We start from the raw sequence: 90,609 nt of genomic DNA, 5'->3' as shown, positions 1-90,609 counted from the left end.
CGGCGCTGTGGCGGCTCTCCTTGCGCCAGAACTCCCGCATGTTCCAGGCCCAGAAGCCCGATGAAATCCTCAGCATCTTGCTGCAAGAGCACGGCATCACCGACTACGCCTTCGCGCTGAAAAACGAGCACGCCCAGCGGGAGTACTGCGTGCAGTACCGGGAGACGGACCTCGCGTTCGTCAACCGGCTGGCCGCCGAAGAGGGGTTGTTCTACTTCCACGAGTTCGAGCAGGGCAAGCACCGCATCGTCTTTGCCGACGATGCGGCGGCCCTGACCGCCGGCCCCGAGCTGTTCTTCAATCTGGGCAACCGTTCGCTGGAGCAGGGGCCCTACGTGCGCCAGTTCCACTACCGGGAGGCGGTGCGCCCCTCAGATGTGGAGCTGAAAGACTACAGCTTCAAGACCCCGGCCTATGGGCTGTCTCACAAGAAGCTGGGGGCCGAGCTTGAGCACCAGCGGGGCAGCTACCAGCACTTCGACTACCCGGGCCGCTACAAGCTGGACCCGAGTGGCAAGGCCTTTGCCCAGCACCGGCTGGATGCGCTGCGCAATGACGCGGTGACCGGCAGCGGCAAGTCCAACTGCGCGGCACTGCTGCCGGGTCAGACCTTCGCCCTCACCGAACACCCGAACGGTGGCTTGAACACCGACTGGCAAGTGGTGCGCATCAGCCATGTGGGCCAACAGCCTCAGGCGCTGGAGGAGGAGGGCGGCAGCGGCCCCACCGTCTACCACAACGAATTTGCGGTGGTGAAGGCCAGCACCAGCTGGCGTGCCCGCATCGGCAGCCCAGAGGCGCCCCACAAGCCGATGGTGGACGGCCCGCAAATTGCCACCGTGGTGGGGCCGGAGGGGGAGGAGATTTACTGCGACGAGCATGGCCGGGTGAAGCTGCAGTTCCCCTGGGACCGCTACGGTTCCAGTAACGACCAGAGCTCCTGCTGGGTGCGGGTGAGCCAGGGCTGGGCCGGTGGCCAGTACGGCATGCTGGCCATCCCGCGCATCGGCCACGAGGTGATTGTCTCCTTCCTGGAAGGGGACCCGGACCAGCCCATCGTGACCGGGCGCACCTTCCACGCCACCAACCGACCCCCCTACGAGTTACCGGCTAACAAGACCCGCACCGTGCTGCGCACCGAGACCCACCAGGGCGAGGGCTTCAACGAGCTGCGCTTCGAAGACCAGGCGGGGCAGGAAGAGATTTACCTTCACGGTCAGAAAGACCTGAACGTGCTGATTGAGAACGATGCGGCCTGGCACATCAAGCATGACCAGCACACCGACATCGACAATGAGCGGGTGGCCCGCATCAAGGCCAATGACCATCTGACGGTGGAGGGGGAGAAGCGGGACCAGGTCAAGGCTGATTACTCGCTCACCGTGGATGCGTCTATGCACCAGAAGCTGGGTCAATCCCTACTGGTGGAAGCGGGCAGTGAGGTGCACCACAAGGCGGGCATGAAAATAGTGATGGAGGCGGGCTCCGAGTTGACCCTGAAAGTGGGAGGTAGCTTCGTCAAAATCGACCCGAGCGGTGTCACCCTCAGCGGCGGCTCCATCAAGATGAACTCGGGTGGCAGTCCGGGGGCTGGCTCCGGCTGGGGTGGGCAGATGCCGAGCTTGCCCGGTGCGGTAGAGGTCGTAGCCCCACCCAAGCCGCCGCTGTTTAAGGCTATGCCGCCCCTTGAAAAGCCGGTCTGTATTCCTTGCATGCTGAGAGCCATGGCTCAGGGCGATGCCGTGGTGAAGGGAGAGTAAGATGCTACCTGAATCAATCTGGCGTGAAGGAAAGACGGTAGCACTTCTCGAAGCGGCCAATCTCAGTGCCGAGCAGCGAGAGAGGCTGAATGAGGGGCGTTTTTTGCCGCTCTATCTGCACGACGACCTGTTTGATCTGGTCAATCTTGGCCCCTGGCTCTGGCTGTGCTCACAACTGGATGCAGGCTTGCTTGCCGAACTCGCCGAGCAAGGGCATGTTGTTGGGCTGATTGACTGCGAGCGACCAGTGGAAGCCCTGCAAGAGCAACTGGCGCTCGGGGCAAGGGTAATAGAGCCGGGTGGCAAGTACAGTATGTTGTTGCGGTTCTATACACCTGATGCCTTACCCTTGTTGCTTGACCAGCAGAATGCGCCCTGGCTTGGCGGTATCTTTGGCGGCATCAGCTGTTGGTGGCTGCGGGAGTGCGATGGCAACTGGCGTGAGCTGGTCTTGTCTATCCCCCCGACAGAACCAGAGTTGCTCCAACTGACCCCGGCACTCTATCAGGCACTGGAAGGCTCACCGCAAGCCCATCGCCTGCTGGCTCTCTGGCAGTCAGGGGAGAACATCGCTCAGTTTCCGCCTTGTGAGAGGATGGCCATGGTCCGCAAGGCGCTCGACAAAGCCAAGCAAACTGGGGCAACCGACGCTCAGTTAATGCTCTGGGGATTGGCCTATCTGGAAGGTGGGCGTTCTGCCCTGGAAGAACAAAAGAGACAAGCATGACAGTAGAAAGAAGCCTGACACGATTTATCTCCACGATGGCTACGGCAGCGTGGGACTTGATGCCTCGTTGGGGACGCTGGCTGAGTGCCATTGTACTGGTGCTCTGGCTGGGATGGACGTTTCTGGTGCAGGAGCGTCATGGCGGGGCCTCTATCGACGTTGCTTCCGTGATGGACCGCCCCATCAGCTACGTCTACGTCAACGGTAACATGGGCAGTAATGCGTTTGCGTTTGACGGATTAAATGCTGGCGGTGGTAGTGCTGGTCCCTATCGGATCGACGGCGACACGGTGAAGATCGATTGGGAACTCGATATGACCGAGGAGCAAGAGAAAGCAGGCTACCAATTTGAAAAGCACTCGGTCACTTTGCCCATGCCCAAACGGGAAAAGGGGCAGGATGATTTCTGTGTATTGATGCTACCTGACAATACCCCGATGGTACGCTGGGCCCATAGCTGCGTTGTAGAGATGGATAGTATCGTTGACACCTACCGTACGAGGAAAGGAAGATGATCGACAGGGATGATTTAGCATGCCGCATAGCTCGTGAGGAGAGCCTCCATCAGGCAGGTATTGGCACCTGCTCTCTAGCATTGCAGATTGGTTTCTTCTTCGATGGTCGCCAGCGGAATATAAATGTTGATGAGGACAGTCAGCGGTTGACCAATGTAGGGCGTCTGTTTCGAGCACATCCAAGGGAAATGACCGCAGCACTGACATCTTCATATACCTATGACAAAGTCTATATTCCTGGCTTGGGCACGCAGCTTGATGACACCACTGCTGAGCGACTGGACAGCATTCTGGATGCAAGGCAGCAGGCGTTGGCTGGCGATTACCTTGACGATCTGAAAGATCAAGCTAAAGAAACTGTGGTCGAAGCTGTCAAAGGGGATTGGAGCAAGGTTCTGACCAATAAACTCGGCGATATGCTGACCCTGAAGAGCAGTTTCGAGGCATCGGCCTCAGCGGCCAAAAATGCGGCCAAGCGAGCATTGGTTGAGGCCATAGCCCCCATCCGGGATCTCCCGTGGGTCGCCGACTTGTTTATGACCGGGGTCGATGCCAGAGTCGATTATGCCAAGAATAAGTTCAAACTGAGCGTGTCTGCTTCCAAAGAACTGAACAAGCTTCCCATCAAGTTGATCCAGGTATCGGTCTTCGGGGCAGATTTGGGGGCGGCTCTTGCCCGCCGCTTTATCGAGGAGCTGCTGGAGTCAGTCTGTACCAAAGTGGGCAACGAGTACCGCTATGAGGAGAGCAAGGTCGAGGTGATCTTCGCTGGTCTGTTCGACAGCTCACGGCGTAGCCTGCTCGATATGGGGGACACTGTTGCGGAGGTATCTGACTGGGCAGGTCTGTTGACCAAGAATCCGGCTGGCGTGCCGTTGGGCGTGGTGGCTGGGGCCAAGGTGATCGAGTATGACAAGCCACTCCATCCTGCCGTCAAGCGAGCCCTTCATCTGGTTGCCGCCCACGAGCGGAGAGACTATCGCCCCCTGCTACCCCTTGGGCCGCTCAAGCCAGGTTGGCGGGAGGAGCTCTGCCCTGGCATCAGCGAAGATGTTACTGGGGGCTTACTGCCCAACGAACAGCGGCCCAGTGCCGAGCTTTGCCGGGTGCCGCTTAGAAAAATGTTTGATACCGCTCGTCGGGCTCAGGTGCCCTTCCCCAACTTCCGGTCGTTGGAAAAAACATCCCGCAAAGTGGCGAGCTACTTCGTTATGCTGGACAACTTGGCGGGACGCTCAGTGCAGGATTTCAGCGACTATTACCAGCAGTGGGCCGGTCGAGTCGACCCGACTCCGGCAGGTTTTGAACGCCATATGACTTGTTACTGCACCTGGCTGGGGGAAAAGCGGTTCGACTACGAGGCTCGTCTGGAAGTGGCGCGTGGTAGTGAACGCGCTGAACTCAAGGCGCGTTGGGGCTGGCTTGAGCAGGTAGGGAAGGATGCAGATGACATCGTGATGTGGCAACGTTACAACAGCAAGACGGTACAGGCTGCCAAGCGGGTGAAGTTTTTTAATGACTCAATGCGAGCTCCACCAACTGTTGATGCATTCTTCAACTATTTCATGCATGACTTCAGCTCGAAGGAGCTCATGCACGCCACCCTCGACGCTCAGGCCAACACCATGCTTAGCAGTAACAATTTCTTCGTTCCCCGTGGCATTGAGGCCGTTGAGCCAGGTTAGGAGGCTGTTGCATGCAGCCATATAAAAATTGGTCGGCCGCATTGTTGAGTCTGCTGGGTAATAAGCACATACAGGCCATCCGCAGACTGAGAATATTTTTGATATTGATGAGGAAGAAGGAAGGTTTTTATATATCCCCACCGCCGTGCCAGCAGCCAATATATTACCAATACAAATAGACATGAACCAACTGTCAGCAAGGAGAGACGCGAGCTGATAGGTAACAAGGAATCATGATGATAAAGCGATGGATGTGGATCCTGGGGATGCTCTGCCCCTTGCTGGCCTGCGCGATGGAGGCGCCGCTAAAGCCCTTTTCTTGGCGTTATGGCACCGGCAGCAATATCGATAGAACTACAAATACCAAGACAGAGTTTTATCGTGATGGCGAGTTGGTTTATGCCGACCGCTTGGCTGGAGGGGGGGGCTGGCGGCTTGCTTGCCGATCGCATAAAAGGGCAGCACTATTACTGGGCTGGCGGTGGTGGTCTGCCTACGGACGGCGTGCCTGTACCCGATAAAGCCGTGATCGAGATGGTTTCATCTCATGATCGCAAGCGTTACCGCATCAAGGTGAATTTACCCGCAGATTTAGAAAAACAGATGCGCCAAGCTTATTTAGTTGACGGGCGCTATGATCGCCGAAATCGCCTCTATTTCGGCCTAGCTCCCGGTGGTTATTTTGAGGTCGTGCTAACCGGAGGGGGACTGCAATTGAGCCCTGATCTGTTGCTCACCCGTGGCATTGCCAAAGAGGTGACTGACGACTGGTATGATAAAAAGGTTTCGGTAGCTCGCCAATATGGAATAGACGACTTCGACAAGGAGTATGGCGCGTTATTCAAACAATATCCTGTGCCGCTCGGGATGGACTGGGCATCCATTATGGATGCCTACCGCGCCAAACAGCCCAAAACAGATCAAGAACCGGTCAACTGAGAGGCTTGAATATTGAATTATGGCACTAGCAACGAGTTAACAATAGCTCTATTGTGGACGTTTCCTGCCTCTGTTTATTTTATATAGTCATCTCATTCTATAATGTCCATATCCATCTAAAGGCCGATTGTGCCGAAGGGGTGGTACATCTTACCGTATAGGATGAGGTGCGGACTCTACCTCGTTAAACGACCAGTGGTTAATCTGGTTACGCTGGATCAGCTTTGGATCCAATAAGCCACAAAACAAAAGGTGGTGGAAAACTTGGCTTATTCACTATCCCTCGTTGATTACCGCGCGCTGCGTCGTGATTATTTGCATCATAGCGCCAGTAGTCAAGGGATTGCTAACCCAGCTAATACCAATAAATACGAGGCAACAGTCAGCAAGGAAAGGCGCGAATTGATAGGGAACAAAAAGGAATGATATTAAATAAATTATTTATCCTGAGTAACCTTGTGTGGTCTCTGGCGGTTTATGCAGTACAGCCGATTTATTGGATTTATGGAACCGGAAGTAATATTGATGAGATTTGGACTAGTAAAGCTGAATTTTATCGCAATGACCGTTTGATCGTGAGTTATCCGGGCGGAGGGGGAGGGCCAGAGACTAGTGAAAAGCGTATTATTCAAAAAAAATACTACTGGAGTGGAGGAGATGGTGGGCCGACTAATGGGGCTCCTGTACCAGATAAAGCCATTATTGAGATGGTTTCATTTCACGATCGTAAACGCTATCGCATCAAGGTAGATTTACCCGCCGATCTGGAAAAATGGATACGACAAGAGTACATGGTCGATGGAAAGGTTGAGCGTCGCCATTGGCTATATTTTGGGTTAGCCCCTGGTGGTTATTTTGAAGTGTTGTTACAGGGATTCAGGATTAGGCCTGACCAGCTGCTTGCCCGTGGCATCGCCGAAGAGGTGACCGATGATTGGTATGATAAAAAGGTCTCTGTGGCGCGCCAATATGGCATGGATGATTTCGACAAAAAATATGGCGAGCTATTCAAGCAATATCCCGTGCCGATGGGCATGGACTGGGCTCCGATTATGGATGCCTACCGCGCCAAACAGCCCAGAACAGATCTGGAGCCAGTCAACTAGCCAGCCGCGTTCACAACCTTCGCTTTATGGCATCACCATGGGGCCGGCGACTGAGAGGGCGGCCTCGTCGCCGCGCAGCACTCGGACTATCTCGAGGGCAAACTCGATGGCGGTGCCGGGTCCCTGGCTGGTGATGAGACGATGGGCATCATCCCGCACGACCCGCGCCGTGCTGAGCTGGCCGACGGGCAGCCGGGCCTGAAAAGCCGGGTGACAGGTGACGCTGGCGTCTCCCAGCAGATGGTGATGTTGCAATACCACCACGGGGGCGGCGCAAATGGCCGCCCGCCAGCGGCCGAGCGCCGCCTGCTCCCTGAGCAGGTCGATGGCGAGCGGCGTATCGCGGATCGCCTCGCTGCCGGGCAGGCCGCCCGGCACGACTATGGCCTCGAAGTCACGGCTGGCCAGCTCGTCGATGTGGCAGTCGGCGACCAGTTGCACCCCGCGGGAGGCGCGGATCTGGCGAAGACCCGCCGGGCAGCAGGAGGCGAGCAACACCTCGATGCGGGCCCGCACCAGGGTGTCGACGATGGCGACGGTCTCGATCTCTTCCGAACCCGGGGCTACCAATACCAGTACGCTCATCTGTCACTCCTTCTGCCGGCTATCCAGCCGGGCTCAGCTCTTCTCTTTGATGGCCTGATAGAGGCCCTGATTGACCGGCACCGCGATGCCGTGCTGGGCGGCTCTGGCCAGCAGGAAGCCGGTGATGGCCTCGATCTCGGTCTCGCGGCCCAACTCCATGTCCTGATACATGGAAGAGTAATTGTCGGCGGTGAGCTCCACCACCATCATGGCGCGGCGCAATAGTTCTTCGGCACTGGTGGGCTGGCCTTCGGCCTGCATCACGTCCGCCACTTCCACGCAGATCTGCTGCAGGGCGTCGGCGAAGCGGGGGCCGGTCAGATCGCCATTCTTGAGTCTATACAGTGCGGTCAGCGGATTGATGGCGCAGTTGATGGCGAGCTTCTGCCACTGGCGGGCCAGGATGTGCTCATCCCAACCGGCCTGGCCGAGGGCGGCGGCGAGCTCGTCCGCCAGGCCGGCGTGGGCCTTGGCGGCCTCGTTGACCGGGCCTAGCCAGGTCTCACCCTTGCCGGTATGGCGGAACACGAAGTGACCGTTCTGCATGGCGCCGTGGCTGGTGACGCCGGCGATCACCGGGTTGTGCGGGAACAGCTGCACCACCTGCTCGGCGATGCCCATGCCATTGTGCAGCAAGATGATGGGGATGCCTGCCGCCAGCTTGCCCACCAGCGGGGTCAGGGCCGACACCACCTGGCCAGCCTTGGTCATCACCAGCAGCCGCTTGATCTGGCCGGGCTGACTGACGAAGCCCCGCTCGATGGCGATCAGCTGGGTATGGCCTTCCAGCGAGGTGAAATCGATGCCGGGGTGCAGGGTGGAGCGGTGCCGATCGCGCAGCAAGACGCGGGTCGATTGGCCGCTCAGGGTCAACAGGGATGCGAACACGCCACCCAGGGCACCACAGCCCAGCAGTGACCATTGGGGGGAGGAGGGCTGTCGGCTGTTTTTAAGGTTTAAATCGCGTAATCCGCTTGGCATGGAGAGGCTCAATCAAGGTAGGGGTCGCGTTCCGAACAACCACCTGCCGGGGATAAGTGAAGATGTCGCATGGCGGACACTAACGGGTCTCGCCATTCCTGTGCGCAGGGGATTCTAGCAGAGCAGCCCCATCGAAATCAGCAAATTTGCCGGTTTTCTGGTAGATTTGCCCCCCTATAAGCGCAACTTGAGGAGCCCTGACATGCCGTCATTCGATATTGTCTCTGAAGTCAAAATGAACGAGGTGTTGAACGCCGTCGATAACGCCAATCGTGAACTGGCGACCCGTTTCGATTTTCGTGGTGTTGAAGCCAGCTTCGAATTGAACAAAGAAGAAGTCAAGCTGGAGGCCGATGCCGATTTCCAGCTCAAGCAGATGGTCGAGATCCTGCGCGGAGCCCTGCTCAAGCGCAACATCGAAGGCAATTCCATCGACGTGGGTGACAGCGTTCACTCCGGCAAACGCTTCCACCTGAACGTCAAGTTCAAGCAGGGGATCGAGAAGGAGATCGCCAAGAAGCTGGTGAAGCTGATCAAGGATTCCAAGATCAAGGTGCAGGTCGCCATCCAGGGTGACGAGGTGCGTGTCACGGGCAAGAAGCGTGACGATCTGCAGGAGGCCATGGCACTGGTACGCGGGGCCGAGCTGGGCCAGCCGATGCAGTTCCAGAATTTCCGCGATTGATCGCAGGCGGGGAGGGTTCGGCCCTCCCCCTTGTTCAATGGCAAGACGTTCGATGGCAAGACCGTCGATGGTCGAGCCATAAAAAAACCGGAGCAGCTGCTCCGGTTTTTTGTGTCCGCGATACGTGTTCGATTAGAACTTGTAGGTAACGGAGAAGTAGTGACCGAAACCTGTGGTCTTCAGGCCGTAGGAGCCGTTCTGGATGCCATAGATGTCGTTGAAGTACTTCAGGCCGTAACCGACGGCGTAGCGGTCGGAGTGCCAGTACAGGCCGTTGAACATGGCGGTACCGTCGGTGGAGGTGTCCTTGGCATCAAACAGGTGATCCAGGTAACCCTGATACGCGATGAAGCTGCCGTTGGAGAAGGTGTAGAAAGGCTTGAACCAGTTCATGGAGAACTGATAGCCGTTCCAGCCCTGCTCGCCGCTGCCTTCGTTGACGTGACGGGCATACAGGTTCATGCCAACCTTGCCGAACCAAGGCACCTGTACGTCGGCACCCAGACCGGTCATGGCTTCAAACAGACCATCCGGACCACCCACGTTGATCAGGTTGGCGATGTACAGTTCTTGCACCGGGCCGAAGGAGAGATCTTTGCCGGTCATGCCGTCGATGGAGATACGCGGTGCAAACTTGATGAACAGGTTGTCTTGGTTGTGCTTGTCGTCGCTGTTGTTCTGGAAGATGTCGAAGACGTCGACATAACCGTACAGATCGAAGATACCAGAGCGGCCACCAAACTCCATTTCGAAGTAGGTATCGTTGTAACCACCTTCAGATTCGCTGTAGGGCATCTGATCGATGGTGTGCATCACGTTGAACTGGAACCACTTGTAGTCGTTCTTATGGATGTCACCGCTGTAATCGGCAGCAAAAGCCGGGGTGGCGGAGGCAGCCAGCAGACCGGCAGCGATCAGAGTCTTGGTAAATTTGGCCATTTTATTGGTCTCTTGTGTATTTAGTTGAGGTTTTCCGTAGCCTGCCCACAAGGAGCGGGAGGGATTCTAGCCAAATAAATTCAGCGGATAAACAAGAGCCAGGGAACTTTGTCAGGAATTGTGAATCTAATCACCCCCTCATTGGCGCAAACGCTTGCTATTTGTTCGCTTTCGAAGACAAGTGCTTGTTTCGTTTGGATACCATTATGATCAGCACCATCACCGGGATGCCGAGCAGGCTGGTGCCGATGAAGAAGCTGCTGTAGCCAAACAACTCGACGAAGTGGCCGGAAAAACCGGCCAGCAGCTTGGGCAACAGCAACATGATTGAGCTGAACAGCGCATACTGGGTCGCCGAGAAGGCGACGTTGGTCAGGCTCGACAGGTAGGTCACGAAGGCTGCCGTGGCTATCCCGGCGCTGAGGTTGTCCAGCGAGATGATCAGGGTCAGCAGCTCCAGGTTGTGGCCGACCTGATTGAGCAGCGCAAACAGCAGGTTGGTGCTGGCGGTGAGCACGGCGCCGAGAAACAGGATGCGCAGGGTGCCGAAGCGCATCACCAGCACGCCCCCCAGCGCGGCGCCCACCAGCGTCATGATGACGCCATACACCTTGGTAATGGTGGCCACCTCCGTCTTGCTGAACTGCAGATCCACGTAGAAGCTGTTGGACATCACCCCCATCACCACATCCGAGATGCGATAACAGGCGATGAGCCCGAGGATCAGCAGGGCGGAGCCGCCGTATCGGCAGAAGAAATCGGCGAAGGGGCACCAGATCGCCTCGTAGATCCAGGCCCCCAAACCCGCCAACGGACGCGGCCAGCCCTGACCGAGCAGCAGCGTCTTGCGCATCGCCTGCTGTTCATCCTGACGCTTCACATCGATATCGGGCTCATGACTGAGCAGGGTGGTGATGATGCCAAGGGACATCATTCCCGCCATCAGCAGGTAGGTGAGCTGCCAGCCGCGGTAGTCGTAGCCGCTGTTGCTGCCGAGCCAGGCCGCCAGCGCCAGCGCGCCGGCCCCCGCCATGATCATCGCCAGCCGGTACCCCGTCATGTAGGAGGCCGCCATGGCCGCCTGCAACCGCTCAGGGGCCGACTCGATGCGATAGGCGTCGATGACGATGTCCTGGGTGGCGGAGCAAAACGCCACCAGCAGGGCAAACAGGGCGAGCTGGGCGAGCTGGGTCTTGGGATCGCAGTAGGCCATGCCCACCAGGGAGAGAGCGATCAGCAGCTGGGAGAGCAGCATCCAGCTGCGCCGCCGCCCCAGCAATCGGGAGAGCAGCGGCAGCGGCAGCCGGTCGACCAGCGGTGACCACATCCATTTAAAGCCGTAGGCCAGCGCGACCCAGCTCATGTAACCGATGTCGGTCAGGCTGACATCGGCCTCACGCAGCCAGAACGAGAGGGTGCCAAACACCAGCAGCAGTGGCAGGCCGGAGGAGAAGCCCATGGCAAACAGGGTGAGAACCCGCCTCTCCAGATAGACGACGAGAGAGTCGCGCCAGCTTGTTGTGCGGCTCGGGGGGCGAACAGTGTTCAAATGCCTGACTCCTCTGGGAAAAGGGGGTCATTTTGTCAGGTTCGAGGGGGATAGCCAAGGCAAGCCCGACAGGCGGCAGACAAAAGGCCCACCCCAAGCGGGGTGGGCCTTCAGCCGGACGGCAATCTCTGTCACTGCATGGCGACAGGGATGAGCCGGGGTTACTTGATCGCTTTCTTGTCGGTGCTGCTCTCGGCCAGCAACACCACCTTTTTCAGGATGATGGGGCTGGTCGGCACGTCGTTGGCGCGCAGGATCGAGCTGTAGCCCGTCTGCACCTGGGCCAGCTTGTCCAGCACCTCCATGCCCTCGACGACCTGGCCGAACACGGTATAACCGGCGCCGGCATTGGCGTTGAGGTTATCGTTGTCGGTCAGGTTGAAATAGAACTGGCGGGTGGCGCTGTCCACCGCCTGGGTGCGGGCCATGGCGATGCTGCCACGCTTGTTGGGCAGGCCGCCCTTGGACTCGTTGACCACGGGCTCGAAGGTCGGCAGTTGCTGGAACTGCTGGTTGTAACCGCCGCCCTGCACCACGAAGTTCTGGATCACGCGGTGGAACAGGCTGCCGTCATAGCTGCCGTCCGCCACGTAGCGCAGGAAGTTCTTCACCGTCTGTGGCGCCTGCTTGGAGGCCAGCTCGATCACGATATTGCCGTGGTTGGTCTCCATCCTGACCTTGGGGCCTGCGAACGCCAGCGGGGCGATCAGCATGGCCAGTAACCAGAGTTTTTTCATCTAACTATCCTCGCTCAGCTCGTCGGCTGGCCCTTGAGATAACCGCGCAGCGCCTCGTCTGCCATGATCTGCTGCAATAAACTGCCAAGCTGCTGGTTCAGGATGGACTCCAGTTCGGCCATGCTCGGTTCACCCGGTTCTTCCTTGCTGGAAGACATGTTGAACTGCTTGGTCAGCTTGCTGCCCTGGAAGTCGGCGATCACCTGCAGACTGACCTTGGACTTGGTGACATAGGTGAAGGTCTTCTCTTCCACATTGACCGCGGCGGTGGAGATGGCCAGGGTCAGGTTGGTGGTGCCGCTGTTGCCCACTTCCAGGCCCTGGCTGCGCAGCCCCTCGGCCAGTTTTTCGGCCAGCAGGTTGTTGAGCGGCTGCTCGCTGTTGACCAGCACGGCGGCCTTCTCTTTCTTCTTGATGGAGAAGACATAGGCGGCCTCGCGCTTGTCCACCCCTTCCATGGTGATCCGGTTGCCAGAGTAGTACTGCTGATTGGAGGGGATGACCTGCGGGTTGAGCAGCGCGGTCTCCGGCCAGTGAGTGGCGCAACCACCCAGCATCAGGGCGGCCAGCAGCAAGAGTGACTTTTTCATCATGGGTTTCCTTTAGCTTTATCTTTAGCGTTTGATGGCTTTCAAAATAACGAATTTGCTGTTCGACGCAACGACTTGTGCGTTGGCAAACAGGCGCTTGAGTTTGTTGTGATAGTCCAGATGACGGTTGCCTACTATCCAGAGTTCCCCCCCCTGAGGCAATACCCGGTGCGCGTCGCTGAACATCTGCCAGGCGATATGATCGGTGATCGCCTGCAACTGATGGAAGGGGGGGTTGCAGAGGATCCGATCCGCCGCGCCGACCGCGACGCCGTCGAGACAGTTGTTGACCATGAAGCGGGCGCGGGGCAGGGCATCCGGCAGATTGTGCTCGACGTTCAGCCGCGCCGAGGCGACCGCCATATAGGATTCGTCGATGAAGGTCACCTCCACCTCGGCATCCCGCGCCAGCAGCGCCAGCCCCAGTACCCCGTTGCCGCAACCCAGATCGATCACCTTGCGTGCACTGTGCACAGGCAAATTATCCAGCATGAAGCGGGCGCCGATATCCAGGCTGGTGCGCGAAAACACATTGGCGTGGTTGTGGATCAGCAGGTTGCTGCCCTCCAGTGGCCAAGTGGTCGGGAAGGGGTTAGCCAGGGCCGGGCGCTCGGTGGCCGGCGTGTCATCGACCGTGCAGTGGATCAGGCGCGCCTTCTTCCAGGCCAGGGAGGTCTGGGTCGGCCCCAGGTATCTTTCAAACAGCTTGAGGGTCGAGCTGTGGATGTCTTTCGCCTTGCCTGCGGCCAGGATGCGGGTGGCCGGGGTCACCACCTGGCGCAGGGCCAGCAACTGTTGCTCCAGCAAGGCCTGGTACTTGGAGACCTTGATCACCACCAGCGCGGGGGCTGCGGGCAGTGGCGCCAGCGCATCCTGCAGGGTGACCTGCGCGGGATCCAGCTCGTTCTCGCTCAGATTGGCCAGGGTGGCCTTCTCGCTGATATAGGAGTCGCTCACACAGACCGGGGCATGGCCATGCAGGTAGGCGGTCAGGGCGCCGAAGCCGTCGTTCATGATGATGACGGGGCCGTCCGCCGCGAGGGGGGTCTCGGCGAGCTGGTTGATCAGGTACTCGTCCGCCGCATCCCAGGCCTGCAGGGGATCCTGGCTCTGCCGCGGGTAACGATACAGGGTCAGGCGACAATGGGCCGTGTCGAGAAGGGTTTGCATAAGAAAGCGTCCAAGATGATGCATATAGATGACAACTGCCCGCAGAGTGCTGCCCGGCAGGCGTGTGAAGTGGCGCTATTCTAGCGGGGGCGGAGAATTTCACCAGCCCGGTGCGACGCGCGGTGGCGGCCCTATTTCCCACCGGCCTGATGCATCGGGGGCACAACCCTGGCTACAATGGCCAGACATCCATCTTGGGAGTCTTTGTCGTGAGCATGCAACAACAGATCGAGGCCAAACTGGCCGCAGCCTTGTCCCCCAGTCACCTTGAGGTGATCAATGAGAGCTACATGCACAGGGTGGAGCCGGGCTCCGAGAGCCACTTCAAGGTGATAGTGGTGAGCCAGGCGTTCGAGGGGCAGCGCCTGCTGGGACGCCATCGTCAGGTCAATGCCGTGCTGGCGGACGAGTTGGCCCATGCCATCCATGCGCTGGCGCTGCATACCTATACCGAGGCGGAGTGGCAATTGCGGGAGCAGGCCCCCAAAACCCCGGGCTGTGTCAGCAAGTCCCCCTTTGCCTGAGTCGTTGACCTTTTCATTACTAAATTGTCGATTAATTAACAAAATAATTACAACCCGCTCGTGGCGCGAGCCCCCGGCCCCGAGCGCATCGTCCGCGAGTGAGGATTACTTTTTCTAATCAACCTTTGGGACATGTAAAATTACCCCTAACTGGGTAGTAAAACAAAAAATCCTTTAAAACCACGGGTTGCAGGGGCGGCAGGGAATTATTCATTAGAGGTTAATTTTGTGATAGCGCGGGGATTTTCCCCATTTGGCGTGGCGACTGACTTGTCTAAGGTGGTAAACTCAGTCGCTTTTGAATGAACCTGTATGTTGCTGATTTGTTTGTTTTATCGACAATTTGCCGCGATATTGACGGGCTCATTCAACAACTCGTCGTGATGTATTTCTCGGCGCTAACCAACCTGTCTTCCCTTAACGGTAGTGCAAGTGAGTATGATTACAATTAAAAGAGGACTGGACATCCCCGTGCTGGGTGCTCCGGAGCAAGTAATCTACGATGGCCCGGCCATCACCCGTGTTGCTACACTCGGCGAAGAGTTCGTGGGGATGCGTCCTACTATGTTCGTCAAAGTAGGTGATCGCGTCATTAAAGGTCAGGAGCTCTTCGAAGATAAGAAGAATCCCGGCGTTAAATTCACGGCCCCTGCCACCGGTGTGGTTTCTGAGATCAACCGTGGTGCCAAGCGTGTTCTGCAATCTGTCGTCATCGACATCGATGGCTCTGACGAGCAGGTGACCTTTGAACACTTTGCGTCTGCCGAGCTTGCACAGCTCGAGCGCAGCAAGGTGCAGGAGATCCTGGTCGCATCAGGCCAGTGGACCGCATTGCGTACCCGTCCATTCAGCAAGGTGCCGGCAGTGGGCTCTGCCCCGCGTGCCATCTTCGTCACCGCGATGGACTCCAACCCGCTGGCTGCCAATGCCGAGCTCATCATCAAGGAACAGGCCCAGGCCTTCCTCGATGGCTTGAGCGTGCTGAGCCGCCTGACCGATGGCAGCGTCCACGTCTGCAAGGGTGAAGGCAGTCTGCCGCACTCCAACCTGGCGCAAGTCAAGGAAGCCGTGTTTGTTGGCCCGCATCCTGCCGGTCTGCCTGGCACCCATATCCACTTCCTGGATCCGGTCGGCAGCAAGAAGGTGCAGTGGCACATCAACTATCAGGATGTGATCGCCTACGGCAAGCTGTTCACCACGGGTCAGATCTTCACCGACAAGGTGATCGCTCTGGCCGGTCCGAACGTGGTCAAGCCACGCCTGCTGCGCACCCGCATGGGCGCCTGCATCAGCCAGCTGACCAACAACGAGCTGCGCGCGGATGAAAACCGTGTCATCTCCGGTTCCATCCTGAGTGGTGCCAAGGCCGAAGGGGTCCATGACTACCTGGGTCGTTACCACAATCAGGTGAGCGTGCTGGGCGAAGGCCGTGAGAAAGAGTTCCTGGGTTGGGTCAATCCCAGCGCCGACAAGTTCTCCATCACCCGCACCACCCTCTCTCATCTGATGAAGGGCAAACTCATCAACTTCACTACCACCACCAACGGTAGTGATCGCTCCATGGTGCCTATTGGCAACTATGAGCGCGTGATGCCGCTCGACATCCTGCCGACCCTGCTGCTGCGGGATCTGGTCTCCGGCGACACCGACAGCGCACAGTCGCTCGGCTGCCTGGAGCTGGATGAGGAAGATCTGGCGCTCTGTACCTTCGTCTGCCCCGGCAAGACAGAGTACGGCCCGATCTTGCGTGAGTGCCTGGCCAAGATAGAACTGGAAGGTTAAGCGATGAGTTTCAAGCAACTTCTTGAAAATTTGGAACATCACTTCGAGCCGGGCGGCAAGTACTCCAAGTACTATGCCCTGTTCGAGGCGGCGTATACCCTGTTTTATACCCCCGGGTCCGTGACCCGCAATGCTGCCCACGTCCGTGATGCGATCGATCTGAAACGCATGATGATCATGGTGTGGCTGGCCGTGTTCCCGGCCATGTTCTGGGGCATGTTCAACGTCGGTAATCAGTCCATCGCCGCCATCGCCCATCTGGGCAGCGCGGCCGGTGCCGATACCTGGCAATACACCATCGCGACCCTGCTGGGTGCCTCGCTGGATCCGGCCGTGGCCGGCATCGGCAGCAAGATGCTGATCGGTGCGGCCCACTTCCTGCCCATCTACCTGACCGTGTTCCTGGTCGGTGGCTTCTGGGAAGTGCTGTTCGCCATGGTGCGCAAGCACGAGATCAACGAAGGCTTCTTCGTGACCTCCATCCTGTTCGCCCTGATAGTGCCGCCCGAGCTGCCCCTGTGGCAAGCCGCGCTCGGCATCACCTTCGGTGTGGTGCTGGCCAAGGAAGTGTTCGGTGGTACCGGCAAGAACTTCCTGAACCCGGCCCTGGCGGGTCGTGCGTTCCTGTTCTTCGCCTACCCCGGTCAGATCTCCGGCGATGCCGTCTGGGTGGCCGTTGACGGCTATTCAGGCGCGACCGCGCTGAGCCAGTGGGCCCAGGGCGGCCAGATGGCGCTGATCAACGGTGCCACCGGCGAAGCCATCAGCTGGATGGATGCCTTCCTGGGGAACCTGCCAGGTTCCATCGGTGAAGTCTCCACCCTGATGATCCTCATCGGTGCGGCCATGATCGTTTACATGCGGATCGCCTCCTGGCGCATCATCGCCGGTGTGATGATCGGTATGGTGGCCACCTCCCTGCTGTTCAACGTCATCGGTTCCGATACCAACCCCATGTTCAACATGCCGTGGCACTGGCATCTGGTGCTGGGCGGCTTCGCCTTTGGTATGGCCTTCATGGCGACCGATCCGGTCTCCGCCGCCTTTACCAACAAGGGCAAGTGGTGGTACGGCGCCCTCATCGGCGTCATGGTAGTGCTGATCCGGGTAGTGAACCCCGCGTTCCCGGAAGGCATGATGTTGGCCATTCTGTTTGCTAACCTGTTTGCCCCCTTGTTTGACCATTTCGTGGCGCAGGCGAACATCAAGCGGAGGATCGCACGTGGCGTTTAATAAAGACTCAACCATCGGCACCCTCACCGTGGTGACCGGTCTGTGTCTGGTGTGTTCCATCGTGGTCTCCGTGGCCGCCGTGGGGCTGCGCCCGGCTCAGCTGGAAAACAGGGCGCTGGACAAGCAAAGCAACATCCTGTCCGTTGCCGGTGTCGATGTCAGCTCCGTGGCCAAGCGTGATCTGGCCCAGCTGTATGGCAACAAGATTGAAGCGCGCCTGGTCGACCTGACCACCGGTGAGTTCGTTGACGGCGATGCCGACAACTTCGACACCAAGCTGGCGGCGAAGGATCCGGCCAAGAACATCCGTCTGGCCCCGGCCGACGACAAGGCTGGCCTGCGTCAGATCTCCAAGCTGGTGCCGGTGTTCTTCGCGAAGGACGCAGAAGGCAAGGTCGACAACATCATACTGCCGGTCTACGGCCAGGGTCTGTGGTCCACCATGTACGCCTTCGTGGCGGTCGCGGCCGATGGTCAAACCATCAAGGGCATCACCTACTATGATCACGGCGAAACACCGGGTCTGGGCGGCGAGATCGAGAATCCGGCCTGGCGTGAACTGTTCGTCGGCAAGAAGCTGTTCGATCAAGACGGTCAGCCCGCACTGCGGGTGATCAAGGGGCATGCTCCGGCTGGTTCCGAGCATGACATCGATGGCCTGTCCGGCGCGACCCTGACCGGCAATGGCGTACAGCACACGTTTGACTTCTGGATGGGACCCAAGGGCTTTGGTCCTTTCCTGGCCAAGGTTCGTGCAGGAGAAATCAACAATGGCTGACAAGAGCGAAATGAAAAAATTGCTGTTGACGCCTGTGCTCGGCAACAACCCCATCGCCTTGCAGGTGCTGGGTGTCTGTTCCGCGCTGGCCGTTACCAGCCAGATGAAGACGGCGTTCGTGATGACGCTGGCCGTTACCGCGGTCACCGCCTTCTCCAACCTGTTCATCTCCCTGATCCGCAATCAGATCCCGAACAGCGTGCGGATCATCGCCCAGATGGCGGTGATTGCCTCGCTGGTTATCGTGGTTGACCAGGTGCTCAAGGCCTATGCCTATGACATCTCCAAGCAACTGTCGGTATTCGTGGGCCTGATCATCACCAACTGCATCGTGATGGGTCGTGCCGAAGCCTATGCCATGAAGAGCGCCCCGCTGCCCTCCTTCCTAGACGGTATCGGCAACGGTCTGGGTTACGGCGCCGTGCTGCTGGCCGTGGCCACCGTGCGTGAAATCCTGGGCTCCGGCACCTGGTTCGGTATCGAGCTGCTGCCGCTGGTGAACAATGGTGGCTGGTATGTGCCTAACGGCCTGCTGCTGCTGCCGCCGAGTGCATTCTTCATCATTGGTCTGATCATCTGGGGCGTTCGCACCAAGGATCCCAAGCAGGTGGAGGCAAAGGATTAAGGTATGGAACACTATCTGAGTCTGTTGATTCGTTCGATCTTCATCGAAAACCTGGCGCTCTCCTTCTTCCTGGGGATGTGTACCTTCCTGGCGGTGTCCAAGAAGGTCAAGACGGCCATGGGTCTGGGTATCGCCGTCATTGTGGTACAGACCGTGGCCGTGCCGGCCAACAACCTGATCTACAACTACGTCCTGAAAGATGGCGCCCTGGTATCCGGCCTGGATCTGAGCTTCCTGAGCTTCATCACCTTCATCGGGGTGATCGCGGCGCTGGTGCAGATCCTGGAGATGGCGCTGGACAAGTATTTCCCTGCGCTCTACAACGCCCTGGGCATCTTCCTGCCGCTCATCACCGTGAACTGCGCCATCTTCGGTGGCGTCTCCTTCATGGTGCAGCGTGACTACAACTTCGTGGAGTCTGTGGTCTATGGCGTGGGCTCGGGTGCCGGTTGGATGCTGGCCATCGTGGCGATGGCGGGGATCCGCGAGAAGATGAAGTACTCCGATGTTCCTGAAGGCCTGCGTGGCCTCGGCATCACCTTCATCACCGCGGGTCTGATGGCGCTGGGCTTCATGTCCTTCTCTGGTATTTCCCTGTAATCGGAAAGGAAATATAGATGGAAATTATTCTGGGTGTGGTCATGTTCACCGTGATCCTGCTGGCCCTGGTGGCAGTCATTCTGTTCGCCAAGTCCAAGCTGGTGACCGCCGGTGACGTGACAATCAGCATCAACGGCGACCCGGCCAAGGCTGTCACCAGCCCGGCGGGTGGCAAGCTGCTCGGCGTGTTGGCCGGCAGCGGTATCTTCGTCTCCTCCGCCTGTGGCGGCGGTGGCTCCTGTGGTCAGTGCAAGGTGCGGGTGAAAGCCGGCGGCGGCGATATTCTGCCGACCGAGCTGGATCACATCAGCAAGGGCGAAGCCCGTCATGGCGAGCGTCTGGCCTGTCAGGTCACCGTCCGTTCCGACATGGACATCGAGCTGCCGGAAGAGATCTTCGGGGTGAAGAAGTGGGATTGCACCGTTATCTCCAACGATAACAAGGCCACCTTCATCAAGGAGCTCAAGCTGCAGATCCCGGACGGCGAGAGCGTGCCGTTCCGCGCCGGTGGTTATATCCAGATCGAAGCCCCTGCCCACCACGTGCAGTACAAGAACTTCGATATTCCCGAGGAGTATCGCGGGGACTGGGATCGCTTCAAGATCTTCGAACTGGAGTCCAAGGTCAATGAGCCGATCATCCGTGCTTATTCCATGGCCAACTATCCGGAAGAGTTCGGCATCATCATGCTGAACGTGCGGATCGCGACCCCGCCGCCCAGCAACTGGACCGCGCCTCCCGGCCAGATGTCCTCCTATATCTTCAGCTTGAAAGCTGGTGACAAGGTGACCATCTCGGGTCCGTTCGGTGAGTTCTTCGCCAAGGACACCGACGCCGAGATGGTGTTCGTCGGCGGTGGTGCGGGCATGGCGCCGATGCGCTCCCACATCTTCGATCAGCTGCGTCGCCTGAAGACCAAGCGCAAGATGAGCTTCTGGTACGGTGCCCGTTCCAAGCGCGAGATGTTCTATGTCGAAGATTTCGACATGCTGGCCGCCGAGAACGACAACTTCCAGTGGCACGTCGCGCTGTCCGATCCGCAACCGGAAGACAACTGGGATGGCTACACCGGCTTCATCCACAACGTCTTGTTCGAGAACTATCTCAAGAACCACGAGGCGCCGGAAGATTGCGAGTTCTACATGTGCGGGCCTCCCGTCATGAACGCTGCCGTCATCAACATGCTGAAAAACCTCGGCGTTGAAGACGAAAACATCCTGTTGGATGACTTTGGTGGTTAATCCATGCACAGTGTTGTAAAGACCTGGCTAGCCTTCGGGCTAGCCTTTTTCTTGACGGGGTGCGGTCAGGAAACGGTCCAATCCAAGCCGGAGATCCACATCACCGGCAGCACCATGGGTACCTATTATTCCATCAAGGTGGCGGATGGCAGCGTCACCGATGCGGCCAAGCTGCAGGCCGAAGTCGATGTCCTGCTGGAGCGGGTCAACGATCAGATGTCGACCTACAGACCGGATTCCGAGCTGTCGCGCTTCAACCAGCACAAGGGCTCGACCCCGCTGGTGGTGTCCCGCGACACAGCACGGGTGGTGACCGAGGCCATTCACATTGGCCGCGAGAGCCGCGGCGCACTGGATGTGACCGTGGGTCCCCTGGTCAATCTGTGGGGCTTTGGCCCGGACAAGCGGCCGACCAGGGTGCCGTCCGACGAGCTGATCAGCCAGACCCGCCAGAAGACGGGGCTGGGCAATCTGCACGTGATCACCTCCGCCGATGCCGATACCCTGCAAAAAGACATTCCGGATCTCTACGTGGATCTCTCCGCCATCGCCAAGGGCTTCGGGGTGGACAAGGTCGCCGAGTATCTGGAATCCCTGGGGTCGCGCAACTACCTGGTGGAGATCGGCGGTGAGCTGCGCATCAATGGTGTCAATGGCAAGGGACACCCCTGGCGCGTCGCCATCGAGAAGCCGACCGCCAATGCCGGCTCGGTGCAGGAGGTTATCCTGCCGGGGGACAACGGCGTAGCCACCTCGGGTGAGTACCGCAACTACTACGAGATGGATGGCAAGCGCTTCTCCCACACCATAGATCCGGTGACGGGCAAGCCCATCCAGCATCGCATGGTATCGGTGACGGTGATCCACCCCTCCTGCATGACCGCAGACGGGTTGGCGACCGTGTTCATGGTGATGGGGCCGCAGAAGAGCCTGGCCTATGCCAAGGAGCGGGGTCTGGCGATCTTCATCATCACCAAGACGGACGACGGCTTCGAAGAGGCCTATTCGGATGCCTTCAAGCCCTATCTGGTTAAGAAGTAAGGGGTAACAACATGCAGATTTTTCTGATTACCTTCGGGGTGTTTCTGGCGGTAGTGGTGGCCATGGCCATCGGCTACATCTTCCAGAAGAAGACCATTTCCGGTTCCTGTGGAGGGCTCGGCACTATAGGGATCGAAAAGGAGTGTGATTGCCCGGAGCCCTGCGACAACCGCAAGAAGAAGATGGCCAAGGAAGAGGCCCGTCGCAAGATGCTGGTCGATAACCGGATCATCTGACTCGCGGCCCCGGTCGCAACAGCTCTCGAATGCCAGCGAGCCGACCCATGGTCGGCTCGCTTTTTTATGGCGCTCAGTAGTCGTACTGGCGACAGCGCTTCTTGTTGAACTCCGCCTGCCAGCGCGCCAGCTCCTCCCGGGTGCCGAGCTCGTCCCCCTGTTTGATGGCCTTCTCCAGCAGCTCGATGCGCTCGAACAGCCAGCTGCACTCCGCGGTCGGTTGATCCTTGGCCATGCCAAGCAGCGGCAGCAGGCAGAGTCCCAGCCAGAATTTTCTCATCTCTCTCCTCCTTGAGTCTCAGATTGAACGGTGCCTTAAGAGTCTATCTTCTCGCATCAGTTCGTGTGCTGGCAGAAATGACAGGGCTGGGGTAGCATGGGAATATTGCCTGTCTATTTATACAGTGGTATGCGCAAGATCATTCACATCGACATGGACTGCTTCTTCGCCGCGGTGGAGATGCGGGACAACCCGGCCCTGCGCGAGGTGCCGCTGGCCATCGGCGGCTCCGCCGATCGGCGCGGCGTCATCTCGACCTGCAACTATGTGGCGCGCCGCTTCGGGGTGCGCTCCGCCATGCCGAGCGGCCTGGCCATGAAGCTCTGCCCGCCACTGGTCCTCATCCCTGGCCGGATGGCGCTCTACAAGGAGGTCTCCCGCCAGCTGCGCGCCATCTTCCTGCGCTACACCGAGCTGGTGGAGCCGCTCTCTCTGGACGAGGCCTACCTCGATGTCACCGACAGCCCCAACTGCGGCGGCAGCGCCACCCTGATGGCGGCCGAGATCCGCGCCGCCATCGTCAGCGAGCTGGGGCTGACCGCCTCGGCCGGGGTCGCGCCGAACAAGTTTCTGGCCAAGCTCGCCTCCGAGCAGCGCAAGCCGGACGGCCTGTTCGTGATAAGGCCGCAGGAGGTGGACGAGTTCGTGCGCCAGCTGCCCCTCGGCAAGCTGCCCGGCATAGGGCGCAAAACCGCGGATCGGCTGGAGTCCCAGGGGCTCTACTCCTGCGAGGACGCCAGGGCCCTCTCTGCCGAGGAGCTCTGCGCCCGCTTCGGCAAGCTGGGAGAGATGCTGACGGGGCGGATCTGGGGTCAGGACGATCAGCCGGTGCAGGCCCAGCGGGTGCGCAAGAGCATAGGGGTGGAGACCACGCTCGCCAGCGATGTGCTGGACGAGGCGGCCTGCTGGCAGGTGTTGAGCCAGCTCATCCCCGAGCTGGAGCTGCGCTTCGCCCGGGCCTGCCCCGCCGAGGCGCTGATGGGGCAGGGGATCAAGCTCAAGTTTGCCGACTTTCAGCAGACCACCGTCTACCGCCGCGGGGGTTATCAGGCCGCCCTGTTCCACGACCTGCTGCACGAGGGGCTGCAACGGGCTCAAGGAAAACCCATTCGCCTGCTCGGCCTGGTGGTGGGTCTGCCCGGTGCCGGGGAAATCAACCAACTCAGCCTGGATCTGAGTTGATATGGTTAAGTTTTTGTTTCCTAAACCGATACAGTACTTACACCTTTAGAAGTCAGGAAATGTGGCATGAGTTCTCTTTCTGTTCAGGGCCGGATCACCCTGATCGCCGGCTGTTGTTTACTGGCCAGTGCCGCGGCACTGGTGGCGTCCTCCCTCTTCAATGCCGCTCGCATGCAGGAGCAGGTACTCACTTCCACCACCCTGGAGGCGCAACATGCGGCGGAGAACTGGATGCAGGCCATGGGTGCTACCCAGGCGGCCAGGGTGACCAGCTATCTCGATGAAGCCTATTTCCGGGCCACTCTGCTGGCCGAGAGCGTACTGTTCCAGCGCAAGAATGCGGCCGACAACTTCGTCCACTCCGAGGCGCTGCGCGGCGCGGTGAACCAGCAGCTGCAGGATGCGGCTGAATCGTCCGCCAACCTGCTCGGGGTCTATGGGGTCTTCGAGCCCAATCAGCTCGATGGCGAGGACGCCAACTACCAGGGCTCGACGGCGCTGGGGGCCAATGACAAGGGGCGTTTCTCCAGTTACTGGGCCCGAGTCGATGGCAAGGTGATCCTGGAGGTCATGGATGAGGTCGTGCTGGCCGACGACAAGCCGACCGCCAACGGCGGGGTGGAGAATGGCTGGTACAGCTGCAGCATCCGCTCGCGGGCCCTCTGCCTGCTCGAGCCTTATCTCGACGAGGTCGGCACCCGGGAGGTGCTGATGACCTCGGTGACGGCGCCCCTGCTGGAGCAGGGGACCCTGCTCGGCATGGTCGGGGTGGATATCTCCTTGACCAGGCTGCAGAGCCTGGTGGAGGAGATGGACAAGACCCTCTATGAGGGGCAGGGCAAGGTGCTGCTGCTCAGCCACGAGGGCCGAGTGGCCGGGGTGGAGGGATTCGAGGTCAGGCTCGGCAACCTCCTTGGCCAGCAGGATCAGGGGCTGGCGACGGATCTGAAGGGCTGGCTCGGCCAGGGCGAGGTGGTCACCCGCTGGAGCCCCGATGGCGCCTTGTTGCAGACCTTCGTGCCGGTCAGGATGCGTGGCACCGATCGCAAGTGGGGCATCTACATCGAGCTGCCCCGTGCCGTGGTGCTCTCCTCTGCCCTGCAGCTGCAGGGGGAACTCGAAGGTCAGGCCCAACGCAGCGTGGTCGCACAGCTGCTGATCGGTGGCGTGATCTCGCTGCTCGCCCTGCTCTGCATCTGGCTGATGGCGCGGCGGATAGTCGCCCCCATTCGCACCGTGGTGGCCCGTCTCAAGGACATCGCCAGCGGCGAGGGGGATCTGACCCAGCGCATCGATCTGCAGCGCGATGATGAGATCGGCGAGCTGGCCAGGTGGTTCAACAACTTCCTCGACAAGCTGCAATCCACCATCAGCCAGGTGATCGACACGGTCGCCGGCACCCGGGCCAGCGCAACCCAGGCGGCGCAGGGGGCCGAGCGCACCAGCGCCGGCATGCAGGCCCAGTATCAGGAGGTGGATCTGGTCGCCACCGCGTTCGAGGAGCTCAGCGCCACCGCCTTGCAGGTGGCGGGCAATGCCAACTCGGCGGTGGACGCGGCCAATCAGGCCGACACGGCGGCGCAGGAGGGCAAGTCGGTGGTGGCCGACACCCAGCAGGCCATGTCCAGGCTGATGACGGTGATCAGCGACGCCAAGCCGGTGGTGGAGCGGCTGGCGGCCAACAGCGACAACATCAACGACATCCTCATCGTCATTCAGGGGATCGCCGAGCAGACCAACCTGCTGGCGCTCAATGCCGCCATCGAGGCCGCCCGGGCCGGCGAGCAGGGGCGTGGCTTCGCGGTGGTGGCCGACGAGGTGCGCAACCTGGCCGGCCGCACCCAGAATGCCATCGTCGAGATCCAGACCCTGATCAGCCAGCTGCAGTCGGGCACCGAGGCGGTGGTCAAGGCGATCATGACGGGCCACAGCCAGGCGGATGTGACGCTCGGCAAGGTGGAGCTGTCGGTCAGCGTGCTGGAGCAGATCATCCAGGCGGTCGGCACCATCCACCAGATGAACGAGCAGATTGCCCGTGCGGCCCAGGAGCAGAGCGGGGTGGCGGACGAGATCAACCGCAACGTCAGCAACATCCGCGATGTGAGCCACACCATCAGGGCAGAGGCGGCCACCTCGGCCGACAACGGACGCGAGTTGTCGCAACTGGCGGACAAACAGCAGCAACTGGTGGGGCAGTTCAAGGTATAGGGATAAGAAAAAAGGCGCCATCCAACCGGAGGCGCCAAACACATTCAGATGACAGACTGGGTTAAATCGGTCCGATTTAAGCCCTTCTTCCCGCAGAGGAAGAAACACAACACCACAATCTTTGCCGGCCCACTCACAAAAACCACATGTAAACCAACATGGAAGAGAAGGTGTGAGCCATATGGCAACGGATTGCGTGGCGAATTATGTTTATTCACTGGTCGGCCCGCAACCGACAATTTATAATGCGCACCATTAGAAAAACTCATCGTCGGTCATCTCATGTCTCGTCGTTTACCCCCGCTCAATGCACTGAAAGCGTTTGAAGCCGCCGCCCGTCACTTAAGCTTTACCCGGGCAGCGGAAGAGCTGTTCGTGACGCAGGCCGCCATCAGCCACCAGATCAAGGCGCTGGAAGAGTACCTCGGCATCAAGCTGTTTCGCCGCAAGAACCGCTCCCTGCTGTTGACCGAGGAGGGGCAGAGTTACTTCCTCGACATCAAGGACATCTTCGCCTCCATCTCCGAGGCGACCGACAAGCTGCTGGCCCGCAGCGCCAAGGGCGCGCTCACCGTCAGCCTGCAGCCGAGCTTTGCCATCCAGTGGCTGGTGCCCAGGCTGGTGAAGTTCAGCGAACGCCATCCGGACATAGACGTGCGGATCAAGGCGGTGGACATGGACGAAGGCTCGCTCACCGATGACGTGGACGTGGCCATCTACTATGGTCGCGGCAACTGGCCGGGACTGCGCTGTGACAAGCTGCACACCGAATACCTGATCCCGGTCTGCTCGCCGCTGCTGCTGACCGGCCCCAAGCCGCTGCGCACCCCGGAGGATCTGGTCCGGCACACCCTGCTGCACGACACCTCCCGTCGCGACTGGAAGGCCTGGTTCCGCCAGCTCGACATCGATGCACCGAACGTCAACCAGGGGCCCATCTTTAGCCACTCCACCATGGTGATCCAGGCGGCGATCCACGGCCAGGGGGTGGCGCTCGGCCACAGCGTGCTGGCCCAGCCCGAGATCGAGGCGGGTCGTCTCATCTGCCCGTTCGAGCAGGTGCTGGTCAGCAAGAATGCCTTCTACCTGGTGTGCCAGGAACAGCAGTCTGATCAGGGCAAGATAGTGGCCTTCCGCGACTGGATGCTGGAGCTGGTGGAGCAGGAGGAGGCCCGTCGCCGGGCACGTCTCGCCGATGCCTGACGTCATCAGAGAGGGGGCGGTGGACGCCCCCGTTCGCATTCTGCTGGCCCACGGCGCCGGTGCCGGCATGGAGCACGACTTCTTCGCCCGGCTCTCTGCCTTGCTGGCGGGCCCGGACATCGAGGTAGTCCGCTTCAACTTCCCCTACATGAGCAAACGGGCCCAGGATGGCAAGCGCAGGCCGCCAGACCGGCAGCCGGTGTTGCTCGCCCACTGGCGCGAGATGGTGCAGCAATTCGCCCATCCCCGGCTGTTTCTGGCGGGCAAGTCCATGGGGGGACGGATGGCGGCCGAGATCTGCGACGAGATGAATGCTGCAGGATTGCTCATTCTCGGGTATCCTTTCCACCCCCCGGCCAAGCCCGACAGCTGGCGGGGCGAGGTGCTCAAGCAGATCAAGACGCCGACCCTGTTGTTGCAGGGGGAGCGCGACACCTTCGGCAGCCGTGCCGAACTGGCCGATTTCCCCTTCTCACCCGCCGTATCGGTCCACTGGCTGACCGATGGTGATCATGGCTTCAAGCCGAGAAAAGCCAGCGGGGTGAGCGAGCAGGAGAACCTGCAACAGGCGGCGGATCAGATGAGGCGCTTTATCGGCGCGACCTCGGCAACGCGCCGAGCGCCTTGAAGAGCAAGGAGAGTGGGATGCAAATCCATCGACATTGGCTGGTGCTGGCCGGCCTGTTCGGCCTGACGGCTACCATGCTGGGGGCCTATGGCGCCCACGGACTGGCGGCGACCGGCATCGATGCCGGCCGTCTGGCGGCGTTCAACACCGCCGTGCAGTATCAGTTTTTTCACGCACTGGCCCTGTTGATCCTGGGTTGGTGCGGTGTGCGCAGCAAGGTGATCACCTTCGCTGGCACCGCCTTTGTGCTGGGGATCCTGGGATTCTCCGGCAGTATTTATGCCATGGTGCTGCTTGGCAGCAAGGGGCTGGGGCTCATCACCCCGGCCGGTGGCCTCTGTTTTATGTTGGGATGGACGGCTCTGATATGGGCTGGCTGTCGTCTTGGAGGAAAGAATGAATAATCTGCTGCTTTATTGCCGCCCCGGTTTTGAGAAAGAGGCGGCGGCAGAGATCACCGAACGTGCCAGTAGCATGCAGTGTTACGGTTTCGCCCGGGTCAAGGACGACAGCGGCTATGTGATTTTCGAGTTGTATGACGAGGAGCAGGCCGATCTGCTGGCCCGCAAGCTGCCGTTCAAGGAGCTTATCTTCATCCGCCAGATGCTGGTGGTGACCCATGAGCTGAAAGATCTGGATCTGTCCGATCGGATCTCGCCCATCATTGAGGCGGCTGCCGGCTACACCATCTGCGGCGATCTGCGGGTCGAGACCGCCGATACCAACGAGGCGAAAGAGCTGTCGGCCTTCTGCCGCAAGTTCACAGTGCCGCTGCGCCAGGCGCTGCGCAGCAACGAGTTGCTGACCAAGAAGGAGACGCCGCACCGTCCGGTGTTCCATGCCTTCTTCATGGCCAACGATCACCTGCTGATCGGTTACTCCTACTCGTTCAACAACTCCGAATTCCACATGGGCATTCCGCGTCTGCGCTGCCCGCCGGATGCACCGAGCCGCTCCAGCCTCAAGCTGGAAGAGGCCTTCTATGTGTTCGTGCCCAAGGAAGAGTGGGATCTGCGCCTTACCTCCGGCATGAAGGCCGTCGATCTGGGCGCCTGCCCGGGTGGCTGGACTTATCAGCTGGTGCGTCGCGGCATGATGGTGACCGCGGTGGATAACGGCACCATGGCCCCGTCCCTGATGGACACCGGTCAGGTCAAACACCTGCGCGATGACGGCTTCGTCTGGCGTCCCAGCAAGAAGAACATCTACTGGTTGGTGTGCGACATGGTGGAGAAGCCGGCGCGGGTGACCCACATGATCGCCGACTGGTTCCGCGAGAACGACTGCCAGGAGGCCATGTTCAACCTCAAGCTGCCGATGAAGAAGCGCTATGCCGAGGCGGTGCACAACATAGAGGTGTTGCGTGGCCTGCTCAAGGAGATCGACAATGCGTTCGTGATCCAGGCCAAGCAGCTCTATCACGATCGGGAAGAGATCACGGTGCACGTCTACAACAAGTACTGGGTTTCCAAGCTGGAGCCCAAGGTCTGACCTCGGGATAGCACCCTCGCAGTCATCGTGACGGCAAAACAGAACCGGACGGGTATACCCGTCCGGTTTTTTGCTATGGGATGCTCTTAGAAACGGTAGTCGAAGCGCATCATGGACTCGTCATCCGTGATCTTGAGCTCTACCTGCAGCGGTATGGTCTTGTCGGTCGGGTTGAACTGCATCTTGACCCCATCCCCTCTCAGCTTGACCGCCGTGTTGATGCCGCCGGCGTTGAACTTGATCCTGGGTTTGTGCTTTTCGAAGGAGAGACTCACGCTCTTCTCGGCCGTCAGGTTCAGTTTCTGGTAGGGGGTGATCTGCTGGGCGCCGTTGCTGTCGGTCATGATGTCCACGCCAAACGAGAGCTGTTTGGGAGCCTTGAGCAGGTCGTTGGTATCGATAGTGGACTGCCAGACTTGCGCGGCCGGTTGAGCGCTCTGGGGCGGTGGCGTCAACCAGGCGTTGTCGATGGGTCTGTCTAATGCCATGGCACTGCTGCTGAAGATCAGCAAGATGAACGTAGCACGCATAGTGGATCTCCTTATCCCTCATATGAACATAGTATTCATCTGACGAGGGAGGTAGGGGGATCCGGTATAAAACAAAGGGAGCCGAGGCTCCCTTTTAAAATCATATGGTTAGGCGCATTTACAGACGGTCGATGATGGCCTGGGTAAATTCGCTGGTGGAGGCGCTGCCCCCCAGATCCCGCGTCACCCGATCACCGGACTCTATGGTCGAGCGCACCGCCTCGCGGATGCGCTCGGCCTTGTCCTGCATGCCGAGATATTCCAGCATCTGGATAGAGGCGAGGATCACCGAGGTCGGGTTGGCGATGTTCTTGCCGGCAATATCCGGTGCCGAGCCGTGTACCGCTTCGAAGATGGCGGCACCCTCGCCGATGTTGGCACCAGGGGCCATGCCCAGTCCGCCGACCAGACCGGCACAGAGATCCGAGAGGATGTCGCCGAACAGGTTGGTGGTGACCATCACATCGAACCGCTCCGGGTACATCACCAGATTCATGCAGGCGGCGTCGACGATCATCTCCTCGTTCTGGATATCCGGATAACGGGCGGCGACCTCGCGTGCCACTTCCAGGAACAGGCCTGAGGTGGACTTGAGGATGTTGGCCTTGTGGATGATGGTGACCTTCTTGCGGCCTTCCTGGCGGGCCAGCTCGAAGGCGAAGGTGACGATGCGCTCGGCGCCGTCACGGGTGATGATGCTCATCGCCTCGGCGCTCTGGTTGTCATCGCTGCGCTTCTGGCCCGCACCCGAGTACATGCCCTCGGTGTTCTCACGCACCGTGATGATGTCGATGTTGTCGTAACGGCTGCGGGTGCCCTTGAAGGAGATGACAGGGCGCACGTTGGCGTAGAGGTTGAACTTCTTGCGCAGGGAGACGTTGATGGAGGTAAAACCACCGCCGACCGGAGTGGTGAGCGGGCCCTTCAGGCTGACCTTGTTCTTCTCGATCAGATCCAGCGTGGCCTGGGGCAGCAGCTCGCCGTGCTTCTCCAGCGCGACCAGGCCGGCATCGGCATAGTCGTAGTCAAAGTCACAACCGGCGTGAGTCAGGATCTGGATGGCGGATTCGATGATGCTGGGGCCTATGCCGTCGCCCGGAATGACGGTAATTTTTCTTTTTGACATGAGAGGTATCCACTTCTAGGGAACAGAGGGGGAGGATTCGGCTGTTTTATACCATTTTTGCACCACATCCTCCATGTTTCTTTACATTTATCCCACTTATGTCAACAGGAGCCGCACCATCGGATGCAGCGTGCTGACGGCCTGGCCTCATTCACCGGCTTGCGGCGGGTAGCGTATCTCCCGCAGGTTGAAGCCGAGCGGAATATCCCGCTGCAGGCGCACCAGCCGCTGGGCCAGCAGCGCCTCAGCCTGATGCTGGCGCAGCTTGAGCAGGGGCTTGCCGGCTTCTTCCTGCTGGCAGGCGCTGAGCAGGGCGGCCAGGTTGCCATGTTGCAGCAATAGCGCGGTGGCGGTCTTGGGGCCTATGCCCGGCACCCCCTTGATGTTGGAGCCGCCGATGCCGGTCAGGGCCCAGAAGTCCACCAGCTGATCGGGGGTGACGCCATATTGCTGCTGCACGAAGGCTGCATCCAGCCAGCGCTTGTTGAAATGGTCCCGGATCTGGATCTGCGGGCAGATGAGCTGGCAGAACCCCTTGTCGGTGGAGATGATGGTGGTCTGATGACCGTGCTGGGCAACGGCGCAGGCTAAGGTGGCGATAAGATCGTCCGCCTCGTCGGTCTGGGAGAGCAGGGCATCCACGCCGCACTCCCAGAAGGCATCCTGCAGGTCGGCCAGCCCGTCGCGCAGCTCGGCTGGCATGGGGGTGCGCCCCTCCTTGTAGGCCGGATAGATCTCCTTGCGCCAGCTGTGCACCTCGCCGTCAAACACCGCTATGACGTGGGTCGGCTCGCTGCTGGCCAGCAGCTTCTTGCAGGTGTTGATGAGATTGGCGCGGGTGGCGAGCAAGGCCTGGGCCGGGGTCAGCGCCTGCTGGGCCTGGACCGCATGCAGACGACGGATGAGGTTGAGGGCATCGATGATGAGCAGGTGTGGCCTGAGGTTTGACATGGGGCGCTCTTGGAAGTCGGGACGGCCCATTGTAACAAGGGACGGGCGTCATGGTAGCCCTTCATGTGCTGGGGTCTTGCTGTCAACGAGAGAGGGGCACCCGGGTGCCCCTACTGTCATGACCGGCGCAGTACCGTCAGCTCGCCGCTTATTTTACTATCTCGTAGCAGGGGATGTATTGGCTGCCGGGCAGCTTCATCCGTTGCTGTCTGACGAAACTCTCCAGCAGCCGGTCCATCAGGTGCATCAGCTCCTTGTCACCGTGCAGCTTGAAGGGCCCCTTCTTCTCGATGGCGCGGATGCCCCCTTCCTTCACGTTGCCGGCGACTATGCCGGAGAAGGCGCGGCGCAGGTTGGCGGCCAGCAGCTGGGGTGGCTGGTTGCGGTGCAGATCCAGGCTGGCCATGCTGGCGTGATCCGGCTCGAATGGCAGCTGGAACTCCGGCTCGATCCGCAAGGACCAGTTGAAGGAGTAGGCATCCCCCACCGATTTGCGGTATTCGCGGATCTTGGGCATGGCCTCCTTCATGACCCGAGCCACCTCGGGCGCATCGCCGATGATGATCCGGTAGAGGCGGGTGGCCGGTTCTCCCAGGGTCGCCTTGACGAAGTCGTCGATGGCGCGGAAGTAGTCGGCACTCTCCTTGGGACCGGTCAGGATGATGGGGATGGGTTGGCGCTCGTTGGCCGGGTGCATCATTATGCCGAGCAGGTAGAGCAGCTCCTCGGCGGTGCCGACCCCACCGGGGAAGATGATGATGCCGTGGCCCAGGCGCACGAAGGCCTCCAGCCGCTTCTCGATGTCCGGCAGGATCACCAGCTCGTTGACGATGGGGTTGGGCGGCTCGGCGGCGATGATGGACGGCTCGGTGAGGCCGACATAACGGCCGTTGCGCACCCGCTGCTTGGCGTGGCCGACGGCGGCGCCCTTCATGGGCCCTTCCATGGCACCCGGGCCGCAGCCGGTACAGATGTTCAGTTCGCGCAGCCCCAGCTCACTGCCCACCGAGCGGGTGTACTGGTATTCGATCTCGTTGATGGAATGACCGCCCCAGCACACCACCAGGTTGGGATCCGCCCCCGGCAGGATCGCCTTGGCGTTGCGCAGTATGGCGAAGACCAGGTTGGAGAGGTGGGTGGCGTTGGTCAGATTGACCTGGCGGTTCGACTCCAGCTGGGCCGAGACGTAGAGGATGTCCCGCAGCACGGAGAACAGATGCTCCTGGATGCCGCGGATGATCTCGCCATCGACGAAGGCGTGCTCGGGTGCATTGAACAGCTCGAGTTTGACCCCGCGCTCGCGCCGGATCACATGAATGTCGAAAGACTTGAAGCGCTCCAGTATCTCTTTGGAGCTGTCGGTGTGGCTGCCGGAGTTGAGCACCGCCAGCGAGCAGTTGCGAAACAGTTGATAGATATCGCTGGAGGCGGTCTGCTTGAGGCGATCCACCTCGAGTTGGGACAGCAAGTCCATGCTGCCGACAGGATTGATGTGCGTAATCATAAGTTCCCCTTCACTCGTCTTGTTATCGTTGTGCTTTCCCTGGGGAGAAAACGGGATGCCGTGACATCCCTCGATTTCGATAGTAGAGGCAAGCGGTGGGGCAGGGGAATAGGGCGGGAGTGCGTTTGCCGGTTTTTTAGCCAGAGGTCAGGCCGGGTTCAGGCCAGATTGACCTGATCCCGCCCCAGATTTTTGGAGCTGTAGAGCGCCTTGTCGGCCCGCTCGAACGCATCAGTGGTGTGATCCCCCTCGCGAAACAGGGTGGCGCCGATGGAGATGGTGATCTCGACCCTGGCGTCCCTGAACCGGAACGGGATGCTCTTGATGGTCTGGCGCAGGTTCTCCAGCGGCTTCTGGTACTTGTCCGGGTTGATGTTCGGCAGCAGCACCACGAACTCCTCTCCGCCGAAGCGGGCGATGAAATCGGTATCACGCAAGGCGCTCTGCAGGGCCTTGGCGACCACCTTCAGGGCCTTGTCACCGGCCATGTGGCCGTAGTTGTCGTTGATGTTCTTGAAGTGGTCGATGTCGATGATGGCCAGGCACAGCGGGGTGCTGTAACGCAGCCAGCGCTTGTATTCCAGTTCGAGCCGCTCGTCGAGCGCCGCCCGGTTGTGGACCTGGGTCAGGCTGTCGAGGAACAGCTTGTGCTTCTGGATGGTGAGCCGCTTCTTGTACTCGGCGGTCTCCTCCTTCATCAGCCGCAGCTTGGCTTCCATGTTGGACAGGTGGGTGAGCAGATGGCGCTCACGGCTGGCCATGGTTTCCCTGTCCTGCTGCAGGTGGCGAATGGTGTCCAGGTGGCCGGCGATGGCGCCCTTGAGCTCCATGGGGGAGTCGTGCCTGGCCAGGGTGTGATCGATGGCCTCCAGCTCCCGATCGAGCGCCTGGCCGCTGAGCAAAGTGGCATTTTGCAGCGCCCGACCCTCGTCGAGGGATTCGGTGAAGCTGAAATGGACTGCCGACAGGCTCTCGTTGAGGGTGCTGAGGAAGGCCTGGGAGGACTTACGCTCCTCCCGGGTGCCCTCGATGATGAGCTCGATGATCTGCAGGCAGATCTCGGCCAGCAGCGGCGGCGTGATGCCCCCCAGCAGCTGGCGGCGGATGTCCGCCAGGCTCTCGCCCACCGCGCCGGCGAAGTCGAGCTCGGTGATGAGCCGCTGCAACTCGTCGGCAATCTGGGCGTGCGCCTTCACATCGAAGGGATCCATGGGGCCGGGCGCCGCCAGATCGGTGGCCGCCCCCTGGGTGGGGGTGAGCAGCGGCTGGGTCGGCAGCAGCTGGATCTTGATGGCCTGCTGGTAGAACTCCAGCAGACGGACCACCTTCTTCTGGTGATCGCCGATGCCATAGCCTTCGGGGCTCGCCAGGAACTCCTTGAGCGAGCGGCGGGTCTCTTCCGGGAAGCCCTTGATGGACTTGAGCTGCTTGCTGCCCAGTTCTATGGTGGCCTGGGTCAGGCTGATGGACTCCTCCAGCGCGCTGCCGTGTTGCTGCAGCAGCTTCTCGATGGCGGCCAGATCCCCATCCAGCGACGAGAGCGGGGGATTGCCATCGAGTTTCTGCTTGAGCTTGGCGAGCCGGTTGTCCAGTTCACGATCGTGACCGCGGCAGGCCTGCATCAGCTTGCCGATGAACTGGATGCTGCGGGTGCGCTCGGCATCGGAGAACGTGGCCATGCCATCGAGCTCCTGCTGTTTCTGCTGGAGGGATTCCCTGAGTCTTGCCAGTTGTCCTGTTACGGCAGCGATGTCATTCATTATTCAGGTCGCCCTGTTCATTATCGTTTTTGTATCGTCCAGCAACAGTAAGCCAATGAAAGACCCCGTTGAGTACCTAATGTCATGGGTTGTCCGGCACTTTCGTCCGTGAAAGCTGAAGCCAATTAACCCATTGCTTTTCATGAGAAGAATTTACTTTTACCAGTCCCTTGTCAATTGCCATCAAGCAGCATTGCCACACATCGCCATTAAAAAACGCGGCCTGTTGGCAATCGATGGCGGCCAGCTCCAACCAGACGCTTTGGCGGTGTTTTTCACTGAGCTGCATGGCCCCTGACAGCGCCAGATAGCAGAGGTCGAACAGGCCATGGTGGTCGAGGGCGGTCGCCGCCTTAGGCAGGAAGGGGTGGCTGACGATGCCGAGGCTGATGTGGCGATCCAGCGGGTAGTCACAGGGGAAGGCGGCCAGGGTATCGAGCAGCTCCTGCGCCAGCTGATGCAGCTGGGCCACGTGGCGCTGCGGCACCACATACAGCAGGTGGCCCTCGCGCAGATCGTAGATGCGGCCATCCTGGGGGGTCAGCCGGTTGATGTAGTGGCCGAAGGCCTGCTCTATCTCGCGGCTGACCTGATAGCCGTGCCGCTCCAGGCTGTTGACCAGGAAGGGCACCCGAAACAGCAGGTAGTGCAGCTTGTCGTCAAACTCGCTGGTGGGCTGCTCGCTCAGATACCAGCGCTCGGATTTCTGCTGGCGCTTGGCCATCTCCCGCGGCCAGCGGCTCATCAGCCGCTGCCAGTTGGCCAGGCCGCTGCGCGGCTCGATCAGCAGAGCCTCTCCCAGTTGCCTGGCATTGAGGCGGGCGACCCGCAGCTTGAGCCAGAGCGTGAAGAACAGGTAGATAAACAGGGCCAGCAGCAGGCCGGTGCTGACGCTGGACCAGAGATAGCGCTCCTGCTGATGCTGGCTGACGTCGAGGCGCTGCTCCAGCTCCTTGACCTGCTGTACGCGCTCCACCTGGGCATAGTTGTCACGGACAGCTTCCTGCTCCAGATCGAGCTGCTGCTGGCGCACCAACTCGCTGCGCTGGTGATAATTCTTGTAGCTGTCGAGGGCCTGTTTGAGGTAGCCCTTCTGCTCGTAGGCGATGGAGAGCAGGCGGAAGATCTCGAACTGGCGGCGGATGTCCCCGAGCCGGTTGGCCAGGGTCAGGGCGTTTTCCAGCTGCAGTATGGCGATCCCCGCCTCCTTCTGCTTGAGGTGCAGCTCCCCGAGCAGCAGCAGGGTGTCGATCAGCGACTCCTTGTCATCTCCCATCTCGTGGGACTGGCGCGCCGCGTTGAGGTAGTTGCGGGCCAGGGTCAGGTTGCCGGTCTGCAGATAGGTCTTGCCGATCTCGAACTTGAGGTGGGCGATGCGGGTGCGGCTGTTGTTCTCGTCGAGCAGGTCCAGCGCGTTGAAGAAATAGACCAGCGCCATGTTCATCTCGCCCTGATCGCGGTTGAGGCGGGCGAGCACGATCAGCGCATCGCTCAGCAGGGAGGGGTTGCCGAGCGCGTGGAAGTAGTTGGCGGCCTCATTGGCATATTGCAGCGCCTTCTGCGGCTCCTGCTCCTCCTGATAGAGGTTGACGACCTGGTTCGACAGCAGGCCGAGGAACAGCGGATCCTGCAGGCTCTTGGCCTGCTGCTGGGCATCGATGTAGTCACCGAGGGCCAGCTGGGGTTGTCCGAGTGCGTGGTAGAGATCTCCCCCCACGGCACTGACCCAGGCCATGGCCAGGGGATTCTTGGCCTGCTCCGCCCATTGGTGGGCCTCGCTCAGCTGGCGCTTGGCCAGATCGAACTGCTGCCCTTCTATGCTGGCGTTGACGTGCAACAGCCGGCTATAGACCTGCAGCTGGCTCTCCTTGAGGCCGGGGTTGGCCAGCAACTTGTCCAGTTCATCGAGCAGGATGGCGCCGGCGCCATGGGATCTCTCCTGCTGGTTCCGGCTGCGGACCTTGAGGTAGAGACCGTGGGCCTGCAGCTCGAACTGCTGCTCCTTCTCGGCCATGGCGATGGCCTGATCGAGGGATTCCTGGGCCAGCCTGAACTGCCCCAGTTGCTGCAGGCACTCGCCCTTGAGCAGATGGGCTCCGGTGGCCTGGGTGGCCGTGCCATAGCTCAGCATGGGTTCCCGATAGCCGTATTCCTGGCGGTTACTGATGATTTGCTTGGGATTATTGGCTGTGCGTTCGAGGAAGGAGGAGGCAATCTGGACACATCTGGCGGGATCGGTCAGCACCAGGGTCTGGGCCTGTTGCAGATCGATAGACAACTGCTCCTTGGCCAGATCCAGATCCGGAGCCGACAGGGAGGACATCATCATTGCCAGAAAAAACAGTTGATTCATTGGATTGAGAGCAGCACAGGGGTGCAGGCATGTTATCCAAGCCCCCCCTGTGCGTCCAGAGTTTACTGATGGCTTGCGCGACGGGCCGCCGGGCCCCGCCCGTCAGCCGCGTCCCGCGGTTACTGGCGGATGAGGCGCAGGTTGGCGGGCACCCGCTCCCAGTCGCTGCGGAAGGGGTTGATGTCCAGCCCGCCGCGGCGGGTATAACGGGCATAGACGGTCAGCTGGCTCGGGCCGCAGAAGTGCTTGAGATCGATGAAGATGCGCTCGATGCACTGCTCGTGGAACTCGTTGTGCTGGCGGAACGAGATGAGATAGCGCAAGAGTTTTTCCCGATCGAGGCGCGGGCCGCGGTAGTGGATCACCAGGGATCCCCAGTCCGGCTGGCGGGTGACCAGGCAGTTGGACTTGAGCAGATGGCTGTGCAGCGTCTCTTCGACGATGTCAGTGCCCGCCGCGCCCTGCAGCAGGGTCTGGTCGAACTCGTAGCCGTCGATCTCGATGTCCTGCTCGTCGATACACTCCCCCGGCAGCGCCGCTATCTGATGGGGCGCCTGATCGAGCGGGAACAGGGTGACGCTCACCTCGCTGCCGGCGCAGGCGCTCAGATCCTTGACCAGCAGGGCCTGCACCGCCGCCAGCGAGTCGCAGCGGGTCTGGTTGAAGGAGTTGAGGTAGAGCTTGAACGACTTGGATTCGATGAGGTTCGGGCTGGTGGCGGGCACGGCCACCTCGCCGAGCGCCACCATGGGCTTGCCTTTGGCATTGAGCCAGGAGAGCTCGTACAGGGTCCAGACGTCGCAACCCTGGAAGGGCAGGGTCTCGCCCAGGCCCAGGTCGTCGCGGTTCAGGCTGCGTGGCACGGGTTGCAACAGCTCAGGGGCGTACTGGCTGATGTAGGCCGACTGCTGGCCCAGGCTCAGGCCCTGCAGCGCGCTGGCGCCCGCGTATCTCTCTTGTTTGCTCATGCTTGTTTGCTCAACGGTTTGATGGTGCAATGACCGGCTTTTGCGGTCATTTTATTGCGGCTATCCTTGGCCGCTATTGTGGGGAATATCGATGTCGGATCAAGTCTTGTCTGCCCTGGAGCAGTTTTTTTTACGCTGGCAGCGCGATGGCGAGGCGAGGCGGGGCCTGCCCCTGTGCGAGTGGGAGCCGCAATGGCGCTCGCCCTGTGAGCTGGATGAACCCAAGGAGGGGAGGGTGGCCTGGCGCCCGGTGCAACGCGACACACCGGCAGATTTCACCGCCATGAGCGAGGCGCTGGAGCTGGTGCTGCACCCCGCCGCCCTCGCCCTGTTCGGCCACTGGTTCAGCCGCCCCATCCCCTGCTCCTACAAGGGGCTGCGCATCGAGTTGATCCTGCCGTGGAACGAGGCGGATCTGGACTTGCTCAGGGAGAACCTCATCGGTCACCTGCTGATGCTGCGCAAGTTGAAACGCTCGCCGTCGCTGTTCATCGCCACCACCCGCAACGAGATGACGCTGATCTCGCTGGATAACGAGAGCGGCCAGGTGTGGCTGGAATGGCTCGACTCCGGCCGCCGCCTGTCGCTGGCCCCCTCGTTGCCGGCGTTCCTCACCCGGCTGGAGACCCTGCCGTACTGAAGTGGGTCTGAGGGCGGGCAGTGCTCGACCCCAAGCCCTGAGTCGGCGTGAATGAGAAGGGCCTTGCCAGCTGGCAAGGCCCTTCTCTATGTGCGGCGTTTGGTGCGGCGCGGGGTTTCCCTGCTGGCCGGCGCCCCTAATCCTTGAAGTCCCAGGAGAGGTTGGAGACCAGCCGGCAGGCATCGCACTTGAAGTCGAAGATCTCGTGCAGCGGGGCCTCGAGTGTCCAGTTACCACCACAGCCGGGGCAGGGGCGTGCCTGCTCCGCGGCTTTGCTCAGGCCGCCGACCCGATAGAGGTAGTAGTAGGTCGGGATTCCGCTCGAGCCCTCCAGCCGTTTGGCAAGATCGCTGCCCCGGCGCTGCAGGCGGCTGCCCACCTCGCCTATCTCGTGCAGCGCCGCGTGTTCGGCGATGGAGCCGTTCATCTGCAGCTGATCGCAGGCCTCCCAGTCCTCCTGCCACTTGATGATCTGCTTGTGGTCGCCGTTGGCGATGGCGGGCAGGCGATAGAGCGGGATGGGGGCGAAATGATCGCCGCAGCGCAGCGGTGAGCAGCTGTGCAGGAAGCTGGTGTAGAGCAGCATCCAGCTCGGTCGCTCGTCAGTCTGGCCGCAGGGGTCCGTGCTGTCGGACAGCAGATCCATCCCTTGCAGATGCAGCTTGGGGGCCAGCAGACCGGCCTGGTGCAGGCCCTGTTCGGCCAGCGCGACCTGCTCGCTCTGATTATCCGGGTGCAGGCTGTCTTGCTCGGGGCAGACGACCCGGCTGACGAAGTGACCATCCTGCATGCTGGTGGGAAACTCCCGCCCCAGGATCTGCCCCTGGTAGCGCAGCATGTCGAGGTAGTTGACTATGGCCGGCTCGGCTTCGCCGAGGGAGGTGTCACGGTAGCATTCAAAGCTGAGTTCGAGGATGTACATGGCGGCGCTCAGTCCGGCTGCTTGAGCAGCAGGGCGGTCAGGCGATCGACCTTCTGCTCGAGCCGCTCGAGTTGCTCGCTCAGCTGTTGCAGGCTGACCACCTCAGCCGGGGGCGCTGCGACCACCGGGGGCGTGGCCGCAATCGGCTCGGCCGGCTGGGGTTGCTGCTTCCATTGGCTCAACACCTTGAGCAGCTCGGCCATGGGCACGGGGTGACTGAGGCGGGCCTTGACCATGGCGGTCGAGGGGGTGATCCCCCTGGCACTCAGTTCGTTGGCGATCTTGATGATCTCTTGGGCTGACATCTGGGCTTCTCACTGCGACCTGACTGGCGGCCGTCTTGCTGCTTGCGGATGGAGGCACAGAGCTTAATCAAAGCCTGCCCTTCAGGAAAGCAGAGCGAAGGGCGCCGGCTCAGTTTGTTGGGGGCGGGGGGAAGCCAGGGCGATTGAGAGGTGATTGAGGCACAGAGCTCAAACCCCACCTGTCAGGAAAGCGGGCCGACGCTGGCCCGCTCAGTTTGCCTGGCGCAGCATCACGTCCAGCTGGTCGATGGCTTCCGACCAGTCGGAGTCATTCCAGAGCGCGTCGCGCAGAAACACCGCCTGGGAAGGATTCCAGAAAGTGGCCTCGGGCAGCAGGGTCTGGTTGTCCAGATGGTGTTCGCGGATGAAGCGGTGCAGGCTTATTTCGTCATTGGCCAGGCCCAATTGGGCAAACAGGGCGGACATGTCGTGGGTCAGCAATTCCATCTCGTATCTCCTTGAGGGCGATTGTCGAGAATTATAGCCAGCCTCGTCACCATTGCTCCCAACCGCCGCTACGAAGGCAGGCGATGAGGGGGCAGCTCGACCCCGGTGACATGCAAGCCCTGCATGCAGAGCTGGCCCTGGTAATGGCTCTCCCCATCGCTGGAGAACTCGAACTGGTAATAGGTCAGCAGGCGCAGAGGCTTGTGCCCCAGCGCACGGTGGGTGCGGGCCAGCGACAGCAGTTGCAGATCGTGATGCTGGCAGTAACGCCGCATGTATTGCCAGGCCAGCTCCGCCTGACGACGCTGTTGCCAGAAGGCCCCCCCGACGAAAATCAGCAGCAAGATTCCAAGCATTTCTCCCATCAGCGGGTTCCTTCTGTGAGGTATGAATGAGGGCCCTGGCCCGCCCCTTGACGATGCGGGCCAGAGCCGTCGCCTGTGGCTATGCCGAGGCGAACAACCGGCCTATGGCCTGGCCGAGGGCATCGCTGCGCTCGGGGTCTCGCAATCTCGCCAGCATATCATTGCGCAGGGCCGGCAGGGTCACCAGCTCGGCAAACAGCTGATTGAAGAACTGGGTCTGTTGCAGCGCCAGCTGCTCCAGAAACAGGCTGAGCAGCGCGGGGGACTGCAGATCGGGCCAGAGGCGGCCGGCGATGGCGAGCAGCAGGGCCGGGCTCGGCTGGGTTTGCAGCAGGGTCAGCAGCTTGTTGCTGCGCAGCTTGTTGCCGGGGCAGGAGGCCAGCGCCCGGCACAGATAGGCCAGGGTCTCGGCATTGGGGACCGCGCACTCCTGCTCCTTGCCGATACGCTCGAGCAGCGCGCCTTGCAGCGCCGGCGGCAGCGGGGCGTTCTCCAGGCTCTGGCACAGGCCATAGAGCGGGGCCTGGGGCAGTCGCGGCAGCGCCTTGCACACCAGCGCCAGATTGCGCTCGTCCTGCAGCCGCTCGGCCAGATCGGCGAAGCCTTGCAACCCCAGGCTCTGCCAGCCCTCTTCACCCGGTGCCGCCAGATAGTGACAGAGGGCGTCGTAGTAGGCGGAAGGGGCCTGCTCCAGCTGGCGGGCCAGCTTGGCGTGCAGGCTGGCCATCTTGGCCTCGGCCGGGCGGAAGGTGTAGGGATTGTCGGCCAGTCGCTGGGCCTTATCCTCATCCAGCTCGCCGGTCAGCTTGTAACCCAGCGTCTCGATCACCTGATCCATGAAGTGCTTGGGGCCGCTGCCGATGAGCAGACCGCGCTCATCGAGCGCGAACTTGAGGAACCAGAGGTAGTGTCTGGATTCGGCCGGCTGGAAGAAGTGCACGCCGAGCCAGGCGTGCTGCTGCAGCGGCCAGGGGTAGGGCTCCTGCTGCTGTTCGATGCGCACGAAGAGATCGCTCGCCAGCGGGCGCACCTGGCGACCCATGTCGAACAGCTGGAACTCGGTATCGGCCTGGGTCAGAAATTCGGTCAGGGTATTGATGTCAGACATGTGATGGTCCGGCTTAAATGAGGATGCCGGCGATTATAAGGAGGCTGCATCAGATAGCCAGTGGTGGCGTGTGAGGGCGCAGCCGTGATGGCAACATGGCAGCCGCCGGGGGGGCGGTGTATAGTAGCGCCCCTTTTTGATGAGCTCGGCCATCTCCCTCTGTCATGCAGTGGGTGGGCCGTTAATGTGGTGATGAGGAAGAGAGCGAGATGAATCAATATTTGCTGGTAGCCAACCTGCTGGGTGAACTCACCGCCGAGTTGCAACGCCTCGATCGCTGGCAAGCCGAGCATCCGGGGGCCGAGGCGCTGGCGAGCGAGCTGCCATTTTGCGTCGATACCCTGAGCTTCGATCAATGGCTGCAGTTCGTGCTGATCCCGCGCATGGAGCAACTGGTGATGTTGCAGGCGCCGCTGCCAACCAGCGTCTCCCTCTATCCCATGGCGAGCGAAGTCTACAAGGAAGAGCTGGCCGAGGTCGCCGATCTGCTGCGGCTGATCGGCCGCTTCGATCTGCTGCTGAGTGGTAAGGTGGTAGAGCAATAATGAAGCTGACTCGGCTCTATCAGAAGGAAGCCCTGGCTGGGGTCATGGGGCCTCTGCGTCTCATCGGAAGTTGTTACGACCTGCTGTCAGGTGGCAAGGCGGTGGAGCAATGAAACTGACCCTGCTCTATCAGGATGACTGGCTGGTGGCGGTCAACAAGCCGTCCGGTCTGCTGGTCCACCGCAGCTGGCTCGACAAGGCCGAGACCCGCTTCGCCATGCAGATGACCCGGGATCTCATCGGCGGTCGTCACGTCTACCCCGTGCACCGGCTCGATCGCCCCACCTCGGGGGTGCTGCTGTTTGCACTGGACCCGGCGGTGGCGCGCACCCTGACCGAGGCGTTTGCCGCCCGCAAGGTGCACAAGGAGTATCTGGCGCTGGTGCGGGGCTGGGCGCCCGAGCAGGGGCTGATCGACCACCCGCTCAAAGAGCAGCTGGACAAGATCGCCGATGCCATGAGCAACCCCGATCGTCCCGCCCAGGAGGCGGTGACCACGTTTCGCAGCCTGCACCGGGTCGAGTTGCCCCATGCGGTCTCCAAGAAGCATCCCACCAGCCGTTACAGCCTGGTCCGGCTCTTCCCCAAGACGGGCCGCAAGCATCAGCTGCGTCGCCACCTGGATCACCTGTTCCACCCCATCGTCGGTGATACCACCCACGGTGATGGTCGTCATAATCGCTTCTTCCGCGAGCATTATGGCTGTGAGCGGCTGCTGCTGGTCGCCCACAAGTTGAGCTTCGAGCACCCGGTGCTCAAGGTGCCGATGCGGATCCAGGCTCCGCTCGGACCAGAGTTGCTGGGTCTGTTTGCCAGGCTGGGCTGGCCTGCCAGCGAGAGCGACTACGCGGTCTAGCCATCCCCACGGTCTGTTGCCTCTGACCGGGCTGTGGCATGCTGTAGGCCACGTCAGTCAGAGGAACAGGTTATGGTTCAGAGAGATACCCCGCTAGCCACCCCGTGTGCCCCGCACCTGCCGGGGGCCGAGACCCAGAACATCCTGCGAGATCCAGGCCCTCTCCTTCGCCAGAGGAGCCGCTGATGGCCGAGATAGATATCCTGGTCGGCACCGTCTACGGCTCGGCCATGCTGGTGGCCGAGACCCTGAGCGATCATCTGCAAGCCGAGGGCCATGTCTGCCGGATCTTCGACGAAGCCGAGCTGGAGGACATAGACGCCTCCCGCTTCTTGCTGCTGATCAGTGCGACCACCGGGCAGGGCGACATTCCCCCCAACCTGCTGCCCTTTGCCAGCGCCCTGGCCGATCGGGCGCCCTACATGAAAGGGTGGCGTTATGCCCTCATCGCCTTGGGGGACAGCAGTTACGAACACTTCTGCGGGGCCGGTCGCCAGTTGGATGGATTGTTGCAGGAGCTGGCCGCCGAGGCCCTGGTACCGCGTCTGGAGATAGACGCGACTGTGGAAGATGAGCCCGAAGTTGCGGCCATGGCCTGGTTGAAAACCTGGGAAAATAAACTGTAATCCTCTTGGTCCAGTATTCTTATTTTATCCCCCATCGGCTTGCCGCTGGGGGATAGTTATTTTGGGGCTTAGCCAAGCTTTCTCTTAAATATATCCTGTACTTTGTCAGGTTATTTTCTGTACCCGGACTCTGCTAAAAAAGCCGTTATTCATCAGAACTGCGACAAGTTACAAAATTAAAAGTTCCGCATTGAAAGCGATTTCAGTCATGTTTTTGTCATGGAATTGAAGGTTCTCATCTTATTCCTCATCGCGAATTAATAGTTGAAAGCGATTTCATTGGTGATTTATTGCTTCATTGCTGGATGTGGTGATGCATTGGTTGTTGTCATTGTTAGTTTTACATCCTTCATTCACTTGTCATGACTCTGGTGCGCGATTTGTCGCCGTTTTGTGAATCAGCTCATGTTTGTCGCGAAATTCGCTACTTATAATCGACCCCGGTTATCACCGAAATGATTTCTGGTGATAAGAACTTGAATATCAGGATCACACTCCCAGCGGGAATAAGGAAAAATGAAAATGAAAGCAAAGTGGCTCCCGATTGCAGCAGCAGTAACCGCTGCCCTGGCTTCCCAAGCCGCCTTCGCCGTTGATTTCCACGGCTACTTCCGTTCAGGTGTTGGTGTTTCCGGCGACGGGGACATGGTGAAATACAACGTCAACAAGGTTGGCCGTCTGGGTAACGAAAACGATACCTATGGCGAAGTGCAACTGGGTCAGGAAGTTTTCAACAAGGACGGCAAAACTTTCTATGTAGACTCCATGTTTGCCATGGCTTCCAACGGTTCCAATGACTGGGAAGGGACCGGCACCGTCTGTAACTTCGATGCCAAACAGTGCAACGGCGACTCCGATTTTGCGCTGCGTCAGTTCAACGTCCAGGCCAAGGGCCTGCTGGGCTTTGCACCGGAAGCGACTCTGTGGGCTGGTAAGCGTTACTACCAACGTCACGACATCCATATCTCCGACTTCTACTACTGGAACATCTCCGGTGCCGGTGCCGGTATCGAAGGCATCCAGGCCGGTCCTGGCAAGATCTCCTTCGCCTGGGTCCGCAACGACCGCAGCGCCGCCGACGTATTCGGTCAGTACACCGAAACCAGCCCGGGCGTGTTCCAGAAGAATGAAGATCTGAACGTCAACACCCTGGATCTGCGTTATGCCGGCATCCCGCTGTGGCAGGATGGTTCTCTGGAGCTGGGCGTTGACTATGCCATCGTCAACGAGACCGAAGCCCAGAAAGATCTGAAAAACGACAACATGAAAGACGGCGTCATGCTGACTGCCGAACTGACCCAAGGCATCCTGGGTGGCTTCAACAAGACCGTGCTGCAGTATGGTAGCGAAGGCTACTCCAAGACCATGGCCTTCTACGGTGACGGCTCCTGGTACGGCGCCGAAGCGAAAAGCGGTGCCGATGGCTACCGTATCATCAACCACGGTGTGATCCCGATGGGTAACTCCTGGGAGATGGGTCACCAGCTGGTGTACGGGGTAGGCAACGAGATGTGGGATGGTCACGACCAGACTGAAACCTTCTCTGCCGTCGTCCGTCCTATGTACAAGTGGGATGATTTCAACAAGACCATCTTTGAAGGCGGTGTCTTCAAGGACAAGACCAGCTACACCAGCGGTGGCAGCGACAAGGATGGTGGCTACAAGCTGACCCTGGCGCAGGCCTGGTCCGCCGGCCCCAGCTTCTGGGCCCGTCCGGAAATCCGTGTGTTCGCCTCCTACCTGGCTGATACCGAAGCGGATAGCAGCGGCAGCAAGAATTCCTTCGAAGGCGGCACTTCCAAGGACACCTATCAGGTTGGTGTGCAAGCGGAAGCTTGGTGGTAAGCAGTATCTTCAGTTAAGTTAGTCACTGCCCCCTCTTGGGGGCAGTTTTGTTTCACAGGATTTGGCAACCGGGTTATGGAGATAAGAAGAATGAAACTGGTAAAGATGTCTATCGCGGCCGTGGTTACCGCGCTGTTGGCCGGTTGTTCCGGTAGCATGGTGGTGCCCATAGAGGAGCACGCCTCCATCCTGAGCAATGCCGATCAAGCCAAGCAGGCGCTCTCTCAGACCACCAGCTGCTGCAAGGGCTTCAACGAATTCAACTATGTTTCTCTGCCGGAAGGCGACACGCTGCTGGTCATCGATGGCAAGCAGCCCAGTTATCAGTTTGACGAGGGGATGAGCTACTTTGCCGCCTATCGTCTACCGGCCAACACCGGCAACCTGGCCATCACCGTGGCTTCTCAGGTGAGCAAGACGGTGCTGGTGCCCAAGGTGATCATGCTGGATGCCCAGTTCAAGGTCACCCGCGTGCTGGGTGAGTCGGCATTCACTTACCAGCCGGCCTATCTGCTCAACAACGATCGGATTGAAGGCAATCTGCATGTCAATCGCAGCACGCCAGGCAACCCGGCGACCGAAACCTATATGGTGGTCTACGCGCCGGCCGATGAGCTGGCGGGCAGCACCACCATATTGCACCCGGCCAAGGCTTTTGCCCGTGCGAACGGGACTGTCGAGCCGGACATCAAGGATCCCGTTATCCCGCACTCTCCCTGGGGGCTGGTGCAGATCGAGGTGGTTGATACCGCCAAGGGGCAGGGCCTAGAGGCGGTGTTCAAGCCCGAGTACTCGGACAAGGTGGCGATGAGCCAGGCCCAGCCTGCCATAGCTGCAACGGCAGCCACCACAGCCGTGGTCGCAGCGACCCCCAGCAAGCCGGCTCCAGCCATGCTGACCGAGACCGAAACCTTCTATAACAGCCAGATCGAGAAGGCGGTCAAGGCCGGTGACATCGACAAGGCGATGCAGTTGGTGAACGAGGCAGAACGTGCTGGCTCGACCAAGGCCAAGTCGGTCTTTATTGATGCGGTCAAACGCTCACAGAAGAATTAAATAGCCGCGTTTAAATCGGCTAATATTTATTTGAGGCCTCCCTTGTTGGAGGCCTCTTTAATCGGTAGACTAGATAATAGAAAACAGCAATAAGTTACATTGAGTTACAATATGTTTCTTTAAGAATTGTTGAGACGTATAAAAATACAATGTGAAACAGCACTTTTCATCTCGCTGTAATAATATGAGTGTGCGAAGTAATATTCCGATTGCCCCCAGTAAATCCCATTTATTTATCTTGTGATCTCTCCTCCAAATTTATTATTCCCTTCGGCGCGACGGAGGCATTTCCCGCGGCGCTGGGTTATATTCTGTTGGTCAAAATAAGTAAACCCGAGTCGTATTCAGTGCAAGCGCGGATGACGAACGCTGTCATCTATAAATTGCACTGAGTCGCTGACGGAAAAAAATCCATTCAGGAGCGCACACATGTTAAAAAATGCTTTCTCTAATCTGCAAAAGGTCGGTAAGGCGCTGATGCTGCCAGTATCGGTCTTGCCCGTTGCAGGTATTCTGCTGGGGGTGGGTGCTGCCCACTTCAGCTGGTTGCCGGAAATTGTCTCCCAGTTGATGGAGCAAGCCGGTGGTTCCGTATTCGGTCAGATGGCCCTGCTGTTCGCCGTGGGCGTGGCACTTGGCTTTACCAATAACGACGGTGTATCCGGTCTGTCTGCCATCGTAGGCTACGGCATCATGACCGCTACCTTGAGCGTGATGGCACCTGTGATGGGTGTGGAGAAGATCGATACCGGTGTACTCGGCGGTATCCTCGCCGGTGGTGTCGCCGCCTGGGCGTTCAACCGCTTCTACAAGATCCAGCTGCCAGAGTATCTGGGCTTCTTCGCCGGCAAACGCGCCGTGCCCATCATCACTGGCTTCGTTTCCATCGGTCTGGGTGTGATCCTGTCCGTGATCTGGCCGCCAGTGGGTGGCGCTATCGCCGCCTTCTCCGACTGGGCTGCCAACCAGAACCCGGTACTGGCCTTCGGTATCTACGGCGTGGTTGAACGCTCCCTGATCCCGTTCGGTCTGCACCACATCTGGAACGTACCCTTCTTCTATCAGGCTGGTACCTGTGTCAACGGTGCCGGTGAAACCGTACACGGCATCATGACCTGCTTCCTGACCGCCAACGACGCTACCCGCGCCGCCGGTAACGGCTTCGGTCAGCTGGCCGGTGGCTATCTGTTCAAGATGTTCGGTCTGCCTGCTGCCGCCTTTGCCATTGCGCATTGTGCCAAGCCGGAAAACCGCGCCAAGATCGTTGGTATCATGGCCTCTGCCGCCCTGACCTCCTTCCTGACCGGTATCACCGAGCCTATCGAGTTCTCCTTCCTGTTCGTTGCCCCGGTACTGTATGCGATTCACGCCCTGCTGGCTGGTCTGGCCTATGTGCTGACCAACTCCCTGGGGATCGTACACGGTCACACCTTCTCCAACGGCTTCATCGACTTCGTGGTGCAGTCACCCCGTGCCGATAACATGCTGTTGCTGGTGGGCCTGGGTCTGGTCTACGCCGTCCTCTACTATGTGGTCTTCACCGTGGTGATCCGTGCCATGAACCTGAAGACTCCGGGTCGTGAAGACGAAGCGGCTGAAGAAACCGTCGCCCAGAGCAAAGACGAGATGTCTGCCGCCCTGGTCGGTGCCTTCGGTGGTAAAGACAACATCGCCTCTCTGGATGCCTGTATCACCCGTCTGCGTGTCGGTGTGAAGGATGTGTCCAAGGTTGACCAGGCTGGTCTGAAGAAACTGGGCGCTGCCGGTGTGGTCGTGGCTGGTTCTGGTGTTCAGGCCATCTTCGGTACCAAGTCCGACAACCTGAAAACCGAGATGGACATCTGGATGAAGAGCAACTAATACAGTTGCCTGAAACTCAGAGTCTGAAAAAGGGAGGCGCAAGCCTCCCTTTTTGCTGGGCGCTCGGCGGTGTATCCGAGGCTGGTGGTGTGTGAGCCCCTCAGCCGGTGACATCGACAGGGGAGGGGCTGCCAGGGTAGATGTATACCATGGGTGGATATGAGCGCCGCCAACGCTTAGCACAAAGAAAAAGGGCGCCTGAGGGGCGCCCTTTGCCGTTGCCGGGTCTGGGTTACAGCTTCTCCAGATCCCGCTCTATCTCGCTTATCTTGTTCTGCACCACTTTTTCCAGGTGGCGCAGATCGCGTAATATCTTCTGCTTGATGTCAGGGTCAGCCTGGACGTGCACCCCCTGAGTCAGGTTGTCCAGCTCATCCACCACGTACTTGAGGTTGGCGTTGATTTCGGTGACATCCTTGTACTCATGGGTGCCCGAATCGATCAGTATGGTCTTGCGCTGACGCGGATACTTGAACTTGACACTCTTGGCGAAGAACTCGCCCTTCTGCTTCTTGAAGTAGATCTTGAGGATGTCGTGATTGGCCTCCTGGCGCAGGGTGTAGCTGTCCACTGAGGTGGGTTCCTGGATCCCCAGGCTCTTTAGATTCTCGTACATCGGGCTTCCTCGATTTGAAACGATCCTGACCCATCTATCTTAACCGAGTCACCGTAGCTTGCCTGTGACAGGGGCGCCAAAATCAAAAGGGTCCCAAAGGGCCCTTGCTGTGGGGTCGCCGGCTGGGCAGTCTCGATGACTCGCAGCAGGGTGTTGATGCCAAGCATCCTGATGGTATCTATATTCATGATGCACAAAACAATAAAAAAGGGCGCCCTCAGGCGCCCTTTTTTGCACGGCGACATCTTACTCGTCGATGGAACGCAGCAGGGCGTTGATGCCGACCTTGGCACGGGTCTTGGCATCCACCTTCTTGACGATCACGGCGGCGTACAGACTGTACTTGCCGCACTTGGAAGGCAGGGAGCCGGAGACGACCACCGAGCCAGCCGGCACGCGGCCGTAGTGGATCTCGCCGGTCTCGCGATCATAGATGCGGGTGGACTGGCCGATGAAGACGCCCATGGAGATGACGGAGCCTTCCTCCACGATCACACCCTCAACTACCTCGGAGCGGGCACCGATGAAGCAGTTGTCTTCAATGATGGTCGGGTTGGCCTGCAGCGGCTCCAGTACGCCACCGATGCCGACGCCGCCGGACAGGTGCACGTTCTTGCCGATCTGGGCGCAGGAGCCGACGGTGGCCCAGGTGTCGACCATGGTGCCTTCATCGACGAAGGCGCCGATGTTGACGTAGGAGGGCATCAGCACGGTATTGGGGGCGATGAAGGAGCCTTTGCGAGCGGTCGCCGGCGGCACCACGCGCACCCCGGCAGCCTTGAACTGCTCGGCGGTATAGTCGGAAAACTTGAGGGGAACCTTGTCGTAATACTGGGCGTCGTCACCCTTGATGATGCCGTTGTCATTGATGCGGAAGTAGAGCAGTACCGCCTTCTTCAACCACTGGTGTACCACCCACTCGCCGGCAATCTTCTCGGCGACACGGGCCTTGCCGGAATCCAGCAGTTCGATGACTTGCAGGATGGCGGTCTTGGTGGCGGCATCGACGGAGCCGGGAGTGATGGAATCACGGCGCTCGAAGGCCGCTTCGATGATCTGTTGCAACTCGGTCATGACAGGTTTCCTTTAAATAATTCCGTTTGTTGTATCACACTTTTCCAATTGTTTTTAAGGGCCCGGGCCGATTTCTTCGGGAGAATGGCGACTTATTGTGCGTTGGTTGCTCAAGCGCTTGTTCTGATTGATAAATCAGCATGAAAAGCGGTGTCCAGTGGAGCCGCCTCCCGATTGATCCGCGCCCTCTTCCTGCGGATTGAGTTGATTGACCAAGCGCTCCTCCAGCGCCTGCTGCTCGGCCTGGTTCAGAGGTTCCCCCTCGAGCGTAGTGAGGCTGAAGAAATCCTCCACCCGCTCGCCTATGGTGGTGATCTTGGCCGCATGCAGGGAGAGGCCGCACTGCTGGAACACGGCGCCGATCCGGGCCAACAGCCCCGGGGTATCCAGCGCCGTCAGCTCCAGCAGGGTGTGTCGAGTCTCCCCTTTATGGAGTGGGGAGCGGGGCAAGAATACCACCCGGGTCGGCACGCTGAACTGGCGGTGGCGGCGCGACAGTGGCTTGTTGCGCAGCACCAGCTTGCCCGGCTCCTGCAGGGCCTTCTCCAGCGCCTTCCTGATGGTGGCGGTGCGGTTCGGGCTGATGGGATCGCCGGTCGGCTCCAGCACGATGAAGGTATCCAGCACGTAATCGCTGCGCGAATTCATGATCTGGGCGTCGTGGATGTTGAGATTCTTCTGATCCAGCGCCGAGGCCACGGTGGCGAACAGATTCGGGGTGTCGCGGCAATAGATGAACACCTCGCTGCCGCCCCGGGTGGGGTGCTTGCCTATGATCACCAGCGGGGCGGGATTGTCGCCATGAGCGATGATCTTGCGGCAGTGCCAGGCGATCTGCTCCGGGTTGTGGCGCAGGAAGTAGTCGGCCTTGAAGTCGCTCCACAAGGCGTTGATCGCCTCCTCCGGCACCTCACGTTGTGCCAGGATCTGCTTCGCCTGACGCTGGTTCTCGCGGATCTTGAGCCGCATGTCGGGCGGGTTCTCCAGCCCCTGGCGCAGGGCCTTCTGGGTGGCGAAGTAGAGCTCGCGCAGCAGGGTGCCCTTCCAGTCGTTCCAGAGGGTGTCGTTGGTGGCGCAGATATCGGCCACAGTCAGACAGTAGAGCAAGTCGAGGTGCAGCTCGTCGCGCACCTTCTGGGCAAAATCGGCCACCACCTCAGGATCGTAGATGTCGCGCCGCTGGGCGGTGACCGACATCAGCAGATGGTGGCGCACCAGCCAGGCCACCAGGCGGCTCTCGTAGCGATCCAGGCCGTGCAGCTGGCAAAACTCCAGCGCATCGACGGCGCCGAGCTCGGAGTGATCCCCACGGCGGCCCTTGGCGATGTCGTGGAACAGGGCGGCGATGCTGAGCAGCTCCGGCTTGCGCAGCTGGGCGAACACCTCGTGACAGAGCGGGTGGGTCTGACGGCTGGCCGGATTGGCGAAGCGATGGATGTTCTTGAGCAGCCGGTGGGTGTGCTCATCCACCGTGTAGGCGTGGAACATGTCGAACTGCATCTGGCCGACGATGAGGTTCCATTGGGGCAGATAGGCCGCGAGGATCCCGTACTTGTGCATCAGGGTGAGCGCTTGACCTATGCCATTGGGGTGGCGCAGCAGCGCCATGAACAGGCGGCGACACTCGGGCAGGTCCTGCAACCAGCAGCTGAGGGTGCGCCGCGCCTCGCGCAGCTGGCGCAGGGTGGCGGAGTGAATGCCGGCGATGTCGGGATGCTGGGCAATCTGGTAGAAGAGCCGCAGTATGGCGGCGGGATCGCGGCCAAACAGCTCGGGATCCACCGCATCGATGAGCCGACCCCGCAGCTGGAACTCGGGGCAGAGGCGGCGGACATCCATGGCGGTGTTGCCCAGAATGGCCTCGTCAAACAGCTGCAGCAGCATCTCGTTGAGCTCGGCGACCCGCCTCACCGTCTGGTAGAAGCGCTTCATCATCTGCTCGACCGGGCCGTTGCCTTCGCCCTCGAAGCCCAGCATCTGGGCCACGGTGCGCTGGCGGTCGAACAGCAGGCGGTTGTCGCCCTTGTTGATGGCCATGTGCAGCGCGAAGCGCACCTTCCACAGGAAGTTTTGGCAGTCGAGCAGCTCGCGGTACTCGGCCCGGTTCAGGAAGCCGTGGCTGGTCATCTCATAGAGGGTGGTGGCGCCGAAGTGGCGGCGGGCGACCCAGGCCAGGGTCTGGATGTCGCGCAGGCCCCCCGGGTTGCTCTTGAGATCGGGTTCCAGCTTGTAGGCGGTGCCGAGGAACTGCTGATGGCGCAGGCTCTGCTCCTCGCGTTTGGCGCGAAAGAACTCCTCACTCGGCCAGAAGTGCAGGGGATGAGTCGCGGCTTGCAACTGCTCGAACCCGGCCAGACGACCGGTGATGTAGCGCGCCTCGATGAGGTTGGTGGCGACCGTGATGTCGGCCCGGCCCTGCTCGATGCACTCGGCCACGTTGCGCACCGATTGCCCCACCTCCAGCTTGAGATCCCACAGCAGGGTGATGAACTCGCCGATGCGCAGCCCCAGCACCTCATCGAGCTCCTCCCCTTCATAGAGGATGAGCAGGTCGATGTCGGAGTGGGGATGCAGCTCACCGCGGCCATAGCCACCCACCGCGATCAGGGTGAGCGCCGTCTTGTCGAAGCCGAATTTCTGCCACAGCCGGATCAGCAACTGATCCATGTACTCGGAGCGGGTGGCCACCAGTTCGATGATGTTGTCACCGGCATCGAAGCGGGCATGCAACCAGACAAGGAAGCGGCTCAAGTACTCCTTGCAGTTCTCGCGGGTGAGCTGATCATCGGGCAACAGATGGGGGGAAAGCAGGCTGGCATCCATGGCATCTCACACTCTGGTCGGGCGGCTAAAAACAAAACCCCGGTGCAGGGCCGGGGTTTGATGTTAACCGTGTTTGTAGAACCGGTCGATAGTGTCGTCTGGGCGCAGGGTCAGCACCTCGCAGCCGTCATCGGTGACCAGCAGGGTGTGCTCCCACTGGGCGGAGTCGCCGCCATCCTTGGTGGTCACTGTCCAGCCATCCTTCGGGTTGACGCGGCAGTGGTATTTCTTGCTGTTGACCATGGGCTCTATGGTGAAGCACATGCCGGCCTTGAGCTCCAGCTTGCCGCCGTTGCGGTAGTGCAGGATCTGCGGCTCTTCATGGAACTCGCTGCCGATGCCGTGGCCACAGTAGTCGCGCACCACGGAGAAACCGGCCTGCTCGACGATGGGCTGGATCACGGCACCGATCTCGGTGATGCACATGCCGGGGCGTACCCGCTTGATGGCGGCGTACAGGCTGTCCTGGGCCACCTTGCACAGCTGGCGGCGCAGCGGGGTAGTCTGACCGACGATGAACATGGCGGAGGTGTCGCCGTGGTAACCATCCTTGATGACGGTGATGTCCAGGTTGATGATGTCCCCTTCCCGCAATTTCTTGTGGTTGGGGATGCCGTGACAGATCACGTCGTTCACCGAGGTGCAGATGGACTTGGGGAAACCGTGGTAGTTGAGGGGGGCGGGGACCGCCTGCTGCACGTTAACGATGTAGTCGTGGCACAGGGTGTTCAGCTCGTCGGTGGTGACGCCGGCGTTGACATGGGGGGCGATCATGACCAGCACATCGGCAGCCAGCTGGCCGGCAATGCGCATCTTTTCAATCTCTTCCGGTGTCTTGATTTTGATGGACATGGGATCTCTCTTGGGGCCTGACTTCTCATCCTGGGATGACCTAAAATCAGGTAATGAAAAATAGATGCGTTTGCAATCAGGGCGAAATTTTATCCCCAACCTCCGTTTACTTCCAGTGTGATTGTCATCACAGCGTCAGCCAGCGGTCGCATCCCAGCTCCTGGGGATCCATTTTTAGCGTGGCTGCTGGTGGTGTCCTGACCAAAGTTATGGTATAAAGCGCGCCGGAATGGGGAACTTGCGTCCGCATTTCATCACCCTTACTCAATAACACACACACATCGACACCTGTACCGGGGTGCCCCTTTGGGGTCGGTTACATGGGATGTGTGGAGGCCTAACCCCAATACAGAGGTATAAAATGGCTAAAGTTTCTATGCGCGACATGCTGCAAGCCGGCGTTCACTTCGGTCACCAGACTCGTTACTGGAACCCGAAAATGAAGTCCTACATCTTCGGTGCCCGCAGCAAGGTTCACATCATCAACTTGGAAAAAACCGTTCCGATGTTTGACGATGCCATGAACTTCATCAGCTCCGTAGCTGCCAAGAAAGGCAAGGTACTGTTCGTTGGTACCAAGCGTGCCGCGTCTGAAGCCGTAAAAGATGCCGCCATTCGTTGCGACCAGTTCTATGTTAACCACCGCTGGCTGGGCGGCATGCTGACCAACTGGAAAACCGTTCGTCAGTCCATCAAGCGCCTGAAAGATCTGGAAACCCAGAGCCAAGACGGTACCTTCGAAAAGCTGACCAAGAAAGAGGCGCTGATGCGTACTCGCGAAATGGACAAGCTGGAGAAGAGCCTGGGTGGTATCAAGAACATGGGCGGCCTGCCTGACGTTCTGTTCGTTGTCGATGCCGACCACGAGCACATCGCTATCAAAGAAGCCAACAACCTGGGTATCCCGGTCGTTTCCATCGTTGATACCAACTCCAACCCGGACGGCGTTGATTACGTCATCCCGGGTAACGACGATGCCATCCGTGCCGTCAACCTGTACCTGAATGCTGCTGCTGACACCGTACTGGAAGCTCGCGCTCAGGACATCGTTGTTCAAGCCGAACAAGATGGCTTCGTTGAAGCTGAGTAATTGATAAGGACTGAAAAGCCCTTATTAACCAAGCTGATGTAATTGGTTAGCAGGGGCCCTTGTGGCCCCTGTTTCTTGTCAAATCAAGACCGAGGATACTGAACATGGCTAACGTTACTGCCGCCCTGGTAAAAGAACTGCGCGAGCGCACCGCCGCTGGCATGATGGATTGCAAAAAAGCACTGGAAGAAGCCGCTGGTGACATCGAGCTGGCTATCGAGAACATGCGCAAATCCGGTCAGGCCAAAGCCGCCAAGAAAGCCGGCCGTATCGCCGCTGAAGGCGTGATCTTTGCCCGTACCGAAGGCAACATTGCCGCCATGATCGAGCTGAACAGCGAAACCGACTTCGTCGCCAAAGATGCCAGCTTCATGGCCATGGGCCAGAAGATCGCCGACATCGCCGCGACCCAGAAGATTGCTGACATCGACGTCCTGAAGGCCGCCGATTTCGGTAACGGTGAGTCCATCGAGCTGACCATCACCAACCTGATCGCCAAGATCGGTGAGAACATGAACCTGCGTCGCGTGATGCTGGTTGAAGGTGACAACCTGGGCACCTACGTACACGGTTCCCGTATCGGTGTTATCACCAAGCTGATCGGTGGTACTGCCGAGCTGGCCAAAGATCTGGCCATGCACGTTGCTGCCAACAGCCCGCAGTTCGTCAAGCCGGAAGACGTGTCCGCCGAAGTCGTTGCCAAAGAGCGCGAAATCCAGATCGACATCGCCATCAACTCCGGCAAGCCGAAAGACATCGCCGAGAAGATGGTTGAAGGCCGCATGAAGAAGTTTACCGGTGAGGTTTCCCTGACTGGTCAGCCGTTCGTGAAAGATCCTTCCATGACCGTTGCCGAGCTGCTGAAGAAAGAAGGCGCTGACGTTGTTTCCTTCACCCGTTTCGAAGTGGGCGAAGGCATCGAGAAGCAAGAGACCGATTTCGCGGCTGAAGTTGCAGCCCAAATCGCGGCCGCTCAGAAGGCTTAATCGAACCGGTTTTTCCGTTTCCCCAGACCGCGACTTATGTCGCGGTCTTTATATGACCAGGAATCAGTGACATGAGTACCAATCCCAAGCCTGCATACAGACGTGTTCTTCTGAAGTTGAGTGGTGAAGCCCTGCAAGGATCCGAGGGTTTTGGCATTGATCCAGCGGTGCTGGAACGGATGGCCCAAGAGATCAAAGAGCTGGTTGAGCTGGGTGTTCAGGTCGGTCTGGTCATCGGCGGCGGCAACCTGTTCCGCGGTGCCGGTCTTGCCAAGGCGGGCATGAACCGCGTGGTGGGTGACCACATGGGCATGCTGGCGACCGTCATGAACGGCCTGGCCATGCGTGATGCCCTGCATCGTGCTTATGTGAATGCCCGTCTGATGTCTGCCATCTCGCTGCAAGGCGTCTGCGACTCCTATAGCTGGGCCGAGGCCATCAGCCAGCTGCGTGCCGGCAAGGTGGTGATCTTCTCTGCCGGTACCGGCAATCCCTTCTTTACCACCGACTCCGCAGCCTGCCTGCGCGGCATCGAGATCGAAGCCGACGTGGTGCTCAAGGCCACCAAGGTCGATGGTGTATTCAACGAGGATCCGGTTAAGAATCCGGACGCCGTGCTGTATCATGAGCTCAGCTACAACGAAGTGCTTGATAAAGAGCTCAAAGTGATGGATCTTGCAGCCTTTACCCTGGCCCGTGATCACGACTTGCCGATCCGGGTGTTCAACATGAACAAACCGGGTGCCCTGCGCCGCGTTGTCATGGGTGAGCCGGAAGGCACACTGATCCATCACATCAGCAAATAAGGTAGCAGCAAGCCGGAAGGCGCTCTTATCCATTACGTCAGTAAATAAGTCAGAAGCGGACCTGCTCAGGGTTCGCTCGTCAAAAGGAAAACCACTGTGATCAACGAGATTAAAAACGACGCCAAGGACCGCATGGCCAAGAGCGTAGAATCGCTCAAGACCCAGATGTCCAAGATCCGTACCGGCCGCGCTCACCCGAGCCTGCTCGACGGTATCCAGGTGGAGTATTACGGTGCAGCCACTCCTCTGAAACAGTTGGCTAACGTAGTGGCAGAAGATGCCCGCACCCTGTCCATCTCCATCTTCGATCGCTCCATGATCCAGGCGGTGGAAAAAGCCATCCTGACCTCGGATCTGGGCCTGAACCCGTCCAGCAACGGTCAGACTCTGCGCGTGCCGTTGCCGCCGCTGACCGAAGAGCGTCGCCGCGATCTGACCAAGATCGTCCGCGCCGAAGCCGAAGGTGCCCGGGTTGCCGTGCGCAACATCCGTCGCGACGCCAACGCCGACCTGAAGTCCTTGCTCAAGGACAAAGAGATCTCCGAAGACGACGATCGTCGTGCCCAGGAAGAGATCCAGAAGCTCACCGACGCCTTCATCAAGCTGATAGACGAAGCCCTGGCTGCGAAGGAAAAGGAGCTAATGGAAATCTAAGCCTCCGACAGGTATATTACGAGCGCCGTGTAGTGCCCCTGCACGGCGCTTTTGTCTTTGTGGGAGAAATGAATGTCGCTTTTGGCAGCGCTAGGCGATAGCGCCAGCTCGTCCTTGCCTCGTCACGTCGCCATCATCATGGATGGCAACGGTCGCTGGGCTCAGAACCGTGGCAAGATGCGGGTCTTTGGCCACAAGGCGGGCGTGAAGTCCGTGCGCGAGGCCGTGACCTTTGCCGCCCGTGCCCAGCTGGAGGCGCTGACCCTGTTTGCGTTCTCCAGCGAGAACTGGCGGCGCCCGGAAGGGGAGGTGAATGCCCTGATGGAGCTGTTCCTGACGGTGCTGGGCCGCGAGGTGAAGAAGTTGCACAGCAATGGCATTCGGCTCAAGGTGATAGGCGACACCGCCCGTTTCAGCGATCGGCTGCAGGCCAAGATCGCCAAGGCCGAGGCACTGACCGCCGACAACCAGGGGCTGACCCTCAACATCGCCGCCAACTATGGTGGCCAGTGGGACATCGCCCAGGCGGCCCGCAAGCTGGCCCGCGCCGTGGCGGCCGGTGAGCTGGATGCCGAAGCGGTCGATGAGACTGCGTTGGCGCAGCAGGTCTGCATGGCCGATCTGCCGCCGGTGGATCTGCTGATCCGCACCGGAGGCGATCATCGCATCAGCAATTTTGTGCTATGGCAGCTCGCCTATGCCGAGCTTTATTTTACCCCGGTATTGTGGCCCGATTTCAACGAGGCCGAGTTCAGCGAGGCGGTTGCCTCCTTCGTGACCCGCGAGCGCCGCTTCGGGTGCACGGGTGAACAGATACGGGAATTGATCGCCGAGCACCAGACCGGCTAAACCCCGCTCCCAAGAGAGAGGTTTCTTTTGCTAAAACAACGAATTATTACCGCATTACTGTTAGTACCCCTGGTTTTGGGGGCACTGTTTTTCCTGCCGTTGAAATTCTTTGCCCTGCTGGCTGCCCTGGTGTTCTTGCTGGCTAGCCGCGAGTGGAGCGCCTTCGTCTCTGCCCAGCCGCAGCAATGGCTGCCGCTGGTGTTCTGTCTGCTGCTCGGGGCCAGTCTGTTCTGGGTGCCGGTGGAGCAGCTCTGGATCCCTCACTTGCATCCTCTGTTGATGGGGGTGCTCTGGACTGCGGTCAGTTGGTGGCTGCTGGGCCTGCTGCTGGTGCTGCGCTATCCCCAGAGCGCCAGCCTGTGGAAAAAGTCCGTCTGGCTGAAATCCCTGTTTGGTCTGGTCACCCTGGTGCCCTTCTTCTGGTCACTGGTGGCCATCCGTGGCTACAACTTCTATCACGACCCCATGATGGGGGCCTGGATCCTGCTGTTCGTCATGGGCCTGGTCTGGGCGGCAGATTCTGGCGCGTATTTCTTCGGCAAAGCGTTTGGTAAACACAAGCTGGCACCGGCCGTCAGTCCGGGCAAAACCATTGAGGGCATGCTGGGCGGCCTGTTTACCGCCAGCCTGCTGGCGATTGGTGTAACCTGGTTCATGGGCCTCGTGCCCGCCAAGATGGGTGTCGTACTGCTGTGCTCCCTGCTGGCGGTGCTGGCCTCCGTGCTCGGCGATCTCACCGAGAGCATGTTCAAACGGGAGGCGGGCATCAAGGATTCCGGCACCCTGCTGCCGGGCCACGGTGGCATTCTCGATCGCATCGACAGCCTGACGGCGGCCCTGCCGGTCTTCCTGCTCAGCTATCTGTTACTCGGTCAGGGGTTTTGATGCATAACTCTCTGATGATATCGAGGGCCGCTGGCTCCATCGGTCTGTTACTCGTTCAGGAGTCTTGATGCACAACTCACTGGTGATCCTGGGAGCATCCGGCTCCATCGGTCAGAGCACCCTCAGGGTACTGCGGCAGAATCCGGGCCGCTGGCAGGTGCTGGCGCTGACGGCTGCCCGCAGCGTGGATGCCATGCTGCGCGATTGTCTCGAATTCTCCCCCCGTTTCGCCGTGATGGTGGATGAGACCGCGGCCCGCGAGCTGGCCGAGCGGCTCAGGACCCACGGCAGCGCCACCCGGGTGCTGGCCGGTCAGGCGGCCCTGTGCGAGGTCGCCGCTCACCCGGATGCCCACAGCGTGATGGCCGCCATCGTCGGTGCCGCAGGGCTGGCCCCCACCATGGCGGCCGTGCGTGCCGGCAAGCGGATCCTGCTGGCCAACAAGGAGGCGCTGGTGATGTCCGGAGCCTTCTTTATGGAGGCGGTACGTGAGTCAGGAGCAACACTGCTACCCATCGACAGCGAACACAACGCCATCTTCCAGTGCCTGCCAGAGGCCATTCAGCGTCAACCCGGCTTCTGCGATCTGGCGGGGGCGGGCATCAGCAAGATCCTGCTGACCGGCTCGGGCGGCCCCTTCCGCTATACCGATATCAACGAGCTGGACAAGGTCACGCCGGCCCAGGCGATCGCGCACCCCAACTGGTCCATGGGGGCCAAGATCTCGGTGGACTCCGCCACCATGATCAACAAGGGGCTGGAGTACATAGAGGCGCGCTGGCTGTTCAATGCCCTCCCTGAGCAGATCCAGGTGGTGATCCATCCCCAGTCGGTCATCCACTCCATGGTGCAGTACAAGGATGGCTCAGTGCTGGCCCAGCTCGGCAACCCCGACATGTGTACCCCCATCGCCCACGCCCTGGCCTATCCGGGCAGGGTAGAGTCTGGGGTGGAACCTTTGGATTTCTTCAGTGTCGGAGAGTTCAGCTTTATCCGTCCCGACTACGAACGCTATCCCTGCCTGGCGCTGGCCATGGCGGCCTGCCAGCAAGGACAGGCGGCGACCACCTCGCTCAATGCCGCCAATGAAGAGAGCGTCGCGGCTTTTCTTGCAGAGCGGATTGGATTTATGGATATTGCCAGAGTCAACGAGTCCATCATGGCGGCGCTGGGCAGTTCTGCCGTAACATCGCTTGACGATTTGATTGCACTGGATGGCACGGCTCGTGTCCGTGCCCACCAACTGATAGAGGAGCTTGCTCGATGAACGGACTGTGCTGGCCAGAGGCCCCTCTCTACGCCCTCGGGGTCAACCACTGATGGGTGTTGTACTGTGGAATGACGACGCCCTCGGGCGCCCTGTTGGCGATGAGCACGAGGTGATCGGCTGATGGGCGGCGTACTGTGGAATATCGGTGCCTTCATCGTCGCCCTCGGGCTGCTGGTGGCGGTGCATGAGTTCGGCCACTTCTGGGTGGCCCGCCGCTGTGGCGTCAAGGTGGAGCGCTTCTCCATCGGCTTTGGCAAGGCGATCTGGCGCCGTGTCGGCAAGGACGGCACCGAGTACGTGCTGGCCCTGATCCCGCTGGGTGGCTACGTCAAGATGCTGGACGGTCGGGTCGATGAACTCAAGCCGGGGGAAGAGGCGCAGGCCTTCAATCACAAGAGTGTCTGGGCGCGGATGGCGATCGTCGCGGCCGGTCCCATGGCGAACTTCGTGTTCGCCCTGTTCGCCTTCTGGCTGATGTTCATGATAGGTGTGCCCAGCGTCAAGCCGGTGATCGGCGAGGTGCGTCCCGCCTCCATCGTGGCCCAGGCCGGCATAGCGCCGGGCATGGAGATCGTCGGGGTCGGCGATGAGGAGACCGGAGACTGGGAGAGCGTGACCTACGCCCTCATCAGCCATCTGGGGGACAAGTCGGTACAGCTCAAGTTGAAGGCGGCGGACACCAGCTATGGGATCGACAAGACGCTGATGCTGGAGAGCTGGACCTTCGATCCGGACAAAGAGTCTCCCATCGGCAGCCTGGGGATAGTGCCGCTCGGTGGCAAGGTGCTCCCGGTGGTCGAGGCCATCGTGCCCAAGAGCGCCAGCGAGAAAGCCGGCATGCAGGTGGGGGATCGCATCAAGCGGGTCGGCGAGCAGGAGATCACCGAATGGACCCAGTTCGTCGAGCGGGTACAGCAATCGCCGGAGCAGCCACTGCAGGTGATGGTGGAGCGCGGGGGGAATGAGTTGACCCTGACCCTGCTGCCGGGCGTGAAAAAAGTACGGGGCCAGCTGGTCGGTTTCGTCGGCCTGTCGCCGCAACTGGTTCCATTACCGGATGAGTATCGAGTTCTGTTACAGTATGGGCCTTTGCAAGCCCTGTGGCATGGGGTCCAGAAGACCTGGAGCCTGATCACGCTGACCTTTGACATGATCGGCAAGCTGATCGGCGGCATCGTCTCGTTGGACAATCTGAGCGGCCCCATCTCCATCGCCAAGGGGGCCGGCAGCAGCGCCGATTACGGGTTGGTCTATTTCCTCGGTTTCCTGGCGTTGATCAGCGTCAACCTGGGGATCATCAACCTGTTTCCCCTGCCGGTGCTGGATGGAGGCCACTTGGTCTACTTCCTCATCGAGGCAGTCACCGGCAAGCCGGTACCAGAAAAAATTCAGGAAGTTGGGTTCAGGATAGGCGCCGCCATTCTGATGTTACTGATGGGCATTGCGCTGTTTAATGATTTCGCTCGCCTCTGAGGCTAGAGCATCAACAAGGACACATAAGAACAAAATGGCTGTTAAAAAAGCATTGGTGTTGAGTTGCCTGCTGGGAGCCAGCTTCCTGGCTCAGGCGGCCCCTGCCTCTTTTGTGGTGCAAGACATTCAGGTCGAGGGTCTGCAGCGGGTGACCCTGGGCGCCGCCCTGTTGAATCTGCCGGTCCGGGTCGGTGACTCCGTGGACTCGGTGGCCCTGGCCAACGCCATCAAGAAGCTGTATGCCTCGGGTAACTTCGAGGACGTCAAAGTCTATCGTGACGGCCAGGTGCTGCAAGTCGTGGTGAAGGAGCGCCCGACCATCTCCAGCATCGAGTTCTCCGGTAACAAGGACATCAAGGAAGAGCAGCTGACCCAGAGCCTGGAGTCCTCCGGCATCCGGGTGGGCGATCCGCTGGATCGTACCGTGCTGAGCTCCCTCGAGAAGGGGCTGGAAGACTTCTACTATGGCGTGGGCAAATACTCCGCCAAGGTCAAGGCCATCGTCACCCCCTTGCCCCGTAACCGGGTCGATCTCAAGTTCACCTTCGTGGAAGGGGAAGCGGCCAAGATCCAGCAGATCAACATCGTCGGCAACCAGGTGTTCCCGGAAGAGAAACTGCTGGCCCAGCTCTCCCTCAAGGATGATGTGCCCTGGTGGAACTTCACCGGCGATCAGCGCTATCAGAAGCAGAAGCTGGCCGGCGACATCGAAGTGCTGCGCTCCTACTACATGGACCGCGGCTACATCCGCTTCCAGCAGGAGTCGACTCAGGTCTCCATGACTCCGGACAAGAAGGGCGTCTACGTCACCCTGAACATCAAGGAAGGGGATCAGTACAAGGTCTCCGGCATCCAGGTCAAGGGCGACCTCATCGATCGCGGCAGCGAGATGAAGGGGCTCATCCCCATCGAGGCGGGCAGCGTCTACTCCGCCAGCCAGGTGACCCACACCGAAGAGGTGCTCTCCAAGTTCCTCGGTCGTTACGGCTATGCCTATCCCAAGGTGACCACCTTCCCGCAGGTCAACGACGAGACCAAGGAAGTGGAGCTGATCGTCAACATCGAGCCGGGCCCCCGGGTCTATGTGCGCAACATCAACTTCAGCGGCAACGTCACCACCCAGGACGAAGTGCTGCGACGCGAGATGCGTCAGATGGAAGGCACCTGGCTCTCCTCCGATAACGTCGAACAGTCCAAGACCCGTCTCAACCGCCTCGGCTTCTTCGAGAGCGCGGAAGTGGACACCAAGCGGGTGCCGGGCAGCGATGATCAGGTCGATCTCGACTTCAAGGTCAAGGAGCAGCCAGCCGGCTCCATCAACGCGGGCATCGGCTACGGTACCGAATCGGGTCTGAGTCTGCAGGCGGGCCTGCAGCAGGACAACTTCATGGGTACCGGCAAGAAGATCGGTATCAACGCCAGCACCAACGACTACTCGAAGAACATCGATCTTAGCTACAACGATCCCTATTTCACGGTGGACGGGGTGAGCCTGGGCGGTCGTCTCTACTACAACGAGTTCAGCGCAGAAGACGCCAACATCGTCGACTATGAGAACACCACCATCGGCTTCCGCCTCTCCAGTGGCTTCCCGGTCAACGAGAACAACCGCCTCGACTTCAGCCTCGGCTACGAGAACAACAAGCTGTCCCAGCCCAACCCCTATGTGCAGGTGGATGAGTTCTGGAAGGTGTATCAGTCCAACCTGGATGGCGACAACCGCATGGTGTTCAACACCGTCGACGTTACCGCCGGTTGGACCCGCTCGACCCTTAACAAGGGCCAGTTCCCGACCGCCGGTGATCGTCAGCGTGTGAATGCCAAGGTGACGCTGCCGGGCATGGATCTGCAGTATTACAAGCTGAACGCCGAAGACTCCCACTACTTCCCGTTCGATGCGGACCACCAGTGGGTCATGTTGGCCAAGGCCCGCGCCTCCTACGGTAACGGCTACGGCAGCAACGGTGGCTACGATCACGTGCTGCCGTTCTTCGAGAACTACTACGCCGGTGGTTTCGACACCCTGCGTGGCTTCAAGAGCAACACCGTGGGTCCGAAGGCACTCTATTACTACAACCTGGGTGGTAACGACGTGATCCAGGGCACCGACAGCTCGGTGGGTGGCAACGCCCTGGCGGTCGCCTCCCTCGAGATGATAGTGCCGACGCCTTTCGCCTCCGAAAGCTATCAGCCCCAGCTGCGGACCAGCTTCTTCATCGATGCCGGCAGCGTGTGGGATACCACCTTCAACTATGAGCAGTACCAGAACCGCTGCTTCAGCGGCTGTAACTACCTGATGGATTACTCCGACCCCAGCAATATCCGGGTGTCGGCCGGTCTGTCGATGCAGTGGCTCTCTCCCATGGGCCCGCTGGTATTCGTGCTGGCTCAGCCGCTCAAGAAATACGAAGGGGATGATACTGAAGTATTCTCCTTCAACATCGGCCGTACCTTCTAAGGGTGCGGACGCTCCCCCACCTCGGTGGGGGTATTCAATGATGGGACGCGCAGCTTGCGTGCCTCACCAGGTAACAAGCCGGTCCCAAGGACTGCTTGCACAATCAGTTAAATCAGGTAGCCCTCGACCGAGGGACCAAGGAGTAAGTGTGAATAAAGCGTTGAAAGTAGCTGGTTTGAGTTTTGCGCTGATGGCTGCCGGTATGGGCTCCGCCTGGGCTGAGACCAAGATTGCCGTGGTCGACATGGGCGAAGTCTTCCAAAAGCTGCCCCAGCGTGAAGCCGTGGCCAAGAAGCTGAAGGGCGAGTTCGAGCCGCGCATGCGCGAGCTGCAGAAGCTGGAATCCGACGGTCAGGCACTGGTCGAGAAGTTCAAGAAGGACGAAGCCTTCATGAGCAACGAGCAGAAGAAGCAGAACCAGGAGAAGCTGGCCAAGCTGCAGATGGAGTTCAACCAGAAGCGCCAGGCGTTTGAGAAAGACAACGGTCGTCGCCAGGCGGAAGAGCGCAACAAGATCCTGACCAAGGTCCAGGCTGCCATCGATTCCATCGCCAAGAGCAATGGTTATGATCTGGTGCTGGAGCGCAATGCCGCGCCTTATGCCGCCAGCAAGCTGGACATCTCTTCCCAGGTTATTTCTCAGGTAAGCAAGAGCAACTAATTGATGGCATTCACTCTCGCACAGCTGGCCCAGCAACTGGGGGCCCAGGTCCATGGCGATGGGACCCAGGAAATCCGCAAGGTAGCGACACTGGAAAAGGCCGGGGAGGGTGAGATTGCCTTCCTGTCCAATCAAAAATACCGGCATTATCTGGAGCAGAGCAAGGCCACGGCCGTGCTCATTACAGAGGCGGATTTGCCATTTTGTCCCACCAATGCCCTGGTGCTCAAAGACCCCTATGTGGGTTTTGCCCGGGTAGCCCAACTGCTGGACACCACCCCGCAGCCGGCCACGGATATCCATCCGAGCGCCGTCATCGCGGCGGACGTGCAACTGGGCGAGAGAGTGGCCATCGGCGCCAATGCGGTCATCGAATCCGGCGTCGTGCTGGGGGATGACGTGCGCATTGGCCCGGGTTGTTTCGTTGGCAAGCATACCCGACTGGGAGCGCGCTCCCGGTTGTGGGCCAACGTCACCCTGTATCACAACGTGACCCTGGGCACAGACTGTCTGGTGCAAGCCGGCACTGTGATCGGGGCCGATGGCTTCGGTTATGCCAACGAACGCGGCGAGTGGATCAAGATCCCCCAGCTCGGTGGCGTGACCATTGGCAACCGGGTCGAGATCGGAGCCTGTACCACCATAGACCGGGGTGCGCTGGAAGATACCCGCATCGCGGATAATGTCATCATCGACAACCAGTGCCAGATCGCCCACAACGTCGAGATTGGTTATGGCACAGCCATCGCGGGTGCGACCACGATGGCCGGTAGTCTCAAGGTCGGCAAATATTGTATCATTGGCGGCGCCTCCGTCTTTAACGGGCACATGGAGATCTGCGACCAGGCCACCATCACAGGTATGGCCATGGTGATGCGACCCATTACCGAGCCCGGTATCTACTCTTCCGGCATCCCCCTGCAATCCAATAAAGAGTGGCGCAAGACCGCCGCCCGGGTGATGCGTATCGAAGAGATGCACAAGCGGTTGAACCGACTTGAGAAAAAGCTGGGTCAAGAATAATCACGATTGGTATAGGGTACTGTTTTGACTACTGAAAAGAAGAGCCTGGGCATCCAGGAAATCATGGATCTGCTGCCCCACCGTTATCCGTTCCTGATGGTGGACAAGGTCGAGAGCTACGAGATCAGCGATGAGCGCAAGACCTTGCGTGCCATCAAGAACGTCTCGTTCAACGAGCCGATCTTTCAAGGCCACTTCCCGGCCAAGCCGGTGTTCCCCGGCGTGCTGATCCTGGAGGCCATGGCCCAAGCGACCGGCATCCTGGCCTTTACCATGGTGGGCAAACCGTCCCCCAACGAACTCTATTACTTTGCTTCAATCGATAACGCTCGTTTCAAGCGCCCGGTTGGCCCTGGCGATCAGCTGGTGCTCGACGTGGTGTTCTTAAAAGAGCGTCGCGGCATTGCCAAGTTCACCGGTGTTGCTACCGTTGATGGTGAAGTGGTCTGTACCGCCGAACTGATGTGTGCAAAGCGCGAGGTGTAACCGTGATCGACCAGACTGCCATCATTCACGATACTGCCATCGTCCATGAGTCTGCAGTGATCGGTAAAGGGGTGGAAATCGGCCCCTTCTCCGTCATTGGGGCCGAGGTGGAAATCGGCGACAACACCTGGGTCGGTTCCCATGTGCTGATCAAGGGCCCGACCAGGATCGGCCGTGGCAACAAGATCTTCCAGCACTCCTCCATCGGTGAGGATTGCCAGGACAAGAAGTACGCCGGTGAGCGCACCTTCCTCGAGATCGGTGACAACAACGTCTTTCGCGAGAACTGCACAGTGCACCGTGGCACCACCCAGGATCAGGCCCTGACCAAGGTGGGCAGCGGCAACCTGTTCATGGTCAACGTGCACGTGGCCCACGACTGCATCATCGGTGACAACTGCATCTTCGCCAACAACGCGACCCTGGCGGGCCACGTGGTGATCGGCGATTTCGTGATCTTCGGCGGTCTCTCTGCCATTCACCAGTTTGGTCGGGTCGGCTCCCACGCCTTCGTCGGTGGCTGCGCCGCCCTGAACAAGGACGTACCGCCCTATGTGATGGCGGCCGGCAACTACGCCAAGCCGTTCGGGGTCAACTCCGAAGGCCTGCGTCGTCGTGGCTATAGCCCTGAGGCCATCTCCGCCGTCAAGCGCGCCTACAAGGAGATCTTCCGCTCCGGCAAGACCATCGAAGAGGTGCTGCCCGTGCTGATCGAGATGGCTCAAGCCGAACCGGCCGTCCAGCTCTATGTCGACTTCCTCAAAGACAACGAGCGCGGGATCATCCGTGCCTGACCCGATCCTCATCGGCATCGTCGCCGGAGAGACCTCCGGCGACATCCTGGCTGCCGGTCTGGTGCGGGAGCTGCTGGTCCGCTATCCCGATGCCCGCTTCGAAGGCATCGCCGGGCCGCGCATGCAGGCGCTCGGCGTCAAGGCGCTGTTCGAGATGGAAGAGCTTTCCGTCATGGGCATCACCGAGGTGCTGGGCCGTCTGCCCCGCATCCTCCAGGTGCGCCGCGAGCTGTTGCGCCATTTTATTGCCAATCCACCTGATATCTTCATCGGGGTGGATGCACCGGATTTCAATATCGGGGTGGAGCTGAAGCTGCGCCGCGCCGGTATCAAGACGGTTCACTATGTCAGCCCCTCCGTCTGGGCCTGGCGCCAGAGCCGCATTCACAAGATCAAGGCCGCCACCGATCTGGTGCTCGCCTTCCTGCCGTTCGAGAAAGCCTTCTACGACCGTTTCGATGCCCCCTGCCGTTTCGTGGGGCACACCATGGCCGATGCCATTCCGCTGGTGCCGGATCAGGCCGCCGTGCGCCAGGCGCTCGGCATCGACCCGAGCCGGCGCTGGCTGGCGGTGCTGCCGGGCAGCCGCAGTGCCGAGGTCGGCTTCATGTCACCGGTGTTTCTCGAAGCGTGCAAGCACCTGACGGTGCACTGCCCTGATCTCGGCTTCATAGTGCCGCTGGTCAACCAGAAACTGCGTGAGCAGTTCATGGCCATCAAGGCCGAGGTGGCGCCGGATCTCGACATGGTGCTGCTGGAAGGGCAGGGCCGTGAGGCCATGATCGCCGCCGACGTGGTGATGCTCGCCTCCGGTACCGCCGCGCTGGAAGCCATGCTGGTGAAGAAACCCATGGTGGTGGGCTACAAGCTCAAGCCTTTCAGCTATTGGCTGGCCCAGTGGCTGGTGAAGACGGACTATGTCTCCCTGCCCAACCTGCTGGCGGACCAGATGCTGGTGCCCGAGCTCCTCCAACATGAGTGCACCCCGTGCAATCTGGTGGACGAGGTCAGCAAGTTGCTGGAACACGACAACAGCGAACTCATCGCCACCTTCACCCGGCTGCACAAGAAAATTCGCTGCAACGCCGACGTGCAGGCCGCCGAGGCGGTCGCCGAACTGCTCGGCAGATAGCGCGCCCCCGGGCGATGCTGTGCTGACACTGGCCCTGCGGGGCCTGTTTTGATTCAAGGCATTGATATGACGATCGAGATTCCGCAAGACAAGCTGGTAGCAGGGGTTGACGAGGTGGGTCGTGGCCCGCTGGTGGGCGACGTGGTCACCGCCGCCGTGATCCTGGATCCGGCCAACCCCATCCAGGGGCTGGCCGACTCCAAGAAGCTCTCCGAGAAGAAGCGCCTCGCCCTGTTTGACGAGATCAAGGCCAAGGCGCTGGCCTGGTCCATCGGTCGGGCCAGTCCGGATGAGATCGATGAGCTGAACATACTGCACGCCACCATGCTGGCGATGCAGCGGGCGGTGGCGGGCCTGGCCATGACGCCAGAGCTGGTCTTCATCGATGGCAACCGCTGCCCGGCGCTGCCCATGGAGGCGCGCGCCGTGGTCAAGGGCGACAGCCTGGTGGCCGCCATCAGTGCCGCCTCCATCCTCGCCAAGGTGACCCGTGACGCCGAGATGACCGAGCTGGACGGCCGTCATCCCGCCTACGGCTTCGCCCGCCACAAGGGCTATCCGACCGCGGAGCACCTCGCCATCCTGGCCGAGCGCGGCCCCTTGCCCGAGTATCGCAAGAGCTTCAAACCGGTGCGCCGGGCGCTGGGGATCGAATAACCATGGCCGAACCTCGTTTCATCCACCTGCGGGTCCACTCCGACTTCTCCATGGTCGATGGCCTGCAAAAAATTGGTCCCATCGCCTCGGCGGCGGCGGCCAACGATATGCCGGCGCTGGCGCTGACCGACCAGATGAACATGTGCGGCCTGGTACGCTTCTATGGCTCGGCCCATGGCAAGGGCATCAAGCCCATCGTCGGGGCGGATTTCTGGGTGCAGAGCGAGGAGCTCGGCGACGAGCAGTTCCGCCTCACCCTGCTCGCCATGGACAACGACGGTTACCAGAACATCACCCTGCTCATCTCCCGCGGCTATCAGCGCGGTCATGTGCAGGGCCGCCCCGTCATCGACAAGGCCTGGCTCGCGGAACACGCCAAGGGCGTGATAGTGCTGTCCGGCGGGCGGGAGGGGGATCTCGGCAAGTTCATGCTCAAGGGCAACCGGCAGATGGTGGAGCAGAGCCTCGCCTTCTACCAGCGCCACTTCCCCGACGCCTATTACCTCGAGCTGCTGCGCACCGGCCGACCCGATGAAGAGGTCTACCTGCACATGGCGGTGGCCATCGCCACCGAGTTCGAGCTGCCGGTGGTGGCCACCAACGAGGTGGTGTTCCTCTCCGCCGAGGACTTCGACGCCCACGAGATCCGGGTCGCCATCCACGATGGCTACACCCTGATGGACAAGCGCCGCCCGCGCCGCTACAGCCCGCAGCAATACCTGCGTAGCCAGGAGGAGATGTGCGAGCTGTTCGCCGACATCCCAGAGGCGCTGGAGAACACGGTGGAGATCGCCAAGCGCTGCAACGTGACGGTGCGCCTCGGTGAATACTTCCTGCCGAATTTCCCGACCGGTGACATGAGCACCGAAGACTTCCTGGTGATGAAGTCCAGGGAGGGGCTGGAGGACCGACTGGCCTTCCTGTTCCCGGATCCCGAGGTGCGCGCCGCCAAGCGCGTCGAGTACGACGAGCGGCTGGAGATCGAGCTCAAGGTGATCAACCAGATGGGCTTCCCTGGTTACTTCCTCATCGTGATGGAGTTTATCCAGTGGTCCAAGGACAACGGCATCCCCGTCGGCCCGGGCCGGGGCTCGGGAGCCGGGTCGCTGGTGGCCTATGCGCTCAAGATCACCGATCTGGATCCCCTCGAATTTGATCTGCTGTTCGAACGATTCCTGAACCCGGAGCGGGTCTCCATGCCCGACTTCGACGTCGACTTCTGCATGGACCGGCGGGACGAGGTGATCGAGCACGTCTCGGAGATGTATGGCCGGGAGGCGGTCTCCCAGATCATCACCTTCGGCAGCATGGCGGCCAAGGCGGTGGTGCGGGACGTGGGTCGGGTGCTGGGCCATGCCTATGGCTTCGTGGATCGCATCTCCAAGCTGATCCCGCCGGATCCGGGCATGACGCTCGCCAAGGCGTTCGAGGTCGAACCCAAGCTGCCGGAGCTGTACGAGCAGGACGAGGAGGTCAAGGATCTCATCGACATGGCGCGCCGGCTGGAAGGGGTGGTGCGCAACGCCGGCAAACACGCCGGTGGTGTGGTGATAGCCCCCACCAAGATCACCGACTTCGCGCCGCTCTATTGTGATGATTCCGGTAATCACCCGGTCACCCAGTTCGACAAGAACGACGTGGAGTACGCGGGCCTGGTGAAGTTCGACTTCCTGGGGCTGCGCACCCTCACCATCATCGACTGGGCGCTCGGCATGATCAACCCGCGCCTGGCCAAGGAGGGCAAGCCGCCGATCGACATCGCCGCCATCCCCATCGATGACAAGAAATCGTTCGCGCTGCTGCAGCGCTTCGAGACCACGGCGGTGTTCCAGCTGGAATCCCGCGGCATGAAGGATCTGATCAAGCGGCTGCAGCCCGACTGCTTCGAAGACATGATCGCCCTGGTGGCGCTGTTCCGTCCGGGCCCGCTGCAGTCCGGCATGGTGGACAACTTCATCGAGCGCAAGCACGGTAAGGAAGCCATCTCCTACCCGGACGAGAAGTGGCAGCACGAGAGCCTCAAACCCATACTCGAACCCACCTACGGCATCATCCTCTATCAGGAGCAGGTGATGCAGATAGCCCAGGTGCTGGCGGGTTATACGCTGGGTGGTGCTGACATGCTGCGCCGGGCCATGGGCAAGAAAAACCCGGCCGAGATGGCCAAGCAGCGTTCCGGCTTCGAGGAAGGGGCGGTCAAGAACGGGGTCGACGGCGAGCTGGCGATCAAGATCTTCGATCTGGTGGAGAAGTTTGCGGGCTACGGCTTCAACAAGTCACACTCCGCCGCCTATGCGCTGGTCTCCTACCAGACGCTGTGGCTCAAGACCCACTTCCCGGCCGAGTTCATGGCGGCGGTGATGACCGCCGACATGGACAACACCGACAAGATAGTGACGCTGGTGGACGAGTGCCAGCGGATGGGGCTCACCGTGATACCGCCGGACGTGAACACCGGTCGCTACCGGTTCAGCGTCAATGAAGACGGCCACATCGTCTACGGCATAGGCGCGGTGAAGGGGGTCGGCGAGGGCCCCATAGATGCCATACTGGCGGCGCGAGACAGTGAGGGTCCCTTCCGCGATCTGTTCGACTTCTGCAACCGGGTCGACATCAAGAAGATCAACAAGCGGGTGATGGAGAAGCTGATCTTCTCCGGCGCCATGGACAGACTGGGTCCGCACCGGGCGGCGCTGATGGCCACGCTGGAAGAAGCCATGCGCGCCGCCGAGCAGCACGCCAAGGCGCAGGCGGTGGGCCAGGTCGACATGTTCGGGGTGCTCACCGAGGAGATCGACGACGTCAAGAAGGCGTTCGCCAACGTGCCGCACTGGCCCGACAAGGTCTGGCTGGAAGGGGAGCGGGAGACCCTCGGTCTGTATCTGACCGGCCATCCAATCAACCAGTACAGCAGCGAGCTGCGTCGCTATACGTCGGGGCGGTTGTGCGATCTGCACCCCACCTCCCGCGACACCATCACCACGGCGGCGGGGCTGGTGATCGCCGCCCGCAGCATGGTGACCAAGCGTGGCAACAAGATGGGGATCTTCACCCTGGACGACAGATCCGGCCGTCTGGATGTGACCCTGTTCAGTGAAGCGCTGGAAAAATACGAAGAATTGATGCAAAAAGACCGTATTTTAGTGGTTTCTGGACAGGTCAGCTTTGATGACTTCTCCGGTGGCCTTAAAATGTCGGCCCGCGAATTGCTGGATATTAACGATGCGAGGGAGCGTTTCGCCAGGGCGATCCGCATTTCCCTCGATGAACAACGCATTGATGAGCGCTTTTTCCCGCGTTTGTGCGAGATTTTGGAGCCCGCCCGTGCCGGAGTCTGTCCGGTTCAGGTAAACTATCGTCGCCCCGGCTCCCGGGTGCGATTGACGCTCGGTACCGAGTGGCGGGTGACGCCCACCGATCAACTGATAGATGACTTGCGAGTCCTGCTTGGACGAGAGCGGGTTGAATTGGTTTTTGATTAGAGGATCTATAGTCCCTATGAGTCTTTTTCTGGATTTTGAACAGCCGATCGCCGAATTGCAGGCTCAGATCGATGAACTTCGCCATGTGAGTGAGCACAACAGTGCCGTGGACCTGAGCGAAGATATCCGTCGGCTGGAGAAGAAAAACGAAGAGCTGACCAAGAAGATCTTCGGCGATCTGGGGGCCTGGCAGGTATCCCAGATGGCGCGTCATCCCCAGCGCCCCTACACCCTCGACTACATCGAGCAGATCTTCACCGACTTCGACGAGCTGGCCGGCGATCGCGCCTATGCCGATGACAAGGCCATCGTCGGTGGCATCGCCCGTCTCGACGGCGAGCCGGTGATGGTGATTGGTCAGCAGAAGGGTCGCGAGACCAAGGAGAAGATCCGACGCAACTTCGGCATGCCGCGCCCGGAAGGGTACCGCAAGGCCCTGCGTCTGATGGAGATGGCCGAGCGCTTCAAGATGCCGATCATCACCTTCATCGACACCCCGGGCGCCTACCCTGGCGTGGGTGCCGAGGAGCGTGGCCAGTCCGAGGCCATCGCCCGCAACCTGAAAGTCATGGCCGGCCTGACCGTGCCTGTGGTCTGCACCGTGATCGGTGAAGGCGGCTCCGGCGGCGCACTGGCGATCGGCGTCGGCGATCGGGTCAACATGCTGCAGTACTCCACCTACTCCGTCATCTCGCCGGAAGGTTGCGCCTCCATTCTGTGGAAGAGCGCCGACAAGGCGCCGGTCGCCGCCGATGCCATGGGCATCACGGCCCAGCGCCTGAAGGAGCTCAAGCTCATCGACAACATAGTCGAAGAGCCCCTCGGCGGCGCCCACCGCAACGTGGAGCTGATGGCCGAGCGCCTCAAGGCCCGTATTAAACAAGACCTGGCGGCCTTGCGCCCGCTCGACAGCGACCAGTTGCTGGAGCAGCGCTACCAGCGCCTGCTGGGCTACGGCTACTGCTAAGCCCAAGCCTTTCCGAGTGACTCCCCAAGACCCCTGCCATGTGCAGGGGTCTTGTTATTTGTGCCCTGTATGAAGATCGCCCAGATTCCTTTTCCCCGGCCCGGCGCCTGCCGAAAACCCCCTGTCTGATCAACTCGACGGCCATTAGTGATCAAAAAAAGTGGGATCCATCTCCCATTTTACTTAGAGTGACCGATTCCGATCTGCCGGATCGGAATCCCTGCAAGGATTGCCCCCAGACACCAACGAGACGAGCGCAGACAGGCCCACAGGCGCCTTTAGCCTGCCGGCGGCGGAGTGCCGCCTGCTCTGGCCCTGACGCCGTCCATCCTGCAGTGAGCGAATCATGAGCGAATCGTTTTTTGAGATCCATGACTGGACCCTGAGCGTCAACGACAACATGCTGTGTCGTCCCGATCGCGAGGTCTACCTTGAGCCCAGGCTGGTCAACTTGCTGCGGTTCCTGGCGAGCAATGCCGGCACCGTATTTGGCCGTGACTCCCTGATCAACGAGGTGTGGGATGGCGCCGAGGTGACCGATCAGGTGGTCACCCAATCCATCTTCGAGCTGCGCAAGATCCTCAAGGATGGTCGCAACGACGCGGCGGATTACATAGTCACAGTGCCCAAGCGCGGCTACAAGCTGGTGGCGCCGGTGCGGCCGCTGCGGGTCGTCTCCCTGGCCATGCCGGAGTCCTCCCCCGGGGCCATGCCCAAGCCGTCACCCCGCGATGAGCCGGACGAGCCCCTGGCCGATGGCGAGGTGGTGCAGGGCCAGAGCCTGGCCCCTTTCCCGGCTGGCCCCCTGACCCGCGCCATCTCGACCCATACCGGCCACAGTCGCTGGAAGATGATCAGCTTCGACATCTTCGTGGCCGTGGTGCTGGTCTCCATCGTCAGCCTGCTCGGCTACCAGCACGCCAGCCCCCAGATCCACAGCTTGCTGGATCCCAATCTGCTGGTGTTTCGTTTCCACTCCGGCATGGATGGCGAGAACGAGAGCGTGCGCCTCGCCGATGGCATCACCCGCACCCTGATGGGGGAGGTTGCGGCGGCCACCCCGCTGCGGGTGCAATACGATACCCATAGCCGCACGAGCGGCATCCTGCCCGGCAAGGAGCTGAGCGTGCGGGTCTCCCATCACCCGGGTGGCACCTACATGGATCTGGAGTATCGCAACCTCAACACCAACCGGGTGCTGTGCAGCCACCAGTACCAGCTCAGCCGTCACAACGTGCATGCGGTGCTGCAGGAGAGCAGCCAGGATCTGCTGCGCGCCCTCGAGCGGCCCGAGGCATCACCCGGCATGGGCTGGCCCGCCGACGATGCTTCGCTGATGGCGATGATGGAGGCGCACTATTACACCAACAGCCAGGATGCGGTGGCGCTCAAGCGCGGCATAGCGCTGCTCGACGGCTCCCTCGTGACCCAGCCCGATCAGCCCCTGCTGCTGGCGGAGCGTTACCTGGCAGGGGAGGCGCTGGCCACCCTGACGGGCCACTCGGAGAGCGAACGGCTGCAGGGGATAGGCGCCCACCTGGCCAGCGTGGTGCAGAGTGGCGGTATGATGCCGGCGCGGGTGTGGGAGGCGCTGAGCCTGCAGGCCGTCCTGAGCGGCCAGCAGCGAGAGGCAAACCGGCTGCTGGCGCTGGCCGCCAGCCGGGGCCGCACCGTGCTCTACTACATTCTGCTAGGCAAGCTGGCCGAGCTGGACGGGCATCCCGATGCGGCGGGAGACGCCTATAGCCAGGCATTCCTGATGGAGGCGACCGAGCAGACCTACCTGCTCTGCCAGCAGCTGGGCTTCTACAGCAACATGGAAACCCTGACGCCCGTTCTCTACAACACCTTTGGCAACAGCAAGGTGAAGCTGTTCTAAGCCATATCTCTCCCCCCTGATCCCATTTTTTCTACAGCAACAGGCCACCCCGGGGTGGCCTGTTGCTGTCCGTGGCCGGGAAGTAGGATCCGTCGCTCGCCCAGCCGAAGGGGCGTAGCGCCCCAATCTCTTATCCCCCCATCTCCCTCTCTCCCTCTCTCCCTCTCCTTATGCACCTTTGGCCACAGTCGCTGGCGCCCCGGCCCTTGCTGATTTTCATGGTGCTGGCGAGCCCTGACGCCTGCTGGTCATGGGGTAGGGGGCCCTGGATTGCGCTGGCGGCGGCTGACCAAGGGCGGCCTGGCGCCAGGCCCGCAAGCCGGTGGGGTTGAACGACGCCCACTCATCCCGTCGGGGGCACACCGAAAAATATCAAGGTGAGCCGGCAGGGGTCATCAACCTCATCAAGGCGGCGGCGGCACATCAGGATTTTATCAAGGTGGCTCATGGTGAGTGGTTTAACTGTTTGTATTTAATGGGTTTATATGAGTTGTTCTGAGCGGCTTTAAAAAAGTGTGCTCATGTTTTTATCCCTGAGGGGGCCCTTATGTTTTCCGCGGGCTGGCGGTCTAGTCTGTGCCCATTCTCTGGCGGGAGCTTCCGCCAGTAGTGTTTGACGACCCGACCTTTTATAGACCCGGAGATCCTATGTCCCTCGATACGAGCAAGAAGATCGGCCTCATCGCCTGTACAGGTGTGGTGGCCGGCAACATGATGGGGAGCGGCATCGCGCTGCTGCCTTCGGCCCTGGCCACTGTCGGTTCCATCTCGGTATTCAGCTGGGCTATCTGCCTGGTGGGCGCCATGGGCCTGGCATTCGTGTTCGCCCGCCTCGCCACCAAGAACCCGCAAGAAGGGGGCCCCATCGCCTATGCCGGTGAAATCTCCCCGGTGTTCGGCTTCCAGACCGGGGTGCTCTACTACCACGCCAACTGGATCGGCAACCTGGCCATCGCCATCACCGGCGTCTCTTATCTGTCGGTGTTCTTCCCCATCCTCAACAACCCCATCCCGGCGGCCGTGGCCACCATAGCGGCGGTCTGGATCTTCACCTTCGTCAACCTGCTTGGCGGCAGCTGGGTGAGCCGACTCTGTACTCTGGGGCTGGTGCTGATCCTGCTGCCGGTGGTGGGCACCGCCCTGATGGGCTGGGCGCATTTCGATACCACCCTCTACAGCCAGAACTGGAACACCACAGGCGGCAGCGATCTGCACGCCGTCATCAGCGCCGTGCTGATCTGCCTCTGGTCCTTCGTCGGGGTGGAGTCCGCCGCCGTCTCCTCCGGCATGGTCAAGGATCCCAAGCGCACAGTGCCGCTCGCCACCATGCTGGGCACCGGCATCGCCGGCGTCATCTACATACTCTCCACCCAGGTGATCGGCGGCATGTTCCCGGCCGGTGAGGTGGCTGCCTCGGGCGCCCCCTTCGCCATGGCCTCTTCCGCCATCTTCGGCGACTGGTCTGCCCCCTTCGTCTCCGCCTTCACCGCCCTGGCCTGCTTCACCTCGCTCGGCTCCTGGATGATGCTGGTAGGGGAGGCGGGCAAGCGTGCCGCCCACGACGGCAACTTCCCGAAGATCTACGGTGAGCTGGACAAGAACGGCGTCGCCAAGAAGGGGCTGATCCTCGGCTCCCTCAAGATGACGGCCCTGATGGTGGTGCTGACCGCCTTCACCTCCCAGTCCGCCCACGCCGCCGACCTGTTCAACGTGCTGACCACGGATGCGGTGTTGCTGACCATGCTGCCCTACTTCTACTCCAGTATTAACCTCATCCGCTTCGAGGGCATGACCTCCCGCAGCATAGGCGCCATGCTGTTCTCCGGTGTCGCCAGCGTGTTCTGCCTGGTGGCCCTGATGGGCGCCAAGGGGTCCAACCTCACCGCTACCTTCGTGGTGTCGCTCATCATCCTGATGTTCTACGCCAAGAAACAGGGGTTGCGTCAGCACGACGCCTTGCTCAACGAGCAGCCCAGCCACTAACTCCGTTTCCCTTTTTCCTGCGCTCTTCACTCACCATCCCTGATGGAGAGCGCCTCTTCACGTGTGGAGCATCAAGATGAATATCATTGCCATCCTCAACCACCTGGGCGTGTTCTTCAAGGAAGAGCCCATTCGTCAGCTGCAGGCCTCCCTCGAGCGCAAAGGCTTTCAGGTGGTCTATCCGGTCGACGTGGCCGATCTGCTCAAGCTGATCGAGAAGAACCCCCGCGTCTGCGGCGCCATCTTCGACTGGGACAAGTACTCCCTCGGCCTGTGCAAGGAGATCCACGATCGCAACGAGAAGCTGCCGATCTTCGCCTTCGCCAACGACCAGTCGACCCTGGACATTCACCTTACCGATCTGCGCCTGAACGTGCACTTCTTCGAGTACCGTCTCGGCATGGCCGACGACATCGCCCTCAAGATGGGCCAGGCCACCCAGGAGTATCAGGACGCCATACTGCCGCCCTTCACCAAGGCGCTGTTCAAGTACGTGGAAGAGGGTAAATACACCTTCTGTACCCCGGGCCACATGGGCGGTACCGCATTCCAGATGAGCCCGGCCGGCAGCATCTTCTATGACTTCTACGGCCCCAACGCGTTCAAGGCGGATGTCTCCATCTCCATGCCGGAGCTGGGCTCCCTGCTGGATCACTCGGGTCCGCACAAGGAGGCCGAGGAGTACATAGCCCGCACCTTCAACGCCGATCGCTCCTACATAGTCACCAACGGCACCTCTACCGCCAACAAGATAGTCGGCATGTTCTCCGCCCCGGCGGGTAGCACTGTGCTGGTGGATCGCAACTGCCACAAGTCCCTGACTCATCTGATGATGATGAACGACGTGACCCCGATCTACTTCCGGCCGACCCGCAACGCCTACGGCATCCTGGGTGGCATTCCCCAGAGCGAGTTCAGCCGCGAGACCATCGCCGCCAAGGTGGCCGCCACCCCGGGCGCCCAGGCGCCGCGCTACGCGGTGATCACCAACTCCACCTACGATGGCCTGCTCTACAACACCGGCTTCATCAAGGAGAGTCTGGATACCCCCTACATCCACTTCGACAGCGCCTGGGTGCCCTACACCAACTTCAGCCCCATCTATGAGGGCAAGTGCGGCATGAGCGGCGAAGCCATGCCGGGCAAGGTGTTCTACGAGACCCAGTCCACCCACAAGCTGCTGGCGGCCTTCTCCCAGGCCTCGATGATCCACATCAAGGGTGACGTGGAGGAGGAGACCTTCAACGAAGCCTTCATGATGCACACCTCCACCTCGCCCCAGTACGGCATAGTGGCGTCCACCGAGATCTCCGCCGCCATGATGCGGGGCAACACCGGCAAGCGGCTGATCAAGGACTCCATCGATCGCGCCGTCTCCTTCCGTAAAGAGATCAAGCGGTTGCGGGAGCAGAGCGAAGGCTGGTTCTTCGACGTCTGGCAGCCGGACGACATCGACACCCTCGAGTGCTGGAAGCTGGATCCCAAGGACGACTGGCACGGCTTCAACGGCATCGACGATGACCACATGTATCTGGATCCCATCAAGGTCACCCTGCTGACCCCGGGGATGAACCGTCAGGGCGAGCTGATGGAGCGCGGCCTGCCCGCCTCTCTGGTCTCCAAGTTCCTCGACGAGCGCGGCATAGTGGTGGAGAAGACCGGCCCCTACAACCTGCTGTTCCTGTTCTCCATCGGCATCGATCAGTCCAAGGCGATGCAGCTGCTGCGCGCCCTGACCGAGTTCAAGCGCGGCTACGACCTGAACCTGACCATCAAGAGCATCTTGCCGAGCCTCTACCGTGAAGACCCGAGCTTCTACGAAGGCATGCGCATCCAGGAGCTGGCCCAGAGCATCCACGCCCTGACCAGCAAGTACCGCCTGCCGGAGCTGATGTTCAAGGCGTTCGACGTGCTGCCGGAGATGAAGATGACCCCGCACGTCGCCTGGCAGCAGGAGCTGGCCGGCAACCTGGAAGAGGTGCCGCTGCGTGACATGGTGGATCGCATCAGCGCCAACATGATTTTGCCCTACCCGCCGGGAGTGCCGCTGGTGCTGCCGGGGGAGATGGTGACCGCGGATTCCCTGCCGGTGCTGGAGTTCCTCGAGATGCTGTGCGAGATCGGGGCCCATTACCCTGGCTTCGAGACCGACATCCACGGCCTCTATCGCCAGGCCGATGGCAGCTACACCGTCAAGGTGCTGCGTTAATCGAGAGTGACAACAACGGGCCGCGAGGCCCGTTTTTCCCTGCGGGGTTTAACCCTTTTTGTGTGAGTCGCCATCATGAAACGAGTTCTCTCCATTCAATCCCACGTGGTGTTCGGCTGTGCCGGCAATGGTGCCGCCGTGTTTCCCATGCGCCGCATGGGGCTGGAAGTCTGGCCGGTCAATACCGTGCAGTTCTCCAACCACACCCAGTACAGCGCGGGCTGGCAGGGGATGGGGATGCCGGATGGTCACATCCGCCAGCTGATGACGGGCCTCGCCGACATAGGCGTGCTGGGGCAGTGCGATGCGTTGCTGAGCGGCTACCTCGGCTCCGCCGAGCAGGGGGAGGAGATCCTGGCCGCGGTGGCCCATCTCAAGGCGCTCAATCCAGAGGCCCTCTATTTTTGTGACCCCGTCATGGGTCACCCCGACAAGGGGTGCATAGTGGCCCCCGGTGTCGCCGATTTCTTCAAGACGCGGGCGCTGGCCTGCGCCGACATGCTGGCCCCCAATCTGCTGGAGCTGGAGCAGCTGACCGACCGCGAGATCCAGAATCTGCCCGAGGCGCTGGCGGCCTGCCAGCAGTTGCGCGAGCAGGGGGTCAAGCTGGTGATGGTCAAGCATCTGGGGCGGGCCGGGTTTGCCCTGGACAGGTTCGAGATGCTGCTGGTGTGCGACGCCGGGGCCTTTCATATCTCCCGGCCCCTCTATCCGTTCAAGCGCCATCCCATCGGGGTGGGGGATCTGCTCAGCGCCATCATGCTGGCCAATCTGCTGGCCGGACAGGATCCCGTGCAGGCGTTCGAGCGCACCAACGCCAGCGTGGATGCGGTCATGGCCCACACCTGGCTGGCGGGGGCCTATGAGCTGCAGCTGGTGACGGCGCAGCAGGCGATGGCCGAGCCCGAGGTCCACGCCCGAGCCATCCGGCTCTAGCCTGCCGTTCTTGCGGCCAGGGCTAGCCGGCGCGGCGTGTCAGTTGTGCCTCCTGGCGGGGGCCGAGCGGCCGGGTGCGGCGCAGCGGACGGGGGGCGCAGGCCAGGGCGAGGCGGCGCCACTCCCGCCACAGCAGCCAGCACAGCGGCAGGGTCAGCAGCAGTACCGTGGTGGGCTGGGCCATCAGCACCCCATCGCGGCCCCACTGCAGCGGCAGCAAGAAGATCAGCGGCAGCAGCAGCAGGGTCTTGGCCGCCGAGATGATCAGCGCCTGGCGGGTGCGCGCCATGGATTGCAGCAGCACTATGCCGAACATGATGATCCCCTCCAGCGGGATGGCGGCGAGGTTGAGGGTCAGGCTGCTGACGGCAGCGGAGAGCAGCTCCTCATCCTGATCGCCGGTATAGAGCATGGCCACCTGGCGTGGCAGCAGCTGGATCAGCAGCCAGACCAGCATGCCGTAGATCAGCGTGATCTTGAGCCCCATCTCCATCAGGAATTTCAGATCCCGGTGGCGCCTGGCCCCCGCCGCCTGGCTGATGAGGGGTTGGATGCCGAACGCCAGGCCTTGCAATATCACGATGAACACCGCCTCGGTGTAACCGGCCACGGTGAAGCCGGCCAGATCCTTGACCGAGCCGTGGACCATCAGCTGGCTGTTGTGCAGCAGCAGCAGCAGCCCCAGGTTGAACTGGGCGATCAGGCTCGGCAGCCCGGTGAACAGCAGGCCGGGCATGGCCGGCAGATCGGGCGCGAGCTGGCGCCACGAGAGGCGCAGCCTGGCATGGGAGGTAAAGAAATAGCCGAGGCCCAGCAGGCTGACGATGCCCTCTGAGATGAGGGTGGCCTGGGCCGTGCCCACCAGCCCCAGTCCCAGCCGGCCGACCATCACATAGTTGAGCAGGATGTTGAGCACGGCGCCGGCACTGACCAGGATCATGGCCAGTCTGGGCCGGCCGTCGTTGCGCAGCAGGTAGGGCACCGCCAGGTTGCTGGCCAGCAGCAGGGTGCCGCCGCCGATCCACAGGAGGTAGTCGCTGGCCTGCTGCCAGGTCTCGGTGCCCTGCTCGATCCCCAGTCCCAGCAGGATGTCGATGTGCCAATGGTACAGCAGCAGCGGCGCCGTGGTGCCCAGCAGCACCAGCAGCCAGAGCGCGTTGACCAGGGCCTGGCGGGCCTGGTGGAGGTTCTTCGCCCCCTGCTGGAAGGAGATGGCGGTCGCCGCCCCCATGGCGATCATGGCGGCGAGACCGATCAGCACCATGATGACCGGATAGACCAGGTTGATGCCGGCGAGGCCGGCGGCCCCCACGTAGTGGCCGACGAAGATGCCGTCGACCAGGTAATAGGCGCCGGACACCAGCATGGCGAGGATGGAGGGGAGGGCATAGCCCCAGAAGCGACGGGTCATGGCCCGTTGGCGTCGGGTGAAATAAGCGGACATGGCGATGCTTCTTGCTGTGTTGGGATCGAAGCACCAGTGTAGATTTTTACGTTTTGATTGATAATCCGGTGTTTATTTGATGAGTTGATGAATTCCGCTCAGTAATTGCGACGGCTGGTGGTGCGCCTTGAGCATGTCGATCAGGGCGCGCAGGCCGTGTCCCAGCTGATGGCGGCTGGGGTAGAAGAGACAGAAACCGGCAAAGGTTGGGCTCCATGAGGTCAGCACGCTCACCAGGCTGCCGCTCGCCAGCTGCTGGCGAACCTCCTCCTCCAGGCAGTAAGCCAGCCCCAGCCCCGCCTCGGCGGCCCCCAGGTAGAGGGCCGGGGTGCTGGTGGTCAGCGGCCCGCTCACCTCGATCTCCAGCAGTTTGCCGTCGGCGGCAAAGGCCCAGCGGTAGTGGTGATGGGGGGTGAGGCGGTAGCCGATGCAGTCATGCTGGACCAGCTCGGCCGGGTGCTGGGGCGTGCCGCGCCTGGCCAGATAGGCCGGGGATCCCACCACCAGATAGCGCTGCAGCGGCCCGAGCGGGATGGCGATCATCTCTTTGGGCAGCAGATCCCCATAGAAGATGGCGGCATCATAGCCGTCCTCGATGAGGCGCGGCATCAACTCCTGCTCCACCACCTCCACCTGCACCCGCGGATAGCGCACCAGATAGTCGATCAGCACCGGGGCCAGCACCTCATCGATGGCCCCGCGCGGCGCACAGATCTTCAACCTGCCGACCGGCTCATCGCTGTGACGGGTCAACTCGTCGAGGGCCCCCTCCAGCTGGGTCAGAGTCGGCACCAGCTGTTGCAGCAGCCGCTGACCGGCGTCGGTCGGCACCACGGCTCTGGTGCTGCGATTGAGCAGCCTGACCCCGAGTCGACTCTCCAATCCCTTCAGGCTATGGCTCAGGGCGGAGGCCGAGACCCCGAGTTCGAGGGCGGCCTTGCTGAAGCTCTGGTGGCGGGCGACGGCGGCAAACACCGCCAGTTCGGCGAGATCGGTGCGGGTGATGGTCATCTTGATTCGACAGGCTGAGGGCGAAAAACAAGGGTACGCCAAGGGGCTGACACACACAATCTGCGTTCGGAACCAGGCATGTTACGCATTTGTTGATCGCGGTAAGTATTGGAATCTATTGAAACAAATTTGATTTGTTAAAAAAAGCTAACAAATCGGCGTCTGTAATGTGATCTCGAACGACCGAAAGTCGACCACAGTCAAACTTTGGTTGATTAATTCAAAAAAACGCTGTGATTAATAGGGGCATTTAATTAGAGTCAGCTCATCGGATGAGGTGCTTGTTGCTGAGTTGTTAGCGCAATCGGGTGCCTCAACCAGGTTCAGGATCTCATGCCGTCGTTTGTTGCAATTCGGTTATCACAAGGAGCGATAGCCTGATTGCCGGGGCGTGAGGGGGTAGTGACAAGGACGAACAGCAGGCGTTCCAGGGAAACGGAACCGGGCCAGCTGGCCAATAGACAACAAGATTCCACTTTCCTTGATGACAGGAACAACTTATGTCCGACATGAATATTGCAGTTGATGGTCGTTTAGCCAGTCAGGCTTCCCGTGGCATCAATAAGGCCGACCTGGTCTGGATGCTGGGTCTGTACGGTACCGCTATCGGTGCCGGTGTGCTCTTCCTGCCGATCAACGCCGGTGTAGGTGGCCTCTGGCCGCTGGTTGCCATGCTGATCCTGGCTCTGCCGCTGACCTTCTTCGCTCACCGCGGTCTGGCCCGCTTCGTGCTGTCCGGCTCCACCCGTGATGGCGACATCACCGAAGTCGTAGAAGAGCACTTCGGCAAGACTGCAGGCAAGTTCATCACCCTGCTCTACTTCTTCGCCATCTACCCGATCGTACTGATGTATTCGGTCGCCATCACCAACACCGTTGAGAGCGTGATTGTTCACCAGCTGGGTATGACGGCACCTCCCCGTGCCATCCTGTCGCTGGCGCTGATCCTCGGTCTGATGGCGATCGTTCGCCTCGGCGGCCAGTTCATCGTCAAGGCGATGAGCGTGCTGGTATTCCCGTTCGTGATCACCCTGATGGGCCTGGCGTTCTACCTGATCCCGCACTGGAACGGTACCATCATCACCGAAGCGCCAGCGCTGGCTGACGCCTTCAACGGTGACTTCCTCAAGACCCTGTGGCTGGCCATCCCGGTCATGGTGTTCTCCTTCAACCACTCCCCGATCATCTCCTCCTTCGCGGTGGACAACAAGGGTCGTTACGGTGAAGGTGCCGAGAAGAAGTGCAGCAACATACTGCTGGGTGCTCACGTCATGATGGTGATGACCGTTATGTTCTTCGTATTCAGCTGCGTACTGAGCCTCTCCCCGGCTGACCTGGCTGCTGCCAAAGAACAGAACATCTCCATCCTGTCCTACCTGGCCAACCACTTCGACAACCCGGTTATCGCCACTGTGGCTCCGTTGATCGCCATGGTTGCCATCAGCAAATCCTTCCTGGGTCACTACCTGGGTGCGCAAGAAGGAATGAACGGCCTGATGGCCAAGGCGCTGCGCGAGAAGGGCAAGAACGTTGACATCAAGCAGCTGAACAAGGTGACTGCGGTCTTCATGATCCTGACCACCTGGGCCATCGCCACCATCAACCCGAGCATCCTCGGCATGATCGAAGACCTGGGCGGCCCCATCATCGCCATGCTGTTGTTCCTGATGCCGATGTACGCCATCACCAAGGTGCCGGCCATGCGCAAATACGCTGGCAACATCAGCAACGGCTTCGTGACCCTGATTGGCCTGATCGCCATGTCCGGTATCATCTACAAGCTGATTGCCTGATAACTCCGGTTACGCTGTTGAAAGAAGAAGCCGCCTCGTAAGAGGCGGCTTTTTTTGTTTGAGCAACGGATAGCCCTTAACAAGCAAGGGGCTGCGGCCTAACATGGCGGGGTGTTTTTCCAGTCAGGACAAAAGGATATGTCTGCGTTGAAGAAAGAGCTCGGGCTCTGGCAGGGGATGGGGCTGCTCGCCACCTCCCTGCTCGGTACCGGGATCTTCGTGGTACCGGCGACCGCGGCGTCGCTGGCGGGGGGCGCCTCGCTCTGGGCCTGGCTGTTGCTCATCGTGCTGGTGCTGCCCATCGCCTTCACCTTCGCCCGCCTCGGCCGCCGTTATCCCCACGCGGGCGGGGCACCCCATCTGATCGGGCTGGCGTTTGGCAACGGTGCCGAGCGTTTCTCCGCCTTCCTGTTTCTGGCGGTGCTGCCGGTGGGGCTGCCCGCCGCGCTCACCATAGCCGCCGGCTTCTGGCACGCCCTGTTCGATGTGGGCGAGCTGACCCTCTGGGCCATCCAGCTGTTGACCCTGCTCGGGGTCTTCCTGCTCGGCCTGCGTGGTGCCCGCTCCTCCGGCAACCTGCAACTGCTCATCGCGCTGGCGATCCTGGGGCTGACCCTGCTCATCTGGATCAAGGGAGATCTGAGCTGGCGCGACGCGGCCCAGCCGCTGCCGACGGCAGCCGAGTGGCCCGCCATGGGCACGGCGCTGGCGGTGATGTTCTGGTGTTTCGTGGGGCTGGAGGCCTTCGCCCACATGGGGGAGGAGTTCAAGCGGCCGGAGCGGGACTACCCGCTGGCCCTGCTCGGCGGCGTGCTGCTGGCGGGGCTGATCTACTGGGTCCACTCGCTGGTGGTGCTCAAATATGGGCTCTATGGCGATGAGGCGACCAATGCCACCGCCATCCCGGCGCTGCTCTCGCTGCTGTTCGGGCCGACCGCCAAGTGGCTGGTGGCGATCCTGGGTTATCTCTCCTGCTTCGCCAGCATCAACATCTATCTGCAGGGTTTTGCCCGCCTGATCTGGAGCATGGCGCGGGAAGGCAAGCTGCCGGTCTCCCTCTCCCGGCTCAGCGCCCGCGGCGCCCCGCTGGCGGCCCTGTGCTGGGTGCTCGGCATCTGCCTGCTCTCCATCACCCTGATCCTCTGGTGGCGGCTGCCCCTGGATGCGCTCATTCGCTATGCCAACGGCAACTTCGTGCTGGTCTACCTGCTCTGCATGGCGGCGGGCTGGCGCCTGCTCGGTGGGGTGGGCAAGGGGCTGGCGGGCCTGAGCGTGCTGCTCTGCCTGGCGGTGCTGGTGGCGCTCGCCTCCGAGGTGCTCTACGCCCTGCTGCTGAGCGCGGGCTATGGCCTCTTCTCCCTGTGGCGGCGCCATCGTCGTCGGGGCCATGCCAGCCGCCTCTCGACCATCGAGTAACACCGTGTCACGGATAAAAAAAGCCCCGCCAATGCGGGGCTTTTTCATGGTGCTCGACGTTAACCGTCAGTCGTCATCGAGGCCGAGCCGCTCGGCGAGCCGTTGCAACTCGTCGCGCCAGCCCTGCTGCAGCCGCGGGGTCTGATGCCTGGGCTTGCGGGCGAGATCGGCGGCCAGCAGGCCATCCAGCTCGTACCAGCGCGCCAGCAGCGCCTCGTCGCCCTCCGCCCGGGTGGCCTCCTCCGTCGGCGCTTCATGGGGTGCAATGCCGCCGGGGGGCAGGCTGTCGCCGCGCAGCTCGGCATAGGCTTGCTCGGCGCCGTGGGCCTCCAGGATCCTGCCCTCCCTGATCACCCAGAAGCGGTTGCAGCTGCGCTCGATCAGATCCCGGTCGTGGGAGATCAGCAGCACCCCGCCGGCAAACTGCGCCAGCGCCTCGGCCAGCTCCTCCTTGCCCTCCAGATCCAGATGGTTGCTGGGCTCATCGAGCCAGAGCAGGTGATGGCTCGCCAGCGACAGGGCGAGAAACAGCAGCCTGGCCCGCTCGCCGCCGCTTAAGGCATGCACCCGCTGGCCGTGACGGGCGTAGGGGAAGCCCGCGCGGATCAGGGCCTGGCGCAGGGTTATCGCCGGCAGCGGGGCCAGGGCATAGAGCGCATCGGTCAGGGTCGCCTGGTCGTCGAGTTGCTGCAGGGACTGATCGTAGTAGGCGATGCTGGCCGCAGGGTGACGGTACCAGCCCTCCGCCTGGCGCTGCTCGCACAGCTCGCGCCAACACTGGCGCAGCAGGGAGGACTTGCCCGCCCCGTTGGCACCGAGCAGGGCGACCCTGTCGCCGGAGCGCAGCCAGAGTCCCTCGGCCCGCAGCAGGGGCGGCAAGGCGGGGGCCGGGCGCACGTCGAGCGCCTCCAGCCGCAGCAGGGCGTCGGCGGGCAGCCCCAGCCCGTGCAGCTCGAGCCGCCAGGGGGCGCCGGCACCGACCAGGCTCTGCTCCTCCAGCAGCCTGACGATCCGCTTCTCCATGGACTTGGCCTGGCGCACCAGCTTGGCGTTGTCATGCTCCCGTCCCCAGATGGCGAGCCGCTTGCTGCTGGCGCTCAGGCGGTCGATCTCCTTCTGCTCATCAGCCCGGCGCTGGCGGGCGCTCTCGTCCTCCTGTACCAGCGCCGCCCTGGCCTGGCTGCAGGGCAGGGCGAAGCGATAGATACGTCTGTCCCGCAGGATCAGGGTGTCCTGGGTGACCCGGTCGAGCAGGCGAGCATCGTGGGAGACCAGCACCAAGGCCCCGCGCCAGCCCTGCAGGAACTGTTCAAGCCAGAGCAGGGAGGGGAGATCCAGGTGGTTGCTTGGCTCGTCGAGCAGCAGCAGGTTGGGTTGGCGCAGCAGGGCCCGGCCCAGCTGCAATCGACTGTGCTGGCCGCCGCTCAGGCTGGTGACGACCTGCGCGGCGTGCGGCGCCAGCTGCAGATCCTCGAGCATCTTGTCCAGCTGCCAGCCGAGGGCGGGATCGTCCGCCACGGCATCGCCGAGGGCGGCGCGGGTGCTGAGCCCGTGCAAACGGCTGGGAAGGTGCTGCGTCACGAACTCGCAGCGACAGGGGGCGGCTCTGTGGATACGCCCGTCATGGGGCTCGACCTGGCTGGCCAGCAGGCTGAGCAGGGTGCTCTTGCCGCTACCGTTGGCGCCGATGAGGCCGATGCGGTCACCGCTGTGGATGCTGAGATCGATGCTGTCGAACAGGGGAAGCTCTCCCGCGTTCATCTGCAGGGAGTGGGTGCTCATCAAAGTTGTCATGCTCTTGCTCTCTAAAATGCGGGATCAAAGATCCCTGTCATCAGGAGCGCTGGCGACAACGGTCGAGAAAGGTCTCGGTCAAGAAGGGAGTCGGCTTTGCTCGAACCCGCTATCGCAGCGCGATGGTATGCAGGCAAGAGCACTCGAATGTGCCGAACAGGCGGGCCGAGAACATCGGACACGCTTGGATAACCATTTTTTACCTCCTTATTTTCGTGATGGCACCGTGCGGCGATTATAGGCACAGAAGAAAAGGGTCGTCTATTGGGGCCATGAGGTGTCAAGACAGGTGGGGGGAGAGGCTCAGAGGGTGGGCGATGAGAGCGGCCTCAGCCTGCGATAACGCAACAGCCCCGCGATGCGGGGCTGTGTTACAAAGTGGTGGGTGTGAGCGAGCCAGTCAATCGCGGGGGGTCTTGAGCGCCTGGATCACGTCGTCACCGGGGGCCAGCTCGCTGACGTGGTTGAAGCTGTCGAGCCCGGCCTGCGGGTTGATGGTGAACGCATCGGCGCTGAGGTAGCCACCGCTGCCGGCGCTCTCCACTATGACGATGAGCTCCGGCTGCTTGTCACCGTTGAGATCCTGCAACCTCAGCTCCTTGATGCCGCCGTCCCGCGCCTGCACCTTGCCATCGATGAACTGATCGAGGGGGAACTGGGGGTTGGCGCCGGAATAGAGGCGCACGTCGTAGCTGCCGATGGAGGCGGGTTCACCGCGTCCCTCGGCGACGGTGAGCACCTGACCGGTGGGGAGCGTCAGCTGCTTGAAGAAGCCCTCTGCCGCCTGGCTGGTCAGTGGCAGAGTGAGCAGTCCGAGAGTAATCAATAAGGCTTTCATGGATGTGACCCTTGTTGCTGCTGGGATGGCAGGGGCTTGCCCCTGCCATCATGTCTGTGTTCGGCGCCGGAATCCGTGTCGGGTCCGGCGCCTTCTCTTTTACTACCCTATCCGGTGCGCTTGGCCGGGTCCAGACAGGGAGGATTTCTCTGCCCTCTCTATTACCATATCTTGACCCGTTTGGCAGGGTCCAGATAGAGCTTGTCGCCCGGCTGGATGTTGAACGCCTCGTAGAAGGCGGGGATGTTCGGCACCACCCCGTTGACCCGATACTCGGGCGGGGAGTGGGGATCCGAGGAGAGCAGCATCTGCATCAGCTCGGGGCGATACATGCCCTTCCACACCTGGGCCCAGCCGAGGAAGAAGCGCTGCTCGCCGGTGAAACCGTCCAGCACAGGCGCTTCTTCGCCCTTGAGCGACAGCAGGTAGGCCTTGTGGGCTATGGTGAGGCCGCCGAGATCGCCGATGTTCTCCCCCAGGGTGAACTGGCCGTTGACGTACTGGCCCTTGATGGGCTCGAAGCGGTTGTACTGGGCCACCAGCCGGCTGGTGCGGAAGCGGAACTCCTTGAGATCGCTTGGGGTCCACCAGTCGCGCATCACGCCGTCGCCGTCGGACTTGGCACCCTGATCGTCGAAGCCGTGGCCCATCTCGTGGCCGATCACGCCGCCGATGGCACCGTAGTTCACCGCGTCATCCGCTGTCATGTCGAAGAAGGGGGGCTGCAGTATGGCGGCCGGGAATACTATCTCGTTGTTGCTCGGGTTGTAGTAGGCGTTCACCGTCTGCGGTGACATGTGCCACTCGTCCCTGTCCACCGGCTTGCCGAGGCGGGCCAGGTTGTCGGCGTATTCGAAGGCGCGGGCCCGCTGCAGGTTGCCCACCAGATCGTCCTGGCGGATCTCGATGGCGCTGTAATCCTTCCACTTGTCCGGGTAGCCGATCTTGGGCCTGAACTTGGCGAGTTTCTCAAGGGCCTGGGTCTTGGTGGTCGGCGACATCCAGTCCAGCTCCTCGATGCTCTGGCCGTAGGCAGTGCGCAGGTTCTCCACCAGCTGCTCCATGCGGGCCTTGGCCTGGGGCGGGAAGTAACGTTCCACATAGAGCTGGCCGACCGCCTCACCCAGCAGATCGTCAAGTACCCCGAGCGCACGCTCCCAGGGGGCGCGCTGCTTGGGGGTACCGCTCAGGGTGGTGCCGAAGAAGGCGAAGTTCTGACGATCGGTCTGGCCGTCGAGATAGGGGGCGTAATCGGTGATGAGGTGCCACTTGAGGTAGGCTTGCCAGTCGCCGATCGGGGTCTGCTGCATCAGGCCGTTGAGGGCCGACAGATAGCTGGGCTGGCCGATCACCAGGCTGCTCTGGCCGGCGAGGCCGGCCTGGCCAAGATAGGCATCCCAGTCGATGGCGGGGGCTAGGCGCTTGAGCTCGCCGAGGGAGCCCTTGTTGTAGTTCTTCTCCCGATCCCGCAGGGTCACGTT

The 90,609-nt window shown here is 60.8% G+C and carries 80 protein-coding genes and 1 pseudogene (1 of these 81 only partly in view); 52 read left to right on the top strand and 29 right to left on the bottom strand.

The genetic code is table 11. The annotated features are described in order from the left end of the window. From KW825_RS08995 to KW825_RS08970, 6 genes and pseudogenes are all read left to right on the top strand, one after another. Positions 1-1,760, top strand: a 1,760-nt coding sequence (locus KW825_RS08995) for a type VI secretion system tip protein VgrG (RefSeq protein WP_218328976.1), incomplete at its 5' end; no start/stop codon positions are given. A 1-nt stretch (position 1,761) separates the two neighbouring features. Then, a complete protein-coding gene (locus tag KW825_RS08990; protein WP_218289813.1) occupies positions 1,762-2,487 on the top strand; it encodes a DUF4123 domain-containing protein in 726 nt (241 codons plus the stop codon). Next, a complete protein-coding gene (locus KW825_RS08985) occupies positions 2,484-3,002 on the top strand; it encodes a DUF3304 domain-containing protein (protein WP_218328975.1) in 519 nt (172 codons plus the stop codon). The genes KW825_RS08990 and KW825_RS08985 overlap by 4 nt, the downstream gene beginning before the upstream one ends. After that, entirely contained in the window at positions 2,999-4,687 is a 1,689-nt protein-coding gene (locus KW825_RS08980) for a DUF2235 domain-containing protein (protein WP_218328974.1), read from the top strand. Before KW825_RS08985 ends, KW825_RS08980 begins: the two co-directional genes overlap by 4 nt. Positions 4,688-4,938: 251 nt before the next feature. After that, positions 4,939-5,626: pseudogene (locus KW825_RS08975) on the top strand (DUF2931 family protein). Positions 5,627-6,048: 422 nt separating this feature from the next. Beyond that, positions 6,049-6,732 (top strand): DUF2931 family protein, encoded by a 684-nt coding sequence (locus KW825_RS08970; RefSeq protein WP_218328973.1) that lies wholly within the window; start codon positions 6,049-6,051, stop codon positions 6,730-6,732. A gap of 24 nt (positions 6,733-6,756) precedes the next feature. Here the strand turns inward: KW825_RS08970 and KW825_RS08965 are convergent, their stop codons facing one another. After that, positions 6,757-7,317, bottom strand: coding sequence for a DJ-1 family glyoxalase III (locus KW825_RS08965; RefSeq protein ID WP_218328972.1), 561 nt, complete (start codon positions 7,315-7,317; stop codon positions 6,757-6,759). A 33-nt stretch (positions 7,318-7,350) separates the two neighbouring features. Then, positions 7,351-8,298, bottom strand: coding sequence for a ketopantoate reductase family protein (locus KW825_RS08960; RefSeq protein WP_218328971.1), 948 nt, complete (start codon positions 8,296-8,298; stop codon positions 7,351-7,353). Between the two features lie 202 nt (positions 8,299-8,500). On the opposite strand from KW825_RS08960, the gene KW825_RS08955 reads away from it, so the two are divergent. Then, complete coding sequence (locus KW825_RS08955; RefSeq protein ID WP_033132093.1) at positions 8,501-8,983, top strand: YajQ family cyclic di-GMP-binding protein; 483 nt, start codon at positions 8,501-8,503, stop codon at positions 8,981-8,983. A 132-nt stretch (positions 8,984-9,115) separates the two neighbouring features. On the opposite strand, the gene KW825_RS08950 is transcribed toward KW825_RS08955, so the two are convergent. The 5 genes from KW825_RS08950 to KW825_RS08930 form a co-directional block, all read right to left on the bottom strand. Next, positions 9,116-9,922, bottom strand: a complete 807-nt coding sequence (locus tag KW825_RS08950) for an outer membrane protein OmpK (protein ID WP_033132094.1) — start codon at positions 9,920-9,922, stop codon at positions 9,116-9,118. 157 nt (positions 9,923-10,079) lie between these two features. Then, positions 10,080-11,471 carry an MFS transporter gene (locus KW825_RS08945; protein ID WP_218328970.1) on the bottom strand — a complete coding sequence of 464 codons (1,392 nt, stop codon included), beginning with the start codon at positions 11,469-11,471 and terminating at the stop codon, positions 10,080-10,082. Between the two features lie 161 nt (positions 11,472-11,632). Next, a complete protein-coding gene (locus tag KW825_RS08940; RefSeq protein ID WP_218328969.1) occupies positions 11,633-12,208 on the bottom strand; it encodes a peptidylprolyl isomerase in 576 nt (191 codons plus the stop codon). A gap of 14 nt (positions 12,209-12,222) precedes the next feature. After that, positions 12,223-12,798, bottom strand: a complete 576-nt coding sequence (locus KW825_RS08935) for a YajG family lipoprotein (protein WP_042654104.1) — start codon at positions 12,796-12,798, stop codon at positions 12,223-12,225. A gap of 24 nt (positions 12,799-12,822) precedes the next feature. Then, positions 12,823-13,968 (bottom strand): methyltransferase, encoded by a 1,146-nt coding sequence (locus KW825_RS08930; RefSeq protein WP_218328968.1) that lies wholly within the window; start codon positions 13,966-13,968, stop codon positions 12,823-12,825. 215 nt (positions 13,969-14,183) lie between these two features. On the opposite strand from KW825_RS08930, the gene KW825_RS08925 reads away from it, so the two are divergent. The 9 genes from KW825_RS08925 to nqrM all read left to right on the top strand — a co-directional run bounded on the left by KW825_RS08925 (position 14,184) and on the right by nqrM (position 22,028). Then, on the top strand, positions 14,184-14,492 hold the full coding sequence (locus KW825_RS08925; protein WP_042654102.1) for a BolA family transcriptional regulator: 309 nt from the start codon (positions 14,184-14,186) through the stop codon (positions 14,490-14,492). A 438-nt stretch (positions 14,493-14,930) separates the two neighbouring features. Next, entirely contained in the window at positions 14,931-16,274 is a 1,344-nt protein-coding gene (locus tag KW825_RS08920) for a Na(+)-translocating NADH-quinone reductase subunit A (protein WP_042654101.1), read from the top strand. 3 nt (positions 16,275-16,277) lie between these two features. Beyond that, entirely contained in the window at positions 16,278-17,507 is a 1,230-nt protein-coding gene (locus KW825_RS08915; RefSeq protein WP_042654100.1) for an NADH:ubiquinone reductase (Na(+)-transporting) subunit B, read from the top strand. Then, on the top strand, positions 17,497-18,285 hold the full coding sequence (locus KW825_RS08910) for a Na(+)-translocating NADH-quinone reductase subunit C (RefSeq protein ID WP_042654099.1): 789 nt from the start codon (positions 17,497-17,499) through the stop codon (positions 18,283-18,285). The genes KW825_RS08915 and KW825_RS08910 overlap by 11 nt, the downstream gene beginning before the upstream one ends. Beyond that, positions 18,278-18,910 (top strand): NADH:ubiquinone reductase (Na(+)-transporting) subunit D, encoded by a 633-nt coding sequence (locus KW825_RS08905; RefSeq protein WP_042654098.1) that lies wholly within the window; start codon positions 18,278-18,280, stop codon positions 18,908-18,910. The genes KW825_RS08910 and KW825_RS08905 overlap by 8 nt, the downstream gene beginning before the upstream one ends. Before the next feature lie 3 nt (positions 18,911-18,913). Beyond that, positions 18,914-19,510, top strand: coding sequence for an NADH:ubiquinone reductase (Na(+)-transporting) subunit E (gene nqrE, locus KW825_RS08900; protein ID WP_005330713.1), 597 nt, complete (start codon positions 18,914-18,916; stop codon positions 19,508-19,510). A 17-nt stretch (positions 19,511-19,527) separates the two neighbouring features. Beyond that, positions 19,528-20,751, top strand: coding sequence for an NADH:ubiquinone reductase (Na(+)-transporting) subunit F (nqrF, locus tag KW825_RS08895; RefSeq protein WP_042654097.1), 1,224 nt, complete (start codon positions 19,528-19,530; stop codon positions 20,749-20,751). 3 nt (positions 20,752-20,754) lie between these two features. Continuing rightward, complete coding sequence (locus KW825_RS08890) at positions 20,755-21,792, top strand: FAD:protein FMN transferase (RefSeq protein WP_218328967.1); 1,038 nt, start codon at positions 20,755-20,757, stop codon at positions 21,790-21,792. Between the two features lie 11 nt (positions 21,793-21,803). After that, positions 21,804-22,028, top strand: a complete 225-nt coding sequence (nqrM, locus tag KW825_RS08885) for a (Na+)-NQR maturation NqrM (protein WP_042654095.1) — start codon at positions 21,804-21,806, stop codon at positions 22,026-22,028. Between the two features lie 73 nt (positions 22,029-22,101). On the opposite strand, the gene KW825_RS08880 is transcribed toward nqrM, so the two are convergent. Continuing rightward, positions 22,102-22,308 carry a hypothetical protein gene (locus KW825_RS08880; protein WP_042654094.1) on the bottom strand — a complete coding sequence of 69 codons (207 nt, stop codon included), beginning with the start codon at positions 22,306-22,308 and terminating at the stop codon, positions 22,102-22,104. 129 nt (positions 22,309-22,437) lie between these two features. Here KW825_RS08880 and dinB point away from each other — a divergent pair, with 129 nt between their 5' ends. The 6 genes from dinB to rlmM all read left to right on the top strand — a co-directional run bounded on the left by dinB (position 22,438) and on the right by rlmM (position 29,020). After that, positions 22,438-23,490 (top strand): DNA polymerase IV, encoded by a 1,053-nt coding sequence (gene dinB, locus KW825_RS08875; protein WP_042654093.1) that lies wholly within the window; start codon positions 22,438-22,440, stop codon positions 23,488-23,490. Between the two features lie 66 nt (positions 23,491-23,556). Then, positions 23,557-25,698, top strand: a complete 2,142-nt coding sequence (locus KW825_RS08870) for a methyl-accepting chemotaxis protein (protein WP_218328966.1) — start codon at positions 23,557-23,559, stop codon at positions 25,696-25,698. A 282-nt stretch (positions 25,699-25,980) separates the two neighbouring features. Further along, positions 25,981-26,901, top strand: a complete 921-nt coding sequence (locus KW825_RS08865; protein ID WP_042654091.1) for a transcriptional regulator GcvA — start codon at positions 25,981-25,983, stop codon at positions 26,899-26,901. Beyond that, on the top strand, positions 26,894-27,529 hold the full coding sequence (locus KW825_RS08860; RefSeq protein WP_218328965.1) for an alpha/beta fold hydrolase: 636 nt from the start codon (positions 26,894-26,896) through the stop codon (positions 27,527-27,529). The genes KW825_RS08865 and KW825_RS08860 overlap by 8 nt, the downstream gene beginning before the upstream one ends. A 17-nt stretch (positions 27,530-27,546) precedes the next feature. Then, positions 27,547-27,933 carry a DUF423 domain-containing protein gene (locus tag KW825_RS08855; protein WP_042654089.1) on the top strand — a complete coding sequence of 129 codons (387 nt, stop codon included), beginning with the start codon at positions 27,547-27,549 and terminating at the stop codon, positions 27,931-27,933. After that, positions 27,926-29,020, top strand: coding sequence for a 23S rRNA (cytidine(2498)-2'-O)-methyltransferase RlmM (gene rlmM, locus KW825_RS08850; RefSeq protein ID WP_218328964.1), 1,095 nt, complete (start codon positions 27,926-27,928; stop codon positions 29,018-29,020). The genes KW825_RS08855 and rlmM overlap by 8 nt, the downstream gene beginning before the upstream one ends. A gap of 86 nt (positions 29,021-29,106) precedes the next feature. Here the strand turns inward: rlmM and KW825_RS08845 are convergent, their stop codons facing one another. From KW825_RS08845 to queF, 7 genes are all read right to left on the bottom strand, one after another. Beyond that, the gene (locus KW825_RS08845) at positions 29,107-29,550 is read right to left on the bottom strand and encodes a hypothetical protein (RefSeq protein WP_042654087.1); all 444 of its coding nucleotides are present in this window, start codon (positions 29,548-29,550) and stop codon (positions 29,107-29,109) included. 118 nt (positions 29,551-29,668) lie between these two features. Continuing rightward, entirely contained in the window at positions 29,669-30,676 is a 1,008-nt protein-coding gene (locus KW825_RS08840; protein ID WP_042654086.1) for an isocitrate dehydrogenase, read from the bottom strand. A 147-nt stretch (positions 30,677-30,823) separates the two neighbouring features. After that, entirely contained in the window at positions 30,824-31,627 is an 804-nt protein-coding gene (gene xni / locus KW825_RS08835) for a flap endonuclease Xni (RefSeq protein WP_218328963.1), read from the bottom strand. 148 nt (positions 31,628-31,775) lie between these two features. After that, positions 31,776-33,131: a nucleotide 5'-monophosphate nucleosidase PpnN gene (gene ppnN, locus KW825_RS08830; RefSeq protein WP_042654085.1), complete on the bottom strand. Its 1,356-nt coding sequence runs from the start codon at positions 33,129-33,131 to the stop codon at positions 31,776-31,778. A gap of 158 nt (positions 33,132-33,289) precedes the next feature. Beyond that, a complete protein-coding gene (locus KW825_RS08825; RefSeq protein ID WP_218328962.1) occupies positions 33,290-34,891 on the bottom strand; it encodes a diguanylate cyclase in 1,602 nt (533 codons plus the stop codon). An 82-nt stretch (positions 34,892-34,973) separates the two neighbouring features. Next, the gene (locus KW825_RS08820) at positions 34,974-37,244 is read right to left on the bottom strand and encodes a hypothetical protein (RefSeq protein WP_218289832.1); all 2,271 of its coding nucleotides are present in this window, start codon (positions 37,242-37,244) and stop codon (positions 34,974-34,976) included. 119 nt (positions 37,245-37,363) lie between these two features. Then, positions 37,364-38,212 (bottom strand): NADPH-dependent 7-cyano-7-deazaguanine reductase QueF, encoded by an 849-nt coding sequence (queF, locus tag KW825_RS08815; protein WP_218289833.1) that lies wholly within the window; start codon positions 38,210-38,212, stop codon positions 37,364-37,366. Positions 38,213-38,303: 91 nt separating this feature from the next. On the opposite strand from queF, the gene syd reads away from it, so the two are divergent. Then, positions 38,304-38,852 (top strand): SecY-interacting protein, encoded by a 549-nt coding sequence (gene syd / locus KW825_RS08810; protein WP_042654081.1) that lies wholly within the window; start codon positions 38,304-38,306, stop codon positions 38,850-38,852. 136 nt (positions 38,853-38,988) lie between these two features. Here syd and KW825_RS08805 read toward each other — a convergent pair whose 3' ends face one another. The 5 genes from KW825_RS08805 to KW825_RS08785 all read right to left on the bottom strand — a co-directional run bounded on the left by KW825_RS08805 (position 38,989) and on the right by KW825_RS08785 (position 41,999). After that, the gene (locus KW825_RS08805; RefSeq protein WP_218289834.1) at positions 38,989-39,774 is read right to left on the bottom strand and encodes a Zn-ribbon-containing protein; all 786 of its coding nucleotides are present in this window, start codon (positions 39,772-39,774) and stop codon (positions 38,989-38,991) included. Positions 39,775-39,782: 8 nt separating this feature from the next. Next, positions 39,783-40,079 carry a hypothetical protein gene (locus tag KW825_RS08800; protein ID WP_218289835.1) on the bottom strand — a complete coding sequence of 99 codons (297 nt, stop codon included), beginning with the start codon at positions 40,077-40,079 and terminating at the stop codon, positions 39,783-39,785. Positions 40,080-40,289: 210 nt separating this feature from the next. Continuing rightward, a complete protein-coding gene (locus tag KW825_RS08795; protein ID WP_042654078.1) occupies positions 40,290-40,526 on the bottom strand; it encodes a DUF2789 domain-containing protein in 237 nt (78 codons plus the stop codon). 68 nt (positions 40,527-40,594) lie between these two features. Beyond that, positions 40,595-40,891, bottom strand: coding sequence for a DUF3301 domain-containing protein (locus tag KW825_RS08790; protein WP_218289836.1), 297 nt, complete (start codon positions 40,889-40,891; stop codon positions 40,595-40,597). Between the two features lie 79 nt (positions 40,892-40,970). Continuing rightward, a complete protein-coding gene (locus KW825_RS08785) occupies positions 40,971-41,999 on the bottom strand; it encodes a DUF3549 family protein (protein WP_218289837.1) in 1,029 nt (342 codons plus the stop codon). 209 nt (positions 42,000-42,208) lie between these two features. Here KW825_RS08785 and KW825_RS08780 point away from each other — a divergent pair, with 209 nt between their 5' ends. The 6 genes from KW825_RS08780 (at position 42,209) to ptsG (ending at position 48,787) form a co-directional block, all read left to right on the top strand. Then, on the top strand, positions 42,209-42,544 hold the full coding sequence (locus tag KW825_RS08780; protein WP_042654075.1) for a YqcC family protein: 336 nt from the start codon (positions 42,209-42,211) through the stop codon (positions 42,542-42,544). Between the two features lie 109 nt (positions 42,545-42,653). Next, complete coding sequence (gene truC / locus KW825_RS08775; protein WP_218289838.1) at positions 42,654-43,400, top strand: tRNA pseudouridine(65) synthase TruC; 747 nt, start codon at positions 42,654-42,656, stop codon at positions 43,398-43,400. A gap of 185 nt (positions 43,401-43,585) precedes the next feature. Further along, positions 43,586-44,026 carry a flavodoxin gene (locus KW825_RS08770; RefSeq protein ID WP_218289839.1) on the top strand — a complete coding sequence of 147 codons (441 nt, stop codon included), beginning with the start codon at positions 43,586-43,588 and terminating at the stop codon, positions 44,024-44,026. A gap of 522 nt (positions 44,027-44,548) precedes the next feature. Next, complete coding sequence (locus tag KW825_RS08765) at positions 44,549-45,871, top strand: maltoporin (protein ID WP_305729931.1); 1,323 nt, start codon at positions 44,549-44,551, stop codon at positions 45,869-45,871. Between the two features lie 90 nt (positions 45,872-45,961). After that, entirely contained in the window at positions 45,962-46,927 is a 966-nt protein-coding gene (locus tag KW825_RS08760; RefSeq protein WP_218289841.1) for a MalM family protein, read from the top strand. 429 nt (positions 46,928-47,356) lie between these two features. Then, complete coding sequence (gene ptsG / locus KW825_RS08755) at positions 47,357-48,787, top strand: PTS glucose transporter subunit IIBC (protein ID WP_042654071.1); 1,431 nt, start codon at positions 47,357-47,359, stop codon at positions 48,785-48,787. Positions 48,788-49,019: 232 nt separating this feature from the next. Here ptsG and KW825_RS08750 read toward each other — a convergent pair whose 3' ends face one another. The 4 genes from KW825_RS08750 to map form a co-directional block, all read right to left on the bottom strand. Further along, a complete protein-coding gene (locus KW825_RS08750) occupies positions 49,020-49,403 on the bottom strand; it encodes a DUF3461 family protein (protein ID WP_042654070.1) in 384 nt (127 codons plus the stop codon). Positions 49,404-49,649: 246 nt separating this feature from the next. Continuing rightward, positions 49,650-50,477 carry a 2,3,4,5-tetrahydropyridine-2,6-dicarboxylate N-succinyltransferase gene (gene dapD / locus KW825_RS08745; protein ID WP_042654069.1) on the bottom strand — a complete coding sequence of 276 codons (828 nt, stop codon included), beginning with the start codon at positions 50,475-50,477 and terminating at the stop codon, positions 49,650-49,652. 135 nt (positions 50,478-50,612) lie between these two features. Then, a complete protein-coding gene (gene glnD, locus KW825_RS08740; RefSeq protein WP_218328961.1) occupies positions 50,613-53,300 on the bottom strand; it encodes a bifunctional uridylyltransferase/uridylyl-removing protein GlnD in 2,688 nt (895 codons plus the stop codon). Positions 53,301-53,363: 63 nt separating this feature from the next. Then, on the bottom strand, positions 53,364-54,152 hold the full coding sequence (gene map, locus KW825_RS08735) for a type I methionyl aminopeptidase (RefSeq protein ID WP_218328960.1): 789 nt from the start codon (positions 54,150-54,152) through the stop codon (positions 53,364-53,366). Positions 54,153-54,513: 361 nt separating this feature from the next. Here map and rpsB point away from each other — a divergent pair, with 361 nt between their 5' ends. The 21 genes from rpsB to pdxY all read left to right on the top strand — a co-directional run bounded on the left by rpsB (position 54,514) and on the right by pdxY (position 80,832). Next, positions 54,514-55,242: a 30S ribosomal protein S2 gene (gene rpsB / locus KW825_RS08730; RefSeq protein ID WP_042654066.1), complete on the top strand. Its 729-nt coding sequence runs from the start codon at positions 54,514-54,516 to the stop codon at positions 55,240-55,242. 104 nt (positions 55,243-55,346) lie between these two features. Further along, positions 55,347-56,228 (top strand): translation elongation factor Ts, encoded by an 882-nt coding sequence (tsf, locus tag KW825_RS08725; protein ID WP_218328959.1) that lies wholly within the window; start codon positions 55,347-55,349, stop codon positions 56,226-56,228. Between the two features lie 71 nt (positions 56,229-56,299). Continuing rightward, on the top strand, positions 56,300-57,034 hold the full coding sequence (pyrH, locus tag KW825_RS08720) for a UMP kinase (RefSeq protein WP_042654064.1): 735 nt from the start codon (positions 56,300-56,302) through the stop codon (positions 57,032-57,034). A 96-nt stretch (positions 57,035-57,130) separates the two neighbouring features. Beyond that, a complete protein-coding gene (frr, locus tag KW825_RS08715; protein ID WP_042654063.1) occupies positions 57,131-57,688 on the top strand; it encodes a ribosome recycling factor in 558 nt (185 codons plus the stop codon). Positions 57,689-57,760: 72 nt separating this feature from the next. Further along, the gene (uppS, locus tag KW825_RS08710; protein ID WP_218289845.1) at positions 57,761-58,537 is read left to right on the top strand and encodes a polyprenyl diphosphate synthase; all 777 of its coding nucleotides are present in this window, start codon (positions 57,761-57,763) and stop codon (positions 58,535-58,537) included. Between the two features lie 27 nt (positions 58,538-58,564). Next, positions 58,565-59,422: a phosphatidate cytidylyltransferase gene (locus KW825_RS08705; RefSeq protein WP_042654061.1), complete on the top strand. Its 858-nt coding sequence runs from the start codon at positions 58,565-58,567 to the stop codon at positions 59,420-59,422. A 67-nt stretch (positions 59,423-59,489) separates the two neighbouring features. Next, the gene (ispC, locus tag KW825_RS08700; protein ID WP_218328958.1) at positions 59,490-60,689 is read left to right on the top strand and encodes a 1-deoxy-D-xylulose-5-phosphate reductoisomerase; all 1,200 of its coding nucleotides are present in this window, start codon (positions 59,490-59,492) and stop codon (positions 60,687-60,689) included. A gap of 123 nt (positions 60,690-60,812) precedes the next feature. Then, positions 60,813-62,165, top strand: a complete 1,353-nt coding sequence (rseP, locus tag KW825_RS08695; RefSeq protein WP_218328957.1) for a sigma E protease regulator RseP — start codon at positions 60,813-60,815, stop codon at positions 62,163-62,165. A gap of 34 nt (positions 62,166-62,199) precedes the next feature. After that, positions 62,200-64,623 (top strand): outer membrane protein assembly factor BamA, encoded by a 2,424-nt coding sequence (gene bamA, locus KW825_RS08690; RefSeq protein ID WP_218328956.1) that lies wholly within the window; start codon positions 62,200-62,202, stop codon positions 64,621-64,623. A gap of 148 nt (positions 64,624-64,771) precedes the next feature. Continuing rightward, entirely contained in the window at positions 64,772-65,284 is a 513-nt protein-coding gene (locus KW825_RS08685) for an OmpH family outer membrane protein (protein ID WP_042654057.1), read from the top strand. A 3-nt stretch (positions 65,285-65,287) separates the two neighbouring features. Beyond that, on the top strand, positions 65,288-66,307 hold the full coding sequence (gene lpxD, locus KW825_RS08680) for a UDP-3-O-(3-hydroxymyristoyl)glucosamine N-acyltransferase (protein ID WP_218328955.1): 1,020 nt from the start codon (positions 65,288-65,290) through the stop codon (positions 66,305-66,307). Between the two features lie 24 nt (positions 66,308-66,331). Beyond that, positions 66,332-66,793: a 3-hydroxyacyl-ACP dehydratase FabZ gene (gene fabZ, locus KW825_RS08675; RefSeq protein ID WP_042038166.1), complete on the top strand. Its 462-nt coding sequence runs from the start codon at positions 66,332-66,334 to the stop codon at positions 66,791-66,793. A 2-nt stretch (positions 66,794-66,795) separates the two neighbouring features. Beyond that, positions 66,796-67,587, top strand: a complete 792-nt coding sequence (lpxA, locus tag KW825_RS08670; RefSeq protein WP_084228369.1) for an acyl-ACP--UDP-N-acetylglucosamine O-acyltransferase — start codon at positions 66,796-66,798, stop codon at positions 67,585-67,587. Then, positions 67,580-68,719 carry a lipid-A-disaccharide synthase gene (lpxB, locus tag KW825_RS08665; protein ID WP_218328954.1) on the top strand — a complete coding sequence of 380 codons (1,140 nt, stop codon included), beginning with the start codon at positions 67,580-67,582 and terminating at the stop codon, positions 68,717-68,719. Before lpxA ends, lpxB begins: the two co-directional genes overlap by 8 nt. A gap of 66 nt (positions 68,720-68,785) precedes the next feature. Further along, entirely contained in the window at positions 68,786-69,376 is a 591-nt protein-coding gene (rnhB, locus tag KW825_RS08660) for a ribonuclease HII (protein WP_042654055.1), read from the top strand. A gap of 2 nt (positions 69,377-69,378) precedes the next feature. Beyond that, complete coding sequence (dnaE, locus tag KW825_RS08655; protein WP_218328953.1) at positions 69,379-72,858, top strand: DNA polymerase III subunit alpha; 3,480 nt, start codon at positions 69,379-69,381, stop codon at positions 72,856-72,858. 16 nt (positions 72,859-72,874) lie between these two features. Then, positions 72,875-73,825, top strand: coding sequence for an acetyl-CoA carboxylase carboxyl transferase subunit alpha (gene accA, locus KW825_RS08650; protein ID WP_042654053.1), 951 nt, complete (start codon positions 72,875-72,877; stop codon positions 73,823-73,825). A 346-nt stretch (positions 73,826-74,171) separates the two neighbouring features. Continuing rightward, on the top strand, positions 74,172-75,704 hold the full coding sequence (gene cadC, locus KW825_RS08645; RefSeq protein WP_218328952.1) for a lysine decarboxylation/transport transcriptional activator CadC: 1,533 nt from the start codon (positions 74,172-74,174) through the stop codon (positions 75,702-75,704). 648 nt (positions 75,705-76,352) lie between these two features. Beyond that, positions 76,353-77,687: a cadaverine/lysine antiporter gene (cadB, locus tag KW825_RS08640; protein ID WP_042654051.1), complete on the top strand. Its 1,335-nt coding sequence runs from the start codon at positions 76,353-76,355 to the stop codon at positions 77,685-77,687. A gap of 76 nt (positions 77,688-77,763) precedes the next feature. Then, complete coding sequence (locus KW825_RS08635) at positions 77,764-79,896, top strand: lysine decarboxylase CadA (protein WP_218328951.1); 2,133 nt, start codon at positions 77,764-77,766, stop codon at positions 79,894-79,896. 75 nt (positions 79,897-79,971) lie between these two features. Further along, the gene (gene pdxY, locus KW825_RS08630) at positions 79,972-80,832 is read left to right on the top strand and encodes a pyridoxal kinase PdxY (RefSeq protein ID WP_218328950.1); all 861 of its coding nucleotides are present in this window, start codon (positions 79,972-79,974) and stop codon (positions 80,830-80,832) included. A 22-nt stretch (positions 80,833-80,854) separates the two neighbouring features. On the opposite strand, the gene KW825_RS08625 is transcribed toward pdxY, so the two are convergent. Next, positions 80,855-82,276 carry an MATE family efflux transporter gene (locus KW825_RS08625; protein ID WP_218328949.1) on the bottom strand — a complete coding sequence of 474 codons (1,422 nt, stop codon included), beginning with the start codon at positions 82,274-82,276 and terminating at the stop codon, positions 80,855-80,857. Positions 82,277-82,348: 72 nt separating this feature from the next. Beyond that, positions 82,349-83,287, bottom strand: a complete 939-nt coding sequence (locus KW825_RS08620) for a LysR family transcriptional regulator (RefSeq protein ID WP_218328948.1) — start codon at positions 83,285-83,287, stop codon at positions 82,349-82,351. 500 nt (positions 83,288-83,787) lie between these two features. Here KW825_RS08620 and KW825_RS08615 point away from each other — a divergent pair, with 500 nt between their 5' ends. Further along, the gene (locus KW825_RS08615) at positions 83,788-85,080 is read left to right on the top strand and encodes an HAAAP family serine/threonine permease (RefSeq protein WP_042654047.1); all 1,293 of its coding nucleotides are present in this window, start codon (positions 83,788-83,790) and stop codon (positions 85,078-85,080) included. Positions 85,081-85,218: 138 nt separating this feature from the next. After that, complete coding sequence (gene yjeH, locus KW825_RS08610; protein ID WP_218328947.1) at positions 85,219-86,496, top strand: L-methionine/branched-chain amino acid transporter; 1,278 nt, start codon at positions 85,219-85,221, stop codon at positions 86,494-86,496. Between the two features lie 66 nt (positions 86,497-86,562). On the opposite strand, the gene KW825_RS08605 is transcribed toward yjeH, so the two are convergent. From KW825_RS08605 to KW825_RS08595, 3 genes are all read right to left on the bottom strand, one after another. Beyond that, a complete protein-coding gene (locus KW825_RS08605) occupies positions 86,563-88,290 on the bottom strand; it encodes an ATP-binding cassette domain-containing protein (RefSeq protein WP_218328946.1) in 1,728 nt (575 codons plus the stop codon). Positions 88,291-88,690: 400 nt separating this feature from the next. Further along, positions 88,691-89,128 carry a PliI family lysozyme inhibitor of I-type lysozyme gene (locus KW825_RS08600; protein WP_218328945.1) on the bottom strand — a complete coding sequence of 146 codons (438 nt, stop codon included), beginning with the start codon at positions 89,126-89,128 and terminating at the stop codon, positions 88,691-88,693. 161 nt (positions 89,129-89,289) lie between these two features. Then, positions 89,290-90,609 carry the 3' portion of a M13 family metallopeptidase gene (locus KW825_RS08595; RefSeq protein WP_218328944.1) on the bottom strand. It continues 714 nt past the right edge of the window, so only the last 1,320 of its 2,034 coding nucleotides appear in the window; its start codon lies beyond the right edge, outside the window; the stop codon is at positions 89,290-89,292.

It is taken from the genome of Aeromonas sp. sif2433 (assembly GCF_019218705.1).
Lineage (GTDB): Bacteria > Pseudomonadota > Gammaproteobacteria > Enterobacterales > Aeromonadaceae > Aeromonas > Aeromonas encheleia.
The sequence above is the reverse complement of the archived record's forward strand: the minus strand, read 5'-3'. Positions and strand labels throughout refer to the sequence as shown.

Bases quoted from the DNA above. Each gene is read 5' to 3' on its own strand.
- KW825_RS08990 (WP_218289813.1), top strand. From the start codon at position 1,762: ATGCTACCTGAATCAATCTGGCGTGAAGGAAAGACGGTAGCACTTCTC.
- KW825_RS08985 (WP_218328975.1), top strand. From the start codon at position 2,484: ATGACAGTAGAAAGAAGCCTGACACGATTTATCTCCACGATGGCTACG.
- KW825_RS08980 (WP_218328974.1), top strand. From the start codon at position 2,999: ATGATCGACAGGGATGATTTAGCATGCCGCATAGCTCGTGAGGAGAGC.
- KW825_RS08970 (WP_218328973.1), top strand. From the start codon at position 6,049: ATGATATTAAATAAATTATTTATCCTGAGTAACCTTGTGTGGTCTCTG.
- KW825_RS08965 (WP_218328972.1), bottom strand. From the start codon at position 7,317: ATGAGCGTACTGGTATTGGTAGCCCCGGGTTCGGAAGAGATCGAGACC.
- KW825_RS08960 (WP_218328971.1), bottom strand. From the start codon at position 8,298: ATGCCAAGCGGATTACGCGATTTAAACCTTAAAAACAGCCGACAGCCC.
- KW825_RS08955 (WP_033132093.1), top strand. From the start codon at position 8,501: ATGCCGTCATTCGATATTGTCTCTGAAGTCAAAATGAACGAGGTGTTG.
- KW825_RS08950 (WP_033132094.1), bottom strand. From the start codon at position 9,922: ATGGCCAAATTTACCAAGACTCTGATCGCTGCCGGTCTGCTGGCTGCC.
- KW825_RS08940 (WP_218328969.1), bottom strand. From the start codon at position 12,208: ATGAAAAAACTCTGGTTACTGGCCATGCTGATCGCCCCGCTGGCGTTC.
- KW825_RS08935 (WP_042654104.1), bottom strand. From the start codon at position 12,798: ATGAAAAAGTCACTCTTGCTGCTGGCCGCCCTGATGCTGGGTGGTTGC.
- KW825_RS08930 (WP_218328968.1), bottom strand. From the start codon at position 13,968: ATGCAAACCCTTCTCGACACGGCCCATTGTCGCCTGACCCTGTATCGT.
- KW825_RS08925 (WP_042654102.1), top strand. From the start codon at position 14,184: ATGCAACAACAGATCGAGGCCAAACTGGCCGCAGCCTTGTCCCCCAGT.
- KW825_RS08920 (WP_042654101.1), top strand. From the start codon at position 14,931: ATGATTACAATTAAAAGAGGACTGGACATCCCCGTGCTGGGTGCTCCG.
- KW825_RS08915 (WP_042654100.1), top strand. From the start codon at position 16,278: ATGAGTTTCAAGCAACTTCTTGAAAATTTGGAACATCACTTCGAGCCG.
- KW825_RS08905 (WP_042654098.1), top strand. From the start codon at position 18,278: ATGGCTGACAAGAGCGAAATGAAAAAATTGCTGTTGACGCCTGTGCTC.
- nqrE (WP_005330713.1), top strand. From the start codon at position 18,914: ATGGAACACTATCTGAGTCTGTTGATTCGTTCGATCTTCATCGAAAAC.
- nqrF (WP_042654097.1), top strand. From the start codon at position 19,528: ATGGAAATTATTCTGGGTGTGGTCATGTTCACCGTGATCCTGCTGGCC.
- KW825_RS08890 (WP_218328967.1), top strand. From the start codon at position 20,755: ATGCACAGTGTTGTAAAGACCTGGCTAGCCTTCGGGCTAGCCTTTTTC.
- nqrM (WP_042654095.1), top strand. From the start codon at position 21,804: ATGCAGATTTTTCTGATTACCTTCGGGGTGTTTCTGGCGGTAGTGGTG.
- KW825_RS08880 (WP_042654094.1), bottom strand. From the start codon at position 22,308: ATGAGAAAATTCTGGCTGGGACTCTGCCTGCTGCCGCTGCTTGGCATG.
- dinB (WP_042654093.1), top strand. From the start codon at position 22,438: ATGCGCAAGATCATTCACATCGACATGGACTGCTTCTTCGCCGCGGTG.
- KW825_RS08870 (WP_218328966.1), top strand. From the start codon at position 23,557: ATGAGTTCTCTTTCTGTTCAGGGCCGGATCACCCTGATCGCCGGCTGT.
- KW825_RS08865 (WP_042654091.1), top strand. From the start codon at position 25,981: ATGTCTCGTCGTTTACCCCCGCTCAATGCACTGAAAGCGTTTGAAGCC.
- KW825_RS08860 (WP_218328965.1), top strand. From the start codon at position 26,894: ATGCCTGACGTCATCAGAGAGGGGGCGGTGGACGCCCCCGTTCGCATT.
- KW825_RS08855 (WP_042654089.1), top strand. From the start codon at position 27,547: ATGCAAATCCATCGACATTGGCTGGTGCTGGCCGGCCTGTTCGGCCTG.
- rlmM (WP_218328964.1), top strand. From the start codon at position 27,926: ATGAATAATCTGCTGCTTTATTGCCGCCCCGGTTTTGAGAAAGAGGCG.
- KW825_RS08845 (WP_042654087.1), bottom strand. From the start codon at position 29,550: ATGCGTGCTACGTTCATCTTGCTGATCTTCAGCAGCAGTGCCATGGCA.
- KW825_RS08840 (WP_042654086.1), bottom strand. From the start codon at position 30,676: ATGTCAAAAAGAAAAATTACCGTCATTCCGGGCGACGGCATAGGCCCC.
- xni (WP_218328963.1), bottom strand. From the start codon at position 31,627: ATGTCAAACCTCAGGCCACACCTGCTCATCATCGATGCCCTCAACCTC.
- ppnN (WP_042654085.1), bottom strand. From the start codon at position 33,131: ATGATTACGCACATCAATCCTGTCGGCAGCATGGACTTGCTGTCCCAA.
- KW825_RS08825 (WP_218328962.1), bottom strand. From the start codon at position 34,891: ATGAATGACATCGCTGCCGTAACAGGACAACTGGCAAGACTCAGGGAA.
- KW825_RS08820 (WP_218289832.1), bottom strand. From the start codon at position 37,244: ATGAATCAACTGTTTTTTCTGGCAATGATGATGTCCTCCCTGTCGGCT.
- queF (WP_218289833.1), bottom strand. From the start codon at position 38,212: ATGAGCAAACAAGAGAGATACGCGGGCGCCAGCGCGCTGCAGGGCCTG.
- syd (WP_042654081.1), top strand. From the start codon at position 38,304: ATGTCGGATCAAGTCTTGTCTGCCCTGGAGCAGTTTTTTTTACGCTGG.
- KW825_RS08805 (WP_218289834.1), bottom strand. From the start codon at position 39,774: ATGTACATCCTCGAACTCAGCTTTGAATGCTACCGTGACACCTCCCTC.
- KW825_RS08800 (WP_218289835.1), bottom strand. From the start codon at position 40,079: ATGTCAGCCCAAGAGATCATCAAGATCGCCAACGAACTGAGTGCCAGG.
- KW825_RS08795 (WP_042654078.1), bottom strand. From the start codon at position 40,526: ATGGAATTGCTGACCCACGACATGTCCGCCCTGTTTGCCCAATTGGGC.
- KW825_RS08790 (WP_218289836.1), bottom strand. From the start codon at position 40,891: ATGGGAGAAATGCTTGGAATCTTGCTGCTGATTTTCGTCGGGGGGGCC.
- KW825_RS08785 (WP_218289837.1), bottom strand. From the start codon at position 41,999: ATGTCTGACATCAATACCCTGACCGAATTTCTGACCCAGGCCGATACC.
- KW825_RS08780 (WP_042654075.1), top strand. From the start codon at position 42,209: ATGAATCAATATTTGCTGGTAGCCAACCTGCTGGGTGAACTCACCGCC.
- truC (WP_218289838.1), top strand. From the start codon at position 42,654: ATGAAACTGACCCTGCTCTATCAGGATGACTGGCTGGTGGCGGTCAAC.
- KW825_RS08770 (WP_218289839.1), top strand. From the start codon at position 43,586: ATGGCCGAGATAGATATCCTGGTCGGCACCGTCTACGGCTCGGCCATG.
- KW825_RS08765 (WP_305729931.1), top strand. From the start codon at position 44,549: ATGAAAGCAAAGTGGCTCCCGATTGCAGCAGCAGTAACCGCTGCCCTG.
- KW825_RS08760 (WP_218289841.1), top strand. From the start codon at position 45,962: ATGAAACTGGTAAAGATGTCTATCGCGGCCGTGGTTACCGCGCTGTTG.
- ptsG (WP_042654071.1), top strand. From the start codon at position 47,357: ATGTTAAAAAATGCTTTCTCTAATCTGCAAAAGGTCGGTAAGGCGCTG.
- KW825_RS08750 (WP_042654070.1), bottom strand. From the start codon at position 49,403: ATGTACGAGAATCTAAAGAGCCTGGGGATCCAGGAACCCACCTCAGTG.
- dapD (WP_042654069.1), bottom strand. From the start codon at position 50,477: ATGACCGAGTTGCAACAGATCATCGAAGCGGCCTTCGAGCGCCGTGAT.
- glnD (WP_218328961.1), bottom strand. From the start codon at position 53,300: ATGGATGCCAGCCTGCTTTCCCCCCATCTGTTGCCCGATGATCAGCTC.
- map (WP_218328960.1), bottom strand. From the start codon at position 54,152: ATGTCCATCAAAATCAAGACACCGGAAGAGATTGAAAAGATGCGCATT.
- rpsB (WP_042654066.1), top strand. From the start codon at position 54,514: ATGGCTAAAGTTTCTATGCGCGACATGCTGCAAGCCGGCGTTCACTTC.
- tsf (WP_218328959.1), top strand. From the start codon at position 55,347: ATGGCTAACGTTACTGCCGCCCTGGTAAAAGAACTGCGCGAGCGCACC.
- pyrH (WP_042654064.1), top strand. From the start codon at position 56,300: ATGAGTACCAATCCCAAGCCTGCATACAGACGTGTTCTTCTGAAGTTG.
- uppS (WP_218289845.1), top strand. From the start codon at position 57,761: ATGTCGCTTTTGGCAGCGCTAGGCGATAGCGCCAGCTCGTCCTTGCCT.
- ispC (WP_218328958.1), top strand. From the start codon at position 59,490: ATGCACAACTCACTGGTGATCCTGGGAGCATCCGGCTCCATCGGTCAG.
- rseP (WP_218328957.1), top strand. From the start codon at position 60,813: ATGGGCGGCGTACTGTGGAATATCGGTGCCTTCATCGTCGCCCTCGGG.
- bamA (WP_218328956.1), top strand. From the start codon at position 62,200: ATGGCTGTTAAAAAAGCATTGGTGTTGAGTTGCCTGCTGGGAGCCAGC.
- lpxD (WP_218328955.1), top strand. From the start codon at position 65,288: ATGGCATTCACTCTCGCACAGCTGGCCCAGCAACTGGGGGCCCAGGTC.
- rnhB (WP_042654055.1), top strand. From the start codon at position 68,786: ATGACGATCGAGATTCCGCAAGACAAGCTGGTAGCAGGGGTTGACGAG.
- dnaE (WP_218328953.1), top strand. From the start codon at position 69,379: ATGGCCGAACCTCGTTTCATCCACCTGCGGGTCCACTCCGACTTCTCC.
- accA (WP_042654053.1), top strand. From the start codon at position 72,875: ATGAGTCTTTTTCTGGATTTTGAACAGCCGATCGCCGAATTGCAGGCT.
- cadC (WP_218328952.1), top strand. From the start codon at position 74,172: ATGAGCGAATCGTTTTTTGAGATCCATGACTGGACCCTGAGCGTCAAC.
- cadB (WP_042654051.1), top strand. From the start codon at position 76,353: ATGTCCCTCGATACGAGCAAGAAGATCGGCCTCATCGCCTGTACAGGT.
- KW825_RS08635 (WP_218328951.1), top strand. From the start codon at position 77,764: ATGAATATCATTGCCATCCTCAACCACCTGGGCGTGTTCTTCAAGGAA.
- pdxY (WP_218328950.1), top strand. From the start codon at position 79,972: ATGAAACGAGTTCTCTCCATTCAATCCCACGTGGTGTTCGGCTGTGCC.
- KW825_RS08625 (WP_218328949.1), bottom strand. From the start codon at position 82,276: ATGTCCGCTTATTTCACCCGACGCCAACGGGCCATGACCCGTCGCTTC.
- KW825_RS08620 (WP_218328948.1), bottom strand. From the start codon at position 83,287: ATGACCATCACCCGCACCGATCTCGCCGAACTGGCGGTGTTTGCCGCC.
- KW825_RS08615 (WP_042654047.1), top strand. From the start codon at position 83,788: ATGTCCGACATGAATATTGCAGTTGATGGTCGTTTAGCCAGTCAGGCT.
- yjeH (WP_218328947.1), top strand. From the start codon at position 85,219: ATGTCTGCGTTGAAGAAAGAGCTCGGGCTCTGGCAGGGGATGGGGCTG.
- KW825_RS08605 (WP_218328946.1), bottom strand. From the start codon at position 88,290: ATGACAACTTTGATGAGCACCCACTCCCTGCAGATGAACGCGGGAGAG.
- KW825_RS08600 (WP_218328945.1), bottom strand. From the start codon at position 89,128: ATGAAAGCCTTATTGATTACTCTCGGACTGCTCACTCTGCCACTGACC.